The organism is Fibrobacter sp. UWH1 (assembly GCF_002210365.1).
Classification (GTDB): Bacteria; Fibrobacterota; Fibrobacteria; order Fibrobacterales; family Fibrobacteraceae; genus Fibrobacter.
The window spans coordinates 173,015-288,357 of record NZ_MWQG01000001.1 but is presented as its reverse complement, the minus strand read 5'-3'; the positions used below and the strand labels follow the sequence as shown (position 1 = coordinate 288,357).

The window sequence follows — 115,343 nt, the reverse complement described above, 5'->3', positions numbered from 1 at the left end:
TCCTGGCAAGTTGACGGTGACCGTTTCTTATCCCTCTTACGAAACAAGAGTTGTAGAAGTTGAATTGAAGGCCAATACCAAGTTGAAACTTGATGTTGTTCTTGAAGAACAGAGCATTTTCTCTAGAGAAGGTGAAATCAAACTTTCTGAACTTCTGCTCAAGAATTCCACAAAGTCTGAAGAGTATAAGGCTCGTGTGGTTATCATCGAAAATCGTATCAGACAGACTGATGGCGAACGCACTCAGATGATCAACAAGTTTATGGCCACTTACCCCAAGTTGTCTCCCCAGCAGCCCAACGAATCATCCGAAGAATTCGCTCGCCGTAGGGATCAGTGGCAAGAAGAAGGAAACCGTCAGTATAGTGAACTGATTTCCCGTTGTGACAAGTATCGTGAACGTCTGCTTCGCGCCATTGAAGTCTTGAACGACTACATGGTTGCTGTTCAGGCGGAGACTATTCGTGCCGAAGCTCCCAAGGCTCAGGTGACCATTGGTTCTTATGATTCTGAAGCTGAAACCTTCAGCGTGTCCGTGGTGGATTCCTTGGACGTCGCAACTCCGTTCTTGTTTAGCGGTGTGATGAAAATGCCGATTGACAAGGCTGCAACCTTTGATCGTTCCGCTCCTTTCAAGACCGAAGTGGAATATCTGAATTTCCCGTTGAAGACTCAGGCTGGCGACCGCTATATCGCAATGTCCAATCTTTACTTGAGCCGTGGCGGAGTTCCCTTTGACGTGGACGGTTCTTTCTCTGTGAATGAATTTGCCAATGAACCTGAATTTGTCAATTGGAAAGCCAAGTCCGATTCTATTCTTGCTGGTGAATTGAAAACCCGCGGCCTTACTGCAGAATATGCCTACGGTAGTGATATGCCTTCGACTCAGCAGCAGTCTGGCGAGTCCTGGACTTGGCGCGCATGGACCCGAATTGCTGCCGCAGTTCTTATTGCCGGTGGTGTAGGTGTGGGCATCTATGAGAACTCGAAGGCTAATGATGTTGCTAACGATTATAACACTTCTGTGTTCAGCAATTACGAAGAAAAACAGGCTGCTCAGAAAAAGGCTGTAGATGATATCGACCATCATCAGACGCTCCGTAACGTTTTCTATGGCGTTGCCGGTGCAGGTCTTTTGGCTGGTGTGATTACCTTTGTGTTCTAAGTCAAAACGTTTCTAACGAAGAACGGATGCTCCTATAAGGAACATCCGTTTTTTTTGTATGCGTTTCCTATTGAATTTCCACCTTTATATCTACTCCCATAACCCAGGGTTTTGGGGAGTTGATGATGGGCGAAAGAATTCTCCGCACGGGGGCCAGATCCTGTGTCTTGATGTAGAGTCTGGTCCAGTGTACGTTTTGCACAATGGGGACGAAGGCGTCTACGGGGCCTAATACCATAAAGCTCTTGTCGGCGCGGAGGATGTTTTCTAGACGTTCCACCGTATGGCGTAAAAGGTCTGGGTCCTTGCTGCCGCAGCTGATTTCTACCAGCTTGCAGAAGGGCGGGTAGCAGGCGGCTTGTCGGTCATCAGTTTCCATGGAGGCGAAACCTTCGAAGTCATGGTGAATGGCAAATTGCATCACCGGCTCGGAGGGCTTTAAAGTCTGAATGAAGACTCGGCCTTGGTCGCTTTGCGGGTCGTCGGATTTGCGGGAGGCTCGGCCGGCTCGACCTGCCGTCTGACTCAATAATTGGTAAAGACGTTCTGTTGTTCTAAAATCGGGGATGCCTGTGCCGCTGTCGGCTCCGACGATTCCTACCAAGCGAACTCCGGGGAAGTCGTGCCCCTTGGCAACCATCTGGGTGCCCAGCAAAATGTTGAATTCACCGCTGCGGAACTGGTCCAGAATTTTTTCGGTGGCACCTACGTTCTGGGTGGTGTCGCGGTCCATGCGGATGACTTTGGCTCCGGGAACCCAGCCGTTGATTTCTTCTTCCAGCATTTCGATGGCTCCGCCCACGAATTCGTAGGTGTCTGCTCCGCAGCTGCCGCAGGGGGTGTTTACGGGGTAGAGGGTGGCGCAGTAATGGCACATGAGAGAACGGTACTGCTTATGATATACCAGAGGAATGTGGCAGTTCTTGCAGTAAAGGGTTTCTCCACATTCCGTGCAGACTCGAACCTTTGAATAACCGCGGCGGTTCATCAGGATGATGGCCTGGTCTCCGGCGGCCACGTTTTCGGTCAGGGCTTCGCGGAGGGCGGGGGAGAGCATGATGCCTTTCTGCTGGCGGTTCTTGCCCATGTCTACGATGTCGATGTGAGGCATGGGTGCCTGGGTGGCGCGTTCCTTTAGCGTCAACAGCTTTAGCTTTCCGGTTTGTGCGTTTGTGTAGGTTTCAAGGCAAGGAGTTGCGCTGCCTAAAACCACAAGGGCTCCATGCTTGAATGCCAAGTGGAATGCTAGTTCACGGGTGTGATATCGTGGGGCAGGGTCCTGCTGCTTGAAAGAAGAATCGTGTTCTTCGTCTAAGATGACAAGGTCAAAGTCGAAGGGAGCCAGAATGGCGCTGCGGGTACCAAGGACTACTTTTGCATCACCGCGCATAATGGACAGATAGCCTTCTCGCTTTTTGGGGGCGGACAGGGCGGAGTGCAGAACCACGATGGGAACTTGCAGAAAGTCTTCAAACCGTTTGGAAGTCTGCGGTGTCAAACCGATTTCGGGAACCAGGATTAAAACTTTTTTGCCCTGGCTCAGGGCGACTCGGGCTAACTCCTGATAAATGCGGGTCTTGCCGGAACCGGTAACGCCGTGAAGGAGGGTGCCGCGGAAACCTGTGCCGTTAAGATCGGCGACAAGGGACTGCAGTGCGTTATTTTGTTCTAACGTCAGCGGCGGCTGGGCGGTAGATTCTGCGGATGGCTTTACGGTTGCACTAGGGGTGTCTGCCGGCAAGTCTGAATTTTTCGATGCGGCCAGGGCGTCCAGGAACTTTTCAAAATCGGCAGGCCAAAAAACAAATAGCGATTTCATTGGCGTGCTTATATAATACCTGGCGACCCATTCCAGATTTTCCATGTATCGTTCGTTAAAGGAGAATCCGGATTGGTGAGGGTAGGCGGGGCGCACCTGGAATGAGGGCCGCTGCTGGTGTACCTTGGAAACTACGGCCAGGGCAGGCTTCTTGCGTGTGGCGAACTGAACCCATACAACATCACCGCGTTTCAGGGTGACGCCAACAGGGACTCCGTATGTATAGACATCGGGAGCCATGGGGATGTACACTTCGCAGAAGTCGGTCAGCAGCTCGGGTTTGAGCTTGTTATGAACTTCTTCGGGTGCGTTTAGTTTGGGAATTCGTCTTGCCACGGCAACAAAGATAGTTAATAGTGTAAAAAGCACCTAATTTCTGCCATTTTTTTATTGACAAAACTTTTTTTAGTTAGATTATGCTATACACGAGCCCCCAAGGGCTTGTCTACCTATTGGAGAAATTTATGAGCTTATTTGATTTTGTAAAACCGAACTGGAAAAAGTCTGACCCCGCTATCCGCCTCAAGGCAGTAGACGAAGTCGACGATCAGGACATTATTGAAGGTCTTGCCAGCGACGTGGATGTTCGTGTTCGTACAGCTGCCGTCAAGAAGGTGGCTAGCCTGGATACTCTCAAGCGCATCTCTCAGAATGATGCCGACGAAAGTGTAAAGTCCCTGGCAAAGAACCGCTATCTGGAAGAAATCGTCAAGAAGCTGAAGTCCCTGGATTCTGCAACGAGTGAAGATATTGCACTGCTTTCTGAAATTAAGGATACTCACTTCGCCGATGACTTGCTGAAGGCTGCCGCTACTTGCGATGCCATCCGCGAAGAACTGGTGAAGTCTTGCACCAAGGCTAGCGTTCTTACCATTGTGGCTACCCGCGATGCCAAGGAATCCGTTGCCATGGCCGCTGCCGAAAAGGTGACTTCTGAATCCTTTATGGCTGACATCGCCAAGAGCTCCAAGCATACTTCCGTCCGTAAGATGGTGGCCGATAAGATTCGCGCCAAGAAGGAAGCCGAAGATGGAGGCAAGAAGGCTGCTGCTCTGTTGGCTGGTAAGCAGGAGGCTCTGCTGGGTCAGGCACATCACCTGGCTGCCCAGAAGGATCCTCTGGCTGTGAAGTCTCAGTTTGAAGAACTGATGGCCGAAGCCCGCGCCTTGGGCATGGGTGACAAGCAGGCTGCCCTGGATGAAGTTTATGCAAGCTTTAATAAGTTCTGCGATGAAGCCAATGCCGAAAAGATTGCCGCTGAAAAGGCTGCCGCCGAAAAGGCCGCCAAGATTGCCGCTCTTTCTGCTAGCCTCGAAGAACTGGAACAGCTGGTTTCCGAAAACAAGTTGGCCGATAACGCAGAACGCGTTGACGCTATCTTGAACGATTGGGCCGAAGGCAAGTCCATGATGGATGCCGCCTTGATCAAGCGCTTTAACAACGCCTACTTCAAGGTTCAGGAAGTCCGCAAGCCTGTGGTGGTGGATGCTCCTGCTGTAGACGCTGCTGACGAATCCGCCCGTCCGGAACTGCTGGAACGTCTGCAGGCTCTGGCTGACACCGACGTAAATGAAACTACCGGTAAGCACCTTCACGGCATTGTCCGCGAATGGGAAAAGCTGCCCCTGCTTGAAGGTGAAGATCCGATCCTTCAGTCCTACAATGCTCTTCGCAATAAGCTTTCCGAAAAGATTTCTTCCTTCACTGAATCCGCTCAGAAGATGGTTGAAGAAAACTCCGTCAAGTTGAAGGCCATTATCGAAAAGGTCAAGTCCTTCGACGAAAATGAAGACTTCCGCGAACTGAACAAGAAGGTTCGTGAATGCTACAACCAGTGGAAGGAAATCGTTGGCGAACAGAAGTTCAAGTACCACGACCTGTGGCAGGAATATAAGGCTGCAACCAGCCGTTTCCAGGAAATGCAGCAGTGGGAAAACTGGCGTAACGAACAGGCTCGCGATGAACTGCTGACCGAAATGGAAGCACTGACCAAGGAAGAAGCTAGCCAGAACGTTCTTAGCAAACTCCGCGAATTCAGCAACCGCTGGAAGGAAATCGGCCCCGTATCTGCAGCAAAGCTTCAGGACTACCGCGATCGCTTCCAGGGTTACTATGAAAAGGTCAAGGAAAACTGCACTGCCTTTATCGAAGAGATGAATGCAGAACGCGTTAAGAACCTGGCCGACAAGGAAGCCATTTGCCAGAAGATCGAAGAACTGGTTGCCAATGCTGAAATTTTCTGGAAGGACAAGTTCAAGTCCGTTCAGGAACTCCAGGAATCCTGGAAGAACATCGGCATGGTTCCCAAGGAAAACGTGGCTGCCCTTACCGAACGTTTCAAGGCCGCTACCAACGCTTTCTATGCTCAGCATAAGGAAAACCTGAAGGCTGAAGATGAATCCCGCGAAGCTAACTACGAAAAGAAAGTTGCCCTCTGCCTGGAAGCAGAAGCCATTCAGGAGTCCAGCGACTGGAATGCAACTTCTAACAAGTTAAAACAGCTGCAGGATGCATGGAAGGCTACTGGCCCCGTACCCAAGAGCAAGTCTGACGAAATCTGGACTCGCTTCCGTACCGCCTGCGATGCCTTCTTTGAAAAGAAGCGTGCTCACTTCGAAGAAATGGATGCTTCCAAGCAGAAGAATCTGGAGGCCAAGACCGCCCTTTGCGAAAAGCTGGAAGGTACTAGCGAACAGACTTCCCTGGAAGAATTGAAGGCCGCCGAAGCAGAATGGAAGTCTTTGGGTATGGTTCCCAAGGAAGCCGTAGAAGCTATCAGCGATCGCTTCAATACCGTTTACAATAAGATTCTTGCCCGCCTGGCAGAAGCCGATGAAACCCTGGCTGCCGCCCTTGCCGAAATCAAGGCCAAGAAGCAGGAAATGATCAACAAGGTTTCTGAATTTGCCGAAAGCGCCGGTTCCAACCAGTTGGCCGATGCTGTCCGCGAAATCCAGAAGGAATGGCGTGAAGCCGGTTCTTGCGGCGCCGAAGACATGACTATGTACAAGCGCTTCCGCGAAATCTGCGATGACTTCTTCACCCGCCGTCGTGACCAGCTGGACATTCAGGAACAGGCTCGCCAGAACAACCTTCAGAAGAAGTTGCTGCTCTGCGAACAGGCCGAAGACCTGCTGACCGACCTGAGCGAAGCTACCGTGGGCGCTTCCATGAACAAGGTGAAGCACCTCCGTCGCCTCTGGAAGGAAGTGGGTGCCGTTCCCCGTGAACATTCCGAGAAGACTTGGAACCGCTTTAACTCCGCCTGCGACAAGGTGTTCGCTTTTGGCCGCAAGGATGAACCCAAGGCTGAAGAAGCTGCTGATGCTTCTGCAGAGGCTCCCGCTGCCGAAACCGCAGAATAAGCGGAAACCTAAGGGTAAATGCAAAAATTTAAGGATGGTCCTTTGGGCCATCCTTTTTTGCATCTAGCAGAATCGGTGTCAAATTTCTAAATTTGGGCCATCATGAAATTTCCCCCTTGGACATCAGTGGATGAAGCCGCCCGACTTTTGGCAGACGGGCAGGTGGTGGCTATTCCTACCGAAACGGTTTACGGCTTGGCCGGCAATGCATACGAGCCTAAGGCTCTGGCACAGATTTTTGCCATTAAGGAACGTCCGACCTTTGATCCCCTGATTGTTCATATTTGCGATGTGGAACAGTTGAAGGATATTGCCAAGGATATTCCCGAGGCGGCCTACAAGCTGGCTGAAGCTTATTGGCCTGGTCCCATGACCTTGATCCTTCCCAAGAAGGATTGCATCCCTGACCTGTGTACTAGCGGCCTTCCTTCTGTAGCTGTACGCTTCCCGGCTCATCCCATTGCCCAGGAAATTATCCGCAAGGCTGGTGTGCCTTTGGCGGCCCCTAGCGCAAACCTGTTTAAGCACGTGAGCCCCACAACCGCCCAGCATGTGGCAGACCAGCTGGCTGATCGTGGGTTGGCGGGTATTGTTGATGGTGGCGCCTGCGACGTGGGCGTTGAAAGTTCCATCATATCCGTGGTGACGGAAATTCCTACGGTTCTTCGCCCCGGTGCCATAACTCCCGAAATGGTGGAGAAGGTCTTGGGCAAGGTGGCTATCAAGGAATCTACATCCAAGCCGGGTCAACCCATGGCCGCTCCTGGCCAGTGCGATACCCATTACCGCCCTCAGGTGCCTCTTTATTACGGCGAGGTTCCTGCCGGATTCAAACTTCCGGAACATACTGTGCGTATTGCATTTGGTGATACCGTCGGGCCGATTCCCGCTACCCTTAATCTTTCCGAAAAGGGAGATATGTTGGAAGCGACCGCCAAACTGTATGCCTACATGCATGATCTGGATTTGCCGGAATACGATTTGATCTTGGTGGATCCGGTTCCCAATGTTGGGGTGGGGATGGCCTTGAACGATCGCCTAAAGAGAGCTTCTATAAAGATGCATGGGGGCTAACTGCCCTCCTGGACCCCCTGCTCAGAATGTGCGTTGCACATTCTGGTCGTTGAGTTTCGCTTCAACGATTTTTTGTTTGTCAATCCCGAGAGGGCTCGGGATTGACTGTTTTATTTCAACGATTTTTTATTTCTTTTTCAGGATGGCGCGGAGTTCGTCGGCGGCTTTTTGCAGGTCGTCGTTGACGATGATGTGTTCGTACTTGCCCTGAGTTTTAGCAAATTCAACTTCCTTCTTGGCGTTTGCAAGGCGGAGCTGGATGACTTCTTCGGAGTCGGTGCCACGACCGCGGAGGCGACGTTCCAATTCTTCGTCGCTGGGCGGGAGAATCAGGATGCCTGTTGCGGTGGGATAGACTTTGTCAAAATTCACCTTGCCGAAAACATCAAGGTCAAACAGGACTCGATTGCCTTCGGCCAGAGTCTGTTCAACGAAACTCTTGGGAGTTCCATAGTAGTTTCCATGAACTTCATTCCATTCAATCAGACCGTCATTCTTGATCAGTTCTTCAAATTCTTCCTTGGTCTTGAAAAAGTAATGAACGCCATCGACTTCACCGGCACGGGGCTGGCGGGTGGTTGCAGAGATGGAATACTTGATGTCCGGAAAGTCCTTGATGACCAGGTCCTTGAGGGTGGTCTTGCCTGCGCCACTAGCGGCACTCATAACGAATAATTTGTTGTTCATATTCTGCTTTCAGTTTTCAGTTTCGAGCTCGCAACTGCGTTGCTTTCTGCTCTGTTTAACGCGGCTTCGCCGCCTTGTTTAAATCTCAATGCTCGCCACTCATCACTCGTGGCTGTCTACTATTTCTTGTCTTCGATGTACAGGGGACGCTGCTTGACTTCGTCATAGATTCGTCCGATGTATTCGCCCATGATTCCAATGGAAATCAACTGTACACCGCCAAAGAACACGATGGCCGTCATGAGAGATGCCCAGCCGGGAACCGTGGTGGTGGGGTAGAAAATCTTTTCGATAATGGACCAGACGAACAGACCGAGTCCCACGATTGTGGCAAACATGCCTGCGTAGAAACTGAGCTTCAAGGGGGCGGAACTGAATCCAGTAATGCCGTCGAACGCCAGTCGGAGCATCTTCTTTAGGGGATACTTGGAGGTGCCTGCAGTACGTTCGGCTCGATCGTACTTGACTCCGATTTTCTTGAAGCCTACCCAGCACACGAGACCGCGGAGGAATCGGCTACGTTCCGGCAGGTTCTTCAGCTGGTCCACCACGCAACGGTCCATAAGACGGAAGTCGCCTGTGTCGGGCGGAATCTCGATGCTGGTCAACTTGCCGATAAGGCGATAAAATGCAAATGCGGTAAACTTCTTGAAAATGGTTTCGCCGGCACGCTTGTTGCGCTGGGCGTAGACAACTTGATAACCTTCACGCCACTTTTCCAGCATTTCGTGAATCAGGCTGGGCGGGTCCTGCAGGTCACCGTCAATAATGACGACTGCATCGCCAGAAGCCTTGTCCAGGCCTGCGCTAAAGGCTGCCTGGTGACCGAAGTTGCGGCTGAAGTTCACGATCTTGTTGTTGGGGTTGCTGGGAAGTAAACCTTCTACAATTTCGCGAGTGCGGTCCTTGGATCCGTCGTTCACGAAAATTAATTCATGTTCCACGTTTTTCAGTTCTTCTTCAAGAACTTCGTATGTCTTGGCAACGATTTCTTCTTCGTTAAAGACGGGAATAATAACAGATAAAAGCATTTTAACCTAACCGATTTAAACTAGGGAATAAGAACTGCATTTACGAAGTCTACGTGAGTGCAGTCCTTGCTGCCCTTGGGGGTCGACTTCAAAGTTAGCTTTTGGACACCTTCAATACGAACTGTTAAGGTGTGTGCGGTACCATTTGTGAAGACCGGTGTAGAATTCAACACCTTTCCGTCACCTTCAATTTCTACAAAAACGCCGTCACTGCAGAGGGATTCGTCATCCAGACCCACTGTGGTGCGGAATAGGGAGTACTTGCCGCCGACATCGTAAGTCGTCTGGGAGGGGGAATGGGTTCCCAGTCCGCTGTCGTAATTTTGCCCGTCAACGGTCATCTTCTTCCCTTCGATGCTTGTGTTGAAGTGAAGATTGCCCCAGCCTTGCTGATGACTTTCATAATTCAATTCGGTTAGCGGAATGGCGCCACCTTCCTTGTTCATATAGTTAATCACCTTGTCTGCCAGTTTTTTCTGCTTACTTGTGTCATTAACTATAAAGCGGAACTGGTTGAAACCGGGCTGCAAGGCCTCCGTCGAGGTGACCTGCTGGAACTCACCAAGTTGGTAAGGCTTGCGGATCATAATCTTGTTGTTCAGAGTAATGATCAGTTCCCAGTTTGCGATGGCTTCGCTAGATTCCTTTAGGGAGTAGGAAATGCTCAAGGTGTCGGTGACGACTTTATTTACGTCTGTGTTTTCATCAACCTCGTTCAAGTTTTTTTCTGCGGGCTGTGCTTCGGTTAGCTTGGGTTCCTGGACGTCAATAATCTTTTGAGTATTGTAGTTCTTGCGACCGTTAAACTTGGCGATTTGAACCCAGTAGTTGTTCGTAATAAGGATGTTCTTGATTCCGTCCATTTCCATTTCGCGCTCGAATACGTCGCAAGTGGTGGGGATGCGGTGTTCCACTGCTTTCTTGTGGTAGGTCTTGCTATCCCAACAATCCAGTCCACGGATATAATAGACTTCTCCCTGGTAGCGATCAATCAAGTTCTGCATATCTTCGGAGGACAGATTTCTGGCCCTGTCATAATGAATGGAAGAAATTCCGTAACCGACAAAGTGCCAAGGTCTGCCATAGATAAACATCCTCGGTTTCTTGGGAAGTTCTCCCAGCCATTCTAGGATGGAATGTTCTTCTACGGTCAGGTGATTGCGGTTATACATGATGTTGTTGTTGAAGTCTGCCTTGTAGTGGAACGTCCACCCGGTAAAGCCGAGGGCGACCAGTATCATAATGGCGATCAGAGTGACCGGCGAAGGCTTCTTGTCACTTAGGCTGTTGGCCAATGCCTGGATCAAGTGGGCTATGGGCAGTGCTGCCACGAAAGCCATACTGGGAATCATGACTAGGCTGTAGCGCTGGTTGATCTGGATGCCGAAATCACCGGAGACGTTTTCAAGAATCATGTAGGTCTGGATATGGTAGAGGAGCAGGAACGCCAGCATTTTCAGATAGAAGTAGCGGCTTTCTCCGGATCCCTTAACGGAATCCCAGACGGCTCTGAATAGCAGGTAGATTCCGCCAACGGCAAACAGATAGTTGAAGTAAGTCAGGAAGGGGTTGGTCAGTTCGCCGTTTTCCTTGAGGGGTAAGGTCATCTCTTGCCAGTTCTTGACCAGGTCTTCAAGGAAGTGGCCGTGGGCGCTGAATTCGCCCCCCTGGAAACCGAATCCCTGGAAGTAGCTGATGGTCAGCAAAACGGGGGTAGAGAATACGGAAAGGATAACGAAGAAGGTGGGGCACTTGGCGCTTTTGGAATCCAACAGTTTGGGTAATGCAAACAGGATGAAGGGCGCAAAGCAGAATACTGTTTCTTGACGGGTCTGGGCGAAGAAGGCTAGAACCAGTGCCAGTATGGCCCAATGCTTGATTGTGTTACGGTCATAGGTCCATTTGAAAACCAGGAGTGCCAGGGCCGAAAGGAAAATGTAGAGGGGTTCCACGGACATGGCGCGGAACTGGAAAAGTACGGTGGGTTGTAGCGCCATTAACAGGGAGGCGAAGAAGGCTAGGAGCGGTTGCCTTGTCCAGGCGACCACGGCCAGGAACATGAGCAGGATGGCCAGAGGAAGCATGGCCAATTCCATGTTGAATATCCAATGAAGATCAGTGCCGAGGAACGGCATGCCGATGAGGTAGAGGAATGCCAGACCCTTGGTCTTGAAGCTGTTGGATTTGGCGATGCAGTTCAGGGAACCGTTTTCGAAGTACCCCTGGTTGCAAGTTCCTGATTCCTGGTTGTAGAACATGTTCTGTGCAACAGAAAGGAAAATGCTTTCATCGCTTTGGACTCGATGGCGGGCCTCAATCTGGGTGCCGGCAAAAATGGTAATGGCTGCTGTAAAGACCAGGATGGCGATGCAGTAAGGTTTCGCCGGAAGGATGGACTTGAGCCAATCGCGCAAATCCTTGTGAAGCATGACAAGCAGGGCGATCCCTGCGGCGAGCTGCACGAGGAACAGGGGCATAGGCAATTTAAGATCCAGCATCTGTATGGTGGACTTGTGGCCTACATTAGGTCCGAGGTAAATGAGAAAGGGAATTATGATGGCTACGATAAGACCGACAATGGTTCCACCATGAGCCAGATTTTTCAAAAGTTTCTTTAGAGAATTCATTCCCTAAATATAAATAAACTGTGCCCGATTTTTTTGCCGTTGCGGCTTACCGATAGCATCAATGGTTGCCTATAATGGCGAAGCTTTTCTGTGGGCATGCTGCCGGTGAATTCTTCCTGGAATAAAAGCTGACCGTTCATAGAGAAAACTTGCAAGGTCTTGACTTGCGTGCTTTCAAAATTTATCTGCGAAAGCCTGTTTCCGGTAACGTCCTCTTCGGCGATTTCAATCCAGGGGGAGGAACTGGATTCAGGCTCCGGTTCCACTTCCGCTTTGCTGCTGGAAGATACCTGGAGATCGATGATTTCTTCATCCACGAGAACGCTGTCCGAGGGTACTTCCATCAGGTCCTCTGCAGTACCTTCCATCAGGTCGATGCTTCCTGAGTCGGCGTCCATATCCACATTGAACGTGATGTAGGAATAGTTGCGAGATTCGGAAATATTGCTAATGGATACCCCCAGGTCTGTGTTGCCCCAGGTGATGAATTTGTTAAAACTTCTGACTCGCGCACTTCCGGGGAATGGCGTTCTTGTTCGGTTCTGATAGCTTCCGTTTCCGCTGGCTTCTTCGATGTCTACGTGCAGGTGAACGCCCGTATTTACGGCGGCGGAATCCCAGGCATTCTTGTTATAGTCGATATGCCATATGAGCATGCCGTGGGTAGGCAAGGCTTTGTCCCATCCCGAGGAACTGCGGTATTCCATCAAGAAAAATTCGTCGGGATTTTTGGGGCTGGTCACTTGCAGGGCGACGTTGTTCTGGAGGCCACTCAGTTTGACGGATCCTTTTATATTCAATTCCGTAGTAGAAATCCAGCCCAGTGAAAGTCTCTCAAATGCAGATAAATTTGGCGGAACCGTTCCTGCCGCTTCTTTAGTCGTTAGACGGTCGTAGGCTCCGGCGTCCATAAGGTCCCAGGTGGAAGGAGTGAAAATGGTATCGTTGTTTGAATACAGGTCCATAAGACCTAACAGATGGCTGAATTCATGAAGGAACTGCCCGACACCCGATGTTATTTTTGTCGTGGAATCTTGCTGGTTCGTTGCTCCATCCAGTTCGGCGCTGCAGGCGTAGGGTTCTACGTAGAAGGTCTTTCTCAGGGATGTCGAAACCCTGTAGGGACTTCTGAATATCCATTTATGGGGCCAAATGGATGAATCCTGTTTGGAATCGTGGGCGCCGAAGCCGGCAAAGATCATGTGGACGAAGTCTAGGTAACGGTTGTTGTCGTTGTCGTACTTGCTAAAATCAAAATTCTGTTTTTTAAGAGAGTCCAGCGCTTCCTTCAAGGCGTTTTGCGCCCCCATGGTTCCGTTGCGGGATAGTTCTCCGTAATTGGCTACTGTGTTGCTGACAGTGAATGGACCGACCACGTCAAAGTGGGGCTTGAATATGCCAAGGGAATTGTCTACATAGTAATCTCTGGCGCTGCCCTGATTTCCGCCTAGCTTGTATCCTTCCTGGTTGAGTAGACTATCGAAAACGGCCTGGGGATTCTCGGAAGAGAATTTCACATCCTGGAATTGGACGAGGACGACTAGGACGTTTTTTTCTCCGGATTTCAGGTTGGGATTTACGGCGGGCATACGGAGGGGCGACGGGGTGGATTGCTCCGTATTGGCGCTATCCATTTTTGCCGGGGCGTCCGGATTGATAGGGTTGCTGATTTGTTCGCGGAGTTTGCTGAGGGCGTCTGATTTTTTGTGCGGCTTTCTGGAAGAGGGTTTGCCGTCATCGCCTACGTAACGGAGTACGCCCTTGCTGTCGCGGGTCATGGGGTAGCCGTCAACGGATTCGACGTAATGGAATCTTTCGTCCCCCTTCTTGGTTACGGTTAGGGTGGTTCCGTCGGGTTGTCTTACCTCGTAGTTCTTTTCGGGGGCGGGTATGCTCCAGACACTGGTCGCTAGGATGAGTGACCATGCAAAGACCCCGATAGGACAACGAGACGTTTTCATGATAATGAACATAAAAAAAATAAGATGGCAGAGAAACACTCAAACTTTTATAGAAATGAGGTTTTTTGTTTCGTTTAGTGAACGTCTGTGTACTGCTTGGGGCTGAAATTCCCGTTTTCGTTCACGTAGTGAGATATGTGGCCTTGAGAATTTTATGTAAAAAACTAAATTTGGCTCAAATTTTAAGGGCGGCTCATCGCCTATTATATAGAGAGAGGTAAAAAAGTGCAAGACGCGATCGTTACTAAAGCGGCCGACAACGTTCGAATTCTTTCCGCTGCCATGGTGCAGAAGGCTAAGTCCGGTCATCCGGGTGGAGCCATGGGTGCAGCTGATGCTATCAGCCTGCTTTTCGCAGAATTCCTCCGCTTCGATCCTGAAAACCCCAATTGGGAAGCTCGTGACCGTTTCTTCATGGATCCGGGCCATATGTCTGCACTTCTCTATTCCGAACTTGCCCTCCAGGGTAAGCTCAATATGGAAGACCTGAAGAACTTCCGCCAGCTGAACAGCCGTACTCCCGGTCATCCGGAAGTTGAAGTGGCTCTTGGCATCGAAAACTCCAGTGGTCCTCTGGGCATCGGTCATGCAGTTGCCCTGGGTAACGCCATTGCAGAACGCTTCATGGTGGAACGTTTCGGCGACATCCTGAACCACAAGGTGGTCTGCCTGGTTTCCGACGGCGGTCTCGAAGAAGAAATTGCCTACGGCGTGGGCCGCGTTGCTGGTCACCTCAAACTCTCTAACTTGATTTTCTTCTACGATGCAAACCAGGTCCAGCTGTCCTGCCGTTGCGAAGACGTGATGAGCCACGACTTCAAGAAGCAGTACGAAGCATGGGGCTTCCGCGTTATTGACGTGGCTGATGGTTCCGACATTGCATCTCTCCGTAAGGCTTTCAAGGAAGCATGGGCAGAAACTGAAAAGCCCACTATCGTGATTGGTCACACCACCATGGCCAAGGGTGCCATTGCTGAAGACGGTAAGTCCTTCGAAGGTGCTGTTTCCACTCACGGCCAGCCGCTGAATGCCGCTGGTGCTTCTACCGACGCTACCGTCAAGAATCTGGGTGGCGATCCGGCTGATCCGTTCAAAATTTTCCCCGAAGTTGCAGAAGCATTCGAAGCCCGCAAGGCCGAACTCCGCAAGGAAGTGGTCGCCTGGAAGAAGGCCAAGGCTGCATGGGATGCTGCAAATCCTGAAAAGGCAGCTACTCTCAAGGAATGGCTCTCCGGCAAGGCTCCGAAGATCGACCTCTCCGGTCTGGAACTGAAGGAAGGCGTTGCAACTCGCGTTACCTCCGGTACCATCCTCGGCCACCTGGCTGAAAATGTGAAGAACTGCATCTGCTCTTCTGCTGACCTTTCTAACTCCGATAACACTCAGGCCTTCCTGAACAAGACCGGTATCTTCCGCGCTAACGACTTCAAGGGCGGCTTCGTCCAGGTTGGCGTTGCAGAATTGACCATGGGTGCTATCTGCTGCGGTATCGCTCTCCACGGCGGTCTCTACCCGATTTGCGCCACCTTCTTCGTGTTCAGCGACTTCATGAAGCCGGTGCTCCGTATGGCTGCTCTCATGGGTCTGCCTGTTAAGTTTATGTACACCCACGACAGCTTCCGCGTTGGCGAAGACGGTCCCACTCATCAGCCCATCGAACACGAAACTCAGATTCGTCTTCTGGAAGGCCTCAAGAAGGCTAACGGTAAGTCTGAAATGCTGGTCCTCCGTCCGGCTGACGCTTTTGAAACTGTGGCTGCCTGGGAAATGGCTTTCGAAAACAACGATAGCCCCACTACCATCATCCTGACCCGCCAGAACGTGAAGACTCTCCCCGGCGATCGCAAGGTTGAAGCTGCCAAGTGCCGCAAGGGTGCTTACGTTGTTAGTGATAACTGCGGTTCCGCCCGTCCGGACCTCACCTTCGTCTCTAACGGTTCCGATGTGCTCCTGACTCACGACGCTGCTGAAGTGCTCCGTGCCGAAGGCCTCAAGGTTCGCGTTGTTTCTATGATTAGCCCGGCCCTCTTCATGAGCCAGAGCAAGGAATACCGCGACTCCGTCATCACTCCGTGGACTCCGGTGTTTGCCAAGTCCAGCGGTCTCCCGCTGCTGTTCGCTCAGGTTGTAGGTGGCTTTGGTAAGGTTTCCGGTCTGGAACGCTTCGGTGCTTCCGCTCCGGCTGGCGTCCTGGAAAAGGAATTCGGTTACACTCCGGAAGCCGTTGTTGCCGCAGCCAAGGAATACCTGGCTGAATACAAGGCTAACGTAGAGGAATTCAAGAAGAATAACTAGCTGTGAGGGCGGCGCTTTGCGCCTTCGAGGTGTGAGCTCGCCTTGCTGCGCAAGGCTTTGGGGTAAAGCAAGTGTGAAATCTCTGTTTTATCTTCGGAACCTCACTCCTCTAGGGCCATAGGCCCGACCTCATACCTCAATACCAATATGATTTGCCCGTTTTGCAAGAAAGATAACGACAAGGTCGTTGATAGCCGCGCTATCGGTTCCTACATCAGGCGCCGTCGCGAGTGCGTGGAATGCGGTCGCCGCTTCTCCACTCGTGAGTACGTGGAACTTCAGCCCTTGACTGTTATCAAACGCAACGGGGAACATGAACCGTTCCAGCGCGAAAAACTTCTTCGCGGAGTCATCAACTCCTGCAAGAAACGTCCTGTCTCCGTTTCTGATATGGAACAGCTGGCGATCAACGTTGAAAACGCCTTGACCGTTACCGAAAATTTCGAAGTGACTTACGATCAGATCGGTAACCTGGTCATGCAGGAACTGAAGAAACTGGATGCGGTCGCCTATGTGCGATTTGCGTCCATCTATCGCGAATTCAAGGAAGTTGACGAATTCGTCAATCAGATCAAAACTATGGATAAGTAAGGAGACCCTGTGGGCTCCTTTTTATTTGTTCTATGGCCGACTTCAAGAATCTTTTGCTGCAAGCCCACGAAAAACGTTCGCCTCTCTTTGATGTGACGGATGCCTATCGTGTTGTCAATGGGGTAGCAGATGGCTTTCCCGGCTTGACTCTGGATAAGTTTGGCGACCGTTTTCAGATTCAGTTTTTTGGACCTGAACTGTTGAGTCAGAAAAAGGCCGTTGCCACGGCCATAGCAGACGTTTTTAATCCCGTATGCCTTGTGGTTAAGGAACGCCTTTCTCGGGCTGGAAAATCCCTCGAAAACGCCCCTATGGAGGTCCTAGTTGGTTCTCCTGCTGATTCCGTGGGAATTGTTCACGAAGGACCTGCCCAATTCAACATCGACCTGCTGGATACGGTGAATCCGGGACTCTTCCTGGATATGCGTTCTGTGCGCTTGGAAATAGGTAAACGCTGTGCTGGCAGGCGTTTTTTGAACCTGTTCAGCTATACCTGTTCTTTCTCTGTTCATGCACGCCTCGGCGGTGCTGAAATCGCTACCAATGCCGACATTAGCGGAAAGATTCTGGACAAGGGCCGCGAGAACTTTAAGCTGAATGGACTGGATTTGCGCCCGGGAGAATTCTTCCGTGGTAACGCCATCGAGTACGTTCACTGGGCTCAGAAGAAAGGCCTCAAGTTCGACGGCATCGTTCTGGATCCGCCCAGCTTTGCCCGATTCAAGGGTGCGAACTTTAACGTCAGGGAACACTTGATGCCGCTGGTTGCAGACTGTGCGACCATCCTGAACAAGGGTGGCTTTTTCATGGTCAGTTCCAACTACAGCGAATTCAATTTGAACGCCTTTGCCCGCGATGTCCGGGATGCGGTGGCTTCTGTACATGGAAACGCACAGACCGCCTGGAAACGTTCCCAGGACATTGATTTTAATGGAAGCGGTAACACCAAGGATAGCTGCCTGGTGGCAACTCTCGTTGAAGTCTAATCTTCCCCGTTCATTTCAATCTTGAGGTCTTTAAGCTTGCGCCATAGGGTGGCGCGGCTGATGCCTAGTTTGCTGCAGACCAGGGTCTTGTTGTTCTTGCAGACGCTGAGGGCACGAAGGATATATCGACGTTCCATTTCCTCGAGGGTAATCAGGTCGTCGTTTTCTTCGACGGGTGCTGCTGCGGGGGCGGCGACAGTCGGCGTTGCGGGGCTGCTTTCGTGGGCGATGGCAATGGGGCTGATCGGGGCGTTGAAAACCACCGTTCCGTAATCGATAGATTCCGTGGCGGCATTCTGCTCAGCAGATTCTTCAGTCTCGCTGTCTGCTTCCCGCTTGATATGGGGAATAGCGACGGTAGCTTCTCGGGAAACGTTCTGGACGTTTTCGGGGAGGTCTTCGAAACGGATGATGCCCCCCTCGGATAGCACGATGGCGTGTTCCAGAATATTTTCCAGTTCACGGATGTTGCCGGGGTAGGGGTATTTGGTCAGGGCATACAAGGCCGCCGGTTCCACATCTACAATATCCTTGCCCTGACTTTCCTTGTTCTTTAGAATAAAGTATTTAATCAGGTTGGGAAGCGCAGCCTTTCGTTCGCGAAGGGGCGGCAATTGCAGATGGAACGTGTTCAGTCGGTAGTACAGGTCTTCGCGGAAATTTCCGCTGACCATGCGGTCTTGCAGGTTCCTGTTGGTGGCGGCGATAATGCGAACGTCCAGGTAGCGGGCTTCGGTTTCGCCTACCCTGCGAATTTCATGACTCTGCAAGAATCGCAGCAACTTGACTTGGGTCGCAGGAGAAAGTTCGCCCACTTCATCAAGGAAGAGCGTGCCTCCGTTGGCGGATTCGAACAAGCCCTTCTTGTCGGTGGTAGAGCCGGTGTAGGCTCCCTTCTTGCTACCGAACAATTCACTTTCCACAAGGTTCTCGGGAATGGCTCCGCAGTTTACGGCTACGAAGGGCTCGTTGGCTCGCTTGCTGTAGCGGTGTACCACGTTGGCCAGGAATTCCTTGCCGGAACCGGATTCGCCGGTGATGAGGACTGTGCTGTTGGTAGGGGCGATCTTGTAGACCGTCTTCAGAATCTTTCGCATTTCGGGAGTGTTGCCCAAAAGGCTGTCCAGCACCTGAGACTCCATGAGCTGGTTGTTGGACTTGTTCTGAAGCTGAGCCTGGATTTTCTGTGCGGTGCTTTCCAGTAGCGAAAGCGTTACGGGTTTCTTTAAGAAACTGTTGGCTCCGCGGGTGATGGCGCTGGCTGCTCCCTGCCAGTTGCGGTCATCGCACAGTACAAAAATTTCAATTCCCGGGTGGCGTTCCTTGAGGTAGCTCACCATATCCATATTGTCTTGCATCAAGAAAGGAACCTCGATAAACGCAAGGTCTATCGAACCTTCTTTTGCAATAGGCATGAGTTCGCTCTCGGTACTGCAAGTACGCAGGTTGGTGCCTGCTACAGACCAGGAACGCTGGATGTCGCTGATAAATTTCTGATCAAAGTCAGCGATCAGGATGTTCATGGACTACTAAACCTAAACAACCGATTAGGCGTGAGCCTTGATGATTTCTTCTACCTTGGCGCGGAGAGCCTGCAGGTCCACCGGCTTGTTGAAGGTAGCGGCAACATCGAAGTGCTGTGCGGTAATCAGATAGTCGTCGGCTGCAGTTCTGCCACCACCGCTAACGGCGATGGTACGGTCGCTCATGTTCAGGCGACGGAGGTCCAGGATGACTTCGTAACCGTCAACATCCGGCATGATGATGTCGGTGATGATCACGTCATAAGTCTTGTTCTGGTAAAGGGCCTTGGCGTCCTTACCGTTAGAGGCTGTTTCGACGGAATAGCCCTTGATTTCAAGAGCGGATTTCAACATCAGGTTGAACTGTTCGTTGTCGTCGATAACCAAAATAGTGGACATATTAGTCCTCCTTCTTCGTTTCAGTTTCACTTTCTATATACAAAGGCCAATATAGATTAAAAGTTGTGCCCTTACCTAAGGTTGTATGCACAGTGAAGTACGCATTTCCCTCTTTTAGCAGTCTTAGGGCCGAAGAAAGACCCAATCCCAGGCCTTCGCCCGGTGCCTTGGTGGTAAAGAAGGGGGCGAATATGCGTTCCAGGGTTCCCGAATCCATGCCGCTGCCGGTATCCGAAATGTCCATCTGGGCGTATTGTCCTGCCGGTACGGGGGGCGCATAGGGAGTAATCAGTTCCTTTTCCAGAATTGCCTGGTGGAGGGTGAATGTCAGGGTGCCTCCGGTCTTCTTCATGGCGAAAATAGCGTTGTTGGCCATGTTGCTTATGATGCGGTCCAAAGAGGCGACGATGCCCTTGATTTTTAGGCTGTGGTCCAGTTCTCGGCTGTTCAGCGTAATGTTGGGCGGAAGAGTCAGCGAAACCTTCTTAACCACATCTTCGATAATCATGTAGGGAGAGAACACCATGGCCGGCGTTGCAGCGCTGGCGTTTCCGCGGATGGCGTTCAACAGTTCTTCTAGGGATGTCTTGCCTCGCTGGGCGGCCTTCAGGGCTTCGGCGATGAACATGCTGGCTTGGTGTCCTTCGGGAAGCATTTCCTGGGCAAGTTGGCAGAACCCAATCTGGGAACCGAGAATGTTGTTGTAGTCATGGGCGAATGCACCGCACATAGTACCCAATTCTTCGAGGCGGGAATGGATGAACTTCTGTTCGCGGAGCATGTTACGTTCCTGTTCCAGTCTGCGCTGTTCCGTCATGTCCACCTTGATACACAGGGTCTTGTAGGGGGCCTTGCCCTGGATAATAGGAATGTACATGTTGTCGAAGAATCCGTAGGATTCCCCATTCTTGGCCAGCGCGTTGGCTTCGTCCTGGGTAATCTCCTTGCCGTCCTTATCTTCGATGGAGGGGTGTACGCGGACTTCGCCCAGTTCTCTTGCATCCCGTTCAAAACTGGTAATGTCCTGAGCGTCATCGCTGGCGCCTTCGCGGGCACCGTTCTTTTCTAGATCCAGCTGATTCTGTTTCTGGTAGACACCCAGTTCGTTCTTGTACCACACTCTAAAGGGGAGCGCGTTAATCAAGGTGTTCAGGACGTTTTCCTTTTCGGCCTTGATGCTGGCTTCTCTATTTAGACGGTCCTGGTAACGGACGAGGTCGTGAGTGTATTCCACATACTGGTCGTTCAACGTCTTCAAATTTTGCTGTAGGAGCAAGGTCTTTGACTGGTCTACAAAAAAGGCGATGTTCAGCACGGTGGTCAAGGTCTGACTGTTCTTGAAGAAATGAATCTTGAAAGAGTGCGTCTCGCCGTTGATGGTAATGCGAATGTCGTTGTAGACCGTTTCCTTGAAGAATTCCAGACTGGGCGGGAAGATACTCTTGATGGAACGACCTTTCATGTTGGTCGTGGAAATTCCTAACAACTTAGCGGCGCCCTGGTTGGCATGCTCGATTTGTCCGTTGTCATCGAAATAGATGATGCCTTCTTCCATCTTGCTGATCAGCTTGTTAACTAACCAGTAGGAACTTTTATTTTTATAAGATACCGAGGTGTAGTATTGACCGCAAAGAAGAGTGAGGAATACCGCCATGAACTGGTTCCAGATCATGAGCTGCGTTGTGCCCGGTATGAATTTTTCGGGGCCGGTATAGACTCCCTTCAGCAAGGGAATGATGATGTCGAAACAGAAGGCCAGAGCCGCAATGATAGCGAAGGACACACCCATGTAAGAACTGGTCTTGGCCGCCACGACGTTGATGGAGCTGAGTCCGTTTCGTCCCAGTTGATAAATGACGGCTATGTAGCTGGGCAACAGGAAGACCATGTATATAAGAACGAATGCAATGAAAATTGGACGTTCCTTAAACGGCTGGATTTCCCAAAAAGTCAAACTGGTCAAAGCTTCGGGAGCAATCGCTAGCAATAGAGTTAATGCTAGGATGATAATAGTTCCGATGGTGTTGGATAGGGTGCGGAATTTTTCGTGCTTCTTGAACGATACCTGTTCTCCAATATGGTAGCATTCATTACCGACTCTAATCCAGGCGAGAGCCTGGATCCCGAATACAATCTGGCGCCCGATATGAGCCGATGAACCGGGTTCCATGATTCCGCTAAAAAAGAGAATGCCGATGATACTACACAGGTTCCAGACGATGTTAATCAAGATTAGACGACGGAGCGGCTTCGGTATCAGCTGAACCGTCATCTTGTTTCCGAGCATTGTCGGAAAATAGCAGGATAGCACAAGTGCTATTGCCGATAGAATTAACAAGTATGGGGAATCTGAGTAGATAATCTCGGACATTTTATTTTGCTCGTTTTACACCAAACTTTTCGGTTTTGTCGTAGGAATCCTTGTAATTGAATCTGCTGATTGTCTTACTATCCTTAGACAGGTTCGGTGTGAAAATGTAGTCTATCTGAGCCTTGAATATGTAGGCACCTGTTCCCACAGAGCGTCCATTTTCAGACTGAAGGCCTGTTACTGCCATATTGGGCCATTCCAGGTAGAGTTTTATCTTGCCGGCAGTTGACAGATGCTTGTCGGGAGTCAAGACGTACCGAACCAGGGAACGGTTAACATAGCTGCCCAGGTTGGAGTAGATAGGCATGTTAAGTTTGAATGTGAGTGCGTCCCATGCTGCAGATTCCGAAGTGGAGGCTCCACGGGGGACTTCCATCTCGATTTCCCAGATGGCTCCACGGAGAAGATCGGGACTGATTCCTGTTTGAACGATTTGACCGTTCTCTATAAGGTCTAATTTTTTTGTATTTACGTCAAGTGCATAGAATCTTATACCGGACTTTCCGGGAAGGCTCAAGTCGGTAGCAAGGGGTCTTGTCACCTGTTCGCGGAGGTGAATGTCAAACTTGATGGTCGGATTACCAGAACCAGAAATAGGAATCCAGGGGTTGTTCAGCGAGGGGGTGTTTCCGTTCTGGTCCACCAGGGCGCTGAATTCCTTGGGCTGCATACGGAGCAGACTTCCGTCGTTAATGGTAATCTTGTCATTCTGCAGGTAGATTCCCTGTATATGAGAGTTTCCGCCGAGCAGCGCGCAAGACTGAATCGTGTTTTGATAGATTGCCGAATCCGCGTCACCATTTTTCTGGCGGTATAAAATTTGATTTATGTCGTGGATATTTACCGGTTCACTAATTTCGATGTCCAGCAGGTCAAACTTGTCTGTCCTTGTGAGGTATGCGGACACGAACACGGGACCGACAGAATCCTTTGCGAGAATTTCGTTTGATTCGTAGGATGCGTCTGAACCGAGGTGCTGTGCAACCTTACCTGCATTGTTCATCCCGATGGTTCCTCCATCATAAGGACCGCTTGTGTTACCGTAGCTGAAGGGAATAGGGAGATTCAGGCTTGCGTAGAGACTGTCCGGAGTGAAGGTCAGGGAGGTGCCTGCAACCCACAGAGTTTCCGGCTTTGCCTTGCCGAAGATAATGGATATCTGGTCAGGAATGTGTTTTCTGTCCATGGCTCGGGAGTATTGCAGGTCGATATGTTCTGCAGAACCGTCTTCGTCTGCGTCGGAAATCACTGCATACTGCAGCGGGATTGGCAGTAACTTCAGAGTTATGGGGAGGATGGGCTGTCCGCAGACTTCAGATACCTTGTTGCCGCTCTTGTCGGTAATGGAACTGGTGGTTAACAGCTGGCCGAACATGCCTTCTGTTACGGCGGAACTGCCATCAGCGTTGAAGGCAATTTCGAATTCCCAAACGTTCAAGGAGTCGTTGTAAAGCTGAGAGAACAAGACGGTGGGGGCCTCTGCCTTAGTCGACTTATCCGTTGCGAAAAGCTGGATGGGCCAGATTTCGCCGGGGGCCGAAATCGGTTCGCTGAACTTCATGTACACCTTATCTGTTTTCGCGGTGTCCATACGTTCCAGAACGGAGATTGACAGCAAAGTGGGTGCGATACCGTCTAGGTATTGAGCTTCCTCGTTCTTGATTTCTCCCTTATAGTTAGAGAGGAGGGCTATGTATCCGGAGGGATTCGTGTTCGTTGTGGTGTCGCTGATATTGAGAGCGAGGACAATGTCCTTTCCGGATTGGCTGACGATATTGGTTGTTGTAAGGGTATCGGACTTATAAAGGTATCTGACCTCGATGAAGGAGGCACTGTCGTCGTAAGCCTTTGACAGGGTGATGTTCAATGCGTCTGGCTTGTTGTCGCAATCGGTGTCTACCATCTTGGCCACTTCGATAATGGGCCAGGGCGGCAGATCCTGAATGAATAGTTCCGCAGAGGCTGGCTGGTACTCAATCTTGGAGCCGCCACTGCTGCGGGCATACATTATGGTCGTGTCTGCAATGCTGGAGGCGACATAGAATGTGGCTTCTCCATTAATCAGGGTGATGCTGGTAATAGAGATTGTGGCATCATAGGTGGCATAGAACTGAACCGTATTGTTGTCTGTAGTCAGTTCCAGCGTAATGCTAACCGTATCCATAAGGGCCATTGTACTGTCTAGCAGGGATACGTGAACTTCGGCCTTGTGGGCTCCATTTTCGCCCTTGTAGGTAACATACTGCTTCTTGTCAAAAACAAGATAGCGCTGTTCCGGCGGGGTTGTAATGGTGTCGACTTCTACGTTGGTCCTATAGATGGCGCAGGCGCAGTCATACTGATTCAGGGAACTCTTATTGGCGCCATGGTTGTGCCAGCTGACCCATTCTACGTAGTTGTTACCGTAACCTAGAATGGAATCCTTCTTGAAGATGAAGGAGTCGGTACGCGGAGAGGCGTCGTATACGAAGTCCTGGGAGACTCCATTCATCTCCAGGTCATCCAGGAAGCCTGTGGGGCTTACAGTGCTGGATCCCACATAGGAGATTGCGGAGTCAACTGTTTCAACAGAATAATGGGGGCTGATAAAGGGCGAGGTGAAATTCAGGGCTACGGTGCGGTTGACCTGGGGACCATTTTCCGGAGTGTAGTCGGGGCCATAGCCGTAGATATGCTTGCCGTGATAGTAAACAACGATGTAGGGGTCTTCCACGTAGGAAATAACCTTGTTGCCGTTGGCATCGGTTTCCACCGCTTCAGTTTCCTGGGCGGTGAAGTAGGGAGCCTGTGTAAGGTCTACGCCTGCGAAATAGGCCGGGTCGCTGCTTGCTGTATGGGGAATGAGGGACCAGCCGCCATCAAAGTCCTTGAAGGTGGCTCCGCCATCCATAAACTTGACCTGGAAAATCATCTGGCCCGAAACGCTCAAGGTATCCTTGATGGTAATGGGCAGGTAGTACTCGCCATTTGTAGGAGTGGGGTTTCCGAAAGAAATCTCCTTGATCGATTTCATGGTTCCATTGCCATTCCAGTTCTGGGTAAGGGGAGTCCAGGTGATTACCTGGAAGTTTGACGATTTACCCAGATAGAGTCTGACTTCAAAATCATGGAAGCTGATGGAATCATTGTTGGATATAGAAATGAAGAATTCATGGCAGTCTTGCCAGTTGGTGCATTCTGCCTGGTAGGAACTGGGCTTGATATATATTTCCAGGTCGGCGTAGGTGGCGTAGGAATCCGTTGTGAAACTGTAACCTGTGCCGCCGTTGTTATCGGTGGTGATGCCTGAAGAAACGGTAAAGTAGTATGTCGTGCCCGGCTGTAAATCGGTAAGTTTTGCTTCGTGGAACAGAACAGCTCCGCCTTCTGCATTTTGAGCTTCGTTCAGGGCGCTCATGGAGGTGCCGTAATTGACAACGCCATTCATGCGGTCAGAAGACCACCAGTAAATCTTTGCGCTCCTATTGTCGACCTGGCAGATAGTTACGCCGCTGATCGTTGTGGCTGCCTTGGTCATGGTAAACTGGTACCACTGTCCATGATTGTCATCGGTGGTCATATTGCGCTTGGTGTCCATACCTTCCAGGAAGAAGTAGTAGGTTTCACCCAAGGTCAGACCTTCCAAGGTAATGGCGCCGCCCTTGGTTGCCTTTGATTGCTGCACGGACTTGGCGGTAGAAAGATCGGGGGAGGTGTTGTAGAATACGGTTACCAGGGCGACTTCGTTTGCGTCCCAGCTAATAATGGCTTCTGTGTCAGAAATCGGAGTGCCTGCAATGTTGCTGAACAGCGGACCTTCTGCATCGATGGGCAAGGTTTGTGCCAAACTCTGAGCCGGGAAGAGAAGCTGTGCAGAGAAGTCAATGCAAGTTTCTGTAGAGGTGAATTTGCTCCAGTCTTCAATCAATGTCTTTGTGGGTTCACGTCCTCCCATGAGGGCGCCGATGGGGCACTTGTACTTGTAGGGCATTGCGCCTGCATTATATCCATCGGGGTTGGCGGCTCGGTTATGGGGGTGCTGCGGGTTCTTGTCGCCAGCGCCCAGTAGCAGAGAAATATCCCAGGGGTTTGCACCTAATGCATAATACATGTTGTCAAGAGAAACTCTCAGGTAGCGTTCATCCTGCATCAGTTCGTAAAGAAGGAACACAGCGACGGCCGAACCCATATTGTAACGGACAACACCCCAGTCAAAGCCTGGCCATACCAGGTTGTAGGGCGGTGTTACTTGAACCTTAGTCTCGCTTTCTCTGGGTTCTCCTGCGGATCCCGGATAGGTGACTGCGGTGGAATCTCCGCTAGTGTTTGTTTGGATCTGCTTGCGGAAAGCGGCCATGACTCGCTTTGTGAGTGCATCTCGTTCCGTTTCAGAAATGTTGTACTTGGCTGTAACTTGCGGATCGTTAAGAATCAATTTCTGGATCGAGAACAGGACATAGGCAAAAAGATTCTGATAGTCTGTTGCCCAGGAATTGTTGAAACCCGGACCTGTTCCCAGATAACCAGCTTCAAAGAAGGCTAGGTCATATACGGCATGGCTATTGACATTCAGTTCCTTGTTGTTGAACAAGTCATATTTATAGGTCGTGTCTCCGGTTGCGTACCAAAGAGAGGTGGCGGCCGCTGCCGCATCGTCTTCGCAGAGACCCATGCCGGAGTAGTAACCCTTACCATTAAACTGGATTGGATCGGTAGGATCGGTCTTGTAGAAAGTGGCCTTTCCTTTTCTAGCGCAGGCTTTTTCTAAAAATTCCCCTTCCTTTTCGCTTCCGTATTTTATGAATGTGGGCTTGACAATCTTGGAATAGATTGTCTTGGCTGCTTCCAGGAGGGAATCCGAATAATCGGGGTCGTAGACTTTATAGCCTGCGGCAACGTTGGCCAGGGCCGCTGCATAAACGCCGGCAACGTTCGTTCCGATGTCCTTGAGAACCAGTCGATCAGGACCACCTTTTGCCTGAGACTGTTTGTCCTGACGTTCGGGCAAATCCCAGAAGGCATGGTCAAAGTCACTCATGCCCACGGTATGATACATATCGCCTTTTTCAATGAGACCATCTTCCACAGAAGCGTTATAGAGCTTCATGATGTAATCGGTTCCGACTTTGGCCTCGTACAGAACATCGGGAATGCCATCGGTAAACACCGTGTCGGCATAGGAGTTCCCGTAACGGTCTTCGGCCTTGTCCTGGTAGGTGAGGTAGACCATGGATAAAACGTATGAGGCATAGCCTACGGTTTCTGCAACCTTGAAATGGTCACCGCAATCGTGCCAGCCACCTGTCAAGTCATGGCCTACTCTAGAACCGTCCTGCAGATGGCATGCTCCATGGAAATGGGATTTCGTATTTCCGCAACGTTGAATGCCGAAGAACTTCAGAGAGTTTTCAAGAATGGCGTTGTATATAGACGGATGGATATGGAAGGTCGCTGAAGTATCGTTTCCCACCACGACAAAGTATTCGCCAGGTGTGGTAGGGGATAACTTGGTGAAGTCTGCCCTATAGAGACTTTCTGTATTGGTTGTTTCCGTCGTATCGCCGAATTCATAAACGCTTTCAAGAGAATTAAAAGCTCCGTTAATCCAAATGTTTGGCTTGATGGCGTTAGAACGGATTAGGCTTAATGATCCGCTAAAGGATTCTGCCCCCGTCTTGGCGTCAACGACAGAGAACTTGGTGGCCTTTGGGTCGGCCACATAGGCGTATTTGTAATCCTGCGGTCTAAAACCACTTTGGTTCAGACGAATAGAACGTCGGCCGTAAACGTTGACTGAGTCCTGGTAGCGACGGTCATGGACCTTGTCGGTCCTGTCAAGGTTTGGAAGGTCGGCTGCAATTACACTGGATGCCGCCATGCCTAAAAACAATAAAATTCCAACTAGTTTCTTGAAGCTTTTACTCATAAAAAAAAACTCCTACCCGTTTCAAATAACACAAAAGAATGTGGTCTTTCTGGACCACATTCTCTCGCTATCATAAGTTTTATAACACCTGCATCTTACTGCTTGATTCGCCTAAACCCGAAGGTCTTGGTGAAGGTGTCAGAACCGCTGATGTCTTCTCTGGTGTCGCCAGCTTCCTTAACTTCCGGGAAGACCGTGCTAGAGGCATGGGTCTTGAACTTGGCGATGTAAGGACCAGTACCAATCTTCTTTCCGTCGGCACTCATGGGGTAATCTTCAGGAGCGCACCATTCCAGATAGAAGGTGATTGTGCTACCTGCAGAGATGAAATCCTTGAGGTACTTGGTGGAATCGGCATAATGGGTGTTAATGACATAGGCACCGATGTTTGTAAAGATGCTCAGGTCAAAGCCCAAACCGTATTCACGAGTGTTGCCGAAGGGCAGTGCGACTTCGATTTCGAATACAGGGCCTGCGCTCTTGTAGTTAGGAATCGGAGCGGAACCTACCTTGTTGAGTACGTTGTCGCCTGCAGCCAGGATGATGGTCTCGCCAGCCTTGTTCTTTGCGGTCAGACGGAAGTTTTCGCCCTTTGCAAAAGGTGTGCCGCCGTAGTAAACATCATAATTGTTTCTGGACTTGGTAACCGGTTCGGTAGAGACAATTGTGAACTTCACGTTGGATACAGATCCGGTGACGGGGACCCAGGGAGTTTCCTGTCCCGGGAAGTTTCCTGCCATATCTCTGAGAGTGCCGAGGCTTATGTCAGAAACCATGCGGAGGGAGTCGCCAATCCAGATGGCTGCTGCTTCCTTATGCATGTAACTCAGACGGATCGAGGAAGATCCAGAAGAAAGAATCATTGCGAGGGTCGGAGTATTCATGGGGCTGTAGAATACGCCTGCGGCACCTTCGCGGCTTCTTTCCACCACGCGGGGCTGATATACGGTGTCAATCGGTTCAGAGAAGGTCAGATTGACTTCATCCTGAGAACCTCTTTCCTCGTCACCGATGTCGAAGCCTCGCCACTGAGCAGAAAGGAGAATCGGGGCGCAGTTATCATGGAGGTCTGCAGTATTGTCGGAAATCTGGCTTTCAATGGGGCCGAGACGGGGACGCACGGTACCCTTGTATTCGTTGGTCTTGGGATCCTTGTTGGAACCGTAGGTCATATTCTTGTAGATGCCCTTCTCAACAGCCACACGGATGATGGAGTGGTAGAGAATAGAATCCTTGGTTCCCAGGGTGTCGATCTTCGGGACGAAAGTGGAATCCTGCTTGGTTTCGTAGGTAGAGCAGGTCTGCTTTGTCATTGTAGAAGTGGTATCGACCTTCAATACGGTACTGTCGGTGGGCGCGAGCGTAGAATCATCGGCAGGATAAGTGTAGTTCCAGGTAGTATCTGTTTCTACAACAATGATATCCTTGAATTCAACACAGGTCTTCTGAATGCTACCCTTGATCCAGGTACCGTTTGCGGAGTCCAGCTTTGTGTCGTAGATCGTAACGGTTCCTGCTTTGATTTCCTCCCTGGTCCAGCCGTTAACAGGCATAGTGAATGCCTGGTATACTGCCGGGTTACCCCAGTATACATCGATGGTGTCCGGGATGTCCTTGTCGCGGAGAGCCCTTACGAATTCCACGTAGATCTCATCGGGCTGTCCATCGCCAGTAACGTCAGTAATCTTTGCGTACTGAACGGGAACGGGGCGAACGGCTTCGATGATGGTCACGGGGGCGCAAGTTGCGAGCTTATTGCCAAACAGGTCTGTAATGTTGAAGGCCTGGGGAACTTCAGCCTGCTTACCTGCCTTGACTGCGAAGTTTTCGTTTCCTTCGATAACGTACTGCCAGCTCTTGCCGTTGTCATCCGTCTTTGCCGAGACAACCTTGATGGAACTCAAATCCACGGCAGTCTGGTTTTCGTATACGGAGAGAGGCCAGCTCTTGGTATCAACAATATTGACCGGTTCAGAGAATACCAGCTTCAGGGTATCCTGAGCATTCACATGATCTTCGTTTTCGAGGATAGAGACGCTGGTCAACTTGGGCTTTACGCGATCGGTGAGAGCGACTTCTGCAGAACTTGCAGTGCCCTTTTCTCGCATGTAGACAATCACCTTGCCGACGGGGTTAGCACCAACCAGGGAGTCTGCGACGGAGAATGATATTTCCTTGCCTGTAACCGTTGCTGTGGGAACTAGGGTGAATCTATCGCCTTCGGAGGAGCCTTCAGATTCCATAACCACAATCATACTATCCATGATGATGTCGGTGCCGTCAAAGGAGGCGTTGTCGAAGCTTACGGTCAATGTTGCACTTGTCAGGGCATCGCCAGTCAAAGTACAGACATTGTTCTGCACGACTGCTTCCTTCGGGGTCGGCTTGGTGGCTTCAGCGTAGAACCAGGCAGAATCGCGGTCATCTTCATCTTCTGCGTCGACGTATTTCACCATGATGGTGTCGCCGCCGTAGAACGGAATGTGGGGGAGGCCTCCTTCGCTAGCAGAGGCGTTGAGCATATCGCTGCTGAAGTAACCGAGATTTTCGTCAGTTCTCTTCAGGGTTACAATTGCGGAATCCTTTGTGCGGGAATTATGCACAGAAACGGTTACCGTTGAATTGTTGCGGTTGTCCTTGTCGCGGAGTTCGATATGGAACTTGTTGGAACCATCGATCGGAGCCGGACTAGAGACGGAATTTCCATCCTGGGCAATGAGCAACAGAGAACTCTGAGTGCGGTCACCCTTGCTGAACTGGATGTAGTAGGAACGGTTAATAAAGGCGCAACCACCGTTTTCTACGCAGTAGGAACATGACGGATCCGGGCCTGCAAATACGGTAATGTCAACCTTGTTGGTACCGATGGTCAGCTTGACCGGAATATCCAGGGCATAACGACCGGTAGAATTGTCGTAAATGGCTGCCTTGGCCAGCTGTTCGTTGGTCAGCGCGACACCGTTTACCCAGATGGAATTCACGTAACCGCTTTCGGTGATGAATGCCTGACCCTTGACATGCATGGTGCTGGTGGTAGAGTCAATCTGGATGTAGGAACCGTTAGATACGTTGAAGGGGGCGTCAAAACTCATCGTGATTTCGTAGTTGGCGCGCTTGTTAATCATTTCGTCGTAAGAGGGGCTAAAGCCAGAAATGAATTCGCCCTTGCGGTAAACTGCAATGTAGGGGTTCACAGGAGCCTGTTCAATATCGCCCTGGTCCTTTTCCCAGGAAGGAACACCTGCGTAGTCGGCACCGTCAACTTCACGAGAGTGGGCCGTCCAGGTCCAGTCCTTGGTATTGGGGATGAGGAAGCGCTTCTTGCCAGGAGTACGCAGTGTTTCGCACATGTTGTTCTGATAGATACCAGAAGAGAAGCCTACGTCAACACGCATACGAGAAGAGGACTTGATGAGAGTTCCGCCCAGCGGGATAGGAATGTACCAGTCGTATTCTCCCGTTGCCGGGTTGTAGGTGTCTTCCAGCTTGACAGGAACGGCATGACGCAAGTAATAGCGGAGAGAGTCGTCAACGTTTTCGCCTGCGGCATTTACGCAAGGTCTGTTGAAGCCTGCTTCATCGTAAGCCTGGCAGATATCGGAGTCGATCAGCAGCGGGCAAGTACCCGGCTGGTTGTTCACGCCAGGAACAGCTTCGATTTCTTCGGGCTTTGCAGTCACGTAGAGACGCAGTTCGATATTGTCGAATTGACGGTCTTCATTATTGATAAGGTTCAGGTTCAGGAAGTCCATTCCACCGAATTCATACTGATAGACGCTGACATCAAAGTTGTAGCGGGTAACGGGGGTGGTGAACTTGAGGGGCTGACCCTTGTCGTCGTTGCAGCGGATGGAACCGTTACTTTCGACGCAGTAATAATAGGTAGTCTGTTCTTCCAGGTCGCCGAACTTGACGTAATGGAAACTGGTGGGGATGCCGGAAACGTCAGCGTTGCCGACGATGTCGCAACTTTGGGCTGCTGCACCCGGGCAGATCATCTGGTCGTAGGGTTTGACTTCGGTATCCCAGTATACCTTGGATTCGTACTGACCGTTAGGAGTGTACCACATGACTTCGGCGGTATCTGCAGTCAGGTTACAGATCTTGACGTTCTGGATATCGGCATCGCCCGGAGGGCTTACGAGCGTCGTGAAGGAGAAGGGGGTGCTGGTGCTGTCTACAAGCCACTTGGTGGTGTAGGCTTCACTACGTGCGTTAATGGAAATGACCTTGAAGTAGTAAGTGGTTCCGTTCTGGAGTTCAGTCAGGTTGAATTCGTGAGTGACACTGTTGATGGTGTCCTTGACCGGAGTATTGAAAGGACCAGTTTCGTTGGTGCTGTACAGAATCATTGCGGGGCCGCGGACATCCTGGCCAACCTTGATGATTGCGCTGTTATAGCCGACGTAACGAATTTCCACATTGATTTCGGAAGGTGCGCGGTTGCGATCTTCTTCCTTGATGGCGGCAGAGGCTGCGGCAAGGAACATTGCGGTTGCGTCGATACAGGTTTCAGACTTGTAGTAGTCTTCCCAGCTCAGGGTAGACGGATCCCATTCGTTGTCGCCTTCGGGAGGAACACCGCCGAACAAGGCGCCTACAGGGGGCTTATAGGTATAACCAGCACCCGGCATGTTCTTGCCTTCGGGGTTTGCTGCACGATGATGGGGGTGGTTGTCGCTCTTGTCGCCCACGCCGATCATAAAGGAAATATCCCAGGGGTTCACACCGAAGAGGTAGTTCAGCTGGTTGATACCGAGCTGCTTCATCTTTTCGGAATTCCAGTTCTGAACGCCCTTCTGGGGAAGTCTAACTCCTTCCAGGTCCTTGGTTACGTCTGCGTATGCGAACACGTCAAAGATGTTGCCTGCCTGGTAGCGGTTGTAAATCCAGGCCATCTGAGTCTGCATCTGGTACCAGAGGTCGCTTGCAGAAACGTTCTTGGTTCCATCGCTGGGGTTCGGAATAGGAATAGAGGTGGAGCCTGTGCCGGAACGGGCTGCTACGTTGTTAGCCAACATGAAGGCGACGTTTTCTGCATACCAGAGACGTTCGTCGTGAGTGATTCCGTAATGGGTAGAAATACTGTCGTTCTTGAGGAGGAGCTTGTAGAAACCGTACAGGGCGTAGGTCTGAACGTTTGCCCAGTCGGTGTTACTGCTCTTACGCATACCGTCACGCTTGGCTGCCATCCAGCCACCGCGGAAGAAGCCTACGCCAGGTTCCTGATCGGTACCGATGGTCTTGTCTTCTACGGCATCGTTAAGGTACTTCATACCGGAATCGGGGTAGGTTCCATAATGCAGGGCTACTGCTGCGATACTGATATCGTCGATGTAGGAGTTGCTTCCGCTATAGGCGGGAGTGCCCCATTCGCCCTTTTCCTTGTTGTTGTTGAACTTCAAACCATTGCCGTAGGTCGGCTGGTCCAGAGCGAGAGCTCTTGCGAATTCATAGATAGCTACGGCTGCCATCTTACAGGAGTCGGCGAAAGCCTTGTCGTAGAAGGCGTATTCCTTACCGAGAATAGCGAGACCTGCTGCAATTTCACTAGAAACGTTGGCGCCCAGTTCACCCAGACGGACGTCACGTTCATGAGGACCTCCTCTACCCTTCAAGGTTGCGGGAAGGGCGTCCTGGTTTTCCGGTCTGCCCCACCAGCCGTGGTCAGCGCCGAAGTTACCCACAGAAACAGGCATATTGTCTACAATGCCGCCAGCTACGCGGTAAGCTCTCAGGAAGTAGTCTGCACCATGCTTGGCTTCGCGGAGAATGTCGGGAATACCGTCGGTGTTGACTGTTTCGGCGTGGTTGTAGGCGTAGTTGTCATCGTCGCGATCCGGGTTGCCGGCGGCGGTAATGGCAAGAACCATGAATGCATAAGCCTGGGTGTAAGATTCCTTAAGATGGTCACCGCAGTCGTACCAGCCACCTTGGAGGTCGCCTTCCTTGGGGGAGATGGGGGTTGCTGCTGCACCAGCGGTAATGTTGTTGACCACGGGGCCACCACCATCCTTGGTATGGCTGGGCTTGTGGAACCAGGATTCAGAGTTACCGCTTCGGTTGACGCCGTAGAACTTCAGCAAGGCGTCGCGAACCATGGAGTAAACGCGGGGGCTGATGATGAATGTTGATGAGTACTGCTTGAGGACCTTCACGCGGTAGCGGGTGTCCTGGGCGAGGCCACCGGCAAGCTGGGTCAGGTTACCGATACAGACCTTGCCTTCGGGAGCGTCGGCAGAGGATGTATAGCGGCCCTGGTTGGCTGTTGCGGCGTCGGTACCAGCCTTAATGTTCCAGGAAGAGGTCGTTGTCAGACCAGACGACATGAAGGTACCACCCTTGGCCACTTCGTTACCATCCAGGTCAACGACGGAATAGGTTTCGGTACAGTTTCCGTCAGAAACGTAGTAGAACTGCATTTCCGGATCGTCGGGCAGGTAGCCTGCCTGGTTAATACGGATACGACCGATGCGGAGGTTTTGCGCGTCGCGGAATGCCTGGTTCAGGGAGTCAGGAATCAGTCCGTTGGGAACGAAGTCCTGAGGCATGGAACCGACTGCGGGCACAGTATTGTGCTTCTTTGCGTTGGGCACGTACTTACTAAAACTCTGTACGGTACCGCCTTCATCAGTAGCGGCGGTATCCCACGTCATCGGCCAAATAGGTCGAATCAGATCGTACGGGGTCGGTTGCTCCTGTTCTACAGCGAACAACGCTGTCGCTAGCAACAATACGGGTACAACAAAAAACGGCATAAAGCCTCCTTTAGAAAAAATCCCATCAACACGGGAACAAGATAGCCTTTTTTTCGTGACTTGTTTCACCGAAAAAAAATTACAAAGACTAAAAGGTGAAAAAACGTGTTTTTTATCTATATTTACATGCATGACTGTGTTTGGCAATCTTACAAAAAACTTTTCTTTAGTGGCGGCCGGTCTTGCCTTTGGTTTGGCGGCATGTGGCGAAGATGCTACAAGTGCTAACGAACCTTCTCACGAAGCCAATGTTTACTCCAGTGCCGGAGTAGATGTTGTGACCAGTTCCAATTCCGACGCTACCCCTGATTCCGGTTCTGACGTTGGTCCGGCCTCTTCCGCTGCGCAACAGCAGGCAAGGTCCTCTTCCGCCAAGAAATCCGAAACCGCAAGCTCTGACGAAGTGCTTAACGAACCCTCTGGCGTCGTGAACGGATCCTGCTCTCCTTCTACAGACGTTATTCAAAAAGGTGAAATTGCCACTTGGTCCTTCTATCGTGAATCCGGCGATGTCTTCGATGCGATCATGTCTCCCTTCGTCTGGAAGTTCCCGGAACTGAATAAGACTGTTTCCGGTAACGGCATGAATTCCGTGAACATCACCTATACCGAATCCGGCATCTATACTGCGACCCTGAATGTCGATGGTAGCGAAGTGCAGTGCGGTTCCTTGCAGGTTCAGGGCGTGCCCATTGTGGTGAAATCCTGCTCCGCCGAAAAGGCTTCTGTCAATGCTGGCGAAACCATGAGCTGGAATGTGGTTGCTGAATCCGAATCCAAGATTACCGGCTATAGCTGGAGTTCCGATGATGGTGCTATTTCTGGATCTGGTACCTCGGCTTCTATGACCGCGACTGGCGAAATGCATAAGAAGTCTGTTAAGGTTTCTGTGTCCGTCACCAACGAAGACAAAACCGTGCAGACCTATAGCTGTGACCCGGTTACCGTGGTTGACCCCAATCAGGTTGATGTGGTTATGGCTCACTCCATGGCAGACTCTTCCAAGGCCTTCCCGGGTGGCGAAACCATCGTTGCCCAGTATCCGCCTCAAGCTGTTAACTGTGGCCTGGTCTGCGGTGGTAGCGGAAATGGAATCCTTCTGAATATCGATGGCGAGGAATACACCATTGACTACTCTGCAAACCTTACTCCTGCTGCTTGTACCGACGGTTCTGCCGCCGGAACCAAGATCACGGTTAGCGCTTCCATGAACGTACTTTGCTACGTCACTTACTAGTATATAGGTGAAAGCGGAAAGGTAAAGCAAACCTTATGGACAAGGGCCCGGTGTTAAACCGGGCCTTTTCCGCATAAAGAAAACCGCTGTCATGCAGGAGGTTTCGTTAATGCTTCCTGACGCTCATAAAATAAACGTCATAATGAATTGGCGAAAAAAGCACCTCCCTAGCGGATCGTGGCCCTCCTTTGTCTCATCTAGCGAGATTGGGCCATGACGCAGGCACTAGACCAGTCTTTTTATGCGAACGGTCAAAAACGCAAAAACCCGCCTTTGGGGACAGGTTTTTAGCAGGGGAGATTTTAAGGGGGGCGTAGCCCTCCTTTGTTTTGTACCGTGAATAAGAAAAGACTCCGTGATAAGCGGAGTCTTTTCTTATGAGAGTGAGCATTGACGCAGGCACTAGACCAGACGTTTTATGCGAACGGTCATTAATCCTTGCCGGTGAAGATGATGACGAGGACGGATGCAACGAATGCTGCAGAGACAATCAGGAATTCCCAGGGATTTTCCATGATGGTGGTCTTTGCAGAACCCATGGATTCGGATTCCATCTTGGCGCGTTCTTCAGCTTCAGCCTTTGCCTGAGCTTCGGCAGCCTTCTTTTCGGCTTCAGCCTTAGCGAGAGCAGCAGAATCAACCGGTGCGGGTTCTGCCTTAGTTTCGAGAACTTCAGCCTTTGCAGTGTCAGCGGCAGGAGCGGCTTCAGCAACCGGTGCGGCTTCAGCAGGAGCTGCTTCAGCGGCAGGTGCGGCAGCGGAATCAGTTGCAGCTACGGCTTCGGCAGGAGCAGCTTCAGCAGCGGGAGCGGCTTCGGCAGCAGGTGCGGCGGCAGCTTCAGCAGGAGCGGCTTCGGCGGCAGGAGCAGCTTCAGCCTTTGCTTCGGCAGCAGGTGCAGCAGCTTCGGCAGCGGGAGCGGCAGCTTCAGCCTTCGGTGCTTCAGCGGCAGGAGCGGCTTCAGCCTTTACTTCGGCAGCGGGAGCCGGTGCAGCGGCGGGTGCAGCAGCGGCAGCGGGTGCTGCTGCTTCAGCAGCGAATGCAATTGCAGAGGCAAACATAGTTGCCAGCATCAGATTCTTCATCTTCATAGGATTCCTCTTTATTTAAAAACTTTAACATTCCAAAAAATAACTCATATTGAGCCGTTTTGATGAGTTTTATGAAAAAAAAGATACAAAAATACCTCAAAAACGTCACCAGACCATCAAATTTTACCTTTGGAGAGCGGCCTAACCGCATTTTGATGCTGTCGGCGACTGGCGGAGGCGGTTCAGATAAAAGTGATGAGTGGTGAGTGATGAGTGGTGAGTGATGAGTGATGTGCTGAGGGGGGGGGATCAGATATGAATAGCTTATAGTTTAAAGTTTAAAGTATAAAGAATAATGCTCGCGCCTCGTACCTCACACCTCACACCTCACAGCTGTTTCTTTTCGCTTTAATCTTTCCGCTTTCCGCTAATATTATGTAATTTTTCCCATGTAACTTTAACCCTACGGGTAATTACGAGTTATGAATTATAAAGTATGAATTATGAGAGGAATAATCGCAGCTGCGCTGCCTGGTTAAATCTTGTAATTCGTAATTCGTAATTTGTAATTGCCGAATTCATGAGGCATATTTATGGCATTCAAGTACGAAGCAACCGTACAGCACACCGGTGACACCACCGAATACGTCAACTTGGGCAAGGAAGGCGTTGACCTCGCCGAATTCGAAGGCAAGAAGATCCTGAAGGTTTCCAAGGAAGCCCTCACCAAGATCGCTCAGGCCGCATTTGAAGAAGTCAGCTTCCGTCTCCGTCCAGCTCACACCCAGAAGGTGGCAAAGATCCTCCAGGATCCCGAAGCATCCGACAACGACAAGTTTGTTGCTCTCACCCTCCTGAAGAATGCCTGCGTTGCTGCCAAGGGCGTGCTCCCGTTCTGCCAGGATACCGGTACCGCTATCTGCGTCGCCCACAAGGGTCAGCAGGTCTGGACTGGCTGCGATGATTTCGAAGCCATCTCCGAAGGTATCTACAATGCCTATACTACCAAGAATCTCCGCTACAGCCAGATCGCTCCTCTGACCATGTACGAAGAAAAGAATACCGCTTGCAACCTGCCTGCCCAGATCGACATCCATGCCGAAGAAGGCGCAGACATGAAGTTCCTCTTCGTTGCCAAGGGCGGTGGCTCTGCCAACAAGACTTACTACTGGCCCATGACCAAGGCTCTCCTCACCCCGAAGAACCTTGAAAAGTTCATCTCCGAAAAGGTGAAGACTCTCGGTACCGCTGCTTGCCCGCCGTACCACCTGGCCATCGTTATCGGCGGTACCTCTGCCGAAATGAATACCCACACCGTTAAGCTGGCTAGCTGCGGTTACTATGATGATCTTCCGACCACCGGTTCCGAAGGCGGCCGTATGTTCCGCGACGTGGAAATGGAAGAAAAGGTTCTCCACATCTGTCAGAAGACTGGCATCGGTGCTCAGTTCGGCGGTAAGTATCTCGTTCACGACGTTCGCGTGATCCGCTGCCCGCGTCACGCTGCTAGCTGCCCGGTTTCCATCGGCGTTAGCTGCTCTGCAGACCGTAACATCAAGGCAAAGATCGACGAAAACGGTCTGTGGCTCGAAAAGATGGAACACAATCCGGAACAGTACCTGCCGAAGGGTGAAGCTCCCATCGCAGCAGCTGTGGAAATCGATCTCGACCGCCCCATGAAGGATGTCTGCGCTGAACTGACCAAGTACCCGGTTGCAACTCGCCTGAACCTGAAGGGCACCATGATCGTGGCTCGCGACATGGCTCACGCCAAGATCGCAGAAATCCTGGACAAGCAGGAAGCCGGTCAGGAACTTTCCGACATCGAAAAGAAGGTTCTGGAAGTTGTTTCCAACCACCCGATTTACTACGCCGGTCCGGCTAAGACTCCGGAAGGTATGCCCACTGGTTCCTTCGGTCCTACTACTGCAGGCCGTATGGACCCGTACGTCATGCGCTTCCAGAGCAAGGGCCACTCCATGATCATGGTGGCTAAGGGCAACCGTTCTCAGGACGTTACCGACGCTTGCCAGAAGTTCGGCGGCTTCTACCTGGGCTCCATCGGTGGTCCGGCAGCAATCCTCGCTGAACAGAACATTCTGTCCAACGACATTGTGGCCTTCCCGGAACTGGGCATGGAAGCAATCCGCAAGATCACTATCAAGGACTTCCCCGCCTTTATCTTGGTCGACGATAAGGGTAATGATTTCTTTAAGGGTCTGCTGTAATTGACGACGCGCGAAAGCGCGGTGTCATCCCGAGCGAAGTCGAGGGACCTAGCATAAAAACAACCCGTCGGAAAAATCCGGCGGGGTGTTTTTTTAGAGTGTCATTGCGAGCCGAAGGCGTGGCAATCTTTTAGAAGGCAAACTTAAATCACTTTCTCGGTCACAACCCGCCATTCGCCGGGCTGCAAATCTGCCAGGGGAATGTTTCCGATTTTTACGCGGACCAGACGTAGGGTAGGGAAGCCCACTGCGGCGGTCATGTGACGGACTTGACGGTTTTTTCCTTCAATGAGAGTCAGCTCTACCCAGCTAGTGGGAATGTTGGCGCGGAAACGGACCGGCGGATTGCGGTCCCAGATCCAGTCTGGTGCTGGCACGATGCGGGCCTTGCAGGGCTTGGTATGATACCCCTTGATGTCTACTCCGGCGGCGAGGCGTCGCACGGCTTCTTCGGTAATTTGTCCGTCAACTTGCGCGAGATAAGTGCGAGGATGTTCGAACTTGGGGTCCAGAAGTTTCTTGATGAGCTTGCCGTTATCGGTCAGCAACAAGGCGCCTTCGCTGTCATGATCCAGGCGGCCAGCAGCGTACACTCCGGGCGGAAAGCCGAAGGTGTCCAGAGCGGGGTGACCCGACTCCGGCGTGAACTGGCTTAATACGCCAAAAGGCTTGTTGAACAGGATGACGGTAGACATTGACTCAAATATAAAAAAGCTGAACTCATAAAAGAAAAAACTCCGTTCGATTCTGAACGGAGCTTTTTTATTGGTGGAAGAATTCTAACGAATGGAGATAATGTGGTTAACGCGATTTATACGGACCATGTATCTTCCAGAATTGGGAATGTCGGTTACGATCCGTTCGCTGTTAATCATGCCGGCTTTTAGTGGGCGGCCTTGCATATCGAAGATGGCGAATGACTTGCCCTTGGCGCCTTCGATGGTGACGGCGTGACCATTTGCAGTGATGGTGTGTTTGAAGTTTGTGGTGGCTGCGATGGCCTGGGTTTGACTTTCTGCGGAACTGCTAGTCGGTTCTGCATCCTGCTCGCTGCTGGAGAAATCTTTGACGGGCTCGCTGCTGGATGAATCTTCTTTGGTTACGCTGCTGGAACTTTCCGGATTCTTGTTGTTTTCGTCTTTTCCGTTTTCGTCGGTCTTGCCGCTTTCTGTTCCTGCAGTAACGGTGATTGTTCCGCTCTTCGTTGCGGTGGAGTTGCCGCCTGTGGTGGTGATGGTGTACTTGTAACTACCTGCGGCTGCGTTTGCAGAAACGGTTCCCGAAATGTAGAAGTCGGAACCCTTCAATGTTCCGCTGACGCCCTCGGGCAATCCGGTGACGGTTGCGCCGGTGGCGCCTGCAATGGTGTAGTAGAATTCATCGATGGCGCTGCCGGCGGCGACGGTCTGGCTGGAGTTGCCTGAGCCGTGTTTTGTAAGGCTTGCTTCGCCAGAGACGGCTACGGAACTGCTGGAGATGTCATTGCGGGAGCTGGAAGAGTTGGTGGCGGTGGTTGAAGAACTGATTTGAACTTCGGAGGATGAACTTGCCGGAGTGACGGTTCCGCTGCTTCCTGGGTTAGGCAAGGTGGCACCTGCATACTGTTTAATGGAATCGCGGAGGGCGTAAGCTTTGGCTTGGGTACTTACGTCCGTAAGGCTCATGGAATAGCTGGGTTTGAATGCGGTGCCGGTGCCAGCTTGCTTCTTCTTCACGTTTTCTTCATAGTTGTTGATCATTTGGGCTGCTGTGATGGTGCCGTCGCTGGTGTACAAGTCTAGAGCCTTCTGTACGTTCAAGAACACGTTGTTTTCGATGCGAATGTCGGCTTCAACAGCGGCGCGAACGCAGTAGCTGGCGTCCTTGCTATCGAACAGGTTGTTGGCTACGTGGACCTTGCCGAAGCGTACGCGAGGCATGCGTTCCACAACGCCGTCTGCCCACCAAGTGTGATGGAAGGTGACGTTGAGATGGCCTCGGTCTGAAGTTTTTGTCTTGCTGTTGCCAATGAGGTTGCTGAACTGATGGCCTGTACTCTTGTTAGTATAGCTGAACTTGGTCCAGGAAATGGTCACGTAGTCAGAAGCGTTGGTGATGTCCAGGTTGCCGTCGTGACCGTCATAAATGTCGACGTGGTCAATCCAGACGTTCTTGGATTCGTGATTCACCTGGAGGCAATCTTCGTCGTCATCGTCGTGGGCGCCGATGCCCTGGAATTTCAGGTTGCGGATAATGACGTTCTTGGATCCGCTAAGCTTCATGGCGCTGCCGGTGGTGGGTTGGGTGATGACTGCGCCCTGGTAACCGTAGATGGTTACGTTGCTACCCACGTTGATGGGGCCTGCGTAAGTACCCGGCTTTACATAGATAATCTTGTTTCCCGCCTTGGCGTAATTGGCCAATTCACTGGTGGTGCTGACGGTAACTTCGCCGTAGCCCTTGCCGCCGGTGGTGCCGCCGTTCTGGGTGGCGAAACCGGTCATAGGAAAGTCCGGAGAAGTAATTGCCGTTGCGACGGTGGCGAGGCCAAAGGCCATTGCTGTGAAAATTTTGGAATTCATACCCACATCCCTTTTTTATAACACCTTGATTTTGAGACAATCGTTTTTACTTAAAGTTTAATGTTCTCAAAATCTTTCTCATAATTTAATCCTGGAATTAAGGCGTGTCAATAGGGGATAGTGAATATTTGTTTAAATTTTACACAAAATTCAAACAAATATTTTGAAAGTTTAATTTTGTGTTCTCAAAATTTGTTGAATACCGTGTTTTTGAACGTTCCTGTATAACAGAAAAGCCCCCGTGCTTGCGGAGGCTTCTAAAAAATGAGATTCGGCCTGAATTTGTTTTTTTTACAGAGCCTGGTAAATATTGAAAATTGCCAGGATCTTGCCCACGATAGCGGGGAGGCCCGGGCACAGGAAGCAGAGGATCACTCGGGTCACACGGTTCTTCCACCAGCGCTTGACCTGCCAGATGTCGTCGGTAAGGGTTTCCATTTCGGCCACGCGGGGCGGACGCATGTAGACCTGGGTAAGGGCGGTAAAGAATCCAACGCCAATGAGGGGCGTAAGGCCTGTGAAGGGGGCTGTTATCAGGGCCACCAAAATGGTCAGAGGGTGACCTCCGGCGATAATGGTTCCCAGCATGGCTCCACCGCCGGTCAGCATGGCCCACTGGAGGCTCAGTTCTCCAGCCTTGGCGGCTCCGGCGTGAATACCCACGGCGATAATGCTTGCAATGATGGCGATGGGAATGGCCCAGCCGATAATTTTCCAGATGGGTGCGCTCTTGGGGATGACACTGATGGATTCTTCGCTGGGGAGTTCCTTGTCTTCTTCGATGATGCTTGCGATGCCGCGCATATGGCCTGCGCCGACTACAGCGACAATCTTGTTGCCGGGGGCGTTCTTGATCTTGCTGGCCAGGAACTGGTCGCGTTCGTCGATGAGGACCTGCTTCACTTCGGGGAAGGACTTGCCGAATTCCTGCATCATTCCGTTCAGGGCGTCCTGTTCCTTGATCTTTGCCAGTTCCTCTTCGCTGACTTCGGTCTTGTCGAAAATGCTGGCGAAAAGACCGCCCAAAAGGCTGAGCTTGCGATACCAGGGGGTGCAGGCCCAGGTGCGGCGGAGGGTAATCTTGATGTCGCGGTCTGCCAAGACCAGCTCGTGTCCGGCGTTTTCGGCCACGTCAACGGCTTCTTTCAGTTCGGAGCCGGGCTTGACGCCAGTCTGTGCGCCCATGCGCTTCTGATAGGAGCCCAGCACCAGGTTGGCGATAAGGGTGCCTAATTGCTTGTTCTTGATGACCTGTCGCAGGTCCATCGTTTTCCAGCGGTCGGGGTCCTTGATAGACTTGAGACGGCCGTCATCCAGTTCAACGCAGACGGTATCCGGTTTTTCGGCCTCGATGGTCTCGCGGACGAGGTCCTTGGAGGCCTGGGAAATGTGGGCTGTGCCGATAAGGATGATTTCCCTGGGGGTGCCTTGGGTGTTTTCCTTGTTTATACGGTAGATGTCTGCGCTTTCTGTCATGGTGAATGCCAATGTAGCAAAGAGATGCGTAAAAATTTTTTTGAAATTTGCAAATATTTCGTAAAAGTGTGTATATTTAGGCGGGATTTTTAAATTTTTTCGGAGGAATGTCCTATGAAAAAAATTCTGGTGTGCTTTGCAGCTTTGGCTGCTATGGTTCTGTCTGCCTGTAGCGGAACTAAGGCTGACGATCCTGAAGCCTTGGATAACGCACTGGTTGCATTTACTTCTTGTGTGCAGGGTTCCCGTTGGCAGGAAGCTCTGGAGTATGTGACTCCGGATGAAGCCGATGCTATCGCAACCTCTGACGGCTACGAATTTAAGGAAGACTACAAGGTCGCCGCACGTCGTCTGCCCCTTTCCACCCTCCGCCGCGCCGGTCTGGAAGTGGACTCCAAGGGTCGTCTGGTAGGTATCAAGGATGCCATGGACGAAGCCAACGAACGTAACGTCATGTCTGCAGAACAGGCCAAGGTCGGTACCAACTTGAAGCAGATGGAAGACGAACGCATCAAGCGCCGCCTCGAACAGGGTCAGAAGATTATGCAGGAAGAAGAAGAAGCTGCTAATCAGGAACAGGAAGAAATTGTCTATTCCAACAAGCTGACTGAAGAAGAAAAGCGCAAGTACGGTAGCACCCGCGATCTGCAGGCTCCCGAGGAATTCTCTGACGAGAATACCCAGGCCGCTGAAGAACAAATCTACAACGGCGACTACGACAATCCGTAATTGGAATGCAACGAATTTAAGAAGCGGGCTTCGGCTCGCTTTTTTTTATGAGTGGCAGATGGCGGGTTTACTAACTAAATAGGGGTGGAGGCCGATTTGGTTAGTAAAAATGTGAAAAATCACAGGGTGCTTTGGAGTGGAGGTGGTATCGCTACTGACCAAATGGACAGTAAGATGGCTTTGGGTTAGTAAAGATCCTTGGAAATGGGGAAAGGGAAGTGTGGATAAATTAATTTTTTACTAACCATTTGGCTTTTTTAGGATGGATTGGTTCGTAGGGTGTAATGGAACTACCTTCCAGATGCGCGAAAAAATGAGTTTTGGTTAGTAAAAAAGGCGTGGGGTATGCCTGTGGTTTGATGAACTTTCTATTTTATCGGATGATGAAAGTCAAACTGTTTAAAACACTTGTTTGCCCGTTGGCGCTGTTGACCCTGCTCCTGGTGGGGTGTGGTGACTTGACTGCGGGGGACCCGGCGGCAAACGGATATCAGTTCAACAAGAGCTTTTACTATTACTATTCCGAGACCTGCAGGTACGATGCCATTGGCGCCTATGACTGCGGCCGCCTGGAATCCATCAGCCCTTCGTTCAAGGTGAGGCTCCGGATCGATTCCGATGATTTTGCAACCTTGAATCTGGATGGGACGTACTACTATTATATGCCTAGTGAATATGGCCGCGGTTACGACGATGACTTTGGCGGTTATTACAGTTTTTATGAGGATGAAGACCGCCTTGATGTCTATAAGAGCGGGGAATTGATGGCATATTGGGGCGATGATGGCTATGTCACGTTCTATTATTATGATTTGCCGTACTAAAAGGACGTTTTATTCCCTTTTTTTTATAGATCGGTTAGCGGGCTCTACTTGAAGCCCCTTTTTATTTTTTCTAAATTACGCGCCACTCATGAGTACATCCGAAAACTTTGTTATTGCACTTGATGGTGGCAGCGGTACCGGTAAGAGCACCACTGCAAAGCTGATTGCCAAGAAGCTGGGCATTACCTACCTGGATACAGGGGCTATGTACCGCGCTGTGACTTTCGCCGCCCTCGAGAAGGGACTTCCTGCCGAGGAAGGTCCTGCCATGGATGAACTCCTCAAGAATTTAAAGCTTAGCTTTGACTCCGAAAACCACATCCTCATCGACGGCGTGTCTTACGAATCCGACATCCGCGGTATGCGCGTTTCTTCTAACGTGAGCATCTACTGCGCCCTGCCGTCTGTCCGCCGCGCCATGACCGACAAGCAGCGCGAGATCGGTGCCGTTTCCAGTTGCATCCTGGATGGCCGCGACATCGGTACCGTGGTTTTCCCCAATGCCAAGTACAAGTTTTTCCTCGTCACCGACGTGAAGGTTCGCGCCGAACGACGCCTCAAGGAACTCCTTGAACGCGGAGAAAAGGTGACCTATGAGGAAGTTCTGGAGAACCTGGTCGAACGTGACCGTCTGGATTCCTCTAGAGCTACGGCCCCTCTCAAGAAGGCCGACGACGCTATTGAAATTGACACTACACAAACCTCAATTGAACAACAGGTTCAAAAAATTCTCGACTACGTAGGTGTAGTGGCGTAGCTTGAATTTTTTTAACCGCAACCAAAAACAAACTAATATGGCAAACACAATCAAATTCGGTTCTCAGGCTGACCTCGACGAAATCCTTGCTGCACAGGCTTCTTGCACTGCTGACTTCCGCAAGGCTAACGCTGACATCTACGCTGGTATGGACTGCCTCGAACAGGGCAAGCTCGTTACCGGTAAGATCTCTCAGGTCAACGATCAGGAAGTTCTCATCGACGTGAACTACAAGTCCGAAGGCGTTATCGAACGCGGTGAATTCAAGGACTCTGACTCCCTGGAAATCGGTTCTGAAATTGAAGTTTTCGTAGAAAAGCTTGAAGATGAAGACGGCCGTCTCATTCTCTCCAAGCAGAAGGCTGACTTCGTTCGCGTATGGGATCGCATCCATGCTGCATTCGAAAACAACGAAGTTGTCAAGGGTACCCTCACCAAGCGCATCAAGGGCGGCGTTGTTGTCGACCTGTTCGGTATCGATGCATTCCTCCCGGGTTCCCAGATCGATCTCCGCCAGATTCCGGACATCAATGCCCTCATCGGTCAGGACTTCGACCTCAAGGTTATCAAGGTTAACAAGGCTCGTCGTAACATCGTCGTTTCTCGCCGTGTTGTTCTCGAAGAAGAACGCAACAAGCAGCGTGGCGACGTTCTCGAAACCCTCGAAAAGAATCAGGTTCGCAAGGGTATCGTCAAGAACATCACCGACTTCGGTGCATTCATTGACCTCGGCGGCGTAGATGGCCTCCTCCACATCACCGACATGAGCTACAAGCGCATCAACCACCCCACCGAAATGGTCCAGCTCGGCCAGGAAGTGGAAGTCATGGTGCTCGACTTCAACGACAAGAAGGAACGTATCTCTCTCGGCATGAAGCAGCTTAAGCCGCATCCCTGGAAGGATATCGCTGAACGTTACCCCGAAGGCGCTATCGTTAAGGGTAAGGTTGTTTCCATCACCGATTACGGTGCATTCATTGAACTGGATTCCGGCGTTGAAGGCCTCATCCACGTTTCTGAAATGTCCTGGACTCAGCACGTCAAGCACCCGTCCAAGATCCTCACCGTTGGTCAGGAAGTCGAAGCTGTCGTTCTCAAGGTTGAAGAAGATGCAGAACGTATCTCTCTCGGCATGAAGCAGCTGGAATCCGATCCGTGGGATACCATCGAAACCGAACTTCCCCCGGGCGCACGCGTGGTTGGTGAAATCCGCAACATCGCTTCCTTCGGCGCATTCGTCGAAATCAAGGAAGGTGTTGATGGCCTCATCCACGTTTCTGACATGTCCTGGACCAAGAAGATCACCCATCCGAACGAAATGGTCAAGAAGGGTGACAAGGTCGAATGCGTCGTTCTCGCTGTCGATAAGGAAAAGCGCCGCATTTCTCTGTCCATGAAGCACCTCACCGAAGATCCGTGGGATTCCATCGATGCTTCTTATCCGGTTAACGCAGAAGTGAACGGCAAGATCGTTCGCATGCTGGACCGCGGTGTTGTTGTTGAACTGGGCGAAGGCATCGAAGGCTTCATCCCCGTTTCCAAGCTGACTGCTGAATACATCAAGGTTCCTGCCGATGCATTCAAGGTTGGTGACGAAGTTCCGGCTGTTGTTACTGAAATCGATCAGAACAACCGCAAGATTTACCTCTCTGTTGTCGACTACTTCAAGAGCCGTGAATCTGCTGAACTGAAGGCTTGGATGGACTCTCATAAGCCGGGCGAAAACGGCACCACTATCGGTGACGCTGCTCCCAAGGCTAAGAAGTCCGCTAAGAAGGAAGCTTAATAGCGAAGGGCTGTGAGGTATGAGGTCGCAAGCCTTCGGCTTGCTTTGAGGTGACTCAAGACTCATGCCTCATTTCTCAAAACACATAGCTCTTGAGGAATCCCGTGGTTAACGCCGCGGGGTTTCTTTTTTTGATTTGGTGAAAATTTGGACTCCAATTGCGGGAAAAATTATGGTTTGGAGTCCATTTATTTACGTTGTTTGTATATGCGAGAGTGCGATTAAGGTCAATATGGACTCCATTTAGCGTATTTGGGGAAATTTGGAGCCCATCTGTTAGAAAAATTAATGGGGATAATTGACTTTTTGCGTTAATTTGTTCTAAATTATAGACTCCAAATAAACATGATCGCTCGGTTTGGAGCCCATTTATGCCCGAAACGGTCCTTTTGCATTTAAATTCGACCTGATGTTGTTAGATTTTCTGCAGGATTTAAGTTTTAATTTTTCTACAATTTAGGACATGGATTTAGCTGGAAAGAAAATTCTACTTGGTGTTTCTGGCGGGATTGCCGCCTACAAGTCCTGCGAACTTTTGCGACTGTTGCAAAAGAAGGGGGCCGAGGTGCGCGTCTGCATGACGGAGGCTGCAACTCAGTTTGTGGCGCCCCTGACGTTTGCTAGCCTTTCCAAGTGTCCCGTGTATTTGAAGAACGGGGCGGTGGAGGCTCGTCCTTTCCAGCATATTGATTTCCCCCGATGGGCCGACATCTACCTGGTGGTCCCCGCCACGGCCAATGTAATCGGTAAGTTCGCCTACGGCATTGCCGATGATCCTGTAAGCCTTTGCTTTATGAGTTGCACTTGCGAACGTTTTGTGGCGCCTGCCATGAATGTGGCTATGTATAATTCGCCGGCGGTCAAGCGCAATCTGGAAACACTTCGTCATTTTGAAAATACCTGTGTGCTGGAAAGTCCCGCTGGCTTTTTGGCCTGCGGCGAAGTGGGGCAGGGAAGGCTTCTGGAACCCGCGCAGATTGTGGATTTTTTGGAGGCGAGAGAGGAACGTCGAACGGAGTGCGAAAAGTCTGTGGCCCAACTGCAGGTTTCTGACGCTCAGAAGTTCCTTGAGGAGTCTGCCAAACTTGACTTACCTGGTGCCTGTAACCTGTCGCCTGAAGTCTCGACTCGCCGAGTTCTGATTACTGCCGGTCGAACCGAAGAAGCTATCGATCCGGTCCGTTATATTTCTAATCGCAGCAGCGGAAAGACTGCTGTCGCCTTGTCTGCGGTGTTCCTGGCAAATGGTTTTGACGTAGAAGTTGTGGCCGGTCCCATGGAAGCTGAATTCCCCGGTGGCGTCAAGGTGACCCGAGTCAAGAGCGCTTGTGAAATGCATGACGCGGTTCTTGCCCGCCAGCCCCACGTAGATGCCCTTGTCCATTGTGCGGCCGTGGCTGATTACCGCCCAGCCAATCCGGCTAACGAAAAAATCAAGGATAGCCGCAGTCAGCTGGTTATCGAACTGGTTCCCAATCCCAACATCTTGCGGGACTGTTCCGCTGCCCGAAAGCAGGGACAGGTGATTGTCGGTTTCGCCCTGGAAACAGATCATTTTAAGGAACATGCTGCCGAAAAATTCCAGAAGTCCGGAGCCGATGCTCTCCTCCTGAATGCGCCTGTGGCTTCGGATAGCGGCTTCGGAAAGGATAACGTGCGCTTTGCCCTGGTGGAGCACGACAAGCCTATTCCGGAACTTTCCATGGGCAGCAAGGTTTCCCTGGCAGAGACCATCGTCAATTTCTGTATGTCCCGTCTGACCCAAAATCGAGTTGAGGGGTAAGCATGTCTGAAGAATACAATTTTAGCGCTCTACGCAATTATCTGGCCGCCCAGATTGACCTGGGTGATGCGGACTTGCTGATGGATGAACCTTGGGCTCCCGTGAAGAAGGCTGTTGCCCGTCCTGCAGGCCGTAACCTGCCGCCGATTCCCAGACCCCAGGCCGCCCCAGCCCCCGCAGCGGCTCCCCGTCCGGTTCCCAGGAACTTGCCGCCTACATTCCCCAATGCAAGGCCCGCTTCTCAGGAATCCATGGAAGACTCTTCGGAAGGCTTGTCTATTCCAAATATGCCCATTCCCGACAATACCGGACTTACGGGCAGTTTCTTTGGGGATATTCCTGCAGCCCCTGCACAGGCTGCTGTTCCCGCTCCGGCACCTCGCACCGTCAAGAGAGCCGCTTCCGCTTACGAATCAGTGCTGAGCCTGAACGACTTTTACGAAGCTATCAAGTCCGAGGCCTTGTACGCCAAGGAACCGCAGGTCTTGCGTTATGCCGGACCTGCCAATCCCAAGTTGCTGTTCCTTTTGCAGGCTGCCAAGCAGGGCGAAACTACTGAGAATTTCTTGACCACTCCTGTGGGTGAAATGCTTGGACGCCTTTTTGTTAGCCTAGGCTATGATGTCGCGGATATCGGCATCACGTACTTCTTCAAGTCTACGGATCGCCCCCTGGCCCCCCTATTGGACGCGGCCCTCAAGAAAATGTTGGCCAAGGAAGTTTCCTTTATCAAGCCTGAAATCATGGTCACCTTTGGTCAGCCCCTGTTCTACAAGGTCATGGGCAAGAACAAGAATTTTGACGAATTGGCTGGTACCGCCCAGGACTTCGAAGGGGTAAGAACCGTAAGCCTGGTGGACCCCTACGCCATGGTGAACGATAAGCAGATGAAATGGCTCACCTGGAAAATTCACATTCCCCGCAGTGGTTTGTTCAAGGCAAAAGTCTAGGAATTGCATTGCGATCCTTTCAAAAAAACACCGTTTTGATACGATGAATAACGGCTCCCTGAAAATGGGAGCCTTTTCAAATTTTATATTTCAAAATGGAAAATTATTATGTCAGAATTTGATAACGAACAGAACTTCCCTGAGCCGGAATTCGATCAGGGCTATTCGGAACCGAACTACAGCGAACCGGAATATACGCCGAAGAAGCGTGGCTCCGATTCTGGAAAGTTTGAAGGCCGTCAGGTCCCTATGGACCTGGATGCGGAACGTTGCCTGCTGGGCAGCATCTTGCGCGATCCTGAAGTGATGGGCGAAGCCATCATGATTATTAAAGATGAAGGGTACTTCTACCTGGAAAAACATCAGCTGATATGGACCGCCTTGTGTACGTTAAATCGTAACGTTACCCCTATTGACCTGGTGACCTTGGCTTCTGAACTGGAAACCATGGGCAAGCTGTCTTTGGTGGGCGGTCGTGAGTATCTGTTCGATTTGATGGAATCGGTGGCGTCTTCGGCAAACGCTTCCTGGCATATGGAGCTGCTCCGCAAGAAGGCTTCTTTGCGTAAACTCATCGATATGAGTTCCACCATTATCAGGAATGCCATGGATCCGGCTGCCGCTCCCGACGAGGTGCTGCAAGATGCCGAACGCGATATGTTTGCCATCGCCGATGACCAGGTCCGCGATTCCCTGAAGCCTATTAACCAGTTCATGACGCCTCTCCTGGAACGTCTGAATAACCGTAAGGATGGCATTACCGGCATTCGAACCGGCATTACCGAACTGGATGAACTGACCAACGGTCTACAGAAGTCCGACTTGATTATTCTGGCAGCCCGTCCTGGTGTGGGTAAGACCTCTTTCGCCATGACCATTGCCGCAAACGCCGCCATCAAGTTCAATCAGAACGTGGCCTTCTTCAGCCTAGAAATGGATGGTGTGCAGTTGGCTCAGCGTCTACTGAGCTCCCAGGCTGGCATCGACCAGAGCCGCCTTCGTAACGGCCACTTGACCAACGACGAAAAGCGCCAGCTTATTGCCGCTGTGACTCCCATTAGCCAGGCTCCTTTGTACGTGGACGACAATGCTGACCTTGGCATTATGGAACTGATGAGTAAGGCCCGCCAGCTCAAGCGCAAGAACAAGCTGGATCTCTTGATTATCGACTACTTGCAGTTGATGAAGACCGGCAAGGAAGAAAACCGTGCCGTGGCTATCGGCGCCATTTCCCGTGGTCTTAAAATCCTGGCCAAGGAAATGCAGGTGCCCGTGATTGCTTTGGCCCAGCTCTCCCGTAAGGTGGAAGAAAAGGGTCGCGAACGTCCTCAGCTTTCTGACCTTCGTGAATCAGGTTCTATCGAACAGGATGCCGACATGGTGTGGTTCGTGGAACGTAAGTTCGTGCAGACCCATAAGGAAGAAGACCGCAATCAGGCGGAACTAATTGTGGCCAAGCATCGTAACGGTTCCGTTAAGGATATCAGGATGACTTTCATTCCCGAATATACCACCTTCTACGATGCCGCACCCGATGATATGGGTGAAGGTGGTGATGGTGGAGCCTACGTCTATGATGATGGTGGCGATATGGGGGGCGGCGCTCCCGACTTTGCGGACTTTTAAGGAGAATTTCTGATGCCTTTGCTCCTTCGTCCTTTTGCCTGGATTGGCGAAATCATCGTAACCGGTATTTCCAATATCGGTGAGGTTGTCTGCATTCTGTTGAATACGCTGAAGCAGCTCCGTTACATCCACAAGAATCCTGACCTTATTGCGAAGCAGATGATTTCCATTGGCGTATCGTCTCTTCCGTTGTTGTTTGTGACCTCTCTATTTACGGGCATGGTGGCTACGGTTTGTGCAAAGTTCGAATTCCACAATTTGGTGGCCGATAAGTTTGTCGGTACTGCGGCCTGTAAGATGGTGCTTATCGAACTGGGCCCCCTGCTTACTGCTATTGTGCTTTCTGGCCGTGTAGGTAGCGCCATTGCCGCAGAACTGGGTTCCATGAAAGAAAAGGAAGAACTGGCGGCGTACACCGTGCTCGGACTGGAACCGTACCGTTACCTGGCGTTGCCTCGCTTTGTGGCCTTCTTTACCATGATTCCCTGTCTGACCATTATTTCTAATGCCCTGGCCATTATCGGTGGTTGGATTGTTTGCGTGTTGGGTCTGGATATTACGACTTACACCTATGTGACGGGTATGCAGTACTTGTTCGATCCTATGGATCTTTGGTCTGGTGTGTTGAAGTCCTTTGTTTTTGGAACCCTCATCTTCTTGTTGGGTTACTACCATGGCGTTAATGCCAAGGCCGGCGCCCGAGGTGTGGGTCTTGCGACCATGAGCGTTGTTGTGTCCAGTTGCCTTATGATCTTGATTGCTGACTTTGTCCTGGATGCATTCCTATTCTTCTAGAGCAGGTAGATTATGCCCAATGTGAAGATTGACCCGAACGATATCGCTATCCGCCTGAAGGGCCTTAAGAAGTCCTTCGGACCTCAGGACGTGCTTTGCGATGTGAACCTGGATATCCGCCGTGGCGAGACCATGGTGATCATCGGTAAGTCCGGTGGTGGTAAGTCTGTGATTCTGAAGCACATGATCGGTCTGTTGCAGCCCGATGGTGGTGAAGTGACTGTGGACGGTGTGACTATCAGTACGCCTAAATTTTTTGATACCCATACCATTCGTCGCAAGATGGGCATGCTGTTCCAGATGGGCGCCTTGTTCGACTCCATGGATACCGGTGAGAACATTGCCTTCGCTCTTCGCGAACATCATCCGGAACTGTCTGAAAAACAGATTCAGGATGTGGTGACCGAAAAACTTCAGATGATCAACCTGGTACCGGAATTCCGAACCAAGATGCCTTCTGAACTTTCTGGCGGTATGCGCAAGCGTGTTGCCCTGGCCCGCGCCATTGCCCTGAATCCCGAAATCTTGCTGTACGATGAACCCACAACCGGTCTGGACCCCATTACCAGCGACGTGATTAACGACTTGATCCTGGATATGCAGAGCAAGCTTGGTGTGACCTCCGTGGTGGTGACCCATGACATGGTGAGCGCCTTCAAGGTGGCTGACCGAATCGCCATGCTTTACAATGGACGTATCATTGAAGTGGGTACGGTAGACGAAATAAAGAACACCAGTAACCCATATGTGCACCAATTTATTACGGGACAGCGTAAAATCTCTGTAGAAGAGGATCATCAGGGGTAAAAACACCCTTTAACCTGTAACGTTTTGACTTAGAATAATGTATTTTTAGAGGAAAGAGGTTTATTTATGAACAAGAAGATTATTGCTGGACTTATGTCTGCTGCTGCAGTAGGTACCTTCTGGGCTTGCGGTAGCGGTAATATCTATGAAGCTGATTCTGATGATCAGGTTATTTCCGCAACCTTTGTTAGCCCCTCTAAGACCGATGCCGAAAACGACTCGATGGTTGTTTCTGGCCTTATCAAGGTCTCCAAGGAAAAGTGCCAGGCAGACCCGGAATGCGCTGCAGCCTATGTGCCTTACCTTAGCGGTCAGGAAGTTGTTGCTCCCGCATCTTCCGCTAGCGAAGTTCCCAATAATGGCAATCAGCCTCTGGTAGACGTTTCCTCTTCTTCCCGTGTGATTGGTGGCAACCCTGTATCTTCCGCCACTATCAATACCGGAACTGATCCTGTCGCCAGCTCTACCTCTGGTGGTGGTAGCACTATAACTGGTCTGGGTACCTGTGCCGAATCAACTGGCAAGACCTCCATTACCAAGGGTGAATCTGTTCGATTCAAGGTGACTCCTAATGGTGCTGCCCTGCCTGATCCTATGGCTATTGTTAGCGCCACTTATGAATGGCACTATAACAGTGGTACTCCCGATGGTTCCGGCGACGGCAAGAAGACTAGTGATAACATCACCTTTACCGAGTCCGGTGACGCAGACGTTTCCGTGACCATTTATGCAGGTGGAGAATCTGAAACTATTCCTTGCCCGCTGCATATTAATGGTGACCCCATCACTGGTTGCGAATGTACCACACCAGAAAAAACTGTTGACTATACTGTTTCTCCGGAAGTGGCTTGGACTGCAGGCGGTTGTATTTCTGCTGGTCATACCCTCAGCTACTACTGGGATGATGCTGAAGGTACTACAACCTTTGCCAAGACTTTTGCTGAAGCTCAGCCGGGTTTTGCTCCCAAGCTTGTGGTCAAGAGCGACGACAATTCCCTGGTTGAAGTGACTTGCCCCGCAGTGAAGACTACCAAGGGCGCTGAATACGAACTTGTGTTTACCGATACTTTTGTTGAAAAGGAAGATATCACTGTTCCTAATGAGGCTTGCATTGTTGTGAAGGGAACCTGGAATCAGGGACATAATCCTCCGCTGAAGATGCTTTGCGACATTGTTAATGCTGAAGCTAGTTGCTCCATGACTTTAACTTATGGCACGGAAACTGAAACTAAGACTGGTTCATACTCCTTAAGCAACGTGACCTTGGAAATGACACCTGCTCTTACTCAGGGGGAATATTCTGCTCCGAGTATGGTTTGCGTAAACTTTACTGGTGGTTCTGCAGCTAAGTGCAAGTTGGGCATGTACTAATTTTAGATAAATTGGTTTTAAAAAGACCGGCTCCTCTGGAGTCGGTCTTTTTATATCCGGTTAGACGTTTTCTATTGCTTTTGTAATTATATTTTAACTATAGAAGTAGAAAACCCCGCTGTATAGAATTGACTAAAACCAGGAGGGTCCATGTCTAGAAGTTTTGTAGCTTTGCCGATTGTATTGGCCGTATGGGGATGTTCTGATTTTACGGAAGATCTTTCTGACGGAAATTATCAGAAAAATTTTGTCAGTTCCCTGGATGAACTGACGTCTCATTCTTGTACGTCCAAGAACGAGGGGGAAATCATTATCATGAGTAATCCTGACAAGGTTTCCTTTTCGTACCAGTGTGAAGATGGAAAATGGGTTGGCGATGAGGGCGATGAAGTCGCTGTGAAAAAGTCTAGCGATTCCAAGGCGTCTTCCAGTAGCAAGGCCAAATCATCCAATTCGGCTAAGGAGGAATCTTCTTCGTCTGTATTGTCTATCGACGATATCAGTTCTTCTTCTAGGGTTGTATTAAATGGAATGAGTGAGCCTGCCTTGGGCGTCTGTGCCCCTGTTGATGGCAGTACCACCATTGGTAAGGGAACTTCTGTTGCTTTCAAGTTTACGGCAGACGGTTCCCTGATTGAAGATCCGGCTCTTTTGACTACGGCGACTTACGAATGGGATTATGGTGATTTTGAAATTTCCGAAGATTCCGAAAATGGAAGAACTAGCAGTAAGGTCCTCTTTAGTTCCGGTGGAGATCATAAGATTCATGTGATCGTTTCTATCGGCGATAAGGTGCAGACTGTAGCATGTCCCGTTCATGTGAACGGTGTGCCGATTTCTGGATGCTCATGTAATTCTGATGCTAAAGTGGTGAACTATCAAGAAACTCCCGAAGTGACTTGGTCTGTTTCGGGTTGCAGAACCGAGGCGGCTTCCCTGACTTATGCCTGGGATGGCAGGCCGGCTGGCGATGATGTCAGCTATACCAAGACTTTTAATGAACCTCGGGCTAGTTATGCTCCCGTGCTGACGGTCAACAATTCCGACAATACCCAGATGGAAGTACTGTGTCCTGGCGTGAAGGTGACTGAAGGTGCTGAGTATCAGATGGATGGACATGAAAGGGTGGAGTTTCCGGCGGGAGATTTTAGCGTGCTTATGACGGCGCCGAAAGAACGTTGTGCCGATAGTTTTGGAGCCGATTTTTACTGTAGCTTCGAAGGCGGAGACTATTCTATCATGGTCGTAGATGGCGAGGAATACGAAGTTTCGTATTTTCATTCGGTGGATTTGCCTTGTGATAAAGCCACGGGGGATTATAGTCTTTCGCTTCGGCTGAGTGCTCCTGCTTTGTGTAGTTTGATGATGTGAGGGGTTGCATGAAGTGGCGGTATGGAATAGCGGCTGTTTCCGTGGTGCTGGGGGCTTGTTCTGAAACGACCCTTAAGGCGGACGAGTTTGAGGAATATTCCTGCCAGACGGAAAGTTCTTCATCTGAAGAGGAGCCTTTAAGCAGCTCCGTTTCGGAACTTGTCTTTGTCCGCTCTTCTTCCAGCCTGCAGGATAATTTAACCAGTAGTTCCGCTGAATTTTCTAGCAGTAGTTCTAATATTGAAATCCCGATAGAATCCTCGGCTGCAGTTTCGTCTAGTTCCCATTCGGTGTTCCGCATTACAGGTTGCCTATGCGAGGCTGCCGCCACTGAGGTGGATTTTGAGACGAATCCCTCTGCCTCATGGTCGGTAAGCGGTTGTGAATCTGACGCCTCTATAGAACACTATGAGTGGGGCGATTTGTCTAGTAAGGGCCCCTTGGCTCTATATTACTTCTCCTATGTTGGGGAGTCTGTGGCGCCTAGGGTTGTCGTATATGATAGCGATATGAATTATGTTATTGTCAGCTGTCCTGAAGTCCGAGCTGTAAATAAGGATGGTTTGTAGGCGTTATCCTAAACTTCGTTAAAAATACATTTTTCTTACTTTTTATTACATTCGTAGTTATATTAGAGGATGTGTAAAGGGTTGAGGTGTTTTAAATGAAGTTTATCCAGAGTTTCCTGAAACGTTTTACGTCATACGTTGGAGAATATGGCAAGTCAAATCTACCGTTGCTGCTGCTGGTGGTGGGCTGCGTGTTTATGTTCTTGCCCTCGATGTTCCCGGACTTTAAGGTTTTGTATGTCCTGGGTGTCTGGATCTGGCCGTTCTGCTTTCTGTACTATTGCCGTCTGAGTGAACATCGCTTTAGCCAGGCCATTCTCTATATATTCTTGGCCGTGGGCCTGTGTGTCCGTTTTTATGGGGTTCTTGGTGTGGGGCTTGAAAAAGAGTGCCTGGTATTTACGGCTTTGCAGGCTTGTCTTTTTTGGGTTCCTTTTGCATGGGACGTTCGCTATTGTGTTAAGGAGGCTCCCTTTGTCAATACGCTGGTTTTCCCCACGGTATACGGTACCTTGAACCTTGTTTTTTCGGCTTGCGATCTTATTCCCCTGAACAACTTATCCTATGCCCAGTACGACAATAGGGCCATATTCCAGGTTTTGTCTGTTGTGGGGGAATTCGGACTTACCTTTCTTATAACTTTTGTGGGTTCCGTAGCCGTATACGTGATTATGCATTGGAACCGTGATGGTGCCAAACGTATAGGACTTGGCATGTTGCTAGCCTTGGTGGCCATGCATGCCTGGGGCATTTTCCAGATGGCTCATGATGAATCGTCTGATACGGTGCGAATTGCCCAGGCAATTGGGCCTAAAGTCGATCAACGCAAGGATGGTAGCTGGGAAACCTTGAGTTACGAACGTTATCTCCGTAGCTTTAACACGCTTGCAGAATCGGCTTACCGTGAACGTGCGCAGATGTTGGTTTTTAGCGAGGAGGCCTTTGCCGTTGCAGATTCGAGTGAGGGTGATTTTATTGCCAATGCCTCGGAGTATGCCCGTAAATTCAATATGCCCATCTTGCTGTCCCTAGGTGTCTATGATACGGATAACAGCCGAGAAGGGCTCTTCCAGAACAAGGTTGTACTGATAAATAACCAGGGAAAGATTTTATACGAGTATAACAAGCATAAACCTGTTCCCCTGGTAGAATCCTTTAATCTGGATGTGGGGCGTGAAAAGCTACCTGCGGTCCCTCTGGAAATAGGGGGGAAGGCCCATATTGTTTCTTTTGCCATTTGTTACGACGGCAATTTCTCGGATTTTCTTAGACCCCTGGATCCCAAGGTTCAGTTACTCTTTATTCCGTCATGGGCTTGGGATGGTATAAATGATTTTCATTACAGATCCTTGGCGGTTCGCGCGGTGGAACACGGTGTGAATCTGGTTGTGACTTCCTATGATGGCGTTTCGCTTGTCAGCGACGAGTACGGCCGAGAGGTCAATCGGAGACCGTTTAAGGATGTGGGATACGATAGGCTATTTATCTCTGACGTTCCTACGTCTGCCCATGAAACAGTGTATGCCAAAAACGGCGGATTTTTGAACTACGTCTACTTGATTCTATCGTTGATGTTCATTGGGCTTGGTGCCCGACGTACTAAGGATGGAAGTATCGAGGAACAGGCTGGTGCCTAGTCCTGCTTGTTGTCGCCCTTTTTCTTGTTGGGCTTGACAGCGTTCCAGACCATATAACCGATAAATAGAACGCCAAAGGCGAGAAGTGCAATTCCCAACTCGGAGTTGTACTTTTCGATGATATCCTTCTGACCGTGAGCCAAGTAGCCAAGGAAGGCCAGCACGCAGTTCCAGATGGTTGCGCCCAGGAATGTGAAAATGGCGAAGGGCAGAACCTTCATGCCGGCGATGCCTGCGGGAATGGAAATCAGCTGACGGATCACGGTGATGAGACGGCCGACAAAAGTGGAAATGACGCCGTGTTCACGGAAATAATCTTCGGCTTTCTGAACCTTCTGAACGTCCAGAAGCAGGAAGTGGCCCAGGCGGCTGTCTGCGAATTTGTAGATAATGGGACGGCCCAGGAACTTTGCCAGATAATAGTTGATGAATGCGCCGATCATGGCGCCGATGCTTGCGAAGAGCACGATCAGTACGATGTTCAGACCGGAATCGGGCTGGAGAGCCTTATAGGCTGCAGGGGGAACTACCAATTCAGACGGGAACGGGATGAAAGAACTTTCTACGGCCATGAGGAGGGTGATTGTGCCGTAGTTCAGGTGGGCGTTGTACCAGTCGATAATCAAGTTGTAAATCATGGTGGGCAAATATAGAAAAGCAAACTGTCTAGATTATGACAATAAGAAAAAGCGCAGCCATAAGGACTGCGCTTTTAAATTCTTTAGAACAAGTTAATTACTTCTTTTTCTTGCCCTTGGCTTTCTTGGAAGCTTTCTTGTCTTTCTTGGCTTTCTTATCCTTCTTGTCCTTCTTGCCACTCTTCTTGGACTTGGACGGTGCCGGTTCTTCTTCTTCTTCCTGTTCGACAACTTCCTGTTCCGGTTCGGCCTCAGGTGTGGTGTCGTAGGTTTCGCCAGTCTGGTATTCGATCACAGAAGATTCGCCAGAAGCTCTCTTGATGGCTTCCTTTGCTTCGTTGACGTATCTGCCGTCGGGGAAACGCTTCAGGTAGATTTCGTAGTCCTTGACGCGGTTGCCTGCCTTAACCAGTTCGAAGATTCCGGTTTCGGCTTCGTCGCGGAAGGCTCCGTTGGGATTGTCATTCAAGTAGGCGAGGAATGCCTTGAAGGTGTTCTGTGCCTGGATGACGCGGAACTTGTCGTATTCGCTGAGAGAGCGAAGCTTGGCTTCAACTTCTGCACGGCGCGGAGAGTCCGGATAGTATTCGATGAACATCTGCAGCATTTCGGGGTCGTTGCTAGCCATGACCTGATCGAAACGGCCGTCTTCCTGGCGTACCTGGTATTCCTTAAGTTCAACCTTGCTGGAGTCCATGGTGGCGTAGAGCTGTTCCTTGGTGGCCAGGTCTGCAGGGTGGCAGAAGGCCAGGTAGCTTTCGAGCACGTCGGTGAACTGAGTACGAGTAAATGCTTCGCTCATGTCGGGCAGGTTGCCGTCATCGTCGAGGTAGAAGCGGTAGTCGCGTTCAATGGCCATGCAGTCCCAGTCAGACAGGGTGTCCTTGACTTCGCTGTTCTGACGGAGTACGTCGTCGCGGTCATGGAGCTTGAAGCGCATCTGGCGGTCACGGCGGCTTTCGCGGCCGAAGTCCAGAGAAATTTCCAGGCCGACGCGTACAGGCCATTTGTACTCAACCTTGGTCATGGTCAGGTCGGAGTAGGGAGACGGGCTTGCACTTGCATCCTTGGTACGGGCTGTAATGTCTTCGTAGGGCATGAATTCCTTGCGGACATTCAGGCCGATCTTCAGGTCCACGTCCTTGAACACTTCGGTGATGCGGTATTCCAAAGCGCCAGAGACAAAGGCCGTATTGAGAATTTCGGTGTGGGTTTCGGTGTTGCCCAGATAGTCGTCATAGAACGAGAAGAAGTGGAAGCCGAAGCCGCCGAGAACGCGGAGGTCCAGGTCGCCGACCAGGTTTACGGAGAAACCGGCGAGGAAGGACGGAGCGTAAGTCATGAAAGACAGTTCGCGGTCGTTCTGTTCGCCCTTGCGCTTGCCACCATTCACTTCATCGGGAACGGTGTATTCGGGACTATCTTCGATGGTACCGAACTGGATGGAGTTGACTTCCACACCCAGCCAGATAGTAAAGGGAATATCGGCCTTCCAGAAGGGGGTGATGAGGGGAGACCAGAGTGCACCGGCAGAGATGGGCACTGTCATGACTTCAGCATCGATACCTTCGTCTAGGATGCCGTTTTCACCCTTAAAGTTCAGGAAAGCGGGCTCACCCTGCACATAGAGCTGGGTACGCCAGTTGGAACGTTCAAAGTCTGCGGCCTGTGAGGCGGCAGCGATAAAAGACAAAATTGCAAATATTTTACGCATCAGTGTAAATCTAATTTTTTATTACAGTTGTCGTGGGGCGATTTTGAGGATAATGGCTAAAAAGTGAGTAAAAAACCTACTCCAAACATTAATATCCCAGTTCCAATTAGGGATCCGCCGACAGTTAACTTGCGGTCGCCCTTCTTGACCAGGTCATGGTTCTTGTTCACCTGGGCCTGGTAATGGCTGCCATTTAACGTCGAGGGAATGTTTAACTGGTCTTTGATGTGGCGGGCATCGTCGTAATCCTGGTTGGCGAGATAGGATAGAAGTGCTCCTGCCAGCAGGGGGGCGATGGACGAACCCATCAGGACCTTGCCTATGAAGTTCTTTTTCTGTTCCTTGACCCATGCATTCTGGATTTCCATTTCAACGGGGGTTGTAATGGGTTGCAGGGTGACATTTACACTGGTCGGGTCTGTGGGACTGGCATAGAAAGAAACAAGTGTGTCCTTGAATCCCTCTTTACGAATTTGAATAAATGAACTGCCGATGTCGTTTAGGTCGAATTTGTTGGGGGACTTTCCAATGGCGTGTGAGGTGGGGGAAATGGGTGAGGATCCTGCGTAAATGTAGGCCCCTTCGGGAATGGTGAATACGCGAAGTTCCGGTTTGACCTTCTTTAGCTTTACAGAAAGTTTTGTGGTGTCATAGGGAATCGGTTTGATGGTCTTCTTTGCGCCCCAGATTTGGCTATTGACTTTCCAGTAGGCGTAGATATCAACTTTTTCGGTGTCCTGGAGGGCGAATGTGCAGGGTGTCTTACAGATGTCGTCCTTGCCGGGGATGGTAATTGTGGCACCTTCCGGTTCCGATTCCAACTTGACGTAGCTGACGTTTCTTTTCTTGGTGGGGAGCGGTTCTCCCTTGAGTTGTTTGATGAAGTTGGAAAGTTTGTTGTCGGTAATGGCGTCGCCTAAACCATTGAAAACAGAGAGGTTTGCGGTTGCGGTAAGGGGCTTTGCCGTTGAATCGGTCAAGTCGAGATGTGTCATGTAGAGTGTCAGGGAATCCTGGCTTGCGCCGGCAGAGATGCTCCCCTGGTATACGGAGGCTGCTCCGTAGAGTGCCAGCGAATCCTTGATGCAGGCGGAACTTCTGCAGTAACCGAATTGAGTCCTGTTGGCGACGACAAGGGGTGTTCCTGATTCCTTGATCAGCTGGAGTAATATTGGAGAAAGCTGTGCATCGAGAGCTGAATCAATGGATCTTTTTTCTAGGGCTACAAAGATGTGCTTTCCTGCCACGGAGTCCAGGAAGGTGGGCTGTCTTTGTTCTTCGGATTGTTCGGTGGATGCCTCGGTAGATTGTTCCGGGAGTGCTTCCTGGGAAGAATCTGCCTGGGTGGCTGTGGTGTCTGCGACTTGTTGGGCTTTGGGATTCAATAAGTCATTGCCCTGTTCGTCAACAATGCTCTTGAATCGGTTCTTGGCAATCTTGATAATGGTAAACTGTCCCTTGATGTTTCCGCCAAGGAGGACTGAATCCTGTTGGATGCCGATAAACTGGGCGTATTGAGTGACGCCAGAAACCAGGTCAACCTTGGCTCTAACGCCGTGATCCTCGGCAGCGAACAGGAACGTGATGCCTGCAGTCAATAATAGAAGAAGAATTTTTTTCATAGAAATGCCTAGAACGAAAGGATGAATCCTAAGGTGAGCAGAGTGGCGCCTGTTGCGAGGCCTGCGATAGTTGTCTTGCGTGCGGTTTTTGCCTTGTCTCTGGAATCACGGAAGTCCTGTTTTGCATTTTCATAGGACTGTGAATGTATCCGAGTTTTTTCTAGAGTCTTCTTGGCATCTTCGGCGCGGGATATCTGGTAATAGGTGACAGCACCTGCAATTCCGCTAACGAATAGGGGGATTGCCGAGCCGATCATCATCTTGTATCCGAAACTGCGACGACCCCTCTTGGCGACAATGTCGTTTTGTTCCTTGATCAGATTGTCGTCATAGGTGGGGTGCAGGGATACGATCAGGTAGGAAGTGTCTTTTGGAGAAAGTGTAACTCGGATGGTGGTGTCGGTGAATTCCGGACGGAACAGGTGCAGTAAAACTTCTCCCATGAGAGCTTGTTCTTCGGATACGCTGACAAATGCTGATGAAACATAGTCGGGCTTATCTGCAAGGTCTGGCCTGGAGGTGCCGATATAGATATCTGCATTGCTGGGGATTGTAGATACATGCAAAAGCTTTTGAGCATGAGCTCCAGTAAACAATGCCAGAATGACGAGTAGGGTCGAGAGTATGGTTTTCATCTTAGAACCCCTCCCTAAGGAATGGCCCGCTAATGACGACCTGTTCGTTGATGTTTTCTAGAACCCAGTATGTATTTGGGAACGGATTGTTGGCGTAGTCTTCGCCTTCGATAACAATGGAACAGGAATATTTACAGGGGTTTGGTATGGCGAGTAGGGAATTCCGGAAACTGTAGGTTAGATTGTCTGACCCTGATGTGACCCGAATCTTTGCGGGATTTACTCCAGAACCCATATCGATGACGTTGAAGTAGATTGTGTCTGAATGGGCTGCGCTAGTTTTGTTTGGTGCCAGTTGCGGAGGAATATCATCCGTAAAGTAAATGGTGCTTGCCGTAATGGCTGTACTCTTGGGAATGTCTACTTCTTGCTTGTTTGCTGTGTATTCCGGTCTGCTAATGTCGCGGGCGTAAATGTGTAGACCTGTCTGGGCCTCCACGGGAACCTGAATTTCGGAGTGAGATTCACTATTCGTAACGACTTGCAAGGTGTCGCCTGCAGCATTGGTCAGGATGATTTCTGTGTTGACCGTCTGATCGTAGGGGAAACCCCTATAGATGACCGGAATGGTCAATAGGGATTGCTCTTCGGTTTTAGTGGTAAAACTAAAGACATCTGTAGTTGTCGTATAGCCCTTGCCTGCATCGTTTGTGACGAGCATGCTGACGGCCCAGTAGACCGTGTTACTTGGAAGGTCTTCGTTTACGATGCCTTTGAGGCTGATATTGTTGTTGCAGTCTGTGGTGCCTAGGGAACTGGTCCAGATGTCATCCTTTTCATCGCTGGCGTAAATGGTGCAGTAAGCTGTTTCCCATGGATCCAGCCCCTCGGTCTTCCAGCGGAGGGGAATGCCCTTTTCGTTGTTTCGTTCTACTTGGTTATAACCGTTAGCGGGATATTCCAGCTGAATTCTATTGGGTGTGTTGACTAGAACTTCAAAATGAGTGCGAACGGTGTCTCCGTATAGGTCTACTGTTTCAAGGAATCCTTTTTTTATTCCGGATGAAGTGAAGGCGTATTGGAACGATTCTATGTTGAAGAACTGACCGTCAAGTTCCCAAAGCAGACTGGCGTATAGAGAACTAGCCTCGTTGACGGGTTCGTCGTTGAGGGTGTACCCTGCATAAAACTTGTAGGTCTGGTTTGCTTCCAGATAGATGGTGTCGCCGATGACGTAGTGGGAACGGTTGTCGTTCGATAAACTTGCTCCCGATGGTAGCACGTACACCTGTTGGCTAAGAACGTTCTCTGGTTCTCCGATAAGGGCATCGCTGCCACATGCGACCAGCATACAGGCGAGAAGCGGTAAGAAGGATAGCTTTCTCATTATGGATCCTCTCTGTATGTTTTGTCGGAGTACAGATAAAAGTACCGAGTGCTCTTGTTTCCGCTCTGATCGTAAACTTCAATGGATAGAATTCGGTAGGTCCATGTGCTGGAGATGGGCATTATCACCTTAAGGGTGTCTCTACTAATGTTGTAATCCAGGATGATGTTTCCGTCAAGCTTTGCAGAACTTGTGGAAAGTACGACGTTGCCTCCGCCATCCTTTAAGATGAAATTCAAGGTGTCCTGGAGGAGGAGGGTATCTTTATTGTCGATGGAAGAAATTGTTGGGGGCGTGATGTCGGCGAACTGCAGCGAATCAAGGCTGTATACCTGATTTTCCTTAAGGGAAATTTCCCTTATAATTGGCTGTAAGTCGGGAGTGTCGCTGGCAGATACGATGAATGTTATTTTGCCTGGGGTGATTGGCTTGATGTAGAATCTTCCTGCGGAATCGGCGTGAAATTCCTTTGCCCTGTACAGAGTGTCGCCGGAATTGCTGATAATCGTGACTTGGATAGATTGGGGAATCTGTTTAGACGGGGGAATGACCGTAGCGAGAATTCCACTTTCGTTCGAAAGGCCGGCGGTATAGAACTCACCCTCGATGGATTGCGAGGATTTCATATCCAGTTCGTTGTAGGCCGATACAGACCAAGTGTATTTGGTGAGCGGAGCAAGGCCTTTGTGGTAGCTGAAAGTCGATGAACTTAGGATTGTGTCCAGAATGATGCCGTTGTCTTTTTGGGATGTCGGGAAGGCTTCTTTTAAGACGAAGTGGTAATATGTATCCCAGTATCGGTCTTGTTCTGTGGTGTACCAGGAAAAGTTGATGTCTTCGTTGGGTGGAATTTCCTGGGTGCTGTTTGCCGGAATGATTTTTTTCAAGTTCAGTGTGGGAGGAATGGCTGCATAGAGGGTGATTGTGTCGCTGATGGTATCGCCAAAGAAGTCTACCAGGACGAATGCGACTTTATGCAGGCCGGGTGTCTTGACTGAAGCCTTGAAACTATACTCTGTGGCAAAGGGTGTTCCGTCAAGGGTCCAGAAGATATCCTGGCTGCGAATGGCTTTAGATGGATATACAGAAGACAGAAAAATCAGGGAATCGTTGGGGGCGACAGTGTCGTTCTTGATTCGAACGGAAGTTTCGTCAAAGGTCTGTGTGATGAAGGCGTCTACCCGGACTTCCTGGTGGTCGCGTTCGTCAAAAATATAATTGTCGGAATCGGTGCAGGCGACAATTGCGATTGCAATAAGGGCGGTGAGGAGGGAGGCTATTTTCACTGTTTACCTCCGGAAGATTCTTTAACGTAGAACGTCCTTATGGAAGTGGTATCGCTATCGCCCAGGGGATCGGTCACAATGACTCGGAAAGAGTGCTTGCCCTTTGCAAGTCCCGATTGCCTGATTTCATTGAGTTCACCCACTGCATAATTTGTGTGGTCGATTGTAATCACATGTTCCAGCAGCTGGTTCCTGTCGTTGTCGCTACTGCTCCACTTGAAAAGAAAGGCGGTGTGGCTATCCCCGATTAGAGTGTCTCCGTCGGAGGGAAAGGTTGTCTCGCTCAACATAGGGGGTGCATTGATAATAATTGTGAATTCCCTCTCGATGGAATTGCCGTCTTGATCGTGAATGACGACCTTGTTCGGGATGCGGTTAGGATTTGTCTGCCCTGCTAGGGCATTTTTTGAGGATATGGGGAATGTCCGTCCACTATCAATAAGTTCCTGATCGTTATACCAGTAGTAGGAAACATCATCTTTATACTTGCTGGGTCGAACCTTTGCAATTAGAGCCGAGGACTCATTGGAATTGATTTTTCGAAGGGTGGAGTCCTGCTTGCCGAATTGTTCTACGACGACAGACGCGCCTGTGATGACCGAAGAGGTGCTTGGGGCGTCGGGAATGTCTAGGCATGCGACAAGAAGTGCTCCCATGAGGATGGCGGCACCTGCGTTAAATAGGGCGAAAAGTAGTTTTCCCATACAAAACATTTTAGCAAATCTTCTATATTCCTGTTTATGAGTGAAGAAAATTTTGAGTACAAAAATGCCATGGATCGTCTGGAGTCCATTTTGGAACGGATTGACAATTCCGAAATGGAAATTGACGAATTGGCTGGCCAGGTTCAGGAAGCGACAGAACTGTTGCGCAAGTGCCGCCAGATTCTCCTGAAAACCGAACAAAATGTACAAGAGGCTTTGGCTAGCCTCGATGGCGAAGTGGAAAAATAACAGATGTCTGAATCTGCTAATGGAATCCCGTCTTCTATCCCCGCCCTGGAGGTGGATGGCCTGACTGTAAAGTTCCCCATTCGCGGGGGCGTTCTGAGCAAGGTCCAGAGCTACTTTACGGCTGTGGATCATGTCAGCTTTACCTTACCCCAGGGAAAGATCCTTTCTATTGTGGGGGAGTCGGGCTGTGGAAAGTCTACCCTTGTAAAGGCCCTTGTGGGCCTGAATCCCATTGCTTCCGGAAGTTTCAAGGTCTTTGGCCAGGAAGGGGGCCGTGCCGCAGGTGGCAAGGGACTCCGCATTTCGGACGTGATGCAGATGGTTTTCCAGGATCCCTTTAGCAGTCTCAATCCGAGGCAGACCGTTTCTGAAATTTTGACCGCGCCGGTGGTGGCTCGGGGAGCATCCTTTGAAGAAGCCGAGAAGCGGGCTCGTGAACTGTTAGACCGCGTGTCGATTCCCAATGGAGCCCTGGACAAGTTCCCTCATGAATTTTCCGGTGGCCAGCGACAGCGCCTGTGCATCGCCCGCAGTCTGATGGTGCAGCCTAAAATTTTGCTTTGCGACGAAGTGACAAGCGCCCTTGACGTTTCTGTGCAGGCGCAGATTCTGCATTTGTTGAATGACCTGCGAAATGACCTGGGGCTTTCCATCGTGTTCATCAGTCATGATATGCAGGTGGTCCGTGCGTTAAGTGACGAAGTCCTGGTCATGTACTTTGGCAAGGTGGTTGAACGTGGCGACGCCGACGTTGTCTTGACCAATCCCCAGGATGATTATACGAAAAAATTGCTGGCTAGTGTGCCTACCATCAAGCGAACCTAGAATTTGATTTATGGCTAATTTCCGTAGAAAAACAGAATCCCGCGAAACCCGCTTTTATGAACTGCGGATCGAAAAAATGGTTCAGGGTGGCGATGGCATGGCCCGTTTGCCCGATGGCCGAATTTGCTTTGTGCAGGGAGCCCTGCCTGGGGAATTGTGCAAGGTTCTGCTAACCTTTTCCAAGAAAGATTTTACCCGCGGAAAGGCTATCGAAATCATAGAGGAATCTCCAGATCGCGTAAAGCCGTTTTGCCCCCATTATGGCAAGTGCGGCGGATGTAGCCTGCAGCACCTGGATGCATCAAGGCAGATTGAATATATGGAACGTGTGGAACGGGAAAACTTTAAGCGCCTGGCTCATACGGAACTGCCTGCCGATTTTAGAATTCACTTTGGTAAACCTTGGGAATATCGCAATCGTGCCCGCGTAGTTTATTGCGGCGACCGCGGCAAGGGCGAAAGAGGAGCTTTCGGTTTCCGCGGTCAGGAAAGCAACGATGTGGTGCCTTTCAAGAAGTGCCCTGTACTGACACCTGCCCTGAATGAATTCCTGAACGGTGCCGGCCGGGAACTTTGTGCCGCTAACCGCGATGCCCGCGAACTGAACATCTTTGATAACGGTGCGGGCGAAGTCAGCTATTTCTATCGCGGTATGCCCAAGTCCGATTTTGAAAAGAATGCGGTCAGCGTGGTGGATATTTGCGGCAAGAAAATCAAGTCCGATGCGTCGGTGTTTTTCCAGAGTAATTTAGGATTGTTGCCGGAACTGGTGGAAAGCGTTCGTAAGGCTGTGGAGGCTGGTATCGCCTCCGGAGAATCCAGCGATGAATGGCTGATTGACCTGTTCAGCGGCGTAGGCTTCTTTGCCGCCCTTTTGCAGGACAAGTTTAAACGCGTGACGACGGTGGAACGTGAAGACGGTTGCCTTAAGCATGCCAAGGTGAATCTGGCGGGTACCGCCAACTGCGAAAATGTTTCTGCCCCTGCCGAAGACTGGCTGGCCAACCATGTGGTGGATGTTCCTGCTACGCTTATTGTGGACCCTCCTAGAACAGGACTTCCCAAGGAGGCGCTGGAGGCCATTATTGCCAGTTCCGTAAACCGTCTGATTTATGTTTCCTGCGACCCCGTCACCTTAGCCCGTGATTATGCCAAGTTTGCTGTGGCAGGGTTCAGCTTGAAGCAGGCGGAAGGTTTTGCCTTCTACCCACAGACTCCCCATATGGAAATGATGTTTGTACTGTCCCGCTAAAATTTTTATTACACAATTAGATGTTCCATTTTTGCTACTTTACCTATAGTAAGAAAAGAGGTGTTATGAAAAAGTTGTTCCTTGCCATGATGGCTTTCGCTCTTGCAATTTTTGCCGGATGCACTACCGAAGAACCTTCCATTGTCTGTGGCCGTGACTGGAATGCCGGCTCCATGGTTGTTGCCGATACGACCAGTGAATTTGATTTGGCCGACCAGATGGTAGTGCAGTTCAAGTATGGCAAGAACTTCGACTTTACCAACTTGAAGGTTGCCTTTTACGAAGGTTCTACGGCTCAGAAGGGTGCCGAAATCTGGTCTCGCGATGTAAAGGTTACCGAAAAGATGGGTGTGTATACCTTGCAGGGTAAGTCTAGACATGGTGGCATGATGCTGGCCCGCGAAATGTGCAAGCATCGCAAACCCGGTTCAGTCATGATCGAGTTTAGCGCCGATGGCCGAGTGCTTGCTACCAAGGATATTCAACTTGTAAAGACCCGCTAATTTTATGAAGAAGAGTAATTTGATCCTGGCGGGTTCCGCCATTGCCTTGAGTGCAGCCCTGGTGGCTTGCGGTGATTTTCCCGTGACCATGAACTATACGCTTTCGGAACCGGTTAAAATGGAAATGATTGCCGAAAGCTATATCACCACTCTCGATGAAAAGGGTGACGAACGCGTTGGTACTCATACCTTGACCAATGTGAAAATTCAGTATTCAACATCGGGCGATACCACCAAGGTCCATAGGGATTACGTCATCGACAATTCCAGTGGCTACCTGAAGAACTATTACCCGACGGCTCTGGCCTGGCGTGCAAAGTCTGTGGACTTGGCTGCCATCGATCGCAAGGTCGTTAGCATTGACGGTCTGAACGAAGGCTACGATAGCATTGTGACGAAACTGCCCATGCCCAAGCTGTGGCACGAACAGTTGCTGAATCCTGAATTTAAGCCTCACCTGGCCCGTGCCGAAAAGCACCGCTGGGAAATGGATCACCTGCTGGTGGGTGAAATTCCTGCCAAGGGAAACATCACGCAAAAGCTGAAGGATGAAGGCCGATTGAATTTCGCCTTGATCCAGGTTGATTCTGTGGTTGTCCGCGGTTTTGAAAATCGCGACCATCGTCGCTGCCTGGATTATGTGGTTTACTTGCAGGAAACGGAAAGCTTCCCCTATTTCATTTGGGAACAGCATGTCAATTCCAAGATCGTAGACGAAAAGTTCAAGAAGTATAACAAGGGCCTTAAGGCTGAATACCAGACCCGCTACGAAATCATGATTGACCCCAAGACCGGTATCCCCTGCCTTTCTCATGAAACCAAGGTCGGTACCCATACCATGGTGAATCCGGAAACTCGCGATACGGTGACCTTCACCAGCCATATTACCGTGGAACGTATGTTCAATACCATAAAGCCTGGCGAAGAGGGTAACGAGTAATGCGTCGCTTGGTTCCTGCAGCTTTTGTCGCGGCCTTGTTGGCTGGTTGTGCTAGCCATCCCTCGCCTCAGCAGACGATGGTAGACGACCGCCACCTGGTTTACGTGGATATGTATAAGGCCTATAGAAAGGCTGAAGAAGACTATCTGAACTTGCTGTTCAATATCGAACGCATGCCGGAGGAAGAAGAACTCTGGATGATGAAACGCGAAAAGATGCTGGAACTGAATCAGCTGAAAGAATTTATGCTGAATGCCCGCCAGGAACTGGATGAAGCCATGCGACTGTGGGAAATGCATTTGTTGGATGTTCAGGCTGATTTGAAACAGGCTCAGTTAAAGGCCTTTAATCCCAACTTCAAGGGAGAGGATGCCCAAAGGACAAGTCCGGGACAGTTATTGCCTAACGAGGCCAATCAAATTCACAAGTAATTTAAAAAGACCTTCGCTGATGCGGAGGTCTTTCTGCTATTGTGGGTATTGGCTACTGCCAAGTGTTGAGGAAGCCCATGCCAACCGCAAACTTGATTCGGGTGGGGGCGATGCATTCGGGAATGATGGGCAAGTCGATAGGATTCAGCTTGCGGCCTCCCTCTAGATTTTCGTCTTCACCGATGCGACTGAGGCCGCGGGCGAATGTCAGGCTGATATCCAGGGGAATGCTATAGAACAGCTTGTTGCTCCAGCGGAAACTCAGGCCTACGTCGCGATCCCAGAATTTGCCCTTGGTCATTTTGTGAGGATCGAACCATCTGCCGTTCCATGCTGCACCAATCTGGGCGAACAAGTCGAAGTAGAAATCGCGGGTGCTGAAGATCCATGCAGACTTGCGCCAGTCGCTGTAGATGGGGAACAGGTAGTGGACTTCGGCCATGGCGGTTCTGGTGCCTGCCAGGGTATAGTCTTCGGAACTGCGGAGGTAGGGGTAACCTTCCAGGAATAGCGGGAGATAATAGTAGGTGTCCAGGGTGTCTTCCTTGGTGTCGGTATGCCATTTGAAGATCCCGTTGATTTTTCCGCCTGCTGCAAGGCGGGCTCCTGTCCAGGGACTCTGCAGACTTCCGTAGAGATCGATGCCCACCTGGTTCAGGGTGAAGTTCCTGTACTTGGGGGTAATCTTGCCAGAGGCGTCGACGGTAAAGCTTTCGGAGAATGTTCCCGGACGATACAAATCCGAGTTGGACGTCTGATAGTAAAGGAACAGACCATTGCCTTGTCCGTCAATTCCGGTGCCGCCTTCGCTATGGTCGCCATAGAGGCCAAGGGCGAATAAGGCGGTAACGCGCTTTTGGTAAGTCCAGTCAAAGTTGTCTTCGTAAAGGTTGAAGTTGGCCCAGTCGTAACTGAGGGCGAATTGCAACGTGTCGATGGTCTTGAAAATGCTGTAGCCTGCGGCACCCATAACGGATTGCATGGGGACTGCATAATGGGTGGTGCCGATTGAATCTCCATAGGCTCGAGGATCTTCGTAGCGGATGGTGTCCATGCTGGTGTAGTTGGCGTAGGAGTAGGCGAGACTCAAATCAATGGGTGTGCTGCGGTTTTCCCAGGAAATGAAGAATTCCTTTTCTTGCCTGGGGTTTAGACCGCTTCCGTTGATGTAGTCAAAGCCGGAACCTATTTCCAGCAAGAGTCCCATCTGGATGGTGTTCTTCTTGAGAGGGTCAGTGAGAAGTACTGCCAGACCGGCCTTGGCCTTGACTTGGCCGTCTCCAAAGACTGTTAGGTCCGGAGCGTTTTCCGAGAAGGCTACCATGGGAACAAACAGGGGAACTGACGGAATTGGCTTATAGTCTTCTTCGATGCCTGCAAATTCCAATTCCTGGAAATCAATTGCCTTGACCACGCGCTGTAAGGGGGCTCCCTTGAGAACAATTTCCTTGGAACCTTCGTGGGAGGTAATGGTTCTGGTGGTGTCTGCGATTTTTATGATGGAGTCGCGGAGGGCGATGGAGGGCTGCGGTGTGCAGGGTGCCACGGAGTCTGCGACGGTAGAATCGGTGAGGGCGGTGTCGCCACTTGTTGTGTCAGCGTTGCAGACGCTCCAGGTTGTATCTGCAATCTGGATGGTGGAATCTCGTTGGGTAACGCTAACTGTTGTGTCTGAAGATGTGGGAACAAAAATGCTGTAGGCCAACTTATACAGGGAGAATCCGTCCTTGTCGTAGTTGGTATAGTACAGTGTATCCCCTGCCAGGGTCGGAGTGAATGCGCCACCAACTACGTTGGTCAGGGCGTGCTCTACGCCGGTATTGATGTTCTTCTCTATAAGGTTGAAGATTCCGTTTCTGTTGCTGGAGAAAACAATCTTTTCGTTGTTCAGCCAGTTTACGTCACGTTCGTCAAATTTCGTGTTACTGATAATCTTGAAGTTCTTTCCGTCGGAGTCCAGCAGGGCGATGCCGCGGGTTTCGTTATCGAAGAAGCCGAAAGCAATCTTCTTTCCGTCGGGGCTGAATTTCGGACTATAGATGTTATAGTACCGGAGGCTGGAATCAGGAACGTACAAGTCTACTGGTTCTTCCGTTTCGTAATCCTTAAGATCCTTGGGGAAGGAAACCTTACTCAGGACGAAGCGTGTGCTGAAGGGTTCGCGACGGACAAAAGCGATGGTTGTACCTTGAGGATCGATTGCAGGATATACTGCATCTGTCAGGTAGGATACCGTGATTTCATTCTTGTTGGTGTCGGCTACGGCGATGTCGAAATGGGCGTGGCCATCCTTGTCGCGGTTCTGGTAGGTGACGTAGGCTAGCATAGGTCCGCGGATGGAATCTTCGTAGACGTCGATGCCCTTATCCAGCCATGCCTTTTTCAGTTTGAATCCTGTCTTTGCGAAATCGGATATGTCGATGGTGCTGTCTGCGCCTTCGATGTCCACTTCTCCAATTTCCACTTTTACGTTGGCGGTATCTACGGCGGAACTATCCTTGTTTGCTTCGGTGCTGTCCTTTTCCTCTTCGAGAGGCATCTTGAACAGGCCGCCATCAAACCATGCGCCGCCAAAGTTGGAAACGCCGTAGAGGTGCTTGCCTGCTACGATGGGAAAGTCATTCCAGAAAGCGTCTTCGGTAAGCTTGGTGCCTTCGACCAGTTTTCCCAGGGAGTCTTTCTGTGCGGTGTAAGCTTCTGTGATTTCCTTTTTCCAGGCGTCGTAAAGTTCCTGCTCGCTAATGCCAAGAACGTTTCTGATGGCACCATCCAGGGTCATGCGCTGGTATTTAGAAAGGTTTTCCCAGATTTTTGGGACTGCGTCTTCACCGTAATGCTTGTCGATGTAGCGGACCAGGGCGAATCCCTGAGTGTAGGGGCCCAATTCCGCAAAGAGGGAATTGTCCGAAAAGTCGTGCATGTATTCCAGGCTGAGCAGACTGTCGTTCAGGGCGGCCACGCGGAGGAGCATGTCACGGTGGGTGTCCCATCCGTCAAAGCCCATGCGGCTGGATTCATATTGTGCCGTACCTTCGGCAAGCCAGAGGGGCTGCAGGGTGAAGGGCAGCAGGCTGGCGAAATCGCTGGTGGTGCGTTCGTTGTAATAGTCGGTGTAGCTGAGCTGAAGGCCGTATACGTGGGGGTTAAACTTGCTTCCGCTTTCGATACTGACCAAGTGGCTGAATTCGTGGGTCACCACGTCGGTGAGCCAGCCATGGGAACTGCGAACCTTAAAGTCCCAGTTGGTGAGCCACAGGTTCAGTGCGTTTTCGCTGGGGATGGCGCTGCCGTTACTGTAGAGGGCGTTGTTCAGTGTGACGTTGACGCGGCCGGGCAGGTCGTGGTAACGACCGACGACGCTGTCGTAGACAGCCTCGGCGTAAGCCGATGCCTTGGCCGCGTGATCGGTGTATTCTGCGGGATAATGGAATTGGAAGTGCTGTGTTCCTGCAGTCTTCCATTTGATATCGCTCTGGTTGCCGTAAAAACCTGCGGCCATGACCGTCGCCGAAAAGAGGGCTACGGAACCTACCAGCTTTTTCACAAGTCTCGTTTTATGTATGCGTTTTTTTATCAGCTTTTTCAAAATAAAAATCCAAATTATCTATTCCTCTAAAATCTATAAAAATTAGGGGTCGTAAATACCAAAAGACCGTCCCATAAGAGACGGTCTTTCGTGTTTAGGAGGAGAATGAATTTCTAGATCGAATTACTTGCCGAAGTAGGCTTCCTTCATGCCGTCGATCAGCTTGGTGCCCTGCTGAGAACCTGCTGCGGATTCGAAGAGAGCGAACTGACCGGTGTAACCCCAGTGCTGCAGCGGAATTTCAAGTTCTTCGCTGATTTCGCGGAGGGCGGTCATGTAGTTCAGCACGGACTGTGCGTCGGCACCGGTATTCAGTGCACCGAATTCGTTGATGATCACCGGAACGTTGTTCTTTACAGCCCAATTCTTGGCGGGGAGGACAACGCTCATGATGAATTCCTTGCTGCCGCGCTTGTAGTAATTCTTGATGTTGGACTTGATATAGCTTACGGTGGACTTGGTTACGCCGAAGTCTGCAGAGTATTCGCTCCACTTTTCCTTGTCGTAGGGGAACATCAGGTTCTTGATGGTCTTGGTGTCGCTCCAGCTTGCACCCTGGTGGGTGAATTCAAACGGATCGTAAGTGTGAACGGCGTAGATGATCTTGTCGTCGTTCAGCGGTTCTCCCTTGGCAAGGTTGCTGATGGAGTACCATTCTGCATCGCCGAAGACCAACATGTGGTTCTTGTCGACGGTACGGATGGAGTCGATGATTTCCTGTGCAGCCTTGCGCCAGGAGGCGGAAGTGACTGCGCCGTTGGACATATCCGGTTCGTTCAAAAGTTCGAAGAAGATGCTTTCGCGGCTGTTGCTTGCATAGTGCTGGGCCACATGCTTCCAGACGTTTGCCATCATGGTTACGTACTGGGGATCGGCTGCGGTTTCCTTGTTGTAGCCGTTGTCGTATTCATGGTAGTCGATAACGAAGGACATGCCAGCCTTTTCAGTCCAGGTGGCGAAGGAATCCAGAACGGCGAAGAGGTTCTTGTCGTCAAATTCCAGGGCGGCGGCCTTACCGGCAACGACGTCGTCGCGGTTGGTGGCGTAAGCATCCAGGTCAATGGGGAGGCGCAGAGCCTTGATTCCATTTTCGGCCATCAGCTTGATGTCGCTTTCGTCAAACTTGAACTTGCCATTGAAGGTGTAATTTGCATCTTCGAGCCAGTTGGTAATGTTGATGCCCTTGTCCAGCAACTGCATTGCCTTTGCCTGCAGCGGGTTGCTGATGGTGATGTCGCCAATGACGTTTTCCGGGAATTCAGGATCCTTGATGGTCATGTCGGCCACGTCCTTAGCCACTTCGCTGGTGTCCTGCAGGTACAGGTTGTCGATAAGAACGGAGTCCATTCTTGCCTTACCCTTGGCCTGGAAGCTGATCTTTTCGATATGGGCTGCGTTGAATTCAACCTTTTCGCCCCAGCCACCCTGAGTCAGGTCCTTGAAGCGGACTTCCACCTTCTTCCACACACGGGATGCCTTGACAGTTGCAAGATGTACGTCGTAGTCTTCAACGTCAGAGATTTCTACATGGATTTCATGAGCGTCACCCTTGAACCAGTAGGTAACTCCGCCGTATTTGGTAAAATCCATGTCGTCGCTGGCGATATAGACGCCCCAGCCTACATACGGATCATATTCGTAACCACCCTTGTCCAGGTTATAGTAGACTGCAAAGGCGTAATCAGTGCCGTTGTCGGAACGACGTGCCTTGGGGTAGCCGTTATCGTCTACCGGGGTAAGGATGGTGGAATTGCCCTTGTTGTCCTTGTCGCTATAGGTGTACCAGCCTGCTTCGTTAATCAGGGCCACGCCGTCACCGTCTTCGAAGTCATCCACCAGGAGGCCGATGCCGGTTTCTGCGGGGATGTTGATGGCCGGAGTAATCTCGGTGGCTTCTTCAGGAATGGTCAACACGAACTCTTCAGTGGTGTCTGAGGGAACGACGGTGGTGTCGCCCGGAACAACAGGAACAGTCGTAGTGTCAACGGGGGTTTCCCCTGCCGGCAAAGTGTCTACAGGCGTGGTGTTGCCGGTTCCGCTAGTGGTGTCTGCAGGGAGAACTGCAGGATCGTCGGAATTGGCACCGGAAGAAGAACTGTCACCGCAAGCAGTTGCCATGAGGGCGAAGGTGGCTGCTGCAGAGAGTGTTGCCAGAGATTTCAGCTTAAGATTCATTTTATCCTCGTAAAGAGTTTTTGATGAAATTAGACATTGTATTTCCGATGTAAAAATATAATTGGAGGGGGCTTTTTTGCCCTTTTAAAAAGAATAAAGAATCAAAACTGTAGTTAATGTTTTTATATTGTTTTATGTTTCCTAATGTTTTACACAGAGTATTATCACCAGTCCATACAGAAGACGTCTAAAAAGGCGGCTGGTGCTGCAGCGTTACATTGGGAACGTCAGAAGATTTCTGACCGTCGGTATTCCGGTTGCAATCGTATTGATGTTCACGAAGGGGAGGTTCCCTCTTTCGGTTATGTTTCGTCTGATGGGATGGAACAAGTTGGCGTATATGTGGTGCTTCGGGGGCGCAATTTCCCCGATGGCATTTATGCCTATGATGCTGATGGCCGTAGCGGTGCTCCCAATGTGGCGGGACAGCTGGTAAAAATCGGCGGAAAAGATGAAATGAAACGTCTGGCCGAGGCGTTCCCCCATAAGGATTTTTTGCTGGACACTCCGATTCTGTATCTGTTTACTGGAATTTTGGAACGATCCGTGTGTCGTTTCAAGGAAGGGGCTTACTCTCGAATTCTGCAAGATGTGGGTGCCTGTGTGGGAAGCGTGATGCTGCATGCCAAGGCCAAGGGGGCGAAGGTTTTCCCCTTGGGCGGTTTTGTGGATGACCAGGTGGCTGTTTCCCTGAAACTCCCTTCTACGGAAGTGCCTCTGGCGGGCCTTGCGGTGTTTCCGGAGTATAGCGAACTGGCTTACGATTCCATTGACGATGGTGTTGGGGAGTCGGCATACTCCAATCGCAGCGAGGCGGATCCCTTGTTGATGGCGGCGGAGCCTGGTGCCAGTTTTGATGCGGGTTGTGTAAGTGCCTCTAGCCGTTACCCGTCCCGATTTATGCGCCAGAATCGTGGAGAGTGCATTGAAGATTTGAGCAAGTGCATCCGTGTGCGTCGCCTTGCTACGCAAGCCCTGCCTGGGGATGAGTTTCCCTTGACTCCTGCAAGATATGACAGCAAACTTTATGGTCAAGTGGTGAATGATCTTGGGAAGGTTCCGCAGAGGCGAATTCCCTTTAAGCGAACTTCCTTTGACCTGGATGAATTTTCCAGTATGTTGCGCTGGCTGGAACAGGGCAAAATCAACTTGTTTGGCGCAGGCCTGTTAAAAATCTGGATTGTGGTTTTTGACGTGATGTTCGTGTTCCCCGGCGTGTACCGCTATGTGCCTGTACGCAAGTCTATTTACATGCAGGGCGGAGTGGTGGCGGCAAAGAAATTCGTCAAGTGTCATGTTGTTCCCGAAGAGGTTGAAAATGCGGCCTTTGCCGTGGTGCTTACTGCCGACCTGAAGGAAGCCTGCAACTTGCTGGGCGAACGTGCCTACCGCTATTTGAATTTAAACGCTGGGTATATAGCGCAGTCCTTGCATCTGTCTGGCCGCGTTTTGAACAAGACTGTTCGCGGTGAACATTTCTTCTACGAAAACGATTTGAAAAAACTCTGCAACCTGCCGGACGGCGAAAGCGTCATCTCTGAAATTCTCGTGGGAAAGTAGGCTTAAATGTTGGGTTGTTTTCTGTACGAATTTCAAGATGCCAAATTGGTGTGCTTTGATTTAGCCTTGGCTTTGGTTATAAGCATTCCTCTGTGGCTGGGATTCTTGTTTTCCTTTATGAATTCCCAGACCCGCTTTAAGAAACTGGGTGCTGTTCTTTGGTCAATATTGACGGCCTTTGTTTTGGGAACTGTTGCTTGGGCTGTCTTTAGAGCCCAGTACATTGATGTTTTTGATCTGTGGAAGAACATAACTCCCGTGATTTGCTTTGCTGCCATAGTACCGGTCTTTTTGGCGACAAGTGCGTTTGGTCGAGTGTTTAAACGAAAGAAAAAACTCCATTGGCTTGTTTTTCCCGTATCATTCGTTGTTTCCTTTGCGTTGGTTGTTGTTTTTGGCTGGGCGTTGTTGGCTGAGGAGTATGGCTCATATTCCGAGTCTGTGATTTCAAAGGAAGAAATGGAACAATCGGAAGGATTTGATTTTGAAATTAGACTTGGCCGAGGATCCTATTATGATGATATTAGTCTGAAAATTAGAGGAAAAGTTGATTCTGTTTACTATCAAGTCAAGTATGACCTGTGTCCCTATGTTCTAGACAACAAGGATTTTATTGCGAAATATACGGAACCTCTAGAGAATGTTGCTACTCCCTGGACTTTGTTGGATAAGGAAAAATCTTCCATAGCATTTGAGTTAAGAAAATCCATGATGACCTATGAAAGTGAATGGACTACGGTAATGGTTTTGGATGGATATTGCATCGGTTTGGGAATAAATGATTTTCAGAAGAAAAAATCGCGTCATTTTAGTTTCTGTAATGCGGATATTTCAAATGTGCCTAAGGCCTACGCTATGGAAAAAATGGCAAATAGTCTTTGGCCTGCTCGCGAGACTTATACGAAATATTCCTACGAACAAGCGGAAAAGGCTTGCCGAGAAAGTCAGAATTATACGGGCGAATAATTTAATCAACGGGCGGTTACCCGATTAACTTCAACAGCAACGGAGCGACGACGGCGGTGAAGATACCGGCGATGCCGATAGCCAGGGAACTCATGGCGCCTTGAGTTTCTCCGATTTCCATGGCGCGGGTGGTGCCTAGGGCATGGCTTGCTGTACCGATGGCGATACCTTGGGCCACCTTGTGCTTAATGTGGAAGAACTTGCAAACTACGGAAGCGGTGACGGCACCGGTAATTCCCGTAATCACGATGGAAATAATGGTAATGCTGGGAATGCCGCCAATCTGTTCGGAAACTACGGAGCCCATGGGAATGGTAATGGACTTGGGGACCAATGAAAGCATTAAAGTGCTGCTAAGGCCTACCAATTTAGAGGTTGCCACCACACAACAAATGGAGGTGAGGCTACCGACGGCGATGCCTGCCAAAATCGGGAGCCAGTGCTTTTTCAAGTTGCCCAACTGCCTATAGAGTGGAACTGCCAGCACAACGGTTGCGGGGCCCAGCAGAATAGAAATGTAGTCGCCGCCAATTTTGTAACTGTCGTAGCTGATTCCCGTAATCATCAGGAATCCCACAATGAGAATGAGGCCGATGAGCAGCGGGTTCAAGATGGAGTACTTGAATTTCTTGTTCAGGGCAACGCCGGCCTCGAAGGCTGCCAGGGTCAGGAAAATTCCAAACAGGGGCGAGTTGATGATGGTGTTCATTTCTTCCCCCTGGTGGCTTGCTTCATTTCTTCATCTTCAAGCTGTTCGATGTTCTGTCGCTTTTCTTGACGGCCAATGAGAAACTGCGTGGTAAGGCCGGTGGCTGCCAAGCTGATGAGCGTCAGCACAATGCAAAGAAGGAGTAGGGTGGGCCACTGGCTAAGAATGTCGTCGCCAACGGTCATAATGGCGATGCTTGGCGGCAAGAAGAAAAGTGCCAGATGGTTCAAGAAGAAACTGGAAACGCCGGAAATCTGTTCCGGTTTAAGAATTTTAGTACAAAGTAATATAAGGAGCAGAACCATGCCGAGAATGTTGCCCGGGATAGGGATGCCAACCACTCGGTTCAGAAATTCGCCTGCCAGGCAAATGGCGAAAATTACGGCAATTTGAAGAGGTATTCTCATAGCGATGCCAAATATAGCAATGAGGTGCGAGGTATGAGGTCGCATCCTTCGGATGCTCTGAGGTATGGGGCCGTTCATGCCTATGGCATTCACTTTGGGGTGTCTTTTTTTTGCTGAACACCTCCAAGGGCGCAAATGCGCCCGACCTCACTCCTCAAAGCGAAGCGACCTCACACCTTTTTCTACATTGTCTTCTATGAAAATCGTTTTTATGGGTACGCCGGAATTTGCGGCTTGTTTCTTGAAGCACTTGAAAGAAAGTGACTTCGCTGATGTAGTTGGTGTTGTAACTCAGCCGGATCGCCCCGCTGGTCGTGGCCGCGTGCTGACTCCTCCGCCTGTGAAGAGCCTGGCTCTGGAATATGGCCTGCCGGTTTTGCAGCCTACTGATTTGAAGGCTCCGGAATTTGAAGAAGAACTCCGCGCCTTTGGTGCAGATCTTTTTGTGGTGGTGGCTTACTCCATCCTGCCCAAGAACATCCTGGGTGTAGCAAAGTTTGGCGCAGTGAACGTTCACGGCAGCATGTTGCCTAAGTATCGTGGAGCCGCTCCTGTGCAGCGCGCCATTGCCGACGGCCTGCCTGCTACTGGCGTTACCGTTTTCCGCCTGGACGAAAAGATGGACCACGGTCCTATTCTTGCCCAGCGCGAAATCATTATCGACCATCAGGACACTACCGCCTCCTTGCTGGAAAAGATGGTGGCTCCCGGTTGCGAAGCTCTGGACGATGCTATCAACCAGCTCATTACCGGTACCGAAAAGGATTTGACCCAGGATCACGCCCAGGCATCTGGTGCTCCCAAGCTGAAGAAGGAAGAAGGTCTCATTGACTTCAACCTGCCGGCTCGCGTCATTCACAACCGCATTCGCGCTTTCAATCCGTGGCCCGGTGGATATGGCAAGCTGGGTGGCCGCATGGTTTACCTCCGCGTCACCGACACTCCCGAAAACGGCCCCAGCCTGACTCCGGGCGCAGTGGCCTTCAAGGACAAACGTTTCTATGTGGGTACCGGTGAAGGTCTTCTGGAAGTGATTGAAATTCAGGCAGAAGGCAAGAAGCCTATGCCGGTGGCTGACTTTATGCGTGGCATCCAGAATCATGATGGACTTTCCTTTTGCTAGAGGCTAAGATGGACGCGGTACAAGGCCAGAAATATGTGGATCCCCTGAAGGAACGTAAGGACGCCTACCGCGTTCTTTTGCAGTGGCAGAGGGATGGTGCTTTCATCAAGGAAGGTGGACTTTCTCCTTTTGCCATGGAACTTGCCTTGGGCGTGTGCCGCAGGTATTTGTACTTGCTGTACGTCATCAAGCATTTGACCAAGCGCATGCCTTCTGAAGAAGCGGGTACCATTATCGCAATGGGCCTTGTGCAGATGTTGTACATGAACGTCCCTGATTACGCCGCCATTGCCACAAGTGCTGACCTTGCAAAAGCTGTTGGCCTTGGGGATGGAACCGCCAGCCTTGTAAACGGAGTTCTTCGCGGAGCCCGTCGCAACGGCTTGCCGGAACTGCCTCCTCAGCGAGTCCGTAAGGTTTCCATCGAAAACTCTGTGCCTGAATGGTTGGTACGTCGCTGGTTTGATATTTACGGTGGCGACCGCGCCGAAGAAATTGCCCGCACTACTTTGGCCCGCCCTGCAGAATGGCTTCGCGTAAACCTGCAGAAGACTAACGCTCCCAAGTTGGCTCAGAAGCTTGGCTTCGAGAACGCCTCTATCCTGTATGACCGTTTTATCGAGGTTCCCGAAAATGCGAAGCTGAAAGCGGTTCTGGAATCGGACTCTTTCGTCAAGGGTGAATTCAGTCTGCAGAATCCTTCCGCATACGAAGTGGTTAAACTGCTGGATCTTAAGTCGGGTTTAAAAGTCTGGGATGCCTGTGCCGCCCCCGGTGGCAAGTCCGCCCTCATGGCCGAAATGGACCCCAGTCTGGATATTCTCGCCAGCGATGTTTCTGAAAACCGTATGGCGAAAATGCAGGATTTGGCAAAGCGTCTGGGCCTTGCCAACATTAAGACATCCTGCATCGATGTTCTTTCTCTGAAGTCTGCTGAGGCTACAAAGAATATTGGCGGTTCCACCCGATTGGCTTCTGCCTATGATCGAATTCTTTTGGATGTTCCCTGCAGCAACATGGGCGTTCTTGCCCGCCGCCCCGAAGTGGTGTACCGTTTGAGCCCTCAATCCTTTAAGGAATTGGCTGAACTGCAGTACAGCATTCTTGAAGCTGCTGCCACCCGCCTTGCTGTTGGCGGTCGCCTGGTGTACGCCACCTGTAGCCCCGATCCGTTGGAAACCACCCAGGTGGTGAATCGCTTCGTGAAGGCTCATCCTGAATTTGTGAAGGTTGGAGACCCTGTGCTTCCTGCCAATAAGGATTCCCGCTTTGACGGTTTCTTTGCCCAGGCTCTTGTAAAGAACCCGTAGACCTAACGAGGTTTTATGAAAAAGATCTTCTTGTTGTTGGCTCTTGCGGTGTCTATGGCTTTGTCCCAGACCCCAGCAGACTTGGTTCAGAACCCCACAGACGTAGCTTTCTCCAAGGCCTACCTGGCTATTGAAGGTGGTGAAGTTTACCCTTGGGGTTCCTTGGCCGATGCTGTACAGAATACCTATTATGCAGGAATCAGTTTCCGCTATACCTACTGGGATAACGTAGACGGTATCGTCATGTTTAACTATTCCTATTTCAAGCCTCGCCCCGATGACATCTCCTTTGACGGTGCTCATCAGTTTACAGGTCGCCTGGGCTTGGATTGGAAGTGGTCCAAGATTCGCCCCATTGTCCTGGGAGCGGGTTTCGCCTGCAATTGGGTTCGCGCTGACCTGGATGATGGTGTGGACAAGGATGAACTTTACAGAAAACCGGGTGGCACCCTGGGGGATAACGAAACCGAATTCGGCTGGTACGGACGCTTTAGTGTTCCGCTGTGGAAATACCAAAAGTTCAATGTCGGTTTGAATGTTATCTACGAAGAAATTTGGACCTTGCCTCGTCGATCTGACGTTCTGACTGTCGGTATTTATGTTGAAAGGAGTCTCTGGTAATGAAACACCTTTTGAAAGCTTTTCTCCTGACCAGTGTCGCGGCCTTTGCTACTGAAACGGTTCCCTCCATTATCCCCGCAGAAATGGAAGGCATGGAAGCAGAACTCCGCGCTGACGGAACGTTCCTTATTGGTGGCCCCACTTTTATCTATGATCGAATCCTGGGCGCTGGCGGCATGCATTCCGAAAGTGAATTGTGGAGCCCTGCCAAGCTGCGCGACCGTCTGCTTTTCAATCGCATGACAGGAATTATGTCCTGGACTCCCATGGCTCCCTCTATCTGGATGAAGACGGGAAACGAGCTGGGCGATATGCTCTATCAGGATTTCATTACCTCAGAAAAGGATCGCCCCACGAACTACACTCCTATTCTGGAAGGTGGTTTCAGGACTCCCAGTTTCCACGGCTTCTGGGCTACGGCACGACTTTTCCAGGATGACCATTTTTCTCAGAAGTATATGCCTTCTCGAAGAAAAATGGTGGATGATAGTTATTCTCATTTTGGTGAAAACTGGCCTCTCTTCAGTTCTGCCTACGGTGGTCTCGGTTACACCAACTCCTTGATCGACGCTTCCGTTTTGGCTGGTGAGGAATACTACTGGATTTTCTCTGAAACTTCCCGCTGGCTTCCGGTTCATAACAAACCCCGCGTAGAAGGCCGTGTCGATGTGATGAATCTTAGCCTCACCGTGGCATACGAAGATGCTGAATATCAGAACAAACTGGAAGAGGAACGCGGCACCCGCAAGGAACTGAACGGATCCGTTTATTACCGATGCGGAAAGGCTTGCAAGGATGGAGTGTTCCAGATTTCTGCTGGCTTGGCCTTCCGTGCCGTTGACGATTCTGGAGCCGTATACACGGAACTGGAAGAGGATCGAGTTTTCTGGCCCTTCATGGAACTGCGCATTCAACCTGTTAAACGTTTGACTGCCGATGTGATGTTCGGTATAAATGAACGTGACTGGATGGTGCAGGATAGTATCCAGTTTAACGCTCCCACGCCCAAGGATATGGGTTCGCTGGTTGGCGTAAAGAATATTTCTGCCACCCGCCTGAATCCTCTGGCCGATACCAAGGAAATCTACGGCAAGGAAGAAATCAACCTGACCGCAGATGGACAGATGAATTTGCTGCAGGCTTACATGGCCTTTGCCGATACCATGGGCAATGTAGCTGTAGGTGGCCGTGCCAGTGTGTGGGCCGAATACGGTGCCGAAACCTTTGAAGTCGAACGTTACGCCGAGGACAATAAATTCAAAGTCCGCTATGGCGATGTAGGTCGAATCAACTCCTGGCTGAAGGGTGTCACTGCAGAACTCTGGCTTGGCATGTGGTACGAAAAGATTTTCAACTTCAAGGCCTCAGCCGGATTTGAACGCATCGATGGTGACCTTGGCGAAGCCGAAGTGAGCCCTGCTGAATACTATGTTGGCTTTGCCGCCGACTGGTTTATCCGAAAGTCCTTCAAGGTTAGCCATTCTATCCATTATCGCAGCGATGCCCAGTGGAACCTCCGCTTCGCCAATCCTCTGGAGGTCAAGGGCGACTGGTATTGGGATGCCTCTTTCGAACAGCAGTTCCCCAAGCAGGGGATTTACCTGACGGGAACCTTGATGCACGTCTTGGCTAGCGAAACCATGGAGGCTCCCAACGCAAGCAACAACTCCTTACGCTTTATCTGTTCCGCAAAGAAAACTTTCTAGGGAATAACCTTAGCCAGCTTCAATGCCTTAAGGCTGAAACTATTGGCCAGTGCCTCTGTGGCGCTGGCTTTTTCAATCCAGCGGATTTCCATTTTGTTTTTTATATGGGGTTCGCAGGATGGTCCCGCTAACTTTATATAAAGGACTTGGCAGTCCATCTTATGTACGGTAATGCTATGCTTAAAGGAACCGCAATCCTCTACAAGTTCCGCAGATTCCGTAATGCCATAGCAGGCCATTTCCGCAGGGACACCCACCGTCGCATTTCTCGGGGATTCGTAGTGGGGGAGCGCAAACTGATTGTTAAAGAATTTCTGCCCGCCGTGAACTGTTAGAATCTTATTGTCTGCGCTTTCGATTACGAGGACAGTTCCGTGCCAATCTTTTTGCAAGTGCTTCTTGGATGGCGGAAATGATGGTGTGAGGCCTTCGGCGTGGGCCTTGCATTCGCTGCGTAGAGGGCAGTTTTCACATTCGGGGGATTTTACCTTGCATGTGGTGCGGCCCAGTTCCATCAGGGCTTCGTTATGCAGAAATCCCTTGGGGTGGTCCGATACTTCGCGGGCGTAGTTCCAGTAAGTTTCGTTACTGTCGCGGGAATCCATCGGCAGAAAATCCAGCAGGTATAGACGCGAAAATACGCGGACTAGATTTCCATCCAGGATGGCTTCAGGTTTGTGGTAGGCGAGGCTTAGAATTGCTCCTGCCGTGTAGGCGCCGATACCTGGTAATGCTTCCAGTTCCTTGCGGGTGGCGGGCATGACTCCAGCGCAATTTTCGGTTACGATTCTTGCGGTCTTCAGGATGTTGCGGGCTCTGCTGTAATACCCGAGTCCCTGCCAGTACTTAAAGACTTCCTCTTCCTCGGCGGCGGCCAATGTCTTCACATTCGGGAATCTCTTCATCCATCGCGTGAAGTAATCCTTTACTGTAGACACCTGGGTCTGCTGCAACATGGTCTCGCTAATCCACACGGCATAGGGATCACGGAAATCGCAAACATCGGAAGGACGCCACGGAAGTTCCGCCGCATTCTTGATGAACCAATCGCGCAGTCTCTTTAATTCGCGAGAAAACATAAAGAGTGAACCGTGAAGAGTCGTAAGCAATGAGTTTTGAGCGGTGAGTTAAGATTAGGCGCCTTCGGCGCGATTATCTAGCTCAAAGGAGCCGCAGGCTCCGCCCTCATACCTCGTACCTGAAACCCGGGGCCTCGTGCCTCGAACCTTACAGCTTGTAGTGCTTCTTTGCCACCTGACGGAAGAATTCGAACTGGGACTTGCTGGAATTTTCCAGGGTGTAACGCTTGCTGCGTTCATGGCAATCCTTGCGCATCTGTTCGTAGCCGGATTCGCGTTCCAGTTTCAGGGTACGGCAGTTTTCGAGAGCGTCAAGCCACTTGTCTTCTTCGATGGGGAGAATCCAGCCGTACTTTTCGTTGTCTACGATATTGCGGGGGCCGCCATAGTTGCTGACCACAGCCGGAGTTCCCGTAGACATGGCTTCTACCACCACATTTCCGAAGGTGTCCGTGGTACTGGGGAACAGGAAGAAGTCAGCGTCGGCATACAGGCCTGACAAGGTTTCGCCACCCTGCTCGCCTGCAAAGCTGACAGACTTGTCCCCTTCAAAGTACTTCTTGATTTCTTCCAGATACCAGCCGTAGCCAACGTACATCAGTTCCACGTCGTCGTGGCGGGCAGCGAATTTCTTCCACACGTTATTCAGGAATTCCAGATTCTTTTCCTTGGAGATTCGACCGATAAAGGCGAAACGAACCTTACGCTGTTCGCGAGTGCTGCCGAACTTTTCCCAGGTTCCCTTGCCGCGCATATCGGGTTGGAATCGTTCCAGGGGGAGTCCGCGGGGCATCAGCTTCACCTGGTCGCGGGGAACCTTCAGCTCATTTACCAGGGCATCGGAATAGTCGTCGCAGGGGCTAATGACGGGGCGGGCCATCCAGTAGAATACCTGCATCAGCCAGAGCACGTAGGCGTGCATCCACTTGGCCTTCACCAAGGTGCGGGTGTACTGGGGAACGTCGGTGCGGTAATGGCTCATGACTTTCACGCCGGCAATGATACCGCAAATGGCAATCAGCCAGGCTCCGGGGCTGGGAGTTTCCAGCTCGATAATGTCTACAGGGTAGCGCTTCATCAAGCGGAGTACCGGACCTACGCGGGGGATAGCCAGTTCGCTGTTGGCGTATCCCAGCTGTTCCATGCTGAACATGCGGGGCAGCAACATGCAGTAGCTGTTTTCGACCACGCCGCAGGGGCGGGTATTAAAGGCGCTACCTGCCAGGAAGGCTTTCAGACCGTGAGCACGCATATAGGGAATCACGTTGCGCAGGTTGTTGGCGATGCCGTTAGTCTCATCCAGGTTGTCGGAGTAGTACAGCACGCTAACGTCGTCTGGATTCTTGCTTAGACGTTCCTTGCGTTCCTTCTTCAGGTGAAAGCGAAGCTTCAGAAGCTTGGGCAGGTTCAGCAGGGCGGAACCGAAAACGATGGGCGGAATCCAGCAAGTGCGAATGTTGCCAGGGGGCTTGTGCTTGATGCCGTATTCCTTGCGGAAAGTACTGGTGACGGTGCGTCCGAAAATATTCGGGCGGCTGTCCAACTTTTCGTTAGCCTTGAGCTTGGTTGAATTTGACGCATTCGTCATACTTTACTCCTTTGCCACCGAAAAGGTCCAGGGCGCTTCCGATGGTGAGGTCAATTTTTCCGTCAGAAATTTCTTTGCAATGTTCCAGGTCGGCGAGGCACTTGGCGCCACCTGCGTAGGTGACCTTGATGGGGCTATGCTTAGACAGGAACCGGATCAGGTCGTCGTCCATGCCCTGCTGCTTGCCTTCGACGTCTGCGGCATGAACCAGGAATTCATTGCAATAGCGGGCCAGGTCCTGCAGGTTTTCTGGCGTAATTTGAATATCGATAAGGGTTTGCCAGCGGTTTGTGGCAATGCTCCATTGGGGTTCGGAGCCGGGTTCGTTGGTGCGCTTGCAGCTCAAGTCTAGAACCAGATGTTCCTTGCCGGTTACAGCGACCAATGCTTCCAGGCGTTCGCGGTCCAGTTTGCCTTCGGGGAATATCCAACTGGTGACGATGACATGACTTGCGCCTGCATCCAGATATTCCTTGGCGTTATCGGCAGAGATGCCTCCACCTACTTGCAGTCCGCCGGGGTAAGCGGCCAGGGCAGCCTTTGCGGCTTCAACGTTTCCCTTGCCCAGCATAATGACATGTCCACCCTTGATGCCGTCTTTCTTGTAAAGTTCGGCGAACCAGGCAGAAGAACGGTCCGTTTCAAAGTTGGTCTTGAGGCCCGCTCCCGAATCATTTAGGGAACTTCCTACAATCTGCTTGACCTTGCCGTCGTGCAGGTCTATACAAGGGCGAAATTTTGTCATAACATCTTTGCCAGGTTAGTCCTTGGCTCCTGTAATACACCAATCCAGTTTTTTACCGCTGTTCAAGTCGCTACGTCCGCGGTAGAAGAACACCTCGCCGCCTGCGGCAATCTTGAAAGCCTTCTTGGCGAACCAGCCGTCCACCTTGTCCAGGATACTAGCCTTCTGGAAAGGCTTGGCGGCATTAAACTGCAATTGGGGAACGTTCTCTTCGTTCCATAAAAAGTTTAACGAACCCTTCGGGAAGTCCTTCCCGTTATAGGCGGCATCGCCTTCCTTCACTTCCTTGGGGGTGACAACCTTCGTTCCCTCGGCGCCATTGTAAATGGCGTAGCCCAGTAGCTTTCCGTCCTTGGTCATGGAAATGCGGCCGGCATAAAGGGGGCTGCGGCTGTTGGTACTGAAGTTGACGGAACGGATGGCCAGGTCCGTGGCCTGAACCGTTTGCCAGGTCTGATCCATGTAGGCATAGCCCTTCACCGTCAGGGTGTCTTCGTTATAGCCGATGCGGCCGGATACGCGGCCATAGGGAATGTGGATGTATTGTCCGAATTTTTCGTTACCCACTTTCCAGACACCGTCGCCCAAGACCTTGCCCTGTTCCGCGGATTCAAATGTCAGGTCCAGGAACCACTTGCCGTTCTTGTCGGCAGTGAACAGTACACGGTGTCCCTTGCCCGGCTTGTTTTCCATCAGGTATTCGTTCTTGATGTTGATGGTGTTCTTTTCTTTTATGGGCTGGAGTCGTTCCGGGGGGTACTGGCGGCCGATAGTGTAGGACTTTCCCTTGAAATTCCAGAAGGACATTTCGGTGGTGTTCTTGCGGCCGGTGCCGGGGATGTGCATCAGACCAAAGTTCACGAAGGCTCGGGTGCCGTTGTCGAAGACAAACTGGTAGCTCCAGGTTTCGTTGAATTCCTTGGTGGTTGCCTGGTGGGGCATAAAGTCGTTGACGGTAACGTTACGGACGTTACCCTTGGGGGCTGAAACATCGGCGGCAAAAACGCCAATCGATAAAAACAGGAGCGTATAAAAAAAGGACCTAACCATAGGTCCTAATTTAGAAATTTTTAGAGTCGCAGGTCTTTGCCCATGCCCATCTTCAGTTCGATTCGACGGCGCTGAACCATTTCGTTGAACAGGTCGGTCAAACTGTCTTCCATGCAGATCATGGGTTTCCAGCCGATATCCATAATCTTGGTGGGGTCACCGATGAGTAGAGGTATTTCGTTACGTCGTTCGTAACCGGGGTCGAAACGGAAATCGACACTTACGTCTGCAATATCCACCATCATCTCCACCACTTCGCGGATGGTGTAGGACTTTCCGCAGCAGATGTTGTAGATGTCACCGGATTCGGCCTGGTTCAGGATCTGGATCATGCCGCGGGCCACGTCACGTACGTCCACAATGTCTCGGCTTACGTCAAGGCTTCCGGAATAGATGGTGGGCTCAGCGCCATAGTACTTGATCTTTACCAGCTGATAGGCGATGGATGGGATCACGAAACGGCGGCTGTGGTGAGGACCCGTAAAGTAGAAGGGGCGCACGAATACCACATGGAGCCCGTTGGCGTTGCGGAACTGGTTTCCCAGAAGTTCCATGCAGGCCTTGGAAGTGGCATAAGGAGTAAGGGGATTAGGTAGGTCGGTTTCCTTATGGAGGTACGTCAAGTTTTTTTCGGTACGGCCATAAATTTCGCTGGAACTTAGGAGCATTACCTTTGCCTTGGGGCAGACCTGACGCACCGCTTCCAGAAGGTTCTGGGTTCCCATCAAGTTGATGTTCAGGGTTTCGTTGGGCTTCATGTAGCTGATGCCAACGGAAGACTGACTGGCCAGATGGTAAATGTGGGTGGGGGAAACCTTCTGCAACATTTCAAGTACATCCTTGAAATTCAGAAGGTCGCCGTTCAGGTAAGTAACTCCGTCGGCCTTTTGCCACGGCTGAGGCTGTTCGTCACTAAAACTGTAAAGGTCATGGGTTGTTCCAGCCAAGCTGGAAAGAATGTGAAAACCTAATGCTCCTGTACCGCCTGTAACTAGAATGCTCATATAACCTCGTAAAACCAATCTACAAACTATAAATAAAAATACAAGAAAGTTGATTCGTATTACTCAATTATTACTCAAATTTTTATTACAACTTGATAGCTTTCCAGGCTTCTGCCACCACATTCTGGTCGATGTTGGTCACCTTCTTCACCTCGCCAATCTTGGTGGGCAAGATGTATACGCGGGTCCCCTTTTCGGCCTTCTTGTCAACAGCCATGGCGTCCCAGGCCTTGGCTACGTCGATGTCGTAAGTCTTGGGGAATCCGAGATCGTCCAGCAACTTGTTCTGACGGGCTTCGTCGGCGGCAGACATCTTGTTCAGGAGAACAGCGGCGCGGGCTGCCACTCGCATGCCCAGGGACACGGCGATACCGTGGGTGTACAGTTCGTAGTGGGTCAGGTTCTCGATGGCGTGGCCAAAGGTGTGACCGTAGTTCAAGATGGCGCGGAGACCGGCTTCCTTTTCGTCGATGCCCACCACTTCAGCCTTGATGGCGCAGCTGCGGTAGATCAGGTGCTTCAGCACATCCAGGTCATGGGCCTTGATCTTATCTACGTTCTCTTCCATATAGCGGAAGAATTCCTCGTCATAGATAACACCATACTTCACGATTTCGGCAAGGCCTGCCAGGTATTCGTTTTCGGGAAGGGTGCTGAGTACGGCCAGGTCTACCACCACGGCGTGGGGCTGGTAGAAGGCACCAATCATGTTCTTGCCTTCGGGGTGATTCACGGCCACCTTACCGCCTACGGAACTGTCTACCATGGAGAGCAGGGTGGTGGGGAACTGGATAAAGGGAATGCCGCGCTGGTAGGTGGCTGCGCCGAAACCGGCCATGTCGCCTACGACGCCACCGCTAAACTGCAGCAGGCAGCTCTTGCGGGTGTAACCGCGGTGCAGCATAAAACTGTACAACTGGTTCAGGTTGTGCAAAGTCTTGTTCTTTTCGCCGGCCTGGAATTTGAATACCGGGCAGCGTCCGGCCTGGCAGCGCAATTCGCCCAGGGTGTTGCTCTGGGCCTTGGCGATGTTGGTGTCGGTGCAGACCAAAAAGTCGTGGGTGGGTGAGAGCTTAAGACTTTCCAGCAGGACGCCAACGTCAGAAATAATGTTCTTGCCGATGAAGATGGGGTAGCGTCCGCCGCTGCTGGGGCGTACGTCCAGGGCGTGGCTTTCCCAGAACTTCAGGATGTGAAGAATGCGTTCGATAACGTGGTCTTCGGTAAAGTCGTTGGAACTTTCTACGCTAAAGTCTGCATGGGCGTAGTTGGGCTCGCGATCCTTCAGCATCTGCTTGATCTTGGCCAGGCGTTCTTCATCGCTCAGGTTTGCCAGCAGGGGGCGGGTGTTCTTGCGACCGATACGTTCCGAGAGAACCTCGGGCTTAGCCCACAGACGGATGATGGTACCGTTTTCGCGGATCACCTTCAAGTTGGCATCCTGGGTCAGGGCACCACCACCTAGAGAAATAACGTGGGGCTCCGTCTTGGAGGCGAATTCTGCTACAACATCACGTTCCATTTCGCGGAACTTGGCTTCGCCGTCCTGTTCGAAAATTTCGCTAATAGTCTTGCCGGCACGTTCGACGATGATGGCGTCGGTGTCCACATAGGGGCGGTTCAGTCGTTCTGCCAGAGCGCGACCGGTGCGGGACTTGCCGCTAGCCATAAAACCCGTAAAGAAAATATGCTTACCCATAATTAACCCTGCATTCCTTTGCGCATGATTGCGGCTAGTTCGTCGTTAGTCTTGTTTTCAGTTTCTTTAGGGAACCACTTGCGGAAGCTTTCGATTCCCTGGTGTACCAGCATGCCTTCGCCGGTAACGACCTTGCATCCCACTTCATCGGCCAGCTGCAAAAGCTTGGTGCAAAGGGGCGTGTAAACGATGTCGCAAACGGCCTGATGGGGTCTCAGTTCCTCCCTGGGAAGGGGCGAATCGTCTACATTGGGTGTCATACCCACGGAAGTTGCATTGATGATAATGTCGATGGAGTCGGTAATGGCGGCGAAGTCATCGAAGGTGACCATCATGACCTGCGGAGCGGAATCGTTAAAGGCCATGTTCAGCATGTTGGCCAGGGCCTGTCCCTTTTCTGCGGTACGGCATACGATGGTCAATTCGCATTTTTTTTCTACCAATGTGTAGGCGATGGCCTTGGCGGCTCCACCGTTACCCAACAAGGCGACTTTCTTGCCGCTGACGTTCACGCCGAATTCTTCCAGGTTGCGGATGCAGCCGTAGGGATCTGTTGTGGTGCCACAGAGGGTGCCGCCGACAATTCCATTTTTCCAGTAAAGCGTATTTACGCTACAGGTAAATCTTGATATGTCAGAAAGTTCGTCTACAAGTTCCATGACAGGAGTCTTGTAAGGAATGGTGACGTTGGCGCCGCGGATCTTTAGTGCCCTGAAACCCTTAATGGCATCAGCCAGGTTCTGGGGCTCCGGAGAGAACGGCACGTAGGCCGCATTGATGCCCAGGGCTTCGAAAAGCGCATTGTGCATCAGGGGCGATTTGCTATGTCCAATAGGATTACCGAAGATGCAAAGCGTCTCCGACTTTCCATTCAATTTAATCTGGCTCAAAAAAACCTCTTCTTTTACAAAAAGAAAAATAAATAAAAAAAGGCCGCAGCAATAAACTGCGGTCTTTAAATACCCTTGAATAAGGCCTTACTTGCGGGCGGCCAGTTCCTCGGGGGTTCTGGCCAGAATGTCCCAGTCACCGCGCTTGATTATCTTGTAGGCGTAACCCTGTTCGGTCAGGAACAGCTGACGGTTCATGGCGAATTCCTGTTCCTTGGAATCCTGGGTCACGATACTGTAGAAGTGGGCTGCACCGCCATCCTGCTTGGGACGGAGTACGCGGCCCAGACGCTGTGCTTCTTCCTGGCGGCTACCGAAGGTACCGGAAATCTGGATCAGCACGTTGGCATCGGGCAGGTCGATGGCGAAGTTACCCACCTTGGAAATCATCAGGTTCTTGAGGCTTCCGTCACGGAAGGCGGCATAAAGGCGGTCGCGGTCCTTGTTGGGAGTCTTGCCGGTAATCAGGGGAATGTCCAGAGTGGCGGACAGGTTTTCCAGCTGGTCGATATACTGGCCGATAATCAGAACTCGGTCTTCGGGAGCGGAGTAGTGCTTCAGCAGGCGCTGCACGATATCCGTCTTTTCGGGGTTGGTGCTGGCCAGGGTGATCTTTTCGCGGACCGGAGCCAGGGCGTACTTCATCTTCAATTCCGCTTCCATGGGAATGCGGATCTCGTTACAGTCGGCGGTGGCAATCCAGCCCTGGGCTTCGAGAATACGCCAAGGGATGTCGTATTTCTTGGGACCGATAAGGCTGAACACTTCCGTTTCCTTGTGGTCTTCGCGGACCAGGGTTGCGGTAAGGCCCAGACGGCGGGTGGCCTGCATTTCGGTACTCAGGCGGAACACGGGAGCGGGCAGCAGATGGACTTCGTCGTAAATCATCAGGCCCCACTTCTGCTGACTAAACAACGGGAAGTTTGCCAGTTCCTTCTTGACTTCTTCTTCGGTTCCTTCTTCCAGGTCGATTTCTGCCAGTTCCGGATTTTCCTTGTCAGACTTCTTGGCGCGCTTGCGCTGGGTTAGAATCTGGTAGGTGGCCACGGTAACGGGGCCGATTTCCTTCACTTCGCCGGAGTATTCCTTCACCATGTCGGGAGTAAGGTCGGTCTTGTCGCAGATTTCGCGGATCCACTGGCGGGAAGCGGAAATGTTGGGGGTAAGAATCAAGGTCTTGGTCTGGATGAGTGCCATGGTGGCGATGCCGATCACTGTCTTACCGGAGCCGCAAGGCAGCACGATCACGCCGGAGCCACCCTTTTCGGAGCCGGAGGCGTAGAACACCTGGGCGGCTTCCTTCTGGTAGTCGCGAAGCTTGAATTCCTTGCCGCAGAGCATGGTATCGCGGAGCTTGATGGGCAGCGGGTCGCCAACGGTATAACCTGCCAAGTCTTCTACCGGGAAGCCGGCGTTGGTCAGGGCCATCTTCAGGTGACCGCGGCGTTCCGGGTCTACGATGGCGTGGCAGTCGTCGATGAACTCCAGGATATAGGGAGCCACTTCCTTCAGCTGGCAGATTTCCGTGAACATGAACTTGTCGTCGGATTCCACGATCAGGTTGTTGCCATCGTCCTTCTTCATGCGGAGCAGGCCGTAACGGCCCATGTAGTCTTCCACTTCGGAAATCACGGTCTGGGGAATGGGGTAACGGCTCTGGCTGTCCAGGCGTTCCAGAACTTCCTTGGCGCGAAGGCCCGTTGCTGCGGCGTTCCACAGACTGAGGGGGCTGATCTTATAGGTATGCAGGTGTTCCGGGCTCTTTACCAGTTCGGTGAAAGGAGCGATTGCGTCACGTGCTGCTTCGTAGGTGGGAGCGTCGACTTCCACCATAATTTCCATGTTACTCTGAACAATAATAGCGCCATTTGGATTCATAGGGCGCCAAAGATACTAAAAACCAGGGGGAACGGCAAGGTTTTTGAAACTTACTAAAAACTCCGGAGAAGAAGCTCTAACTGGGAAAGGGGAAAATAAGAAACGCCGGAAAGAAATTCTTTCCGACGTTTCGAAGAGCCACCCAGCAGACTTGAACTGCCGACCTGCTGATTACGAATCAGCTGCTCTACCAGCTGAGCTAGAGTGGCGTAGTGGGTGCAAAGGTAGTAATCGCCCTATAATTTGTCAAGACTGGCTGACAAGCCCTCTTTTTTTTGCTATGATTGGTTCACAAAAAATTTAACATGGACATTAAACATGGCTAACGAAACTAATACTAATAGCTCTGAAGTTAAGGATTTCTTTGTTGCTCACGGCTCCAAGCTGATCGCAGTTGTTGTCGCAATCATCGTGATTGTGGTGGGTGTGGTCCAGTTCCGTGACTACCAGAAGGCTGCCGCAACCGAACAGGCCGAACTGCTTGGTCCGGGCATGGCAATGCTCTATGCTGGCGAAAAGGAAAATGCTTTTGCCGAATTCCAGTCTAAGATCAATGGTGGCAAACTGAGCGGCGTGGCTCTGGCCAAGGCTGCTCTCTATTCCGCAAACATCAAGTACGAAGCCGGTGACTTCGACGCTGCAGCAGCCCTCTTCCAGAAGTCTCTGGACAATGCCGGTTCTGTGGCCCTGGTCCGTAGCGCAGCCCTCCACGGTCTCGCTTCCGTGAAGATCGAAAAGGGTGACTACTCTGCCGCTGCCGGTCTGCTCGAAAAGTACATCGGCGAATACGCAAAGCGTACCGGTGACAAGGAAGACCGCTACCAGAAGGATGAACCTGTGGACGAAGTCCCCATGGTTGCAGATGCTATGTGGAAGCTCACTCTGGTGTACCAGCAGCTGGGTGCCGCCGACAAGGCCAAGAAGACTGCTGAACGTATCCTGGTGGTCTACGGCGACAACAACAACTACGCCGACAAGGCCAAGAAGTTCCTGGCTGACTAAGACCGGAACGGTGACCGCACCGATCGTCCATCGGATTAAGAACCTCCGGTAATCGGTGCTGCGCTTGGGAAAGGAGCGCGTACACTCGGGCAGTTGCAAAAAGAAAAACTCCGCTTCAAAGGCGGAGTTTTTTACGTATAAGGTAATTGTTTCGAAAGAAATCTTGTTTAGGGCTTATACCCGCTTTGGGTATCGTGCAAATCATCGGCATCGACGATTTGGTGTGCTTTGTTGATGAACTCCTCAGAAACGCCTAACAGTTTAAAAACGCTGAAAGTTTTTGCGCTTTTATCAGCACCAACTTCCTGGATTAGGACTAATCCAATTCAAGCAATCGGAGCTTGAACCGGTTGCAAATTGCAATGTCTTAGAACCGGTTGCGTTGTAACAACTGATCAAATCCCATGTTCCTGGTCCAAGTTCCTTGTCTCCATTAACATCAAACACATTGGCAGGAAGATCCTCTACCATAATTTGCTGGCATAAAACAAGAACGCTAAAGCAATGCTTTAGAGCAACTTGAGAGTGTCTTCCATATCGGAATCAGAAATGTGGAGGTAGTGACTGATTCGGCCCCTGACGATCCCCTTACCATTGAAGGTGAGCCAACCGTCGCGTACGTATTCCCACCGGAAAATAGCCCACTCGAAAAAACTATGCCAAACAACCCTTTTTGACCGCGTTTAGCCATGAATTGACAACTTCGCCAATTAAAATTGGCGGAGGATTTGTGTTGTTTGTATCACTGTATCAACCGTATCACCCTTACTAATTCCAATTCCCTTGCAAACATGTAAAATCCGATGTCCCGAAAACAACGTGTTTTAGGTCATTCCTGGTAAACCGCAATTTACACTGCAAGGAATATTTATATATATTATGCCAAAATAGGAATACACATTTTTGTGTTTTATTCCTTTCCTGGGAATTGAAATAACACCACTCAGGCGCTGGTCTGGGTGGTGTGGAGGATTTTTAATGGATCCTGTAAAAAACATGTGCAAACTGTGTTTGCCGACCCGTAAGAACGCGAAGAGAGGCTTCGGAATCGTCGAAGTCATGGTTTCTATCGTGGTTCTCGGCTTCATGTATGTGGCGCTAAGTAAGCTGCAAGGCGGAAACCATGATGCGTTCATCCGAATTCGCGGACGTGACGGGGCTGTCGAAGTGGCCCAACGAGTACTGGATTCGCTGAAGACTGTTGGAGCCGCATCCATCACATCCAAGGCGAACGGAGACACGACTCTATTCCTAGGAGATGTATCCCTAAAATGGGAACGAGGCCTTGGTGGTTTCGCAACGATAGCCTACTCACCGCGTGTTATCGTAAAACCGACAAATGATTACGAATCTACAGCACGTTCCAGTTACGAAAACATCTCACACATTTATGCAAAACAAGTAGAAGTCCAAGTGGATTGGAATTTCAAGGGTTCAGCCCAATCCATTAACGTTTCGGGGGTAATCCGATGAACAAACGCGGCTTCACATTAATGGAACTTTTGGTCTATATGGCCATCGTTGGCATCGTGGTAGTAATCGCGGGCCAGGTTTACAGCGATAGCACAAAGATGCGAATCCGCACTCAAGGTATGATCAGGGCGAACGAAGCTGTCGAAAACGTGGGATCCCTGATTCGCGACGACCTGGGACAAATGGGAGCAAAAAGTTCCTGGGTCGATCGAGCCATGTCATCGGACTCCTTTTACGTCGCCCAGGAAACTTTCATGGATCCCGTCAATGGAGACTATTCATCATTCTTCCTCAAAAAGAATGGCAGTGCTGACGCCCGCAAGGACAGTCTGGCATTTAGGTACATGCGCTACGATACGGAAGGCAAGTACAAGGGTGTACACCAAATTTCCTGGTATGTAGAAGATGGTATTCTTTGGAGAGTCTGCAAGCCCTTGGCAACAGATGGAACAGACTACGAAGCATGCCCGGCAGACGCTGTCCCAGTGGAAGTCACTGATGGTGTAGAGTCCTTCGAAATCGTGCCCGCAACTCCGGGCGTTCTCGACGGAGCAGAGAACACAGTTCTGTTCCCGCCTGGAAGCGCAAACGAATTCCGATTCGTTTCCCGATACGACGGTTCCAAGTATTTCCGAGCAACAATTGTACCCTCTGAAGGCGGTGAGACTGTTACCGTCCGCGGTTTTGTATCCAACTACGATTTCGACCAGGAAGAAGTTACCGTCGAGAAAAAAGTAAACGAATTCTTCGCAGCAGGTAAAAACGGCACTGATGACGAATGGGAAAATCTCTGCACCCAGATGACATTTGTCCCAGGAACCAACTACGAAATTTCCTTTAAGATGCTGAACCTATCCGAAAGGGATCGCGCCCAGATGTTTGTCGCAGGCAAGGACCACTTGGCAGTAGGCTTCAGAAACTTAGACGGATCTAGCACACCCATCCGAGACTTTGTCTTCTACCCGCCAATGGCCGATGACGCCAACGACGTTCTGCGAGTCATGAATTTTTCCGTAAGGGATTCCGTCAAGAACGTCTGCCTCGCATTTAATGTCGCCGCCTACTCACCCCTGCTTTCGATGGGTTCTTTGAATTTCACTTCACTGAAAGTGCAGAAATCCATGGACGCCAACTACACATTCGACAGTGATTACGAGCCCCAAGTTGTCGACAAGAAAAACGTAAAGGCCTTCCGAATGAAGTTGAAGGTCAAAAAGAACAATGAATTTGGTTCCGTGTCATTAGTTATTCCGGTTCCTAGCAATGGTGTAGGAAACCATTAAGGAGTACTTTTATGATTACCAATAAGAAAGGTGTATCTCTTGTAACCGTTTTGCTATTCATGCTGATAGCAACAATCGCAGGCACAGCAACATATAAGTGGCTGTCATCCGCAGGCAGTTCCTCTGCAGCACGCATGCAGATGCAGGAAGCTGAATTCGCGGCAAAGTCTGGCATTGAATCAGCCCGTTCCTGGATGACATATCATGGAGCCGAAACTGGCGCCATTATTCGCCAGTACCTAAAGAATAAAAATCCGGTTTCCTTGGACACTCTGCTCACGCCAATGAAGAGCGGCAAGGTAAATTATTCCGTTTGGCTTATCGGTGCCGATATCGAAACTAGCCCTTATAAGATTAAGCTGCTCTCCTTTGGCAAATCTGCCAATGGGTCTGCAAAGTACAGTAAATCCGCAATTCTCAACGTGAATGGCCTTTACCGCGTAAAGGTTCCCAAGGAACCTAAAACCCCGCCCTTCGAAGAAGCTCTTTATAGTGGTCCGGCAGATGGCATTTCTCTAGACGTAACTTCCGGCATCGTGAACGGTGACGCAAAATTCAACACCAAGGTTGACGTACAGAAAAAGCTTGTAGTCACAGGCGACATGAGCGTCAACAGCAGTTCCATTTTTAAGGATCTGTACGTTTACGGCAATATGTACACCTGTACAAACTTCGACGTCACCAACAACACTTATGTCCGAGGCATGGTGTACCTGAACGGAACCCAGAGTTACGGTGGAGACTTCTATGCAGAAGGCGGCCTTGATTTATCAGGAACAGGAACAGGTAAGGCTCAGTGCTCTACCGGATCTGGCGGATCCATCACCGTCGGTGGAAACACAACCACAAACGGAAATATCATCACCCCGAAACATACTGCAGCAAACAAGTATCTTTTCAAAGGGAACGTTGTTCTTGGCAACGGATCAAAACTCATCTTTCCGAACGTAAGTGACTACGGCGGAATGATTGCCCAGCAAGGATACTCCATAAATTTCATGGGTAACGTTTATCTGTCCGGCGGCATCAATGATGACGGATTCCATTTGACTTATCAATGGGCAGATAGTATCTCCTTTGGTACGCCCGGAAAGAAAGTTTATTCAGGCTCCCATTTTTACCGTGTTTCGGACGCAGATGGTTTCGTTTCTGAAAATACCGACTATTACAATTACTGGCTGGGCGGTGATGTGCAAACTGAAGAAGCTCACAAAATCAAATACAAAACGCAATGGGGTGGCTACAATACATCAACCGGCCTAGCCTCGAATACATTCTGTAGCAAGCCTAATTGCGGACCTGCAGATGGCGGTGGCGGTAGTGCAGACAATTTCTGGTACAACAAGACCTTCTATAATTGCGGATCAGACAAGACCGTTCAGGACTGGAGCAATAACGGAGCTTATGTCACCATCGGTGAAAACTGCCAGATTGCACGAAACGAAGTTTACTTTACGGTTAAGGGCGATTATGTAACTTCCGTCGATACAACCGGATGGGGTGCAGACCCCATGTCCGATGTTGCAGAATCCATCGTAACCACTTCCGAAGGAAACTGTACAGGAGCTCACATAAAGGAACCTCTCCAGTTCAACAGGGACCTATTGAATAGTCCCTTTGTCCATAGTGCAGAAAAGAAGGGAGCCTGCGATGGTAGTGATTTCTATTATAACGGAGTTTCCTTCTGGGAAGCAACGAACAATCTTGACCGTTGGCCCATGCTTGAAAAATGCTACGCCAAGGCCAAGGATGCCAAGGAACTTTATGATGGAAAGTGGCTCCTGATCAGAGTCCCCGGAAACAATGACCAATTCCACATGGTCAGTGGCAGCGACACGTTGACACATAATTATGTCATCATGTTTGATGATTATGTTAGAGCTACATTGCCGGCAACTTCTGCGGACGCACAAGTCATGATGTACTGGCCTCAAGGTGGAGACCTGTTTATGGCAAATAACGCTACAAATAGGAACTACTTCATCTTTAGCGAAGGCGATATTGGTTGGAACGCCGACGGAAAGTCTATTACAGGATCCCTATTCCTTTCAGACTGCCATAAGATTACAGGCGTGAATACGATTGACATCAAGTACAATTCCACATTGACTAGCGGTCTGTCTAATTCCGCTATTCTTTGCGAAAACGACGGAACAAAATCCTGTTCTAAGACTGCTTCTTCCGGTGGCGCAAGCGGAGGTGAAGGGGGTGGTTATGACTCCTTCTTTGATGACGGCTATGACCAGTTCTTCGTTCCCGTCTCCCCACAACTTTTGCTTACCGTTGAATCCGAGTACAAAAGCACAAAGACTGACCTGACTAACAAAAATGGTGAAGCCATTAAGCCGTCCATCATCGTGATGCCGCGCGTAATTTATCTATCCCGAGCTCCCAAGGGCAGACTTTCCGACTATTACGACGTGTTGAACCTGAACGGCGCTACAGAAGTAAAAGATGAAAGCAAAGCCTACTGTAGTCCCACTGGCATTCCCACTGCACAGAGATTTGGCTCCTTTACGGATTCCCTGAAACAGGGATCCTACAAATGCGTCTATAGAACAGAAGCATATGAAGATTCTCCGTTCTACGTGATTGTAGAAAACACGACCGAATCCAACATGAGCATCGCCTTTGCAGAAGAAAAAGTTGAAATTTCAAAGGGCGAAACCGTAGACGTTCCTATCAGGGTTCCTGCAGGCAGTACAAGCCCGCAGCCTATTTCCGTGGACATCTATGTAGAAAAGCCCTCCGCATGGACCGTAGTGCCTGATCAGTCAATGACCTTCACCGGTCCTAAGACTAATCCCAACGGATCTCAGGTCTACACATTCTCATTCATCCCTGGAGAAAATCCGCAAACAGTAACGGCGTTCCATGTAACCATGCCTGATGCAGAAAATGCCGGTAACGCAGCAACATTCCAGCTAATTCCACCTTGCGACGGTTGCATTATCGGAGCACCTCCTTATTTAGGCGTGGTCACGTCGGGAACAGTCAAAGTCAAACGAGAGGAAGTTTCCAAATACTGCGACGGCTACCCCACAAATTGCCAAAATGCAGATGGAACTAATAAATATTATTCCGTAATTCACGCGCCAGCCTGCGTTGGCGAGGGATTGCTGGATCCTTCTGACATCTGGGTTTACGCCAGCGGCGTGGACTGTATAGCCTCCATCTCTCAGCCCAACGATCAATGGACCTGCAACATGAACCACGAGGTTCATCTTTTAAAGAAAACCATTCCTGCCGTGGAGAAATACTGCGACATCGTCATTCCTCCTTACGATAACAGTTTCAGCGCCACTTTTGATGGACAGGAAGGCGTTCTTTACGCAAGTGTAGCCCGAAAGACAAAGACACTCAATCTCTCTGTCATAGGCGCTTCAGACCCCAACACTGCAGTCCTGATGAAAAAATCAAGCAATATTCACGCCACAGAACCTGACGACAACACTAGCGAAATTTGCCTTAGCGGAGGAAACTGTCAGTTCGTTGTCTATCCGGGCTACAGATACTTCTTCTACGCAGAACCCGCCCGCACCGACGACAAGTTCTCTTACTTCAAATGTTCCGGAAAGGACTGTCCCACCAATGCGCAGATCATGGCGGTCAACCCATACCAACTTTCAGTTCAGGAAGACGACAACACCATTATCGCAAGATTCAACGATGTAGATGACCATTGCCTTTACGAGGACTTTTCGCCTAGCGACAACACTGCATTCGGTTCATTCTGCGGAGCTGACCAGACGAGATGTATAGACACTTGTGCAGTCACTCAATCCGCAGGCAACTCCTGCTCCGTAACGGAAGGTTCCATAGAAAGGAGCGGTTCCGGTAAGAAGGCTGACTGGGTCATGGTTTATAACAACAGGAAGCCATCTTGTACCACCTACAAGTACGATGACCACACCACCTGTACTTATCAGTTGTTGGGTGTCTGGCATCCCTTATTCTGTTCTGAAAAGATTGGTACAACATGCGGTAGCAAAGCCAGCAATACAAAACAGTTGCCACCAAAGATCGCCAACAACTACATTACCGCCAATGCAGATGCGGATACCTATTCCAATTATAAGAATGGAACCCAGGCAGTCATTCTAAGTTCCAAGGATGCTGGATTTAACGGAACTTTGACATCCTTGTTCACCACGAGCGTAAGACCTATTCCCAATTCCGGTTTCATCTTCAGATCCAACGACAATGCTACAGAATACTTCAGTTTGAGTGTATACGGCAAGGCTGTGACAACCATCGGAAGTATTTATGCAGCCTCCATGATCTACGCACGACTTTGCTATGTAAACGGCCAAACTGTAGGCATGAACTCCGCAAGCGAAAAGTGCGTTGAAAAGGAACTGACCGCCGACCAGAATACCATTACATCCTGGATTAAGAACATCACTCTTGCAACATCATTCACCATGGTGTTGGATGCAAATGGATCCGAAGTCAACGCTTCATTCGCTGTTGACAGAACCATCTCTATGGACGCAAAAATCAATGCCAGCTTTGATTTGATCAAGGAATTTGGCATTTCTCTTGATGACGAGCGCCATAATCGAGTAGGTATGAAGCTATCCGACGAGAACTTCAACGTCCACGACATTTCCTGGATGAGTGAAAATTATAATGGTGAATGCTGGGCAGCTCCCAAAATCGTATGTTCCTTCAAGTCCAACTATCTAGGAGGCATGGTCCCGAAGGATGCCGATGTTACTCCCTGGGTAAGCTATTCTTCTTTCCTTAACGACAAGAAGTACGAAAAGTGCAAGCTGAAGTTCTATTACAATGGCTGTGATATGAACATTCGAAACTTTGAACTGACATGGAACACCGCATGGAATTCCATGTACCAGGTTTTCGGCTGTGTTGGTTCTGGAACAAACAAAATCGGCTCTTATTGGGATGTAGGTTCCCCCATCAGCGGAGCGTTCTACAACTTCAATCGAGATGGAAAGCACGGTTATTACGTACCTAAGGATGGAGATCGAAGTGCAGGCTTCGCTTTGGATGCGAAGGTGATATTGGATTGCTCCAACGCTTCTGTTACCCCACCGTCTTCCTTGCAGAAACATCAAACCTGCGGTGAATTCCTTGTCGGCAAAATGGAATACTGTTCCGAAAGTTACGAATACTTCGCTTCCAGCGATGCAATCGATTGCAACAACGGAGGTTGCATCATCGACACAAAGGTGAACGGCATGGGAACCAACCTTAGAGACGCACTGTTGGAATTAAAATTCTCCAATCCGGACGAAGCTCAGATAAAGGTTGTTCTATTGGATGACGCAGGAACGGAATCCCAGCCCGCAACCGTAACAGGAACATCTTATTCACTGGACGTAAATTCCGTATCCAACGTTGACGGATTCAATCCCCAGGCCATTACCGAAGTACGAGTCACCAGCGAAAATTCCAGTGTGGGTGTATACAGTGTCATGAGTAACTGTCCCTATGCACTAGGCGTATCCAGCTGTACAGCTTTCTATAACGGCATTTCCTGGACTGTCGACGCCAACGTCACGAATGCGTTCACCTGCGACGTAACGCCGCCACTTGCATTAAGTGGTGTCGACAAGAAGGAAAATGTCATCTGCGACGGACATTCCTCATTCTCATTTGAAAATCCTGATTTGCTTGCTGGACTCGGTTCTGAAACTGATTTTGAATTCAGCATTACCGCCTACAACCAGGACAAGTCCAAATCATTTACAAAGTCCTGCGTCACAACATCTGTCAAGCCCATCACGGCAACCTGCGATGTGGAAGACAGCAAGAGAAGAGTAATGAAGGGAACAGGCGTTCCTGCATTCAACTTCACCTTCGAAAACTGTGACCAGTATAGAAACGGAACCTGCAACTATCAAGTGTCCCTAAAGGATCTTACTGATGCCGTACCTGGATCAGCCTCAAGCTCCGCAGAATATACTGGATCAACGAGTCCTTTCAATACAATAAACCAGCCATCAAATCCTCTTCCTGCAGGAACCTATTCCTGGCTTGTAGTTGGTCCCAGCACCCTAAGCACATGCTATGCATCCTTTGACGTGTATGAACCAAATTACAAGGCAGATGCAGACTTATGTAATCTGTCCGAAGAAGGGATTTTCTCCGCCGACATTACAAGTTCTGGCGACTGGATTGCCTCACTTTCTATCACGGACGCCTACGGTTTTGTGAAAATAACCGGTATCAACTCCGTTGAAAAAACAGGTGACGGCCGATACAACTACCAGATTGACGAATCAATCTTGACCAAGGGAGATCACGTAGCCCTTATTCTCAACGGTTCCGAAGTTTGTTCCAAGCCCTTCGGCGTTGAAGACCCAGGTACCGACCCGGGCACTGATCCTGACGATCCTATCGATGATCCAGAAAAGCCCGCACAGATATTGTGCCACTACAGAACTGATGGTCAGTCGCATAATAGCTGGGAACCGCTTAGTTTAGGCCCAGGCAAATACGTCTGGAAACACAACTGCAAGGCTTCCCCTGGTTGGTGGGTTTATTGCAACGGATCCGTGATTGTGAACGGCACATCCTATGAGTGCAATAAGCAGACTAACTTGTCCGGAGGAACCTATACTGCACAGAACCATCTTGTCCCCAGTGGTTCCATTATTGAAGTTCCCGAAGGTGTCACACTCAAAAAGATTGGTTGCGAAGCTAATCCCGGAGTGCCCGAAGGATGCGAAGGCCATCCCAATGAAGTGATTGACGGTGACGGAACAGTCGTTCCCTCAACTCCTACAGGCAAGAAGACCATCTGTATTGCATCTAATGGAACCGCCGAGGCGAAATTGGACAACATTCCTGTAGGCAATTATGGTCTTGTCCAGAACTGCAATCCGGATGTATTCTATAAGTGTACTGGAGACGTCAAACTCGATGGAACGGCATTGACTTGCGACAACAACGAACATAAGTTCAGTGCTCCGCTGGCAGGTTCTGCAGTTCCCGAGCTGACAGTAACGGGCTCACTATCCTATCTGAAGTGCGCTAAAAATTCCTACGCTTATGCAATGCCGTCTTGCCCGTCCACCGAAGTGAAGGATGAGGAACCGCCTTCCTACACAGGAAACCGCAGTTCCTGTAACTTCGACAAGAGTTCCTATGGCGGCGGAGAACAGGCTGTATTCAAGTTCAAGACCTCCGCCTGGAACGGTCGCGATTATGAACTTCTGGATCCCAACGGCACCAAGGTTGGCGAAGGCAAGATTCCTGCTGGAGAACAGGAAACTTCCATCACCGTATCCAATCCGAAATCCGGTGACTATAGTCTCTCCCTAAAGGCAACAGGCGTGATGGGCCTCGGCTATCAGCCGGCCCAGATGATCTGTAAGGCAACCGCAAATGTTCTCGTAGCATCAGCATCCTGCAACATAACGGCATCCGATAACGGTTACCAGTTCAGGGCAGATCTTACCAACTGCGGTAGCGGCTGCAAGTGGTATCTGAAACAGAACGGCAGCAACATCGCTTCAGGAACAAGCTACGGTTCTATCGGCTCTACACTGGATGACTATGGTGAATATACGTTGCATCTGGGGACTGAAAACTCTGCTGCAGTATGTACCGAAACAATCGCCAAAAAACCACAAAGTACAAGTTGCTGGTTCGGAACCTCTAGCCAAACCCAGTGGGAATACGACAAGACCTATACGTTTACAGTAAAGGATCTTCGTGCGAAAATTTATAGCAAGTGGACTCTGCACGACCCAGACGGAAATGTCATTGACAATGGTACATTCCTTGCCGGTTGGTACGGCTCTGTCAACTGGAGTGCCGGAGCCTCGGCAAAGCTAAAGAAAGGCGGTGAATACGTATTCAAGATTGAAGGCGAAGAATACTGCGCTACGACAGTAACACTGAAGAATGCACCCAAGGCGGAAAACTGTCGCTTTGACAACAGCACTATTGGTTATGGTTCCACAACCACGTTCCGATTCCAGATGAGCGGCTGCGATGTAAACTGGTCCTGGGGAAAACGCTCCTCAGACTGCGAATACGAAGTGCTACTCAACGGCACCGTAATCGGCAACATGGCTAACGTGGATAATGGCGAGCAAACCATGCAGGTGGCCGCCGGAGGAACCTATAAGGTGAAGGTCAACGGTAACGAAACCTGTTCTGCAACGTTGGAAAAGAGCGGCACAGCCATTCCGCCAGGAACCTACCAGTATGCAGTAGGCGACTGGGGCGATGCCAATACATTGACCAACGGAACCATTGACGGGCCCTTTATCGCAGGATCCTACACCTTCCAGATGAACAGAGCTTGTTCCCATGCACAAATGCATGCAGGAGGCATGTCAAATGCCACCTACACCATTAATGGATCCACACAGAAATGCGAATACAAGGAAATCAGCATCACTCCATTGATAGATATATCTTTGAACATTGGAGCTGGCTGCGAAATTCAAAAAATCTATTTCTGGGATTGTAAGGGACAGAAATAATTCCCATTCTGAAACTCTACAAACAAAGTCCGGTAGCATCCGCTGCCGGACTTTTTCTTTCAGTTGCTTTTTTCACAAAAATTGTTTTATGAGAAAAACATTAGAGTAAAGAACAGCGTTCTCTACTGTAAATTCCAGTGGTAATCCAAACGTTCAAAGGTCCCGCATCTGCGGGACCTTCCTGGTATACAGCAAAGAAAAATATCCCTACTTTGCTGGATATTATGCCTGAAAATCGTCTGGCCATTGATTATGCTGATGCAAATGGGGCGTTGGATCCTGAAGATGATCCGGAAAACTTCTCTCTGAACGACCTCTATGTTCAGGTGCGTATGATTTGGACTGACAAGAATGGCGTTTCTGACTACAGTGAATGGTCTAATCCGTTGCTGTTGTCTAAGTGCAGCGCCCAATAGTTGTTGGTTTGAATTAAAAAGGCTTTCCGCAATTTCGCGGGGAGCCCTTTTTCGTTCTTATATTATTTTTGTGGAATCCTAGGAAGGAATGTATTATGCGTCAAGGTTTTACACTTATTGAGTTGATGATCGTGGTAGTGGCTGGTTGAATGGCGGAAAGAATGGCTGGGAAAAAGATCCTGCAAGGAGTGGTTGCCTTTCCTTGCGTAGAGTCTAAATAACTGTCATTAGGGCTCTGCGAATCTTTTAAAAGTATGCGTTTCAAAAGTTCAGTTTCCTTGGAAACTGGACTTTTTTCATAAAATCTTATAAAAATGTATATGTTGCCCCACATCCCGAATTTTTATATACATTGCGAGTATGCAACCCCAGGCTTTAAGACTTTCTGAGATTACCATTTCTAATCTGCGTTCTATCCAGAAGCAGAGGTTTCCTCTTAGTGGTTTCACGGCTCTGATTGGCTATAATAATGCGGGTAAGACCAACATCCTGATGGGGATTCGTTGGCTGTTGGCCCATTTTTCTTTGGATATTTCTTACTTTGACGACCCGAATATTCCTGTAGAGGTGGAGGGTGTCTTTGATGGTATTTCTGAACAGGTGCTGGCCCGCCTTGGTGAAGATCTTTCTGCGGAAATCAAGCCGTTCCTGGTGAATGCTGGCCCCAATATGGGACAGTTGCGGGTAAAAAAGGTGCAGCGGGTTCCTGGTGGCAATTCAGAATCCATGGAATTTTTCGCGTTTGTGCCTTCTAACAAGCGGAATGGAGCCTATAAGCGGGAATGGACCCGAGTAAATGATAGTTTTATGGCGGCCTTTAGCCGTATGTTCCCGGAATCCATCGCCATTTGGGATTTTGAAGGCAACCAGGCCTTCGTGAAGTTGCTCCACGAAATTTTTAGACCGCTGGAACGTCGATTCGGTGGCGAAATCAACATGCTGCTGAACAAGTTTAACGACTTGCTTTCTCCCGATAGCGAGAATCGGGCCGAAGAAATCGGCGCTTTCGATCGCGATGTCAATGAAAAGCTCCGTCCGTTGTTCCCCAGCGTGAAGGTGGAACTGGATATTCCTGTGCCGACCATGGAAACCTTCCTGAAGAGGGCTAGCCTGAAGGTCATGGATGAGGATGACGGTTTCGAGCGAGATATAAGCCGCATGGGGGCGGGGTCCCAGCGCGCTATCCAGATGGCCCTGATCCGCTATCTGGCTGATATCAAGAAGCATCATAACAACCATTATCTGAGTCGTACCTTACTGCTGATTGACTCTCCGGAATTGTATCTGCACCCTCAGGCGGTGGAACTTGTCCGCGTGGCCCTCAAGAATCTTTCTAACGAGGGGTACCAGGTGGTTTTTGCCACCCACAGCGCCCAGATGGTGACCAGCGAAGATGTAAGCACGTCCCTTTTGATTCGCAAGAACAAGGAACGTGGCACCTTTATGCGTAAGCGCATGGAAGATGCGGTACACCAGGTGGTTCAGGATGCGCCCAGCCAGCTACAGATGTTGTTCAGTCTTTCTAATAGTAATGAACTTTTGTTCGCTGACTATGTACTGCTAACCGAAGGTAAGACAGAACTGAGGGTTCTGCCCGCCTTGTTTGAACGTATTACGGGGCAGAGCTTTGCCTTAATCAAGTGCGCCCTGGTTCGTCAGGGTGGAGTTAGCAATACCCGCAAGAGTATGCAGGTCCTCGGGGCCATGGATATGCCTGTTCGCGCTATTGTGGACTTGGATTACGCCTTTACTACGGCTACCCATGATGGCTTCCTGGATTACAACGATCCTGATATCAAGTATTGTCAGAACTTGTTCCGAGAGCTGGCCTTCCAGCACCATTTACGCTTGGTGAATGGTTTGCCGGTGAGCAAGCATAGCAATACCACGGCGGCTCAGGCTTACGCCATGATGGCGGCCATGCCCGAGGCCGAAATGGCAATCCGCAGCATTCATGCCAAGCTTCGCAGTCAGGGAATCTGGGTGTGGACCCGCGGTGCCATCGAAGAACATTTAGGACTTGAAGCCAAGAGCGAAACCGCCTGGAGCAAGTTCATTGAACGGAGTAAATCACAGAATTTTGTAAAAACCCTGCCAGATTATGCCAGTATCGAGGAACTTTGCCGCTGGATTATCGCAGGAAGTCATGGACAATACTAATAGTTTGGTATATTTATATCGGATGATGAGTGTGGGTTTTGCAAGATCGTATTTTGCGACGTTTGGTGTCGCGCTGGCTGGATTCCTGGCCGGAGTGGTGGGGTGTTCTAACGATACCTCTGTGGCGGGAAACAGCGCTGAAACGGGTTCGCCGGAGTTGGCTTCTATCGAGGGCCGACTTTACCTGGGCGAGGGCGTGGCTTCTATGGCCCGCGTCAGTATCGTTCCTAAAGATTTCAATGTGTTTGACGATTCAGTCGGTATCTTTGGCGAAACCGACGAAAGAGGCTCCTATCGTTTGACCGGAGTTGCTGCTGGTACTTATTCCCTTGAAGCGGTTGCGGTGTCTGGCGAACGTTTGCTGGTCCAGGATGTTGTGGTCTCGGATCATGATTCCGTGGTCATTCAGGACGATACCCTTAAGGTTCCGGGCTATGCGATGCTGAAGTCGGAAATGGCTGATGGGGCCGAGGGCGTGATAACCGCAGTGGGAACCACGATTTATCGTGAAGTTTCTGTTTCTGGTGGAATGATCCTTGTGGACTCCCTGCCGGCGGGTGAACTTGATTTGAGATTGTCGCTGGGCGGGAACGTGGAACTGTATAAGAACCTTAAGGTTACTCCCCAGGATACAGCAAAGGTGGGCTTTGATGCGGAGCCGGTTGCTACGGTGGATACCGTGGTGATGCGTTTTGTGGCCCCGTTGGCGGCCCCTAAGGGGAGTGTGGATTCCCTGATGGGCTTTGTCAGCGATATTCCGCTGGCCTTACGCCTGACTCCTGAAAACTGCAACTTTGATACTCTTGCGGGAATGGATGGCCGCTGGGAAGTTCGCCGTATTAATGCAGGTGGGGCGGCCAGTAAGAAACTGCCCATTACCTCGGGCTATTTCGATTCCCTGGCCCAGGAGGCGGTATTCTGGGTGAACGTGGATTCCCTGAATCTGGAAGATTCCCTGGAACTGGTCTTTAATAATGCCCTGACTTCCGGCTTTGCGCTGGATGTGTTCCCCACCAATAGGGCCTATAACATGGTATGGCATTTTGATGATGGTATCGCTCCCATAACGGACTGGGCAGAAAAGCAGAACTTCCCCGGTACTGCCTTTAAGGTTTCTTTGGTGGACGGGGTTGTGGGTAGCGGTGTCAAGATGTCAGCGACAAGCGCCCTGGTAGCGGATCATTCTGCAGAGGCGGATTCCTCTTTGCATGGGGACCTGGTGTTCGGTACCGAAGATGTCTTCAGTTTCTCTCTCTGGATTCGATTGGATAATCTGGGCGAAGAACAGCTGATTTTTGAAAAGGCTGGCGAATATGAACTGCGTTACGTTCCGGATTCCGGATTCGTGGTGAATTTTTACCACTTGGCCTCTGGGGTGGTTTCGGATGATGTTGCGGATACCGCCAGCTATAAATTGAGCTGGACGTCGGGTTCCGAAGGGCTGAAGGCGGCTTCGTGGGTCTATGTGGCTTTTAGCAAGCTTTCTATGGATGGGTTGGGCAATGGAATCAGCTGCCTGTTTGTGAATTCTTCAAAGGTCGAGAAGCCGGTCTTGTCTGATTGGGATGGCGTTCGTGGCGAGGCTGCTGATTTTAGGATTGGCGGTTTTGCCGGTGCCATAGACGAAGTTTTCGTTGGCGGGAGTTATCGTGAGAATTCCTGGACTTACATGACTTACCTGAATCAGAAACCTTCTGATTACTGGCCGGTTTTAGTGGCGAAATTCTAATTTTCTTTAAAAATTTGCGTTTTAGGGCGGAACTTTTCCGCCCTTTTTGCGTACACGAATAAATTAACGATTCTTTTGTGGTGTAAATAGGGTGAAAAATGGTCTTTTGGGTGGGCTCCCCAGCTCCAAGTTTTGTATTTTTGGACGGAAAAATTTGAAAATTCTATTTAGGTAGGTTCATTCTGCGTACCCGTTTGCTGTTTTTAGTGATGTTTGTTGTGGGTCTGGCTCAGGCCCAGCTGTTGGACATGTCCGAAATGTCCGAGAGCTATATGGTGGAAAATAAGATCCACAAGGTGAAGGTGGAAGGTACCGTCCATATGGACGAACGTTCCGTGCTGAGTCGAATTGGTATTCGTGATGGCCAGAGTTATTCTCCTACGGGTCTTACCGAAAAGGTGCAGTCCTCGGTGACTTCTCTGTACGAGTCTGGTCTTTTTGACGATGTGACTGCCTGGATTGACTATGTGGGTGATGGTTCCGATGTGGACTTGATTTTCAAGATTAAGGAACTTCCTGCCTTGGATACCGCTGTTCTGGACGGCTGTGATGAAGTTTCCGAAGAAGATCTGCGCCTGAAGATTCGTCTGATTCCGGGCCAGGTTTATAGCAAGAGCCAGCTGGAACGTGACCGCCAGGCTATTTTGGAATACTACCGTTCCGAAGGTTATTTGCTGGCCGAAGTGGGCTATCGTGAAACTCCTGTAGATGAGAACAAGAATTTGGTGACCTTCATTGTCCGTGAAGGCGGCAAGGTGAAGGTTCGTGATTTCGATATCCAGGGTAACGACAATGTGCCCCGCGAAGATATTCTGGAACATATGCTGACCAAGCAGGACCAGTGGTGGGGCGGCGGCGAATTCAAGGAAAACGTGTTCGAAGCCGACCGCGATACGGTGTTGAACGCCATCCGCCATTTCGGTTTCCTGGATGCTGAACTGACTGAATATAGCGCTGAATATCTGCCGGACTCCTCCTGCCTGTTCTATCTGGGACGTATGGTTCCCCTGGGAGACAAGCTGGAACCGCTGTACAATCAGCTGAATCTGGCTCTCGGTGATACCGCCACCGCTTTCTACAAGATGGCTGGCAAGCCCACTATGCAGGTAACTCACCTGTTCCGCAATCATCGTGCCGTGGGCGAGATGCCCTGGGTGACTAGACCGATGCCCAAGGTCAAGTCTGAAGAAGACGCCTGGAAGTACCTGAACGACATTATCCGCTACGAAGATGCCCGCAAGGAATGGCTTGATATTGTAAAGGGCCGTAAGTGGAACAACCCGAAGATTGACTCCCTGTTGAAGATCAAGAAGATGAGTGCTTACGAGCAGAAGCTTGTGGTGCGCTATATGATCGAAGACATGTTCTCTGCCTTGAACAAGTATGATAACATCAAGACTTCCAGCTCGATCCTCATTCACATTCATATGATCGAAGGTCGTCGCTACTACATGGGTGGCCTCCACTTCTCCGGTAACGAAGTGCTGAACGACAATATGCTGAAGTATGCTTATCGTCTTGATAGTGGCGAAGTGTTTGACCAGTACAAGTATGACGCTTCCCGCAAGGCTCTGCTTGATGCCTACCGTGAAGACGGCTACCTGTTTGCAACTTACGAAGAAGAACGTACTTTCACTAACGATTCCATTGTGAACCTGTCTTACAAGATGACCGAAGGTCTGCCTGCCCAGATCCACAAGGTGCACATCCATGGCAATACCAAGACTAACGAAAAGGTGATTCGTCGTGAAGTTCGCCTGTATCCGGGCGATACTTACCGCCAGTCCCTGCTGGAACGTTCCTTCCGTGAAATCATGCAGCTGAACTACTTCGACATGGTTCTGCCCGACATTAAGGTGGTGGGCGACCAGGAAGTGGATCTTGACTTTACCGTTCAGGAAAAGGAAGCGGGTACCGGTCAGTTCAGCCTGGGTGTTTCCTATAGCGAAAGCGATGGTCTTGTGGGTACTGCCAGCGTGTCTATTCCCAACTGCTGTATGGGTGATGGTCAGGCCGCTAGCTTCAGCGTTGAATATGGTGCCGACAAGAAGAGTGCTTCTATCAGCTTCCAGGAACCTTGGTTCCTTGATAAGCCCATTACCCTGGGTGCCAGCTTGAGCTACTCCTGGTGGAATATGGAAGATTATGACGACCCGGACATTACCCGTTATGGCGGAAGCGTCTATGTGGGTAAGCGTCTGAAGTGGCCCGATGACTACTTCTATGGTCAGATTGGTTATAGCTGGCTCATGAACAAGCAGGGCCGAAATATCGATGACAGCTATGTGGTTTACTCCGGTGTTGAATCTGCAATCAACTTCCGCCTGCTCCGCGACGACAAGAACCTGCCGCAGTTCCCCACAGACGGCTCTCGCTATGTGCTGGATGTGCAGTGGGCTGATGGCGCTATCTTCAGTGACTTCGACTTCGTGAAGACCGAGCTGACTGTTAAGTGGTGGTTCCCGCTGTTCCGCGATCGCTTGAGCATTGCTCTCACGAACCAGTATGGTGTGATTTTCGGTGACCAGTTGCAGTATCGTACCTTGTACACCATGGGCGGTGTCATGGGCTACGAAGGATGCATGCGCGGTTATAGTTCCGGTTCTCTTGGCTACCGCCGTCTGGGCCGCAGCTACCAGTATGTTGGTGCGGAACTTCAGTTGGGCCTTGTGCCTCAGACCTTCTACCTGTTGCCCTTCTTCTTTGATGCCGGTAACGTATTCGGTGAGCGTTATAATCCCAAGACCAAGGTTGAAAAGCCCAGCCACAACCCGCTTAGCGAATGGGATCCCACTAGCTTGAAGAAGGATATCGGCTTTGGTTTCCGCGTTGTTGTGCCTATGCTTGGTATTATCGGCTTCGACTTCGCATGGCCTCTGGATGTGGGTGAAACCTACAGCGGTTTCCAGCGTAGTGCTGTTGGCGACATGGAATTCAACTTCGTGATTGGCCAGGGCTTCTAAGGAGGAATTATGGTTAAGAAACTTCTGATCGTTTTGATGATTGCCTTGTTCGGTGCGACCTCCGGTTTCGCCGAAGATGGTCTGCGTATTGCTCATGTGGATTCCAAGCTGATTTTTGACGGTTATAAGGGCACGAAGAAGGCTCAGGAAGAATATGACCGCCAGGTGGCAAAATGGGAACAGCAGGGTAACCTGCTCCAGAAGGAACTTTCTGCCATTAAGGAAAAACTGGACAAGCAGGTTCTGATGCTTTCTGATGAAAAGAAGCGCGAACTGGAAGCGGAATACGCCAAGAAGGATACGGAACTGAAGAACTTCATGGACCGCGTCTATGGCCGTAAGGGAGAACTGATTTCTGAAAACGAAAAAATCAGCGGCCCCATTATTCAGCTGATCCGTAAGGCCGTCACTGAAATTGCCTTGCAGGAAGGTTACGACATGGTGGTGGATCGTGCTACCGGCGCAGTGCTTTTCTGGAAGAAGGAAAACGACCTGACCAATAAGGTACTGGACTATTTGAACAATAGATAATTGGTCATCACAAGTCGGGCTGAACTTGTTTTGGCGCCGATTAAAAGTTATCTTAATGCCGCGGGGTTGCCTGCGGTATTTTTATTTGGAGCGAATATGAAACGTAGAGTTTGGATGTTGATTGCAATGCTTTTCACGGCAATGAATTTTGTTGCCTGCGGAGACGATAGCAGTTCACCTAGTGAATCTTCTGGAACGGATCAGGGAAATCCTGTGCCGGGCACTGACACTCTGGTGTTGCCGGATACGGTAATGACGCTGGATTCCCTGGCAAATGAATACAAGTGTCGTGTATCGTACAAGTGCGCCCATGTTTATCTTGTAGAAATGGATCATGTGATGGAATGCGATGGGGAAGATTGGGTTTATCTCAGCGACTATCAGCCTTCTGTTTGTGAAGATTCTGCAGAGCCGTCTTCGAGTTCCGATGCTTTGGCAGAAAGCTCCAGTGATGTCATTGATGAAAGCCCGTCTTCTTCTAGCGAGAGCTCGGAGTCTATTTTTGAACCTGCGACAGATTGCTATGAAGGTGGTGCGCAGATTACCATCAGCAATATTGAAAACCTGAATATGCAGTGTGCTAGTTCTACGGAAGGCTGGACGGTCTATGATAAAGACCATTGGACGCTTTACACATGTACTGCCGGCAACTGGGTTGAAGAAGAAGCGATTCCCTGCGTAATGGACTAGATGAATTTTTTATATTTAAGTAGTAAATAAAAACGCTCATACCTCAAAGGGAGCGTAGCGACCGACCTCACACCTCAAAGCGAAGCGAGCTCATTATGGCCGAAAATAAAGCAGAAAAGTTTGTATTCTACATGTACAAGATGTGCAAGTCTTACCCCAACAAGGAAGTCTTGAAGGACATCTCCCTTAGCTTCTACTATGGCGCTAAGATTGGTATTATCGGTCAGAATGGTGCCGGTAAGTCTACGCTTCTGCGTATTATGGCTGGTATCGATAAGGAATTCCAGGGCGAAGCTTGGATTGAACCGGGTCGTACC

At 50.4% G+C, this 115,343-nt stretch carries 78 protein-coding genes and 1 tRNA gene (2 of these 79 running past the window's edge); 45 read left to right on the top strand and 34 right to left on the bottom strand.

Annotated features, from left to right (window positions below; all coding sequences use genetic code 11):
• Positions 1 to 1,165: the 3' portion of a PEGA domain-containing protein gene (locus B7992_RS01090; RefSeq protein ID WP_141100331.1), read on the top strand. 884 nt of this gene lie to the left of the window's left edge; 1,165 of the gene's 2,049 nt are visible here — the last part of the coding sequence; the start codon falls outside the window, past its left edge; it ends in the stop codon at positions 1,163 to 1,165.
• Between the two features lie 67 nt (positions 1,166 to 1,232).
• Here B7992_RS01090 and priA read toward each other — a convergent pair whose 3' ends face one another.
• Positions 1,233 to 3,320: a primosomal protein N' gene (gene priA / locus B7992_RS01085; RefSeq protein WP_088665413.1), complete on the bottom strand. Its 2,088-nt coding sequence runs from the start codon at positions 3,318 to 3,320 to the stop codon at positions 1,233 to 1,235.
• A gap of 128 nt (positions 3,321 to 3,448) precedes the next feature.
• Between priA and B7992_RS01080 the strand changes: the two genes are divergently transcribed.
• Both B7992_RS01080 and B7992_RS01075 read left to right on the top strand, forming a co-directional pair.
• Complete coding sequence (locus B7992_RS01080; protein ID WP_088665399.1) at positions 3,449 to 6,349, top strand: DUF349 domain-containing protein; 2,901 nt, start codon at positions 3,449 to 3,451, stop codon at positions 6,347 to 6,349.
• 102 nt (positions 6,350 to 6,451) lie between these two features.
• Positions 6,452 to 7,423, top strand: coding sequence for an L-threonylcarbamoyladenylate synthase (locus B7992_RS01075; RefSeq protein WP_073157262.1), 972 nt, complete (start codon positions 6,452 to 6,454; stop codon positions 7,421 to 7,423).
• A 126-nt stretch (positions 7,424 to 7,549) separates the two neighbouring features.
• Here B7992_RS01075 and gmk read toward each other — a convergent pair whose 3' ends face one another.
• The 4 genes from gmk to B7992_RS01055 form a co-directional block, all read right to left on the bottom strand.
• Complete coding sequence (gene gmk, locus B7992_RS01070) at positions 7,550 to 8,110, bottom strand: guanylate kinase (RefSeq protein ID WP_073157260.1); 561 nt, start codon at positions 8,108 to 8,110, stop codon at positions 7,550 to 7,552.
• A gap of 119 nt (positions 8,111 to 8,229) precedes the next feature.
• Positions 8,230 to 9,141: a glycosyltransferase family 2 protein gene (locus tag B7992_RS01065; RefSeq protein WP_073157257.1), complete on the bottom strand. Its 912-nt coding sequence runs from the start codon at positions 9,139 to 9,141 to the stop codon at positions 8,230 to 8,232.
• A gap of 20 nt (positions 9,142 to 9,161) precedes the next feature.
• Positions 9,162 to 11,768 carry an NPCBM/NEW2 domain-containing protein gene (locus B7992_RS01060; RefSeq protein WP_088665398.1) on the bottom strand — a complete coding sequence of 869 codons (2,607 nt, stop codon included), beginning with the start codon at positions 11,766 to 11,768 and terminating at the stop codon, positions 9,162 to 9,164.
• Positions 11,765 to 13,729, bottom strand: a complete 1,965-nt coding sequence (locus B7992_RS01055) for a M6 family metalloprotease domain-containing protein (protein ID WP_176421812.1) — start codon at positions 13,727 to 13,729, stop codon at positions 11,765 to 11,767. Before B7992_RS01055 ends, B7992_RS01060 begins: the two co-directional genes overlap by 4 nt.
• A gap of 225 nt (positions 13,730 to 13,954) precedes the next feature.
• Between B7992_RS01055 and B7992_RS01050 the strand changes: the two genes are divergently transcribed.
• The 3 genes from B7992_RS01050 to B7992_RS01040 all read left to right on the top strand — a co-directional run bounded on the left by B7992_RS01050 (position 13,955) and on the right by B7992_RS01040 (position 17,601).
• The gene (locus tag B7992_RS01050; RefSeq protein ID WP_088665396.1) at positions 13,955 to 16,024 is read left to right on the top strand and encodes a transketolase; all 2,070 of its coding nucleotides are present in this window, start codon (positions 13,955 to 13,957) and stop codon (positions 16,022 to 16,024) included.
• 147 nt (positions 16,025 to 16,171) lie between these two features.
• Positions 16,172 to 16,615 carry a transcriptional regulator NrdR gene (gene nrdR / locus B7992_RS01045; RefSeq protein WP_073157245.1) on the top strand — a complete coding sequence of 148 codons (444 nt, stop codon included), beginning with the start codon at positions 16,172 to 16,174 and terminating at the stop codon, positions 16,613 to 16,615.
• A 32-nt stretch (positions 16,616 to 16,647) separates the two neighbouring features.
• The gene (locus B7992_RS01040) at positions 16,648 to 17,601 is read left to right on the top strand and encodes a class I SAM-dependent rRNA methyltransferase (RefSeq protein WP_088658576.1); all 954 of its coding nucleotides are present in this window, start codon (positions 16,648 to 16,650) and stop codon (positions 17,599 to 17,601) included.
• Here B7992_RS01040 and B7992_RS01035 read toward each other — a convergent pair.
• The 5 genes from B7992_RS01035 to B7992_RS01015 form a co-directional block, all read right to left on the bottom strand.
• Positions 17,598 to 19,124, bottom strand: coding sequence for a sigma-54 dependent transcriptional regulator (locus B7992_RS01035; protein ID WP_073157238.1), 1,527 nt, complete (start codon positions 19,122 to 19,124; stop codon positions 17,598 to 17,600). The two genes, B7992_RS01040 and B7992_RS01035, sit on opposite strands and share 4 nt — an antisense overlap.
• Positions 19,125 to 19,148: 24 nt before the next feature.
• The gene (locus B7992_RS01030; protein ID WP_088665395.1) at positions 19,149 to 19,523 is read right to left on the bottom strand and encodes a response regulator transcription factor; all 375 of its coding nucleotides are present in this window, start codon (positions 19,521 to 19,523) and stop codon (positions 19,149 to 19,151) included.
• A gap of 1 nt (position 19,524) precedes the next feature.
• Positions 19,525 to 21,810: a PAS domain-containing sensor histidine kinase gene (locus B7992_RS01025; RefSeq protein WP_073235557.1), complete on the bottom strand. Its 2,286-nt coding sequence runs from the start codon at positions 21,808 to 21,810 to the stop codon at positions 19,525 to 19,527.
• 85 nt (positions 21,811 to 21,895) lie between these two features.
• Positions 21,896 to 27,799: a glycoside hydrolase family 9 protein gene (locus B7992_RS01020; protein ID WP_254917570.1), complete on the bottom strand. Its 5,904-nt coding sequence runs from the start codon at positions 27,797 to 27,799 to the stop codon at positions 21,896 to 21,898.
• Positions 27,800 to 27,894: 95 nt separating this feature from the next.
• Entirely contained in the window at positions 27,895 to 34,557 is a 6,663-nt protein-coding gene (locus B7992_RS01015; protein WP_175549694.1) for a glycoside hydrolase family 9 protein, read from the bottom strand.
• 136 nt (positions 34,558 to 34,693) lie between these two features.
• On the opposite strand from B7992_RS01015, the gene B7992_RS01010 reads away from it, so the two are divergent.
• Positions 34,694 to 35,794, top strand: coding sequence for a hypothetical protein (locus B7992_RS01010; protein ID WP_176421811.1), 1,101 nt, complete (start codon positions 34,694 to 34,696; stop codon positions 35,792 to 35,794).
• A gap of 431 nt (positions 35,795 to 36,225) precedes the next feature.
• Here B7992_RS01010 and B7992_RS16910 read toward each other — a convergent pair whose 3' ends face one another.
• Positions 36,226 to 36,882, bottom strand: coding sequence for a hypothetical protein (locus B7992_RS16910; RefSeq protein WP_199174046.1), 657 nt, complete (start codon positions 36,880 to 36,882; stop codon positions 36,226 to 36,228).
• 533 nt (positions 36,883 to 37,415) lie between these two features.
• Here B7992_RS16910 and B7992_RS01000 point away from each other — a divergent pair.
• Entirely contained in the window at positions 37,416 to 39,050 is a 1,635-nt protein-coding gene (locus tag B7992_RS01000) for a fumarate hydratase (protein ID WP_088665392.1), read from the top strand.
• 143 nt (positions 39,051 to 39,193) lie between these two features.
• On the opposite strand, the gene B7992_RS00995 is transcribed toward B7992_RS01000, so the two are convergent.
• The 3 genes from B7992_RS00995 to B7992_RS00985 form a co-directional block, all read right to left on the bottom strand.
• Positions 39,194 to 39,745, bottom strand: a complete 552-nt coding sequence (locus B7992_RS00995; protein ID WP_073157212.1) for a pseudouridine synthase — start codon at positions 39,743 to 39,745, stop codon at positions 39,194 to 39,196.
• 84 nt (positions 39,746 to 39,829) lie between these two features.
• The gene (locus B7992_RS00990) at positions 39,830 to 41,611 is read right to left on the bottom strand and encodes a polysaccharide lyase family 1 protein (protein ID WP_088665391.1); all 1,782 of its coding nucleotides are present in this window, start codon (positions 41,609 to 41,611) and stop codon (positions 39,830 to 39,832) included.
• A 291-nt stretch (positions 41,612 to 41,902) separates the two neighbouring features.
• Positions 41,903 to 43,087 (bottom strand): TraB/GumN family protein, encoded by a 1,185-nt coding sequence (locus tag B7992_RS00985; RefSeq protein ID WP_073157417.1) that lies wholly within the window; start codon positions 43,085 to 43,087, stop codon positions 41,903 to 41,905.
• A 114-nt stretch (positions 43,088 to 43,201) separates the two neighbouring features.
• Between B7992_RS00985 and B7992_RS00980 the strand changes: the two genes are divergently transcribed.
• From B7992_RS00980 to B7992_RS00925, 13 genes are all read left to right on the top strand, one after another.
• Positions 43,202 to 43,816: a hypothetical protein gene (locus B7992_RS00980; protein WP_073157207.1), complete on the top strand. Its 615-nt coding sequence runs from the start codon at positions 43,202 to 43,204 to the stop codon at positions 43,814 to 43,816.
• A gap of 359 nt (positions 43,817 to 44,175) precedes the next feature.
• Positions 44,176 to 44,640: a hypothetical protein gene (locus B7992_RS00975; RefSeq protein ID WP_139258204.1), complete on the top strand. Its 465-nt coding sequence runs from the start codon at positions 44,176 to 44,178 to the stop codon at positions 44,638 to 44,640.
• Between the two features lie 88 nt (positions 44,641 to 44,728).
• The gene (gene cmk / locus B7992_RS00970; RefSeq protein WP_073157203.1) at positions 44,729 to 45,397 is read left to right on the top strand and encodes a (d)CMP kinase; all 669 of its coding nucleotides are present in this window, start codon (positions 44,729 to 44,731) and stop codon (positions 45,395 to 45,397) included.
• A 37-nt stretch (positions 45,398 to 45,434) separates the two neighbouring features.
• A complete protein-coding gene (gene rpsA / locus B7992_RS00965; protein WP_073157201.1) occupies positions 45,435 to 47,183 on the top strand; it encodes a 30S ribosomal protein S1 in 1,749 nt (582 codons plus the stop codon).
• 463 nt (positions 47,184 to 47,646) lie between these two features.
• The gene (locus tag B7992_RS00960) at positions 47,647 to 48,966 is read left to right on the top strand and encodes a phosphopantothenate--cysteine ligase family flavoprotein (RefSeq protein ID WP_073157198.1); all 1,320 of its coding nucleotides are present in this window, start codon (positions 47,647 to 47,649) and stop codon (positions 48,964 to 48,966) included.
• Positions 48,967 to 48,968: 2 nt separating this feature from the next.
• Positions 48,969 to 49,916 carry a hypothetical protein gene (locus tag B7992_RS00955; protein WP_073235573.1) on the top strand — a complete coding sequence of 316 codons (948 nt, stop codon included), beginning with the start codon at positions 48,969 to 48,971 and terminating at the stop codon, positions 49,914 to 49,916.
• Positions 49,917 to 50,024: 108 nt separating this feature from the next.
• Positions 50,025 to 51,542: a replicative DNA helicase gene (dnaB, locus tag B7992_RS00950; RefSeq protein ID WP_083539636.1), complete on the top strand. Its 1,518-nt coding sequence runs from the start codon at positions 50,025 to 50,027 to the stop codon at positions 51,540 to 51,542.
• 12 nt (positions 51,543 to 51,554) lie between these two features.
• Positions 51,555 to 52,337, top strand: coding sequence for an ABC transporter permease (locus B7992_RS00945; RefSeq protein WP_073157193.1), 783 nt, complete (start codon positions 51,555 to 51,557; stop codon positions 52,335 to 52,337).
• 12 nt (positions 52,338 to 52,349) lie between these two features.
• Positions 52,350 to 53,144 (top strand): ABC transporter ATP-binding protein, encoded by a 795-nt coding sequence (locus tag B7992_RS00940; protein WP_073157190.1) that lies wholly within the window; start codon positions 52,350 to 52,352, stop codon positions 53,142 to 53,144.
• A gap of 66 nt (positions 53,145 to 53,210) precedes the next feature.
• On the top strand, positions 53,211 to 54,515 hold the full coding sequence (locus B7992_RS00935; protein ID WP_073157188.1) for a hypothetical protein: 1,305 nt from the start codon (positions 53,211 to 53,213) through the stop codon (positions 54,513 to 54,515).
• Positions 54,516 to 54,665: 150 nt separating this feature from the next.
• Positions 54,666 to 55,886: a hypothetical protein gene (locus B7992_RS00930; RefSeq protein WP_088665390.1), complete on the top strand. Its 1,221-nt coding sequence runs from the start codon at positions 54,666 to 54,668 to the stop codon at positions 55,884 to 55,886.
• Between the two features lie 8 nt (positions 55,887 to 55,894).
• Positions 55,895 to 56,455, top strand: a complete 561-nt coding sequence (locus B7992_RS16245; protein WP_139258202.1) for a hypothetical protein — start codon at positions 55,895 to 55,897, stop codon at positions 56,453 to 56,455.
• 95 nt (positions 56,456 to 56,550) lie between these two features.
• Positions 56,551 to 58,092 (top strand): nitrilase-related carbon-nitrogen hydrolase, encoded by a 1,542-nt coding sequence (locus tag B7992_RS00925; RefSeq protein WP_073157183.1) that lies wholly within the window; start codon positions 56,551 to 56,553, stop codon positions 58,090 to 58,092.
• Here B7992_RS00925 and B7992_RS00920 read toward each other — a convergent pair.
• From B7992_RS00920 to B7992_RS00890, 7 genes are all read right to left on the bottom strand, one after another.
• The gene (locus B7992_RS00920) at positions 58,089 to 58,730 is read right to left on the bottom strand and encodes a DedA family protein (RefSeq protein ID WP_073157180.1); all 642 of its coding nucleotides are present in this window, start codon (positions 58,728 to 58,730) and stop codon (positions 58,089 to 58,091) included. The genes B7992_RS00925 and B7992_RS00920 overlap by 4 nt on opposite strands.
• 97 nt (positions 58,731 to 58,827) lie before the next feature.
• The gene (locus B7992_RS00915; RefSeq protein WP_073157177.1) at positions 58,828 to 60,444 is read right to left on the bottom strand and encodes a tol-pal system YbgF family protein; all 1,617 of its coding nucleotides are present in this window, start codon (positions 60,442 to 60,444) and stop codon (positions 58,828 to 58,830) included.
• A gap of 56 nt (positions 60,445 to 60,500) precedes the next feature.
• Positions 60,501 to 62,066: a hypothetical protein gene (locus tag B7992_RS00910; protein WP_139259110.1), complete on the bottom strand. Its 1,566-nt coding sequence runs from the start codon at positions 62,064 to 62,066 to the stop codon at positions 60,501 to 60,503.
• Between the two features lie 8 nt (positions 62,067 to 62,074).
• Entirely contained in the window at positions 62,075 to 62,701 is a 627-nt protein-coding gene (locus tag B7992_RS00905) for a hypothetical protein (protein ID WP_073157171.1), read from the bottom strand.
• A 1-nt stretch (position 62,702) separates the two neighbouring features.
• Entirely contained in the window at positions 62,703 to 64,028 is a 1,326-nt protein-coding gene (locus tag B7992_RS00900; RefSeq protein WP_141100330.1) for a hypothetical protein, read from the bottom strand.
• Complete coding sequence (locus B7992_RS00895; RefSeq protein ID WP_088665388.1) at positions 64,028 to 65,314, bottom strand: hypothetical protein; 1,287 nt, start codon at positions 65,312 to 65,314, stop codon at positions 64,028 to 64,030. Before B7992_RS00895 ends, B7992_RS00900 begins: the two co-directional genes overlap by 1 nt.
• A complete protein-coding gene (locus tag B7992_RS00890; RefSeq protein ID WP_088665387.1) occupies positions 65,311 to 66,018 on the bottom strand; it encodes a hypothetical protein in 708 nt (235 codons plus the stop codon). The genes B7992_RS00895 and B7992_RS00890 overlap by 4 nt, the downstream gene beginning before the upstream one ends.
• A gap of 36 nt (positions 66,019 to 66,054) precedes the next feature.
• On the opposite strand from B7992_RS00890, the gene xseB reads away from it, so the two are divergent.
• The 6 genes from xseB to B7992_RS00860 all read left to right on the top strand — a co-directional run bounded on the left by xseB (position 66,055) and on the right by B7992_RS00860 (position 70,218).
• Entirely contained in the window at positions 66,055 to 66,267 is a 213-nt protein-coding gene (gene xseB, locus B7992_RS00885; RefSeq protein ID WP_073157160.1) for an exodeoxyribonuclease VII small subunit, read from the top strand.
• 3 nt (positions 66,268 to 66,270) lie between these two features.
• Positions 66,271 to 67,092: an ABC transporter ATP-binding protein gene (locus B7992_RS00880; RefSeq protein ID WP_073157157.1), complete on the top strand. Its 822-nt coding sequence runs from the start codon at positions 66,271 to 66,273 to the stop codon at positions 67,090 to 67,092.
• Between the two features lie 10 nt (positions 67,093 to 67,102).
• Positions 67,103 to 68,344, top strand: coding sequence for a class I SAM-dependent RNA methyltransferase (locus B7992_RS00875; protein WP_088665386.1), 1,242 nt, complete (start codon positions 67,103 to 67,105; stop codon positions 68,342 to 68,344).
• 65 nt (positions 68,345 to 68,409) lie between these two features.
• Positions 68,410 to 68,847, top strand: coding sequence for a hypothetical protein (locus B7992_RS00870; RefSeq protein ID WP_083539634.1), 438 nt, complete (start codon positions 68,410 to 68,412; stop codon positions 68,845 to 68,847).
• A gap of 4 nt (positions 68,848 to 68,851) precedes the next feature.
• Positions 68,852 to 69,787: a hypothetical protein gene (locus tag B7992_RS00865; protein ID WP_073157149.1), complete on the top strand. Its 936-nt coding sequence runs from the start codon at positions 68,852 to 68,854 to the stop codon at positions 69,785 to 69,787.
• Entirely contained in the window at positions 69,787 to 70,218 is a 432-nt protein-coding gene (locus B7992_RS00860; protein ID WP_073157146.1) for a hypothetical protein, read from the top strand. Before B7992_RS00865 ends, B7992_RS00860 begins: the two co-directional genes overlap by 1 nt.
• Before the next feature lie 52 nt (positions 70,219 to 70,270).
• Here B7992_RS00860 and B7992_RS00855 read toward each other — a convergent pair whose 3' ends face one another.
• Complete coding sequence (locus B7992_RS00855) at positions 70,271 to 73,762, bottom strand: PD40 domain-containing protein (RefSeq protein ID WP_088665385.1); 3,492 nt, start codon at positions 73,760 to 73,762, stop codon at positions 70,271 to 70,273.
• 165 nt (positions 73,763 to 73,927) lie between these two features.
• Complete coding sequence (locus B7992_RS00850; protein ID WP_073235606.1) at positions 73,928 to 75,979, bottom strand: cellulase family glycosylhydrolase; 2,052 nt, start codon at positions 75,977 to 75,979, stop codon at positions 73,928 to 73,930.
• Positions 75,980 to 76,123: 144 nt separating this feature from the next.
• Between B7992_RS00850 and B7992_RS00845 the strand changes: the two genes are divergently transcribed.
• Positions 76,124 to 77,539, top strand: coding sequence for a nitroreductase family protein (locus tag B7992_RS00845; RefSeq protein WP_088665384.1), 1,416 nt, complete (start codon positions 76,124 to 76,126; stop codon positions 77,537 to 77,539).
• A gap of 6 nt (positions 77,540 to 77,545) precedes the next feature.
• Positions 77,546 to 78,505, top strand: coding sequence for a tripartite tricarboxylate transporter TctB family protein (locus tag B7992_RS00840; RefSeq protein WP_088665383.1), 960 nt, complete (start codon positions 77,546 to 77,548; stop codon positions 78,503 to 78,505).
• Positions 78,506 to 78,521: 16 nt separating this feature from the next.
• Here the strand turns inward: B7992_RS00840 and B7992_RS00835 are convergent, their stop codons facing one another.
• Complete coding sequence (locus tag B7992_RS00835) at positions 78,522 to 79,214, bottom strand: LrgB family protein (protein WP_088665382.1); 693 nt, start codon at positions 79,212 to 79,214, stop codon at positions 78,522 to 78,524.
• A complete protein-coding gene (locus B7992_RS00830) occupies positions 79,211 to 79,621 on the bottom strand; it encodes a CidA/LrgA family protein (RefSeq protein ID WP_088665381.1) in 411 nt (136 codons plus the stop codon). The genes B7992_RS00835 and B7992_RS00830 overlap by 4 nt, the downstream gene beginning before the upstream one ends.
• A gap of 196 nt (positions 79,622 to 79,817) precedes the next feature.
• Between B7992_RS00830 and fmt the strand changes: the two genes are divergently transcribed.
• The 4 genes from fmt to B7992_RS00810 are packed head-to-tail and all read left to right on the top strand — an operon-like array spanning position 79,818 to position 84,381.
• Positions 79,818 to 80,744, top strand: coding sequence for a methionyl-tRNA formyltransferase (gene fmt / locus B7992_RS00825; protein ID WP_088665380.1), 927 nt, complete (start codon positions 79,818 to 79,820; stop codon positions 80,742 to 80,744).
• An 8-nt stretch (positions 80,745 to 80,752) separates the two neighbouring features.
• Positions 80,753 to 82,054 carry a transcription antitermination factor NusB gene (locus B7992_RS00820; protein WP_073283832.1) on the top strand — a complete coding sequence of 434 codons (1,302 nt, stop codon included), beginning with the start codon at positions 80,753 to 80,755 and terminating at the stop codon, positions 82,052 to 82,054.
• Between the two features lie 15 nt (positions 82,055 to 82,069).
• Positions 82,070 to 82,675, top strand: coding sequence for a hypothetical protein (locus tag B7992_RS00815; protein ID WP_073235626.1), 606 nt, complete (start codon positions 82,070 to 82,072; stop codon positions 82,673 to 82,675).
• Positions 82,676 to 82,686: 11 nt separating this feature from the next.
• Positions 82,687 to 84,381 (top strand): hypothetical protein, encoded by a 1,695-nt coding sequence (locus B7992_RS00810; protein ID WP_254917569.1) that lies wholly within the window; start codon positions 82,687 to 82,689, stop codon positions 84,379 to 84,381.
• On the opposite strand, the gene B7992_RS00805 is transcribed toward B7992_RS00810, so the two are convergent.
• The 9 genes from B7992_RS00805 to B7992_RS00765 all read right to left on the bottom strand — a co-directional run bounded on the left by B7992_RS00805 (position 84,378) and on the right by B7992_RS00765 (position 94,523).
• A complete protein-coding gene (locus tag B7992_RS00805) occupies positions 84,378 to 85,460 on the bottom strand; it encodes an A/G-specific adenine glycosylase (protein WP_088665378.1) in 1,083 nt (360 codons plus the stop codon). The genes B7992_RS00810 and B7992_RS00805 overlap by 4 nt on opposite strands.
• 148 nt (positions 85,461 to 85,608) lie before the next feature.
• Positions 85,609 to 87,048, bottom strand: a complete 1,440-nt coding sequence (locus B7992_RS00800; RefSeq protein ID WP_073157117.1) for a glycosyltransferase — start codon at positions 87,046 to 87,048, stop codon at positions 85,609 to 85,611.
• Positions 87,011 to 87,793, bottom strand: a complete 783-nt coding sequence (gene hisA, locus B7992_RS00795) for a phosphoribosylformimino-5-aminoimidazole carboxamide ribotide isomerase (RefSeq protein ID WP_073157114.1) — start codon at positions 87,791 to 87,793, stop codon at positions 87,011 to 87,013. The genes B7992_RS00800 and hisA overlap by 38 nt, the downstream gene beginning before the upstream one ends.
• A gap of 15 nt (positions 87,794 to 87,808) precedes the next feature.
• Positions 87,809 to 88,843, bottom strand: coding sequence for a hypothetical protein (locus B7992_RS00790; protein WP_088665377.1), 1,035 nt, complete (start codon positions 88,841 to 88,843; stop codon positions 87,809 to 87,811).
• 20 nt (positions 88,844 to 88,863) lie between these two features.
• Positions 88,864 to 89,847, bottom strand: a complete 984-nt coding sequence (locus tag B7992_RS00785; protein WP_073157110.1) for a GDP-mannose 4,6-dehydratase — start codon at positions 89,845 to 89,847, stop codon at positions 88,864 to 88,866.
• Positions 89,848 to 89,932: 85 nt separating this feature from the next.
• Positions 89,933 to 91,546, bottom strand: coding sequence for a 3-dehydroquinate synthase (gene aroB, locus B7992_RS00780; protein ID WP_073235634.1), 1,614 nt, complete (start codon positions 91,544 to 91,546; stop codon positions 89,933 to 89,935).
• A gap of 2 nt (positions 91,547 to 91,548) precedes the next feature.
• Entirely contained in the window at positions 91,549 to 92,436 is an 888-nt protein-coding gene (aroE, locus tag B7992_RS00775) for a shikimate dehydrogenase (protein ID WP_249269291.1), read from the bottom strand.
• Positions 92,437 to 92,523: 87 nt separating this feature from the next.
• Positions 92,524 to 94,314: a helicase-associated domain-containing protein gene (locus B7992_RS00770; protein ID WP_073157104.1), complete on the bottom strand. Its 1,791-nt coding sequence runs from the start codon at positions 94,312 to 94,314 to the stop codon at positions 92,524 to 92,526.
• Positions 94,315 to 94,450: 136 nt separating this feature from the next.
• Positions 94,451 to 94,523 (bottom strand) — tRNA-Thr (locus B7992_RS00765).
• 109 nt (positions 94,524 to 94,632) lie between these two features.
• Between B7992_RS00765 and B7992_RS00760 the strand changes: the two genes are divergently transcribed.
• From B7992_RS00760 to ettA, 12 genes are all read left to right on the top strand, one after another.
• Positions 94,633 to 95,316 carry a tetratricopeptide repeat protein gene (locus B7992_RS00760; RefSeq protein ID WP_073157101.1) on the top strand — a complete coding sequence of 228 codons (684 nt, stop codon included), beginning with the start codon at positions 94,633 to 94,635 and terminating at the stop codon, positions 95,314 to 95,316.
• A gap of 978 nt (positions 95,317 to 96,294) precedes the next feature.
• Positions 96,295 to 96,789, top strand: coding sequence for a type II secretion system protein (locus B7992_RS00755; RefSeq protein ID WP_254793699.1), 495 nt, complete (start codon positions 96,295 to 96,297; stop codon positions 96,787 to 96,789).
• Positions 96,786 to 98,072 carry a type II secretion system protein J gene (locus B7992_RS00750; RefSeq protein ID WP_088665376.1) on the top strand — a complete coding sequence of 429 codons (1,287 nt, stop codon included), beginning with the start codon at positions 96,786 to 96,788 and terminating at the stop codon, positions 98,070 to 98,072. Before B7992_RS00755 ends, B7992_RS00750 begins: the two co-directional genes overlap by 4 nt.
• A gap of 11 nt (positions 98,073 to 98,083) precedes the next feature.
• The gene (locus B7992_RS00745) at positions 98,084 to 106,537 is read left to right on the top strand and encodes a hypothetical protein (RefSeq protein ID WP_073235644.1); all 8,454 of its coding nucleotides are present in this window, start codon (positions 98,084 to 98,086) and stop codon (positions 106,535 to 106,537) included.
• A 224-nt stretch (positions 106,538 to 106,761) separates the two neighbouring features.
• Complete coding sequence (locus tag B7992_RS00740; protein WP_073235645.1) at positions 106,762 to 106,953, top strand: hypothetical protein; 192 nt, start codon at positions 106,762 to 106,764, stop codon at positions 106,951 to 106,953.
• 95 nt (positions 106,954 to 107,048) lie between these two features.
• The gene (locus tag B7992_RS17315; protein WP_073157404.1) at positions 107,049 to 107,102 is read left to right on the top strand and encodes a prepilin-type N-terminal cleavage/methylation domain-containing protein; all 54 of its coding nucleotides are present in this window, start codon (positions 107,049 to 107,051) and stop codon (positions 107,100 to 107,102) included.
• 211 nt (positions 107,103 to 107,313) lie between these two features.
• Complete coding sequence (locus B7992_RS00730) at positions 107,314 to 109,113, top strand: ATP-dependent endonuclease (protein ID WP_073235649.1); 1,800 nt, start codon at positions 107,314 to 107,316, stop codon at positions 109,111 to 109,113.
• Between the two features lie 31 nt (positions 109,114 to 109,144).
• Positions 109,145 to 110,842: a LamG domain-containing protein gene (locus B7992_RS00725; RefSeq protein WP_254917568.1), complete on the top strand. Its 1,698-nt coding sequence runs from the start codon at positions 109,145 to 109,147 to the stop codon at positions 110,840 to 110,842.
• A 209-nt stretch (positions 110,843 to 111,051) separates the two neighbouring features.
• A complete protein-coding gene (locus B7992_RS00720; RefSeq protein ID WP_254917573.1) occupies positions 111,052 to 113,805 on the top strand; it encodes an outer membrane protein assembly factor in 2,754 nt (917 codons plus the stop codon).
• 9 nt (positions 113,806 to 113,814) lie between these two features.
• The gene (locus B7992_RS00715) at positions 113,815 to 114,336 is read left to right on the top strand and encodes an OmpH family outer membrane protein (protein WP_073157078.1); all 522 of its coding nucleotides are present in this window, start codon (positions 113,815 to 113,817) and stop codon (positions 114,334 to 114,336) included.
• A gap of 96 nt (positions 114,337 to 114,432) precedes the next feature.
• The gene (locus B7992_RS00710) at positions 114,433 to 115,026 is read left to right on the top strand and encodes a hypothetical protein (RefSeq protein WP_141100329.1); all 594 of its coding nucleotides are present in this window, start codon (positions 114,433 to 114,435) and stop codon (positions 115,024 to 115,026) included.
• Positions 115,027 to 115,121: 95 nt separating this feature from the next.
• A protein-coding gene (ettA, locus tag B7992_RS00705) for an energy-dependent translational throttle protein EttA (protein ID WP_073157073.1) crosses the window boundary here: on the top strand, positions 115,122 to 115,343 show its 5' portion. Its footprint extends 1,467 nt past the window's final position; the window shows 222 of its 1,689 coding nt (coding positions 1-222); its start codon is at positions 115,122 to 115,124; its stop codon lies off the right edge, out of view.

Bases quoted from the DNA above. Each gene is read 5' to 3' on its own strand.
- B7992_RS00785 (WP_073157110.1), bottom strand. From the start codon at position 89,847: ATGAGCATTCTAGTTACAGGCGGTACAGGAGCATTAGGTTTTCACATT.
- B7992_RS00835 (WP_088665382.1), bottom strand. From the start codon at position 79,214: ATGAACACCATCATCAACTCGCCCCTGTTTGGAATTTTCCTGACCCTG.
- hisA (WP_073157114.1), bottom strand. From the start codon at position 87,793: ATGACAAAATTTCGCCCTTGTATAGACCTGCACGACGGCAAGGTCAAG.
- B7992_RS00800 (WP_073157117.1), bottom strand. From the start codon at position 87,048: ATGACGAATGCGTCAAATTCAACCAAGCTCAAGGCTAACGAAAAGTTG.
- B7992_RS00745 (WP_073235644.1), top strand. From the start codon at position 98,084: ATGATTACCAATAAGAAAGGTGTATCTCTTGTAACCGTTTTGCTATTC.
- B7992_RS00875 (WP_088665386.1), top strand. From the start codon at position 67,103: ATGGCTAATTTCCGTAGAAAAACAGAATCCCGCGAAACCCGCTTTTAT.
- fmt (WP_088665380.1), top strand. From the start codon at position 79,818: ATGAAAATCGTTTTTATGGGTACGCCGGAATTTGCGGCTTGTTTCTTG.
- nrdR (WP_073157245.1), top strand. From the start codon at position 16,172: ATGATTTGCCCGTTTTGCAAGAAAGATAACGACAAGGTCGTTGATAGC.
- B7992_RS00920 (WP_073157180.1), bottom strand. From the start codon at position 58,730: ATGATTTACAACTTGATTATCGACTGGTACAACGCCCACCTGAACTAC.
- B7992_RS00820 (WP_073283832.1), top strand. From the start codon at position 80,753: ATGGACGCGGTACAAGGCCAGAAATATGTGGATCCCCTGAAGGAACGT.
- B7992_RS00750 (WP_088665376.1), top strand. From the start codon at position 96,786: ATGAACAAACGCGGCTTCACATTAATGGAACTTTTGGTCTATATGGCC.
- B7992_RS00930 (WP_088665390.1), top strand. From the start codon at position 54,666: ATGTCTAGAAGTTTTGTAGCTTTGCCGATTGTATTGGCCGTATGGGGA.
- B7992_RS00960 (WP_073157198.1), top strand. From the start codon at position 47,647: ATGGATTTAGCTGGAAAGAAAATTCTACTTGGTGTTTCTGGCGGGATT.
- B7992_RS01060 (WP_088665398.1), bottom strand. From the start codon at position 11,768: ATGAATTCTCTAAAGAAACTTTTGAAAAATCTGGCTCATGGTGGAACC.
- B7992_RS01055 (WP_176421812.1), bottom strand. From the start codon at position 13,729: ATGAAAACGTCTCGTTGTCCTATCGGGGTCTTTGCATGGTCACTCATC.
- B7992_RS01000 (WP_088665392.1), top strand. From the start codon at position 37,416: ATGGCATTCAAGTACGAAGCAACCGTACAGCACACCGGTGACACCACC.
- B7992_RS00815 (WP_073235626.1), top strand. From the start codon at position 82,070: ATGAAAAAGATCTTCTTGTTGTTGGCTCTTGCGGTGTCTATGGCTTTG.
- B7992_RS00710 (WP_141100329.1), top strand. From the start codon at position 114,433: ATGAAACGTAGAGTTTGGATGTTGATTGCAATGCTTTTCACGGCAATG.
- B7992_RS00925 (WP_073157183.1), top strand. From the start codon at position 56,551: ATGAAGTTTATCCAGAGTTTCCTGAAACGTTTTACGTCATACGTTGGA.
- B7992_RS00790 (WP_088665377.1), bottom strand. From the start codon at position 88,843: ATGGTTAGGTCCTTTTTTTATACGCTCCTGTTTTTATCGATTGGCGTT.
- B7992_RS00805 (WP_088665378.1), bottom strand. From the start codon at position 85,460: ATGTTTTCTCGCGAATTAAAGAGACTGCGCGATTGGTTCATCAAGAAT.
- xseB (WP_073157160.1), top strand. From the start codon at position 66,055: ATGAGTGAAGAAAATTTTGAGTACAAAAATGCCATGGATCGTCTGGAG.
- B7992_RS00890 (WP_088665387.1), bottom strand. From the start codon at position 66,018: ATGGGAAAACTACTTTTCGCCCTATTTAACGCAGGTGCCGCCATCCTC.
- B7992_RS01075 (WP_073157262.1), top strand. From the start codon at position 6,452: ATGAAATTTCCCCCTTGGACATCAGTGGATGAAGCCGCCCGACTTTTG.
- B7992_RS00910 (WP_139259110.1), bottom strand. From the start codon at position 62,066: ATGAAAAAAATTCTTCTTCTATTATTGACTGCAGGCATCACGTTCCTG.
- B7992_RS01065 (WP_073157257.1), bottom strand. From the start codon at position 9,141: ATGCTTTTATCTGTTATTATTCCCGTCTTTAACGAAGAAGAAATCGTT.
- B7992_RS00715 (WP_073157078.1), top strand. From the start codon at position 113,815: ATGGTTAAGAAACTTCTGATCGTTTTGATGATTGCCTTGTTCGGTGCG.
- dnaB (WP_083539636.1), top strand. From the start codon at position 50,025: ATGTCAGAATTTGATAACGAACAGAACTTCCCTGAGCCGGAATTCGAT.
- aroB (WP_073235634.1), bottom strand. From the start codon at position 91,546: ATGGGTAAGCATATTTTCTTTACGGGTTTTATGGCTAGCGGCAAGTCC.
- B7992_RS00860 (WP_073157146.1), top strand. From the start codon at position 69,787: ATGCGTCGCTTGGTTCCTGCAGCTTTTGTCGCGGCCTTGTTGGCTGGT.
- B7992_RS01030 (WP_088665395.1), bottom strand. From the start codon at position 19,523: ATGTCCACTATTTTGGTTATCGACGACAACGAACAGTTCAACCTGATG.
- B7992_RS00905 (WP_073157171.1), bottom strand. From the start codon at position 62,701: ATGAAAACCATACTCTCGACCCTACTCGTCATTCTGGCATTGTTTACT.
- B7992_RS01035 (WP_073157238.1), bottom strand. From the start codon at position 19,124: ATGAACATCCTGATCGCTGACTTTGATCAGAAATTTATCAGCGACATC.
- B7992_RS00945 (WP_073157193.1), top strand. From the start codon at position 51,555: ATGCCTTTGCTCCTTCGTCCTTTTGCCTGGATTGGCGAAATCATCGTA.
- B7992_RS00730 (WP_073235649.1), top strand. From the start codon at position 107,314: ATGCAACCCCAGGCTTTAAGACTTTCTGAGATTACCATTTCTAATCTG.
- B7992_RS01020 (WP_254917570.1), bottom strand. From the start codon at position 27,799: ATGAGTAAAAGCTTCAAGAAACTAGTTGGAATTTTATTGTTTTTAGGC.
- B7992_RS00940 (WP_073157190.1), top strand. From the start codon at position 52,350: ATGCCCAATGTGAAGATTGACCCGAACGATATCGCTATCCGCCTGAAG.
- B7992_RS16245 (WP_139258202.1), top strand. From the start codon at position 55,895: ATGAAGTGGCGGTATGGAATAGCGGCTGTTTCCGTGGTGCTGGGGGCT.
- B7992_RS00870 (WP_083539634.1), top strand. From the start codon at position 68,410: ATGAAAAAGTTGTTCCTTGCCATGATGGCTTTCGCTCTTGCAATTTTT.
- B7992_RS00935 (WP_073157188.1), top strand. From the start codon at position 53,211: ATGAACAAGAAGATTATTGCTGGACTTATGTCTGCTGCTGCAGTAGGT.
- rpsA (WP_073157201.1), top strand. From the start codon at position 45,435: ATGGCAAACACAATCAAATTCGGTTCTCAGGCTGACCTCGACGAAATC.
- B7992_RS16910 (WP_199174046.1), bottom strand. From the start codon at position 36,882: ATGAAGATGAAGAATCTGATGCTGGCAACTATGTTTGCCTCTGCAATT.
- B7992_RS00900 (WP_141100330.1), bottom strand. From the start codon at position 64,028: ATGAGAAAGCTATCCTTCTTACCGCTTCTCGCCTGTATGCTGGTCGCA.
- cmk (WP_073157203.1), top strand. From the start codon at position 44,729: ATGAGTACATCCGAAAACTTTGTTATTGCACTTGATGGTGGCAGCGGT.
- B7992_RS00955 (WP_073235573.1), top strand. From the start codon at position 48,969: ATGTCTGAAGAATACAATTTTAGCGCTCTACGCAATTATCTGGCCGCC.
- gmk (WP_073157260.1), bottom strand. From the start codon at position 8,110: ATGAACAACAAATTATTCGTTATGAGTGCCGCTAGTGGCGCAGGCAAG.
- B7992_RS00840 (WP_088665383.1), top strand. From the start codon at position 77,546: ATGTTGGGTTGTTTTCTGTACGAATTTCAAGATGCCAAATTGGTGTGC.
- B7992_RS01080 (WP_088665399.1), top strand. From the start codon at position 3,449: ATGAGCTTATTTGATTTTGTAAAACCGAACTGGAAAAAGTCTGACCCC.
- B7992_RS00770 (WP_073157104.1), bottom strand. From the start codon at position 94,314: ATGAATCCAAATGGCGCTATTATTGTTCAGAGTAACATGGAAATTATG.
- B7992_RS00755 (WP_254793699.1), top strand. From the start codon at position 96,295: ATGGATCCTGTAAAAAACATGTGCAAACTGTGTTTGCCGACCCGTAAG.
- B7992_RS01040 (WP_088658576.1), top strand. From the start codon at position 16,648: ATGGCCGACTTCAAGAATCTTTTGCTGCAAGCCCACGAAAAACGTTCG.
- B7992_RS01025 (WP_073235557.1), bottom strand. From the start codon at position 21,810: ATGCTCGGAAACAAGATGACGGTTCAGCTGATACCGAAGCCGCTCCGT.
- B7992_RS00975 (WP_139258204.1), top strand. From the start codon at position 44,176: ATGAACTTTCTATTTTATCGGATGATGAAAGTCAAACTGTTTAAAACA.
- B7992_RS00880 (WP_073157157.1), top strand. From the start codon at position 66,271: ATGTCTGAATCTGCTAATGGAATCCCGTCTTCTATCCCCGCCCTGGAG.
- B7992_RS00850 (WP_073235606.1), bottom strand. From the start codon at position 75,979: ATGAATCTTAAGCTGAAATCTCTGGCAACACTCTCTGCAGCAGCCACC.
- B7992_RS00985 (WP_073157417.1), bottom strand. From the start codon at position 43,087: ATGACAGAAAGCGCAGACATCTACCGTATAAACAAGGAAAACACCCAA.
- B7992_RS01015 (WP_175549694.1), bottom strand. From the start codon at position 34,557: ATGCCGTTTTTTGTTGTACCCGTATTGTTGCTAGCGACAGCGTTGTTC.
- B7992_RS00740 (WP_073235645.1), top strand. From the start codon at position 106,762: ATGCCTGAAAATCGTCTGGCCATTGATTATGCTGATGCAAATGGGGCG.
- B7992_RS00720 (WP_254917573.1), top strand. From the start codon at position 111,052: ATGTTTGTTGTGGGTCTGGCTCAGGCCCAGCTGTTGGACATGTCCGAA.
- B7992_RS00990 (WP_088665391.1), bottom strand. From the start codon at position 41,611: ATGAATTCCAAAATTTTCACAGCAATGGCCTTTGGCCTCGCCACCGTC.
- B7992_RS00995 (WP_073157212.1), bottom strand. From the start codon at position 39,745: ATGTCTACCGTCATCCTGTTCAACAAGCCTTTTGGCGTATTAAGCCAG.
- B7992_RS00980 (WP_073157207.1), top strand. From the start codon at position 43,202: ATGAAAAAAATTCTGGTGTGCTTTGCAGCTTTGGCTGCTATGGTTCTG.
- B7992_RS00865 (WP_073157149.1), top strand. From the start codon at position 68,852: ATGAAGAAGAGTAATTTGATCCTGGCGGGTTCCGCCATTGCCTTGAGT.
- B7992_RS00845 (WP_088665384.1), top strand. From the start codon at position 76,124: ATGTTTTACACAGAGTATTATCACCAGTCCATACAGAAGACGTCTAAA.
- B7992_RS00760 (WP_073157101.1), top strand. From the start codon at position 94,633: ATGGCTAACGAAACTAATACTAATAGCTCTGAAGTTAAGGATTTCTTT.
- B7992_RS00830 (WP_088665381.1), bottom strand. From the start codon at position 79,621: ATGAGAATACCTCTTCAAATTGCCGTAATTTTCGCCATTTGCCTGGCA.
- B7992_RS00915 (WP_073157177.1), bottom strand. From the start codon at position 60,444: ATGCGTAAAATATTTGCAATTTTGTCTTTTATCGCTGCCGCCTCACAG.